This window comes from Coprococcus sp. AF99-45, assembly GCF_027663865.1.
Taxonomy (GTDB): Bacteria; Bacillota; Clostridia; order Lachnospirales; family Lachnospiraceae; genus Allocoprococcus; species Allocoprococcus comes.
On the sequence record NZ_JAQDGZ010000004.1, the window covers coordinates 46,141 to 161,483 of the forward strand.

General features: G+C 42.2%; 107 protein-coding genes, 1 tRNA gene, 4 pseudogenes and 2 riboswitches (1 of these 114 running past the window's edge). Of the genes and pseudogenes, 26 read left to right on the forward strand and 86 right to left on the reverse strand.

What is annotated here, in order from left to right:
- Positions 1-315 precede the first annotated feature (315 nt).
- From cutA to PGR14_RS16375, 3 genes are all read right to left on the reverse strand, one after another.
- The gene (gene cutA, locus PGR14_RS04485) at positions 316-645 is read right to left on the reverse strand and encodes a divalent cation tolerance protein CutA (RefSeq protein ID WP_270223057.1); all 330 of its coding nucleotides are present in this window, start codon (positions 643-645) and stop codon (positions 316-318) included.
- A 287-nt stretch (positions 646-932) separates the two neighbouring features.
- Positions 933-2,210 carry an L-cysteine desulfidase family protein gene (locus tag PGR14_RS04490; protein ID WP_270223058.1) on the reverse strand — a complete coding sequence of 426 codons (1,278 nt, stop codon included), beginning with the start codon at positions 2,208-2,210 and terminating at the stop codon, positions 933-935.
- A gap of 184 nt (positions 2,211-2,394) precedes the next feature.
- Complete coding sequence (locus PGR14_RS16375) at positions 2,395-2,481, reverse strand: ABC transporter substrate-binding protein (protein WP_330376222.1); 87 nt, start codon at positions 2,479-2,481, stop codon at positions 2,395-2,397.
- Positions 2,482-2,718: 237 nt separating this feature from the next.
- Here PGR14_RS16375 and PGR14_RS04500 point away from each other — a divergent pair, with 237 nt between their 5' ends.
- The 4 genes from PGR14_RS04500 to PGR14_RS04515 all read left to right on the forward strand — a co-directional run bounded on the left by PGR14_RS04500 (position 2,719) and on the right by PGR14_RS04515 (position 6,078).
- Entirely contained in the window at positions 2,719-3,573 is an 855-nt protein-coding gene (locus PGR14_RS04500; protein WP_070098597.1) for a M55 family metallopeptidase, read from the forward strand.
- 170 nt (positions 3,574-3,743) lie between these two features.
- Positions 3,744-4,337: a helix-turn-helix domain-containing protein gene (locus PGR14_RS04505; RefSeq protein WP_055260345.1), complete on the forward strand. Its 594-nt coding sequence runs from the start codon at positions 3,744-3,746 to the stop codon at positions 4,335-4,337.
- Positions 4,338-4,350: 13 nt separating this feature from the next.
- Positions 4,351-4,515 carry a hypothetical protein gene (locus PGR14_RS04510; protein WP_195368595.1) on the forward strand — a complete coding sequence of 55 codons (165 nt, stop codon included), beginning with the start codon at positions 4,351-4,353 and terminating at the stop codon, positions 4,513-4,515.
- Between the two features lie 24 nt (positions 4,516-4,539).
- Positions 4,540-6,078, forward strand: a complete 1,539-nt coding sequence (locus PGR14_RS04515; protein ID WP_270223059.1) for a serine hydrolase domain-containing protein — start codon at positions 4,540-4,542, stop codon at positions 6,076-6,078.
- A gap of 141 nt (positions 6,079-6,219) precedes the next feature.
- On the opposite strand, the gene PGR14_RS04520 is transcribed toward PGR14_RS04515, so the two are convergent.
- From PGR14_RS04520 to PGR14_RS04530, 3 genes are all read right to left on the reverse strand, one after another.
- Positions 6,220-7,155, reverse strand: a complete 936-nt coding sequence (locus PGR14_RS04520) for a GTP-binding protein (RefSeq protein WP_270223060.1) — start codon at positions 7,153-7,155, stop codon at positions 6,220-6,222.
- Positions 7,156-7,351: 196 nt separating this feature from the next.
- The gene (locus PGR14_RS04525; protein WP_022219980.1) at positions 7,352-7,489 is read right to left on the reverse strand and encodes a hypothetical protein; all 138 of its coding nucleotides are present in this window, start codon (positions 7,487-7,489) and stop codon (positions 7,352-7,354) included.
- A 450-nt stretch (positions 7,490-7,939) separates the two neighbouring features.
- Entirely contained in the window at positions 7,940-9,634 is a 1,695-nt protein-coding gene (locus PGR14_RS04530) for a carbon starvation CstA family protein (protein WP_270223061.1), read from the reverse strand.
- Positions 9,635-9,992: 358 nt separating this feature from the next.
- Positions 9,993-10,097, forward strand: a riboswitch (TPP riboswitch).
- A 468-nt stretch (positions 10,098-10,565) separates the two neighbouring features.
- Between PGR14_RS04530 and thiS the strand changes: the two genes are divergently transcribed.
- From thiS to PGR14_RS04555, 5 genes are read left to right on the forward strand one after another with little or no spacing between them, the layout of a single operon-like run.
- Positions 10,566-10,763 (forward strand): sulfur carrier protein ThiS, encoded by a 198-nt coding sequence (thiS, locus tag PGR14_RS04535; RefSeq protein ID WP_008368609.1) that lies wholly within the window; start codon positions 10,566-10,568, stop codon positions 10,761-10,763.
- A 6-nt stretch (positions 10,764-10,769) separates the two neighbouring features.
- Complete coding sequence (gene thiF, locus PGR14_RS04540) at positions 10,770-11,411, forward strand: sulfur carrier protein ThiS adenylyltransferase ThiF (RefSeq protein ID WP_008368611.1); 642 nt, start codon at positions 10,770-10,772, stop codon at positions 11,409-11,411.
- Between the two features lie 26 nt (positions 11,412-11,437).
- Positions 11,438-12,214, forward strand: coding sequence for a thiazole synthase (locus PGR14_RS04545; protein ID WP_008368613.1), 777 nt, complete (start codon positions 11,438-11,440; stop codon positions 12,212-12,214).
- A gap of 12 nt (positions 12,215-12,226) precedes the next feature.
- Entirely contained in the window at positions 12,227-13,441 is a 1,215-nt protein-coding gene (gene thiH / locus PGR14_RS04550; protein WP_270223062.1) for a 2-iminoacetate synthase ThiH, read from the forward strand.
- A complete protein-coding gene (locus tag PGR14_RS04555) occupies positions 13,434-13,997 on the forward strand; it encodes a thiamine phosphate synthase (RefSeq protein WP_055248030.1) in 564 nt (187 codons plus the stop codon). The genes thiH and PGR14_RS04555 overlap by 8 nt, the downstream gene beginning before the upstream one ends.
- Before the next feature lie 80 nt (positions 13,998-14,077).
- Here PGR14_RS04555 and PGR14_RS04560 read toward each other — a convergent pair whose 3' ends face one another.
- The 5 genes from PGR14_RS04560 to PGR14_RS04580 form a co-directional block, all read right to left on the reverse strand.
- A complete protein-coding gene (locus tag PGR14_RS04560; protein WP_195412808.1) occupies positions 14,078-15,007 on the reverse strand; it encodes an ABC transporter ATP-binding protein in 930 nt (309 codons plus the stop codon).
- Positions 14,979-16,676, reverse strand: coding sequence for an ABC transporter permease (locus PGR14_RS04565; protein ID WP_270223063.1), 1,698 nt, complete (start codon positions 16,674-16,676; stop codon positions 14,979-14,981). The genes PGR14_RS04560 and PGR14_RS04565 overlap by 29 nt, the downstream gene beginning before the upstream one ends.
- The gene (locus PGR14_RS04570; RefSeq protein ID WP_055248045.1) at positions 16,666-17,739 is read right to left on the reverse strand and encodes an ABC transporter substrate-binding protein; all 1,074 of its coding nucleotides are present in this window, start codon (positions 17,737-17,739) and stop codon (positions 16,666-16,668) included. The genes PGR14_RS04565 and PGR14_RS04570 overlap by 11 nt, the downstream gene beginning before the upstream one ends.
- Positions 17,740-17,990: 251 nt before the next feature.
- Positions 17,991-19,400 carry a magnesium transporter gene (gene mgtE / locus PGR14_RS04575; protein WP_022219946.1) on the reverse strand — a complete coding sequence of 470 codons (1,410 nt, stop codon included), beginning with the start codon at positions 19,398-19,400 and terminating at the stop codon, positions 17,991-17,993.
- 400 nt (positions 19,401-19,800) lie between these two features.
- Positions 19,801-21,285: a C69 family dipeptidase gene (locus PGR14_RS04580; protein ID WP_175306017.1), complete on the reverse strand. Its 1,485-nt coding sequence runs from the start codon at positions 21,283-21,285 to the stop codon at positions 19,801-19,803.
- 184 nt (positions 21,286-21,469) lie between these two features.
- Between PGR14_RS04580 and PGR14_RS04585 the strand changes: the two genes are divergently transcribed.
- Entirely contained in the window at positions 21,470-21,679 is a 210-nt protein-coding gene (locus tag PGR14_RS04585) for a hypothetical protein (protein ID WP_175306016.1), read from the forward strand.
- A complete protein-coding gene (locus PGR14_RS04590) occupies positions 21,679-22,089 on the forward strand; it encodes a response regulator (protein WP_270223064.1) in 411 nt (136 codons plus the stop codon). Before PGR14_RS04585 ends, PGR14_RS04590 begins: the two co-directional genes overlap by 1 nt.
- A 115-nt stretch (positions 22,090-22,204) precedes the next feature.
- Here the strand turns inward: PGR14_RS04590 and PGR14_RS04595 are convergent, their stop codons facing one another.
- From PGR14_RS04595 to PGR14_RS04620, 6 genes are all read right to left on the reverse strand, one after another.
- Positions 22,205-22,708, reverse strand: coding sequence for an NUDIX hydrolase (locus tag PGR14_RS04595; protein ID WP_055155492.1), 504 nt, complete (start codon positions 22,706-22,708; stop codon positions 22,205-22,207).
- Positions 22,709-22,829: 121 nt separating this feature from the next.
- On the reverse strand, positions 22,830-23,336 hold the full coding sequence (locus tag PGR14_RS04600; RefSeq protein ID WP_055248021.1) for a hypothetical protein: 507 nt from the start codon (positions 23,334-23,336) through the stop codon (positions 22,830-22,832).
- Positions 23,337-23,357: 21 nt separating this feature from the next.
- Positions 23,358-24,185 carry a class C sortase gene (locus tag PGR14_RS04605; protein ID WP_270223066.1) on the reverse strand — a complete coding sequence of 276 codons (828 nt, stop codon included), beginning with the start codon at positions 24,183-24,185 and terminating at the stop codon, positions 23,358-23,360.
- Positions 24,182-25,690, reverse strand: coding sequence for a SpaA isopeptide-forming pilin-related protein (locus PGR14_RS04610; RefSeq protein WP_270223067.1), 1,509 nt, complete (start codon positions 25,688-25,690; stop codon positions 24,182-24,184). The genes PGR14_RS04605 and PGR14_RS04610 overlap by 4 nt, the downstream gene beginning before the upstream one ends.
- A gap of 275 nt (positions 25,691-25,965) precedes the next feature.
- Positions 25,966-26,418, reverse strand: a complete 453-nt coding sequence (locus PGR14_RS04615; protein WP_055155495.1) for an AfsR/SARP family transcriptional regulator — start codon at positions 26,416-26,418, stop codon at positions 25,966-25,968.
- A 122-nt stretch (positions 26,419-26,540) separates the two neighbouring features.
- Positions 26,541-27,035, reverse strand: coding sequence for an NUDIX hydrolase (locus tag PGR14_RS04620; protein ID WP_008368677.1), 495 nt, complete (start codon positions 27,033-27,035; stop codon positions 26,541-26,543).
- Positions 27,036-27,520: 485 nt separating this feature from the next.
- Here PGR14_RS04620 and PGR14_RS04625 point away from each other — a divergent pair, with 485 nt between their 5' ends.
- The gene (locus PGR14_RS04625) at positions 27,521-30,394 is read left to right on the forward strand and encodes an HD domain-containing phosphohydrolase (protein ID WP_270223068.1); all 2,874 of its coding nucleotides are present in this window, start codon (positions 27,521-27,523) and stop codon (positions 30,392-30,394) included.
- Here the strand turns inward: PGR14_RS04625 and PGR14_RS16380 are convergent.
- Positions 30,369-30,554: a MerR family transcriptional regulator gene (locus PGR14_RS16380; RefSeq protein ID WP_055155497.1), complete on the reverse strand. Its 186-nt coding sequence runs from the start codon at positions 30,552-30,554 to the stop codon at positions 30,369-30,371. The two genes, PGR14_RS04625 and PGR14_RS16380, sit on opposite strands and share 26 nt — an antisense overlap.
- 54 nt (positions 30,555-30,608) lie before the next feature.
- The gene (locus tag PGR14_RS04635) at positions 30,609-31,778 is read right to left on the reverse strand and encodes an iron-containing alcohol dehydrogenase (protein WP_270223069.1); all 1,170 of its coding nucleotides are present in this window, start codon (positions 31,776-31,778) and stop codon (positions 30,609-30,611) included.
- Between the two features lie 331 nt (positions 31,779-32,109).
- Here PGR14_RS04635 and thrH point away from each other — a divergent pair, with 331 nt between their 5' ends.
- Positions 32,110-32,712: a bifunctional phosphoserine phosphatase/homoserine phosphotransferase ThrH gene (thrH, locus tag PGR14_RS04640; RefSeq protein WP_008368697.1), complete on the forward strand. Its 603-nt coding sequence runs from the start codon at positions 32,110-32,112 to the stop codon at positions 32,710-32,712.
- 132 nt (positions 32,713-32,844) lie between these two features.
- On the opposite strand, the gene PGR14_RS04645 is transcribed toward thrH, so the two are convergent.
- From PGR14_RS04645 to PGR14_RS04670, 6 genes are all read right to left on the reverse strand, one after another.
- Entirely contained in the window at positions 32,845-34,536 is a 1,692-nt protein-coding gene (locus PGR14_RS04645) for an acyl-CoA dehydratase activase (RefSeq protein ID WP_270223070.1), read from the reverse strand.
- Positions 34,517-35,842, reverse strand: a complete 1,326-nt coding sequence (locus PGR14_RS04650) for a 2-hydroxyacyl-CoA dehydratase subunit D (RefSeq protein ID WP_270223071.1) — start codon at positions 35,840-35,842, stop codon at positions 34,517-34,519. Before PGR14_RS04650 ends, PGR14_RS04645 begins: the two co-directional genes overlap by 20 nt.
- Positions 35,843-35,959: 117 nt before the next feature.
- Positions 35,960-36,325: a DUF3368 domain-containing protein gene (locus tag PGR14_RS04655; protein ID WP_270223072.1), complete on the reverse strand. Its 366-nt coding sequence runs from the start codon at positions 36,323-36,325 to the stop codon at positions 35,960-35,962.
- The gene (locus PGR14_RS04660) at positions 36,322-36,612 is read right to left on the reverse strand and encodes a hypothetical protein (RefSeq protein WP_008368707.1); all 291 of its coding nucleotides are present in this window, start codon (positions 36,610-36,612) and stop codon (positions 36,322-36,324) included. Before PGR14_RS04660 ends, PGR14_RS04655 begins: the two co-directional genes overlap by 4 nt.
- Before the next feature lie 293 nt (positions 36,613-36,905).
- On the reverse strand, positions 36,906-37,169 hold the full coding sequence (locus tag PGR14_RS04665; RefSeq protein WP_008368709.1) for a hypothetical protein: 264 nt from the start codon (positions 37,167-37,169) through the stop codon (positions 36,906-36,908).
- Complete coding sequence (locus PGR14_RS04670; protein ID WP_270223073.1) at positions 37,166-37,426, reverse strand: hypothetical protein; 261 nt, start codon at positions 37,424-37,426, stop codon at positions 37,166-37,168. Before PGR14_RS04670 ends, PGR14_RS04665 begins: the two co-directional genes overlap by 4 nt.
- A 127-nt stretch (positions 37,427-37,553) precedes the next feature.
- Here PGR14_RS04670 and PGR14_RS04675 point away from each other — a divergent pair, with 127 nt between their 5' ends.
- Complete coding sequence (locus PGR14_RS04675; RefSeq protein ID WP_008368713.1) at positions 37,554-37,913, forward strand: helix-turn-helix domain-containing protein; 360 nt, start codon at positions 37,554-37,556, stop codon at positions 37,911-37,913.
- A 231-nt stretch (positions 37,914-38,144) separates the two neighbouring features.
- Here the strand turns inward: PGR14_RS04675 and PGR14_RS04680 are convergent, their stop codons facing one another.
- The 15 genes from PGR14_RS04680 to PGR14_RS04750 form a co-directional block, all read right to left on the reverse strand.
- Positions 38,145-39,065, reverse strand: a complete 921-nt coding sequence (locus PGR14_RS04680) for an SseB family protein (RefSeq protein WP_270223074.1) — start codon at positions 39,063-39,065, stop codon at positions 38,145-38,147.
- Between the two features lie 129 nt (positions 39,066-39,194).
- Positions 39,195-40,814: an OmpA family protein gene (locus tag PGR14_RS04685; protein WP_270223075.1), complete on the reverse strand. Its 1,620-nt coding sequence runs from the start codon at positions 40,812-40,814 to the stop codon at positions 39,195-39,197.
- 23 nt (positions 40,815-40,837) lie between these two features.
- Entirely contained in the window at positions 40,838-41,623 is a 786-nt protein-coding gene (locus tag PGR14_RS04690) for a hypothetical protein (protein WP_270223076.1), read from the reverse strand.
- Between the two features lie 61 nt (positions 41,624-41,684).
- A complete protein-coding gene (locus PGR14_RS04695) occupies positions 41,685-43,034 on the reverse strand; it encodes a serine/threonine-protein kinase (protein WP_055155506.1) in 1,350 nt (449 codons plus the stop codon).
- A gap of 17 nt (positions 43,035-43,051) precedes the next feature.
- On the reverse strand, positions 43,052-43,741 hold the full coding sequence (locus tag PGR14_RS04700) for a PP2C family protein-serine/threonine phosphatase (RefSeq protein ID WP_172676438.1): 690 nt from the start codon (positions 43,739-43,741) through the stop codon (positions 43,052-43,054).
- Between the two features lie 124 nt (positions 43,742-43,865).
- On the reverse strand, positions 43,866-44,156 hold the full coding sequence (locus PGR14_RS04705; protein WP_008368726.1) for a DUF4176 domain-containing protein: 291 nt from the start codon (positions 44,154-44,156) through the stop codon (positions 43,866-43,868).
- 19 nt (positions 44,157-44,175) lie between these two features.
- The gene (locus PGR14_RS04710; RefSeq protein WP_055260365.1) at positions 44,176-45,312 is read right to left on the reverse strand and encodes a WXG100 family type VII secretion target; all 1,137 of its coding nucleotides are present in this window, start codon (positions 45,310-45,312) and stop codon (positions 44,176-44,178) included.
- Positions 45,313-45,328: 16 nt separating this feature from the next.
- Complete coding sequence (locus tag PGR14_RS04715) at positions 45,329-45,766, reverse strand: hypothetical protein (RefSeq protein WP_044998517.1); 438 nt, start codon at positions 45,764-45,766, stop codon at positions 45,329-45,331.
- A gap of 11 nt (positions 45,767-45,777) precedes the next feature.
- Entirely contained in the window at positions 45,778-46,071 is a 294-nt protein-coding gene (locus tag PGR14_RS04720; RefSeq protein WP_008368735.1) for a WXG100 family type VII secretion target, read from the reverse strand.
- Positions 46,072-46,087: 16 nt separating this feature from the next.
- Positions 46,088-46,408, reverse strand: coding sequence for a hypothetical protein (locus PGR14_RS04725; RefSeq protein ID WP_008368736.1), 321 nt, complete (start codon positions 46,406-46,408; stop codon positions 46,088-46,090).
- Positions 46,409-46,412: 4 nt separating this feature from the next.
- Complete coding sequence (locus tag PGR14_RS04730; RefSeq protein ID WP_055247993.1) at positions 46,413-47,048, reverse strand: hypothetical protein; 636 nt, start codon at positions 47,046-47,048, stop codon at positions 46,413-46,415.
- A 71-nt stretch (positions 47,049-47,119) separates the two neighbouring features.
- Positions 47,120-47,407, reverse strand: a complete 288-nt coding sequence (locus tag PGR14_RS04735; protein ID WP_044998562.1) for a WXG100 family type VII secretion target — start codon at positions 47,405-47,407, stop codon at positions 47,120-47,122.
- Positions 47,408-47,518: 111 nt separating this feature from the next.
- Positions 47,519-47,776: an EsaB/YukD family protein gene (locus PGR14_RS04740; RefSeq protein WP_055155510.1), complete on the reverse strand. Its 258-nt coding sequence runs from the start codon at positions 47,774-47,776 to the stop codon at positions 47,519-47,521.
- A 12-nt stretch (positions 47,777-47,788) separates the two neighbouring features.
- Complete coding sequence (gene essC / locus PGR14_RS04745) at positions 47,789-52,363, reverse strand: type VII secretion protein EssC (RefSeq protein ID WP_270223077.1); 4,575 nt, start codon at positions 52,361-52,363, stop codon at positions 47,789-47,791.
- Positions 52,364-52,410: 47 nt separating this feature from the next.
- On the reverse strand, positions 52,411-53,676 hold the full coding sequence (locus PGR14_RS04750) for an NBR1-Ig-like domain-containing protein (protein ID WP_022220064.1): 1,266 nt from the start codon (positions 53,674-53,676) through the stop codon (positions 52,411-52,413).
- Positions 53,677-54,006: 330 nt separating this feature from the next.
- On the opposite strand from PGR14_RS04750, the gene PGR14_RS04755 reads away from it, so the two are divergent.
- Positions 54,007-54,927, forward strand: a complete 921-nt coding sequence (locus PGR14_RS04755; protein WP_195255325.1) for an aldo/keto reductase — start codon at positions 54,007-54,009, stop codon at positions 54,925-54,927.
- A gap of 70 nt (positions 54,928-54,997) precedes the next feature.
- On the opposite strand, the gene PGR14_RS04760 is transcribed toward PGR14_RS04755, so the two are convergent.
- The 4 genes from PGR14_RS04760 to ilvD all read right to left on the reverse strand — a co-directional run bounded on the left by PGR14_RS04760 (position 54,998) and on the right by ilvD (position 60,561).
- Entirely contained in the window at positions 54,998-56,341 is a 1,344-nt protein-coding gene (locus PGR14_RS04760; protein ID WP_022220062.1) for an MATE family efflux transporter, read from the reverse strand.
- Between the two features lie 13 nt (positions 56,342-56,354).
- Positions 56,355-57,740: an alanine/glycine:cation symporter family protein gene (locus PGR14_RS04765; protein WP_270223079.1), complete on the reverse strand. Its 1,386-nt coding sequence runs from the start codon at positions 57,738-57,740 to the stop codon at positions 56,355-56,357.
- Between the two features lie 120 nt (positions 57,741-57,860).
- Complete coding sequence (locus tag PGR14_RS04770; RefSeq protein WP_022220061.1) at positions 57,861-58,847, reverse strand: ornithine cyclodeaminase/mu-crystallin family protein; 987 nt, start codon at positions 58,845-58,847, stop codon at positions 57,861-57,863.
- Between the two features lie 31 nt (positions 58,848-58,878).
- Positions 58,879-60,561, reverse strand: coding sequence for a dihydroxy-acid dehydratase (ilvD, locus tag PGR14_RS04775; RefSeq protein WP_008368759.1), 1,683 nt, complete (start codon positions 60,559-60,561; stop codon positions 58,879-58,881).
- A 285-nt stretch (positions 60,562-60,846) separates the two neighbouring features.
- Here ilvD and PGR14_RS04780 point away from each other — a divergent pair, with 285 nt between their 5' ends.
- Positions 60,847-61,722 carry a LysR family transcriptional regulator gene (locus tag PGR14_RS04780; protein ID WP_008368761.1) on the forward strand — a complete coding sequence of 292 codons (876 nt, stop codon included), beginning with the start codon at positions 60,847-60,849 and terminating at the stop codon, positions 61,720-61,722.
- 108 nt (positions 61,723-61,830) lie between these two features.
- Here the strand turns inward: PGR14_RS04780 and PGR14_RS04785 are convergent, their stop codons facing one another.
- From PGR14_RS04785 to PGR14_RS04865, 17 genes are all read right to left on the reverse strand, one after another.
- Positions 61,831-63,081 (reverse strand): saccharopine dehydrogenase family protein, encoded by a 1,251-nt coding sequence (locus PGR14_RS04785; RefSeq protein WP_055260452.1) that lies wholly within the window; start codon positions 63,079-63,081, stop codon positions 61,831-61,833.
- Positions 63,082-63,495: 414 nt separating this feature from the next.
- Positions 63,496-64,416 carry a TDT family transporter gene (locus PGR14_RS04790; protein WP_055247981.1) on the reverse strand — a complete coding sequence of 307 codons (921 nt, stop codon included), beginning with the start codon at positions 64,414-64,416 and terminating at the stop codon, positions 63,496-63,498.
- A gap of 47 nt (positions 64,417-64,463) precedes the next feature.
- Positions 64,464-64,988: a C-GCAxxG-C-C family protein gene (locus PGR14_RS04795; RefSeq protein ID WP_022220060.1), complete on the reverse strand. Its 525-nt coding sequence runs from the start codon at positions 64,986-64,988 to the stop codon at positions 64,464-64,466.
- A 240-nt stretch (positions 64,989-65,228) separates the two neighbouring features.
- Positions 65,229-65,360 carry a hypothetical protein gene (locus PGR14_RS04800; protein WP_022220059.1) on the reverse strand — a complete coding sequence of 44 codons (132 nt, stop codon included), beginning with the start codon at positions 65,358-65,360 and terminating at the stop codon, positions 65,229-65,231.
- 88 nt (positions 65,361-65,448) lie between these two features.
- Positions 65,449-65,718 carry a hypothetical protein gene (locus PGR14_RS04805; protein ID WP_270223080.1) on the reverse strand — a complete coding sequence of 90 codons (270 nt, stop codon included), beginning with the start codon at positions 65,716-65,718 and terminating at the stop codon, positions 65,449-65,451.
- A gap of 185 nt (positions 65,719-65,903) precedes the next feature.
- Positions 65,904-66,434 (reverse strand): hypothetical protein, encoded by a 531-nt coding sequence (locus PGR14_RS04810; RefSeq protein ID WP_022220058.1) that lies wholly within the window; start codon positions 66,432-66,434, stop codon positions 65,904-65,906.
- A gap of 23 nt (positions 66,435-66,457) precedes the next feature.
- On the reverse strand, positions 66,458-67,657 hold the full coding sequence (locus tag PGR14_RS04815) for a sirohydrochlorin cobaltochelatase (protein WP_022220057.1): 1,200 nt from the start codon (positions 67,655-67,657) through the stop codon (positions 66,458-66,460).
- Between the two features lie 207 nt (positions 67,658-67,864).
- Positions 67,865-68,057: riboswitch (cobalamin riboswitch) on the reverse strand.
- Positions 68,058-68,099: 42 nt separating this feature from the next.
- A complete protein-coding gene (locus tag PGR14_RS04820) occupies positions 68,100-69,437 on the reverse strand; it encodes an MATE family efflux transporter (RefSeq protein WP_022220056.1) in 1,338 nt (445 codons plus the stop codon).
- A gap of 19 nt (positions 69,438-69,456) precedes the next feature.
- Positions 69,457-70,764, reverse strand: a complete 1,308-nt coding sequence (locus PGR14_RS04825) for a Na+/H+ antiporter NhaC family protein (RefSeq protein ID WP_270223081.1) — start codon at positions 70,762-70,764, stop codon at positions 69,457-69,459.
- Positions 70,765-70,792: 28 nt separating this feature from the next.
- On the reverse strand, positions 70,793-71,983 hold the full coding sequence (locus PGR14_RS04830; protein WP_270223082.1) for a MalY/PatB family protein: 1,191 nt from the start codon (positions 71,981-71,983) through the stop codon (positions 70,793-70,795).
- 213 nt (positions 71,984-72,196) lie between these two features.
- Positions 72,197-73,171, reverse strand: a complete 975-nt coding sequence (locus tag PGR14_RS04835) for a calcium/sodium antiporter (protein ID WP_022220053.1) — start codon at positions 73,169-73,171, stop codon at positions 72,197-72,199.
- Positions 73,172-73,298: 127 nt separating this feature from the next.
- Complete coding sequence (locus PGR14_RS04840) at positions 73,299-73,928, reverse strand: flavodoxin family protein (protein ID WP_008368790.1); 630 nt, start codon at positions 73,926-73,928, stop codon at positions 73,299-73,301.
- Positions 73,929-74,078: 150 nt separating this feature from the next.
- Positions 74,079-74,151, reverse strand: a tRNA-Ala gene (locus tag PGR14_RS04845).
- Between the two features lie 57 nt (positions 74,152-74,208).
- Entirely contained in the window at positions 74,209-74,886 is a 678-nt protein-coding gene (locus tag PGR14_RS04850; protein ID WP_055155521.1) for an HD domain-containing protein, read from the reverse strand.
- 3 nt (positions 74,887-74,889) lie between these two features.
- Positions 74,890-76,266, reverse strand: a complete 1,377-nt coding sequence (locus PGR14_RS04855) for a PhoH family protein (RefSeq protein ID WP_055155522.1) — start codon at positions 76,264-76,266, stop codon at positions 74,890-74,892.
- 122 nt (positions 76,267-76,388) lie between these two features.
- Positions 76,389-78,476 (reverse strand): polyphosphate kinase 1, encoded by a 2,088-nt coding sequence (gene ppk1, locus PGR14_RS04860; RefSeq protein WP_055155523.1) that lies wholly within the window; start codon positions 78,474-78,476, stop codon positions 76,389-76,391.
- 182 nt (positions 78,477-78,658) lie between these two features.
- On the reverse strand, positions 78,659-79,165 hold the full coding sequence (locus PGR14_RS04865; protein WP_173686386.1) for a phosphatase PAP2 family protein: 507 nt from the start codon (positions 79,163-79,165) through the stop codon (positions 78,659-78,661).
- A 112-nt stretch (positions 79,166-79,277) separates the two neighbouring features.
- Between PGR14_RS04865 and PGR14_RS04870 the strand changes: the two are divergent.
- Positions 79,278-79,583: pseudogene (locus tag PGR14_RS04870) on the forward strand (recombinase family protein); the annotation flags it as partial.
- 320 nt (positions 79,584-79,903) lie between these two features.
- On the opposite strand, the gene PGR14_RS04875 reads toward PGR14_RS04870, so the two are convergent.
- The 21 genes and pseudogenes from PGR14_RS04875 to PGR14_RS04970 all read right to left on the reverse strand — a co-directional run bounded on the left by PGR14_RS04875 (position 79,904) and on the right by PGR14_RS04970 (position 99,745).
- Positions 79,904-81,535 carry a glycoside hydrolase family 13 protein gene (locus tag PGR14_RS04875; protein WP_173692347.1) on the reverse strand — a complete coding sequence of 544 codons (1,632 nt, stop codon included), beginning with the start codon at positions 81,533-81,535 and terminating at the stop codon, positions 79,904-79,906.
- Positions 81,536-81,611: 76 nt separating this feature from the next.
- Positions 81,612-82,463, reverse strand: a complete 852-nt coding sequence (locus tag PGR14_RS04880; protein WP_270223084.1) for an AraC family transcriptional regulator — start codon at positions 82,461-82,463, stop codon at positions 81,612-81,614.
- Positions 82,464-82,471: 8 nt separating this feature from the next.
- On the reverse strand, positions 82,472-83,794 hold the full coding sequence (locus PGR14_RS04885; protein WP_270223085.1) for an MATE family efflux transporter: 1,323 nt from the start codon (positions 83,792-83,794) through the stop codon (positions 82,472-82,474).
- 189 nt (positions 83,795-83,983) lie between these two features.
- Positions 83,984-84,097: pseudogene (locus PGR14_RS16245) on the reverse strand (helix-turn-helix transcriptional regulator); the annotation flags it as partial.
- 119 nt (positions 84,098-84,216) lie between these two features.
- A pseudogene (locus tag PGR14_RS16385) lies at positions 84,217-84,335 on the reverse strand (recombinase family protein); the annotation flags it as partial.
- 17 nt (positions 84,336-84,352) lie between these two features.
- On the reverse strand, positions 84,353-85,198 hold the full coding sequence (gene dinD, locus PGR14_RS04895; protein ID WP_055247963.1) for a DNA damage-inducible protein D: 846 nt from the start codon (positions 85,196-85,198) through the stop codon (positions 84,353-84,355).
- A gap of 53 nt (positions 85,199-85,251) precedes the next feature.
- Positions 85,252-85,530 (reverse strand): helix-turn-helix domain-containing protein, encoded by a 279-nt coding sequence (locus tag PGR14_RS04900; protein WP_008368854.1) that lies wholly within the window; start codon positions 85,528-85,530, stop codon positions 85,252-85,254.
- A gap of 448 nt (positions 85,531-85,978) precedes the next feature.
- On the reverse strand, positions 85,979-86,233 hold the full coding sequence (locus tag PGR14_RS04905; protein WP_270223086.1) for a 23S rRNA methyltransferase: 255 nt from the start codon (positions 86,231-86,233) through the stop codon (positions 85,979-85,981).
- 192 nt (positions 86,234-86,425) lie between these two features.
- On the reverse strand, positions 86,426-88,870 hold the full coding sequence (locus PGR14_RS04910) for an ABC transporter permease (RefSeq protein WP_270223087.1): 2,445 nt from the start codon (positions 88,868-88,870) through the stop codon (positions 86,426-86,428).
- On the reverse strand, positions 88,867-89,541 hold the full coding sequence (locus PGR14_RS04915; RefSeq protein ID WP_006426335.1) for an ABC transporter ATP-binding protein: 675 nt from the start codon (positions 89,539-89,541) through the stop codon (positions 88,867-88,869). The genes PGR14_RS04910 and PGR14_RS04915 overlap by 4 nt, the downstream gene beginning before the upstream one ends.
- Before the next feature lie 177 nt (positions 89,542-89,718).
- Entirely contained in the window at positions 89,719-90,984 is a 1,266-nt protein-coding gene (locus PGR14_RS04920; protein ID WP_270223088.1) for a sensor histidine kinase, read from the reverse strand.
- Positions 90,960-91,649 carry a response regulator transcription factor gene (locus tag PGR14_RS04925; RefSeq protein ID WP_055247955.1) on the reverse strand — a complete coding sequence of 230 codons (690 nt, stop codon included), beginning with the start codon at positions 91,647-91,649 and terminating at the stop codon, positions 90,960-90,962. Before PGR14_RS04925 ends, PGR14_RS04920 begins: the two co-directional genes overlap by 25 nt.
- A gap of 20 nt (positions 91,650-91,669) precedes the next feature.
- Positions 91,670-92,077 (reverse strand): annotated as a pseudogene (locus tag PGR14_RS04930) (hypothetical protein); the annotation flags it as partial.
- A 94-nt stretch (positions 92,078-92,171) separates the two neighbouring features.
- Positions 92,172-92,933 carry a hypothetical protein gene (locus tag PGR14_RS04935; RefSeq protein ID WP_055247951.1) on the reverse strand — a complete coding sequence of 254 codons (762 nt, stop codon included), beginning with the start codon at positions 92,931-92,933 and terminating at the stop codon, positions 92,172-92,174.
- A 120-nt stretch (positions 92,934-93,053) separates the two neighbouring features.
- Entirely contained in the window at positions 93,054-93,596 is a 543-nt protein-coding gene (locus PGR14_RS04940; protein WP_055247949.1) for a hypothetical protein, read from the reverse strand.
- On the reverse strand, positions 93,596-95,590 hold the full coding sequence (locus tag PGR14_RS04945; RefSeq protein ID WP_334304292.1) for a recombinase family protein: 1,995 nt from the start codon (positions 95,588-95,590) through the stop codon (positions 93,596-93,598). Before PGR14_RS04945 ends, PGR14_RS04940 begins: the two co-directional genes overlap by 1 nt.
- The gene (locus tag PGR14_RS04950) at positions 95,571-95,801 is read right to left on the reverse strand and encodes a helix-turn-helix domain-containing protein (RefSeq protein ID WP_040894231.1); all 231 of its coding nucleotides are present in this window, start codon (positions 95,799-95,801) and stop codon (positions 95,571-95,573) included. The genes PGR14_RS04945 and PGR14_RS04950 overlap by 20 nt, the downstream gene beginning before the upstream one ends.
- An 89-nt stretch (positions 95,802-95,890) precedes the next feature.
- Positions 95,891-96,076 carry a hypothetical protein gene (locus PGR14_RS04955; protein ID WP_021683581.1) on the reverse strand — a complete coding sequence of 62 codons (186 nt, stop codon included), beginning with the start codon at positions 96,074-96,076 and terminating at the stop codon, positions 95,891-95,893.
- Positions 96,077-96,091: 15 nt separating this feature from the next.
- Positions 96,092-97,381, reverse strand: a complete 1,290-nt coding sequence (locus PGR14_RS04960) for a plasmid recombination protein (RefSeq protein WP_270223090.1) — start codon at positions 97,379-97,381, stop codon at positions 96,092-96,094.
- A gap of 377 nt (positions 97,382-97,758) precedes the next feature.
- Positions 97,759-99,150, reverse strand: a complete 1,392-nt coding sequence (locus PGR14_RS04965; protein ID WP_118629651.1) for a DNA primase family protein — start codon at positions 99,148-99,150, stop codon at positions 97,759-97,761.
- Positions 99,125-99,745 carry a CHC2 zinc finger domain-containing protein gene (locus PGR14_RS04970; protein WP_118629653.1) on the reverse strand — a complete coding sequence of 207 codons (621 nt, stop codon included), beginning with the start codon at positions 99,743-99,745 and terminating at the stop codon, positions 99,125-99,127. Before PGR14_RS04970 ends, PGR14_RS04965 begins: the two co-directional genes overlap by 26 nt.
- A 222-nt stretch (positions 99,746-99,967) precedes the next feature.
- On the opposite strand from PGR14_RS04970, the gene PGR14_RS04975 reads away from it, so the two are divergent.
- The 7 genes from PGR14_RS04975 to PGR14_RS05005 all read left to right on the forward strand — a co-directional run bounded on the left by PGR14_RS04975 (position 99,968) and on the right by PGR14_RS05005 (position 107,971).
- A complete protein-coding gene (locus PGR14_RS04975) occupies positions 99,968-101,071 on the forward strand; it encodes a DUF6076 domain-containing protein (protein WP_118763341.1) in 1,104 nt (367 codons plus the stop codon).
- Between the two features lie 12 nt (positions 101,072-101,083).
- On the forward strand, positions 101,084-101,710 hold the full coding sequence (locus PGR14_RS04980) for an alpha/beta fold hydrolase (protein ID WP_055058962.1): 627 nt from the start codon (positions 101,084-101,086) through the stop codon (positions 101,708-101,710).
- A gap of 34 nt (positions 101,711-101,744) precedes the next feature.
- Positions 101,745-102,917 (forward strand): hypothetical protein, encoded by a 1,173-nt coding sequence (locus PGR14_RS04985; protein ID WP_117598362.1) that lies wholly within the window; start codon positions 101,745-101,747, stop codon positions 102,915-102,917.
- Positions 102,918-102,933: 16 nt separating this feature from the next.
- A complete protein-coding gene (locus PGR14_RS04990) occupies positions 102,934-103,611 on the forward strand; it encodes a response regulator transcription factor (RefSeq protein WP_118219448.1) in 678 nt (225 codons plus the stop codon).
- A gap of 82 nt (positions 103,612-103,693) precedes the next feature.
- The gene (locus tag PGR14_RS04995; protein ID WP_330663434.1) at positions 103,694-104,503 is read left to right on the forward strand and encodes a sensor histidine kinase; all 810 of its coding nucleotides are present in this window, start codon (positions 103,694-103,696) and stop codon (positions 104,501-104,503) included.
- Between the two features lie 135 nt (positions 104,504-104,638).
- A complete protein-coding gene (locus tag PGR14_RS05000; protein ID WP_118225235.1) occupies positions 104,639-105,310 on the forward strand; it encodes an ABC transporter ATP-binding protein in 672 nt (223 codons plus the stop codon).
- Between the two features lie 15 nt (positions 105,311-105,325).
- Positions 105,326-107,971: an ABC transporter permease gene (locus PGR14_RS05005; RefSeq protein ID WP_118219181.1), complete on the forward strand. Its 2,646-nt coding sequence runs from the start codon at positions 105,326-105,328 to the stop codon at positions 107,969-107,971.
- Between the two features lie 51 nt (positions 107,972-108,022).
- Here PGR14_RS05005 and PGR14_RS05010 read toward each other — a convergent pair whose 3' ends face one another.
- The 4 genes from PGR14_RS05010 to PGR14_RS05025 are packed head-to-tail and all read right to left on the reverse strand — an operon-like array spanning position 108,023 to position 112,279.
- Positions 108,023-108,268, reverse strand: coding sequence for a DUF6061 family protein (locus PGR14_RS05010; RefSeq protein WP_118219184.1), 246 nt, complete (start codon positions 108,266-108,268; stop codon positions 108,023-108,025).
- A gap of 24 nt (positions 108,269-108,292) precedes the next feature.
- Positions 108,293-109,966 (reverse strand): 23S rRNA (uracil(1939)-C(5))-methyltransferase RlmD, encoded by a 1,674-nt coding sequence (gene rlmD / locus PGR14_RS05015; RefSeq protein WP_270223092.1) that lies wholly within the window; start codon positions 109,964-109,966, stop codon positions 108,293-108,295.
- Positions 109,967-109,997: 31 nt separating this feature from the next.
- Entirely contained in the window at positions 109,998-110,939 is a 942-nt protein-coding gene (locus tag PGR14_RS05020; protein WP_008368874.1) for a 3'-5' exoribonuclease YhaM family protein, read from the reverse strand.
- Between the two features lie 56 nt (positions 110,940-110,995).
- Positions 110,996-112,279: a S1C family serine protease gene (locus PGR14_RS05025; RefSeq protein ID WP_055155535.1), complete on the reverse strand. Its 1,284-nt coding sequence runs from the start codon at positions 112,277-112,279 to the stop codon at positions 110,996-110,998.
- 158 nt (positions 112,280-112,437) lie between these two features.
- On the opposite strand from PGR14_RS05025, the gene PGR14_RS05030 reads away from it, so the two are divergent.
- Positions 112,438-114,813, forward strand: coding sequence for an endonuclease MutS2 (locus PGR14_RS05030; protein WP_055155536.1), 2,376 nt, complete (start codon positions 112,438-112,440; stop codon positions 114,811-114,813).
- A gap of 17 nt (positions 114,814-114,830) precedes the next feature.
- Positions 114,831-115,343, forward strand: partial view of a response regulator transcription factor gene (locus PGR14_RS05035; protein WP_008368880.1) — the 5' portion only. The gene runs 189 nt beyond the window's last position; only the first 513 of its 702 coding nucleotides appear in the window; the start codon lies at positions 114,831-114,833; its stop codon lies beyond the right edge, outside the window.

Here is a 115,343-nt window from a genome sequence, read left to right on the forward strand (position 1 = left end):
GCGCCTCTTGTAACAGCCTCATGGCTGATATAACATTCGCTCTCCTGTCACGGCATCTCTCTTCAATTGCTTTTTCAACTTGACTTCACTATATCACATTGCACAATTATATGCAAATAATTTTTTCAAAAATATACTTTTTGTACAGTTTCTACAATTTTTTTGCCAATAATCAGGCTTGTTATTTGAAAAAAGATGTTTTTCTTTATGCAACTTTTCCGTTACTTTATTAACAAATTTTAGAATCAATTTTCTTTAATCTGAACGCTCACTTTTTACCATTTCTGTTCTGACTATTAAGCTTCTTTTTTTACATCAAAATGAAGTTCTCAGGATCGGGATCGCATTGATCACCGGTTCTTCGTACGGATGAACTTTCTTGATTGCTTCAATTGTCCTGTCAACTGCTTCTGTAAATACAGTGACTTCAACCTTTACTTCCGGTTCTTTACTGATCTCTCCTTCATTTCCAATATAAGGATTGCAGCCTTCAAGCGGACGCCAGTATCCGGTCACTTCACTTGATGACATACAGGAATCATAGTTCCCGATATGTCCGGCATCTACTTCCTGGAGGGTTTTCTGGAGAGCCGGAAGATGTGTTTCCGGGATGAAAATTTCTAATTTGCAGTATTTGAAATCCATGGTGTGTTCCTTTCTTCTTACTATGCATTTTTATGATGATACCAGGGTCAAAAGGTCAGAAAGCCGATGCATTTATAATATACTACAATTCTTTTTCATGCAAATTCTATAGAAATTTTCAACTCGTTAATCAATTTTTACTAATTTTTTAATTATCTAAACAATGTTTTGCACAGTAGGATAGTTCTTCATGATGTTCTTCAAAGAAAACAAAAGCCTTCAAACTGATCTTTTTCAATCAATTTAAAGGCTTTTACATTATTCAAATATCACCCTATATATAGTTTCTATTCCCCTTTTTCCTGTAAAATATCTACGATCGTCTTCTCCGTTCCGATCATTCCCGGTGATGCGATCTCTCCCATATGACGCATGGTATCTTCCGGTGTAAACCCATTGATTCCATGAATATCATCAATAAAGATTTCATGCATTGCAAAATCCGCCGACTGAAATGCGGCATTTACCGCCACGACTCCTTTCATCGTACATCCCTTATTTCCGCCATGACAGATCATACCGGTAATACTGCTTGACATGTTGTTGATCGTTCTCGCCATGGCATGCTCATCACCTCCATGAAGGAAAACCAACGCACAGGCCATTCCTGTACCGGCAGCAATGCCACAACCACAGAAAGCAGAAAGCTTACCGGAATACTCTTTGATATACATGCAGATAAGATAGCTTAATGCGGTGGCACGATATAAGGTTGCATCGCTTAATCCACGGATCTTGCAAACACCGTAAAGAGGCATGGTTGCAATAATTCCATGTGCTCCTGAACCGGTAATGCTCATGGCCGGTTTGTCAAGTCCGATCACACGGGCCTCAATTGCTACATTGCAAAGTAAAGATGCAGTCTTTAACTCATCATCCGAAATAATCTTTCCGCCATTTTTCTCAAGCAGATACCGTGCATAGGTTGTTCTCGGGTTCTGGATTCCTTCTTCAAAAAGAGCATAGTTCATCTCATAGGCAGCCTTGATAAATTCAATTTCCTCTGCCGGAACTTCTTTTGCGTATTCGTAAATCTGTTTTAATGTATAATTGTGGATCAATAGTTTTTCTTCGTGTCCACCTTCCACAGAAGCTTCTTCCTTCTCAAGAAGCACCTCTCCATTTGCCTCAATACGAACAATATTTGTATGTGCATCGCGAATCTGAACCATAGCCTCTCCGCCTGTTGTCTTTACACAGGCTTCTATAAAAATACGGCTTGTGATCTTACTCATTTTTACAGTAATTTTTCCGTCTTTTACCAACTGCTCTGCTGCCATATTGTCAGCTTCTGTTACATCAGCAAGACTCTCCAGCTCTTTCTCCGGTTTCCCTGCTACGACTCCAAGAGCTGCTGCGTATTCGTTCCCGTAAAAATGGCTGTTCGGGATACCACATGTATATGCATTTTTATACATACCGCTGTTCAGCAAAAGCGTAACCTGTTCCAGTTCTCCCGGAACGTAGAATTTTGCTTTTGAAACCGCATATGCGATCGCTCCCGGCTCGGTTACCCCAAGAGCCGGACGCATATCATCTTTAATTAATTGTGTTAATTCATGCATTTTCTTTTTCTCCTCTAATCAGATATTCAGATTATTGACTGCTTCAATGCTACTTCCATTGTAGCAAAGTTAAATGCATTATTCTACCTGATGACAGGCTACATAATGTTCATTTCCAACGTTTCTGAAGATTGGTCTTTCTTCATGACAGCGTTTGGTAGCATATGGGCATCTGGATGCAAATTTACATCCAACCGGTCCTTCTCCAGGAATATTCGAAATCTTTTGCTGTCACCGGACTTCCGTCTGACCATTTTGCATCTTTTCTCAAATGGAATGTATATGTTTTTCCGTCCTCCTTTACATCCTTTTTTTGAGTTTCGTTTTACGAAAAAGATTTTCTCTGTGTTTTTTACTCACAGTACAATTATTACTGTCAGTATAATTTGTTTTGTATATTATGTCAAAATATTGACACATTCGCTTTATTACTTTATAATATTTTAACAACTGTATGTTTTGTTTTTCTATAAGAAAACAAATAAGTTACATAAAGGAGGATTTTCTTATGAAAAAAGCACTAAAAATCTACATTTCTGTAGACATGGAAGGAATGGCAGGTATCACTTCTCCATCTCAGGAACGTGATGAGGTTCCTTCCTTCCGCCGCGCTTTACACAATCAGGTACGCTGGATCATCGAAGGAATTCATGCTTCCTCCAGAAATGATGAAATCGGGGAAATCACCATTTCTGATTCTCACGGAAGCGGAACGAACCTTTCTTATGATGAACTTTGCCAGATGGATGAACGTATCAGCTTAGTAAGCGGTTCTCCAAGAAGACAGTACATGATGTCTTGCCTGGATGAAACCTACGATGTTGTATTCCTTGCCGGATATCATGCCGGTCCGGGAGAAGATTTCGCCAATATGGATCACAGCTTCTACGGAAGAGTTGTTTCCAGCCTTAAGATCAACGGAGCCTATATGAACGAAAGTACAACGAACGCAGCACTTGCTGCTTCTTATAAGGTTCCGGTCGGTCTTATCATCGGTGATTCCGGCCTTCGCAAACAGCTTATAGAGAAAGAAATGATGCCATGGGTAAAATTCGTAACAACAAAAGAAGCTTTGTCACGCTATGCTGCAAAATTCCCACCACAAAAAGTTCTCAGGGAAAATACGATTTCTGCAGTAAAAGAAGTTCTTGATTCCGATTTAAGCAAAATTCCTTTATACGAAGTTGCGACTCCGATCAAGCTAGGATTTGAATTTAAATCAACAGCAATGGCAGACACTGTTGCACAAATTCCTCGCATGAAACGCTTAAGCGGTACAGAAGTAGAAATCATATGCGATGATATGCATGAATTAGAATGTGGTATCTCTGCAATTACCGGTCTTGCAGGAACATCTAACTAAACACCTGCCTATCATCCATTCTACTCTTCGATCAAAGAAAATGGACGTGTTATCATTGATCATCAATTAGATTGTGATGAAAACGGACGTTATTCAATCAATTTTTCTCTGAAAAAGCAATCAAAAACCGCTAGTTTTTATACTTGAATTGCGAAAGGAGGAGCGGAACCATGTATGGAAGCCGAATTCGCGAAATGCGAAAGAGAAGAGGGCTCACGCTCAAAGAGGTAGCTGAAGCTACCGGATACACAATAGGTCATATATCACAAATTGAAAGAGATTTAAAATCTCCTTCACTCGTAGCACTTAGAAAAATTGCAGCCTGCTTAAATTGTTCAGAAGTATGGTTGATCATGGATGACTCCGAACTCTCTGCCAAGTCATCTGAAGAAGGAAAGAAATCAAAGGAATCTTATTTGATGAGAAAAGAGAACCGAATTCCAATGAAAATCCCGGAAATCGATGTTTCCTACTCTATTTTTACACCTTCTAAACTTCCAAACGCACAAGAAGCACAAATGACCGGACTCATTGTGAGATTAAAGCCTAACACCTGGGTGACCGAGAAAATGATTTCACATGGAAATTACGACGAAAGTCTCCTGCTCCTCAAAGGGGAATTAGAACTCCGCATCGATAACAGCACTTATATGATCTACGAGGGCGACAGTTTCTATATCCCTAAAAATTGTTTACATAACTACCTGAATACATCAAATGAAGAAGCGACTATAATAGTTTACTTTTCACAATTAGTTTATTAAGGAAAACACGATTATGAAATATATTATTGATGCACATTTTGATTTGCTAACTGATGTCGCTGTACGCCGCAAAAATGGAGTGCTGGATATGAAGGAACATAATTATTCAGATGAACGGATTTCTCTGCTTGCAGGCAAAAACTGGCTTTATGCATTCAAAAAAATCCTAAAAAAATAGTTTATCAGAAGGAGTATTTTTGTAATGAATTCAAATATGACAGAACAATTAGATCAGCTTTTCCGTATGTGGGATCGCGGTCTTTGCCCTGGCGCTCAGGTATTGATTCGCCAGCACGGTAAAACTCTTTACGAAAAATGTTTTGGATATGGAAATCTTGAAAATAAATTAAAAATCCATAAAGAAAGTATTTTCCATGTCGCATCGATTTCCAAAGAATTTACTGTTATGTCTATTCTTCTTCTTTGGAAAGAAGGAAAACTTGATTTAGATGACAACATCAAAAAATATTTAGATGAATATATCAACATTGAAACACCGATTACGATCCGCCAGATGATGAATAATGTCAGCGGACTTCGCGACCAATGGGAACTCTTATTTTTACGCGGTATCAAGATCAACGATCAGATTGACATGGATGATATCAATACAACGATATCTCTTCAGAAATCGCTGAACTTTGAACCGCAGTCACAGTATTTATACAGTAACACCGGTTTCCATTTATTGGCACTTATCGTTGAAAAGCTGTCGCAAATGAGCTTCCCACAATTTGTAAAAGAACGTATTTTCACTCCACTCGGAATGACACATTCTTTTGTTCGCGAAAGCTTTACACAGATTGTTCCGAATCTTACTTACTCTTATCAGGACGAAGGTGATGATACTTTCTACTACAATCCACTGAACTATGCACTTTACGGGCCAACCTCTGTAAATACCTGTGCTTCCGATCTCTGCAAAGTATTAGATGAGTACATTCATCCAAATGTGATCGATCCTGAAATTATCGAGCTTATGAAGAAACCTGTCCTTCTCAGCAATGGCAAAACGGCTGAATACTGCGGCGGACTGATCACCCATAAGCTTCATGGTCTGGATGTATTCGGTCATGGCGGTGCCGATGCTGCATACCGTGGTGAAATTATTTGCATTCCGGAAAAAGAACTGGAGCTTGTACTGATCAGTAACACCACAACTTACGCAATGTCTAAGCTTGCCGATAAAGCCGCCTGCATCGTACTCGGATTACCGGATTGTACCGAACCAGCCGTGCCGGAACATGAAAATGCGCCTGCTCGCAGTGGTGTATTCCTGACAGCACTTCCGGATGATCCAATGTTTGTTGATATCACAGAGCAAAACGGTACTTTCTATATGCAAAGAGAATGGTGCCGCACAGAACTGGTAAAAGAAGAGGATGGCGGTTATCGCATTGGTTCATTGGATGAAAAGATCTACTTCACAGATAACGGAATCCTTTATCGGCTTCCTGGTCGTGTACTTACATTGACCCCTGCCAAGCCTGCAGATCCGGCACTTTTCCAGGAAGGAACCTATTACAACGATGAAACCGATTCCTTCATGAAATTAGTGAAAGTTGAAAATACCTGCGAAATCCATATGCGTCGTCATGGGAAAACAACACTTTACCAATCAGCATCAGGAAGTATTATCTTCCGAATGGATGCAAATCTTGTAATGTATGTAAAAGCTGAAAATGATACCATCATTATGGATGGCGGTCGTATAAAACATATCATTTACCAAAAACAATAAATTAACAGGACGCATGAAAAACTTTCGTTTTTTCATGCGTCCTGTTGCTTATGGATATAATAACAGCTGTATTACACAAACAAAACTGTTTTCAGCATACTGACCGAATCACATCGCTTTTGATGCACTCTTTTACACTTTCTAATTCTCCAGATACTTCCGTATACAATCTTCCTTCAACTGCTCCCCAATCACGATCACAACCTCCTGCCCGTCTCCGATCGGCTTCATACTGATCTCATGACCGGTTGCATTCAGCTGCATCCAGCTTCCTGCATCATCTTTCACGAATCCCTTCACCCGGAAAATACCGCCACATTCCGGATCCTGCATCATCTTCGCAACCTGCGTCTTCAATTCATCTGCAGAAATTTTCAATTCCATAAAATACAACGAATCAAAACCTTTTTTCTCATCCAGCTCCATCTTCCGATAATTTTCTGCAACATAACCGCTCTTTAAGATCTTATCAAAATCCTCTTCCGAAAGCTCTGCTCCATCTTTTCTCATGATTTCCCGATCCAGCCTTCGCTTGCACTGAACCTGTTCAAGCGCTCTGTTCAAATGTTCAATTGTATTTTCAATCTGTTCTTTTGTTGCTTCTTCTGCCCTGCTGAGGATGATGCTTCCTGCATTTGCAGCCTCGGACGCAAGCAGATAGTCTGCTTCTTCTGACAATTCCGGCTCCAGTTTTGCGTCAACGATCGTAATCACATTGCCAATCTCATACCACTTATCCAGTGGTTCATCGTGAAGAACGTCAAAAAATTCGTCTACATCATAAATCCCGGACGGTTCAACAATTACTCTGTCATATCCGCACATTCCCATTGCAATCAGCTTCGTCCGGAAACGCCTCCTGTGCGTCTCTTTGTCGCACCCACCGGAAATCATTTCAAGCTCACAGTTATCTCCCATCAGGTCTTGCAAAAGAAGCATATCTACATTTACCGCACCAAAATCATTCTCAAGGATGCCAATGCTCATTCCTTTATCCAGAAGATATTTTGCATATTTTTTAATAAACGTTGTCTTGCCGGAACCTAAGAAGCCGGTGATTAAATCTATTTTTACCATCGCTAATCTTCCCCTTTGATTTTTTAGTTCTTCAAAAATTTTCTGCTGTAATTTTACTTCCTTCTCTCTACTTTTAAGATAATAGCATATTTTTTTAGTTTCTTAAAGGAACTCAAATAAAGAACTCAAACAGAAACTTAAATTTTGAGTTCCTATTTGAGTTCTTTTCATTTTTTCTAAAAAATCATTTTCCTTTTTACTTTTCTTCTTTCTTTATCCCAGCCTTCTCCAGAATCCCGTTCCACATCTGCTCTCGCTTTTTCTCCCGTTCTGCCTTTCCGTCATTCCACTTCTGTATAAATGCCATCTGTTCCAGATCATCTCGCTCTTCCATAAACACCCTTTCTTTCTTACATTTATTCAGATGAATTATTTCCTGTACCTGACTATTATATGCGTGTCCGCAATGATTCTTTCCACTTTGCACGTTATATTCGCAGGAAGTGCATCTCCGGACTTGACCGGACTGCTGATCACGCTTGGTATTGCCATCTTCGCAATGACGTTTGACACCTTCATACTTCCCATCAGTTCATTTTTCTTCAGCGATTTCAGTGCTTTGGTTGCCGTAGAAGGACGAAGTCCGAATTCCTGTTCAATATCCTTCTGATAGACAGATCTGTTCTGAGATTCTACTAAAATATAATTTAAAATATTCCCCTGTGCACCGCTGATCCCGATTGTTTCCTAAGTATTTCAGGGCAAATTTTAAAAAAGTCAATCAAAAAAAAGAGACAGCCCATCATTTTGACAAGCCATCCCTTTTCGTCATATTTTATAAATCCTAAGCTTCAGACTCTTTCTTAGCTCCAAAGTAAGCCTTCAGAGAATTGATCACAATAACAAGTCCGAGTGCCATCAGCAGAACTGCGATGATCAGCTGAAGTCCTTCTACAAGGAAAGTAGCGGAACCTGCTGCATATGCTTTTACAAGTCCGATGGTTCTCTCTACCAGTGCGGTTCCTGTTACGCAAAGCATGATAATAAGCGGTGGGAAAAGCATTTTGTTGCTTCTTCCTGTCACTTTCAGGAATACGCAAAGTGTTACAAGTACCAGAGCGGAAAGCAGCTGGTTGGCTGATCCGAACAATGGCCAGATATTTGCATATCCAATTCGTGTCAGAACATAGGCACATACAAGTGTAAGGATTGTTGAGAAGTAGGTATTGCAAAGGAATTTTCTCCATCCTTCTGCATGTTCCATATCATCTACACTGAAGAGTTCCTGGAAACTCATACGTCCGATACGTGCTACTGCATCCAGACTGGTGAGTGCAAGTGCAGATACGCACATAGTCATGAAGCACTGTGCTACATAAACCGGAACTCCGAACATTTCAAAGAATCCTGCAACACCGCTTGAGAATACCTGGAATGGTGTTCCTGCTGCCGGTGTTCCGTCTGCTGCTGCAGCTGCACCAGCTACACAAAGTGCGAGGACTGCAAGAAGACTTTCCAGAACCATGGCTCCATATCCAACCTTCAGCATATCTTTTTCATTGGATACTGTCTTTGAGGAAGTACCGGATGAAACCAGGCTGTGGAATCCGGAAACGGCACCACAAGCTACCGTAACGAACAGGATTGGGAACATATCTCCTAATGTGTCGTTGTGGAATCCTGTAAATACAGGAAGGTTCATTGTCGGATGTGCAACTAAAAGTCCAAGTGCTGCTCCGGCGATCATTCCGATGAACATATAAGTCGTCATTGCATCACGAGGCTGTTTTAAAAGCCACATCGGAAGTACTGCTGCAAAGAAGATATATACAAATGTGATATAAGTCCAAGTATCTTTACCTGCTGTGATCGGTGCAAGCATACCAAGAGCAAGCGCTGCTACTGTAAGTACAAGACCAAGAACTGTTTCTTTCCATCCGCGGAACTGGAATTTTTTCTGCACCAGACCAAATACCATTGCAAATGCAATGAATAAAAGGGAAATAGTTCCTGCAGCTCCGTTTGTCTTTGCTGCATCTGCAAGTTTTAAAGCTCCGTCGACTTCTGTATACGCATTGAATGTACCTGCAACCATATCTGCAAATGCTGCGATAACAAGAAGTGTGAACAGCCAACAGAACAACAAGAATAATTTTCTACCGAATTTACCAATGTATTTCTCGATCAGAAGTCCCATAGACTTTCCGTCATTTTTTACACTCGCATATAAAGCTCCGAAATCTGTTACCGCACCGAAGAAAATGCCTCCGATCAGTACCCACAGTAAAACAGGAAGCCATCCAAATACAGCTGCCTGAATGGCGCCGGTAACAGGACCTGCACCTGCGATTGACGAAAACTGATGACTGAATACTGTCCAGCCGTCTGTCGGAACGTAATCCTTTCCATCTGCGAATTTCTTTGCTGGTGTCTCTGCCTTTGGATCGATTCCCCATTTGTTAGCAAGCCAGCGTCCGTAGAATACATATGCACAGCAAAGTAAAACGGCTGCGATCAGTACAATAACTAATGTATTCATACTTATCCCTCTCTTTCTCTCTTCCAGTAAAAATTGTTTTATATAGTATTTTAATTTGATAAGCTTTTATCAAATTGCCATAGTGGTGTTTTACCCCTTTAAAGGGCGTTTGTCAATGGATTTTCGGCATTTTCGGCACGTTTACACTATTTTTTTAGAGTATGCTCTGTTTTTTGTGCATTTTTCCATACTCCGCGTTACAAAAACATATGACCGCTTCTCGAAAGCATTCCTGTAATATACAATTTGTCCGTGACACCTGCATCTGACTCCAGAATATGAGACTCCAGAATATGACCGGATATATTTTTATATTGATATTGACATTTTTTCCCAACCGAACTATACTGAATTTTGTAAATGAAACGGGGAGCTTGTTTGACAGGCTGAGAGGAAGTTCAGAACTTCGACCCATATACCTGATTTGGATAATGCCAACGTAGGAACGTATATTTTGATGATAACGGGAGATACATTGGTATCTCTCTTTTTTTGATATACGGCGTCAAATACCATCAGCATACTCTGATGATATTTGAGAAACAGGATTTCTTATAATAATATGAAATGATACCAGGGTCAAAAGGTCAGACAGCTGATGCAAGCTTGCTTGCAAGAGGATTTTTGACCTCTTGACCCGCCAAAAACAGGAGTAAGTAGCCATTTTTCAAAGCAAAATGAGCGGATTACGAATGTTTTTGAGGATTGCGAGAGTGCAAAGCACGTAGCAATCTGGTATCAAAGGGGTCAAAATACCTTTTGACCCCAACATCATGAAATTCCACATTCAACCAGGGTTTACACGAAAATGAATAAGGTAAAGTTGAGATTGGGCGAGAGTTCATGAAGGGGTACACCACCACGGGTGTAATTCTTTGTGGACTCTTTTTTCATTTTTAAGAACTTTTCCGTTTTGAAAGGAGGTTTTTCCATGATTACAGTTAATGGTAAAGAAGTTACTTTGACCGGGCCGCTCAGTGTTGCGGATTATCTGGAACAAAACAATTATCAGATCAAACGGATCGCCGTTGAAATGAATGGTGATATTTTACCAAAATACAGCTATTCTGACACCATGCTCAAAGACGGGGACCGTCTGGAGGTTGTAAGTTTTGTAGGAGGAGGCTAAGAAATCATGTATCATACACTTACAAAAGAAGAAATCTACACCGCCCTTGACGAGCGACATTCACCGGAGACGCAGAAGCTTCTCTCGGCAGGAAATGTAGCGATCGCAGGGCTTGGCGGTCTTGGCTCTAATGTTGCTTATGCGCTTGCACGGATTGGTGTCGGTCATCTTCACCTGATTGATTTTGACGTAGTTGACATTACCAATCTGAACCGCCAGCAATATTTCATGGAGCATATCGGAATGTACAAGACCGATGCCCTGAAATCCCTGCTTCTGAAGATCAATCCGTATCTGGATATCCGCACGGACTGTGTAAAAGTTACGGACGATAATCTGCAGGAATTATTTGCAGATGCCACAATTGTCTGCGAAGCTTTTGATAATCCGGAAGCCAAAGCAATGCTGGTCAATGGAATTCTGGAACATTTTCCAGAGAAAAAGCTCGTATCCGCAACCGGAATGGCCGGCTATGGAAGCAGCAATACCATTATCACAAAACGGATCATGAAAAACTTTTATCTGTGTGGTGATGGCGTGACAGCACCAACTTACGGTCATGGACTGATGGCGCCGCGTGTTGCCATCTGTGCCGCACATGAAGCCAACATGATCACGCGGCTGATCCTCGGTGAAGAAGAAATTTAAAAATATAAGAAAGAAGGAACTTTATTATGAGTACAAATGAAGATAAATTTATCCTGGGAGGTCATGAATTCACTTCCCGTTTTATTCTCGGATCCGGTAAATTTTCTCTGGATCTTGTAAAAGCCTGTATCGAAAAAGCAGAAGCTCAGATCATCACACTTGCCCTGCGTCGCGCAAATGAAGGCGGTCTTGCAAATATCCTGGACTATATTCCGGACAATGTAACCCTGCTTCCAAATACATCCGGTGCACGTAATGCTGAGGAGGCAGTCCGTATCGCCAGACTTTCCCGTGAAGTCGGATGCGGCGACTTTGTAAAGATCGAAGTCGTTCATGATTCCAAATACCTGCTTCCGGACAACTACGAAACCATCAAAGCAACAGAAATCCTTGCAAAAGAAGGCTTTGTTGTCATGCCGTATATGTACCCGGATCTGAATGCTGCAAGAGCACTTGCTGATGCCGGAGCTGCCTGCATTATGCCGCTCGGCTCTCCAATCGGTTCCAACAAAGGGCTCAGCACAAAGGATTTCATCCAGATCCTGATTGATGAGATCGATCTGCCGATCATCGTTGATGCCGGAATCGGTCGCCCTTCCCAGGCTTGTGAAGCCATGGAAATGGGTGCTTCCGCTGTCATGGCAAATACTGCTATCGCAACTGCAGGAAATGTTCCTGCCATGGCAGAAGCTTTCAAAAAAGCCATTGAAGCCGGACGCAGTGCTTATCTTTCCGGACTGGGACGCACCATCGAAAGAGGCGCAAGCGCATCCTCACCTCTGACAGGATTCTTAGAGAATTAGGAGGCAGTCAAAATGGAAAATTCACATATCAACGAAAGTATTTTAAGTGAAGAAATTCTGGAAGACCAGAAGAAAAACCGCATTGATCATATGACTTACCTTCCGGGAATGGAAGATATCGGATCTGACGTAATGAATCAGGTCATAAGTGCCATGAACGCTTATGATTATGAAAAATATACCGAAGCTGACGTAAGACGCGCTATTGCGCATGACATCCGTACACCGGAGGATTTCGCTGCACTTCTCTCACCTGCCGCACTTCCTCTTCTTGAGGAGATCGCACAGGCTGCACAGGCAGAGACACGAAAACATTTCGGAAACAGCGTCTACATGTTTACTCCGATCTACATTGCAAACTACTGCGAAAACTATTGTATTTACTGTGGTTTCAACTGCCACAACAAGATCAACCGTGCACAGTTAAATGAGGAAGAAATTGAAAAAGAAATGGCAGCCATCGCCAAAACAGGTCTTCAGGAGATCCTGATCCTGACCGGTGAAAGCCGCAGCAAATCCACGGTGGAATATATCGGAAATGCCTGCAAGATCGCCCGTAAATATTTTAAAGTCATCGGACTTGAGATTTATCCGGTCAACTCGGACGAATACGCATTCCTCCACGAGTGCGGTGCCGATTATGTAACCGTATTCCAGGAGACTTACAATTCTGACAAATATGAAACCCTGCATCTTGCCGGACACAAACGGATCTTCCCATACCGTGTCAATGCCCAGGAACGTGCACTGATGGGCGGCATGCGCGGTGTCGGATTCGGAGCACTTCTCGGACTTGATGATTTCCGCAAGGATGCCTTTGCAACCGGATACCATGCTTATCTCCTGCAGAGAAAATACCCACATGCCGAAATCGCCTTCTCCTGTCCGAGACTTCGTCCGATCATCAACAACGACCGGATCAATCCGATGGACGTCCATGAGCCACAGCTCCTTCAGGTAGTCTGCGCTTATCGTCTGTTTATGCCATTTGCAAGCATTACGGTATCCACAAGAGAATGTGCGCGTGTAAGAGACAATCTGGTACAGATTTCTGCAACAAAAATCTCTGCCGGAGTCAGCACCGGAATCGGAAGCCATGTGGATGATATTGAGGATAAGGGAGATGACCAGTTCGAGATTTCTGACGGACGTTCCGTAGATGAGGTTTATCAGGCACTTCTTTCCAACAATATGCAGCCGGTTATGAGTGATTATATCTATGTATAGAGATCTTATTGCCGTAACAAACCGCCATCTCTGTTCCCGTCCTTTTACAGAACAGATTACCCGTGTCTGCAAGCTGCATCCGAAAGCTCTGATCCTGCGTGAAAAAGATCTGCCGGAAGAGGAATATTTTTCTCTTGCCCGGCAGGTGAAGGAAATCTGTGAACAGTTTAAAGTTCCGTTTATTCCGCATTTTTATCCAGCCGTTGCGAGAGAACTCGGCTGCGACAGGCTACATTTACCACTTCCACTTTTGCTTGAAAATCCGAAAGTGGTTTCCGATTTTCATACAGTTGGAACTTCCATCCATTCTGTTTCTGAAGCAGTCGAAGCGGAAAAGCTGGGAGCTTCCTATCTCACAGCAGGACATATTTATGTTACCGACTGCAAGAAAGGGCTCCCGCCACGGGGACTTCCATTTCTGCAGAATGTATGCCAAGCTGTGCAGATTCCGGTTTATGGCATTGGCGGAATCAAAATTGATGAAGCACAACTGCACGAACTGAAAAATGCCGGTGCTGCAGGAGGTTGTGTGATGTCAGGGATGATGCACGTCTGACCGGTCATTCCTCAAAATAAAAAAGGCACTATGCAGGGTAGCATATCAAACTGATATTGTCACCTTGCACAGTGTCTTTTTTATTTCACCCGAAGTTGCACTTCTTTGCCAGCTTCTACTTTTATATTTCTGTCTGTCCGTACAATAATATGTTCATGATTCATTGTTTCAACATAATACTGTCTGTAAAACCCAAGAAATTCTTCCTGTCTTACAATTCCTTTCACAGAACCTTCTGCTGCAAATTCCAGTTCCTCCGGTCTGCAGCATATTGTATTTCCATGGATATCAGTAAAACGGTTGGATATTCCAAGGAAATCTCTTGCAAAATCATTCTGTGGATGCAGATACACTTCTTCCGGCTTTCCAATCTGAACCAACTTTCCCTGATCCATAATAGCGATCTGATCTCCAAGTACCATTGCCTCTTCCTGGTCATGCGTTACAAAAACCATTGTAATTTCATATTTCTTCTGGATTTCACGGATTTCTTCTCTCATTTTTACCCGGAGTTTCGCATCCAGATTACTAAGAGGTTCATCCAGAAGAAGCACCTTCGGTTTTGTGATCAGAGATCTGACCAGTGCTACTCTCTGCTGCTGTCCTCCGGAAATTTCCCCGATCGATGCCCCGGCATATTCTTCCATATCTACGATTTTCAGATATTCCATCCCCATTTCTCTGGCTTCTTTTTTTCGGATGCCACGGAACTTCAGACCATAGATCACATTTTCCAGAACACTCATATGTGGAAATAATGCATAAGACTGAAAAACAGTCGATACCGGACGCTTCTCCGGAGCCAGTGTGGTGATATCCTGGTCATCAACCAGAATCTGCCCTTTATCTGTTTTTAAAAATCCACTTATCATTTTGAGTGTTGTCGTTTTTCCACAGCCGGATGCTCCCAGAAGACACAACAGTTCTCCCTTTGGAAGGGAGAGTGATAAATCTTTTACTACTTCTTTTTCACCAAAACTTTTACTTATGTTTTTCAGTTCTAAATACACGTTTCTTTTTCCCTTTCCATGCAACAATTATCGAAAACAGCACATTTACTGAAATTGTGATCACAATAATAAATGTCGCAATCATAGATGCTTCTCCATACCGACCTGTGTTAATGCAATCAAATAATGTAAATACTGCAATCTTCTGTCCCGGTGTCACCAGGAAAATAACTGCTCCTGCCGTAACCATCGCACTTGTAAAATTATTGATAAATCCCGTTGCAAATGCCTGCTTTACATTCGGAAGAATGACATCTTTCATTACCAGAAATTTATTCGCTCCAAGATCCCGCGCTGCTGCATCAAGCTCTGTACTGATCTGCAAAAGGGAGGATGCCGAAGCCTTCGTTGTAATTGACATCTGTTTATAGATCATATTCAAGATAACAATGACCGCTGTTCCGGTAAGTTTTAACGGTTCATGATTAAATGCCAGAATATATCCGATTCCAAAACAACTTCCCGGAAGCATATACGGAAGTGTAATAATAAAGTCCAGTACTCCGCCAAATTTTATCTTTCGTCTTTCAATATAATACGAAAGTAAAATACCGATCAGACTGCCGACTATTGCCACAATAAACGCATATTCCACACTTCGGATAAATGTATCCATATTCCGTTCCAGAAGTGCGTCCAGATACATCGTTGTAAATGTGATTTTCCCACGTAAATTTCTACTGAAACTGTTTAGAAAAATGGATCCGTATTCAAGCGCCATCATTACAAAAAAGATACCTGCGCCCAGCCATACAATCACTGCTGACAGCCCACGAACCCGGAATGTATCTCCCGCTTCTACCGTCTTATTACTGTTTCCGCTGATGACTTTTTCATTTTTCTGCATTAGATAGCGGTACAGGATAAAAACAAGAATCGTCGGGATCAGAAGCAGTACATTAAGTGCCGCACTCTTATCCAGTCTGGAATATCCGATTACCTGCATATAAATTTCCGTCGAAACTGTTTCAAAACGTCCTCCTATCACAACAGGCGTTCCAAAATCAGCGATCGACCGGATAAACGAAAGCAAAAAGCAACTGAGTAGTACCGGTTTTAACAGTGGTACAACAATTCTCCACAATGTATACCCGGAGGATGCTCCAAGGTCAAAAGATGCCCTTACGAGCGACATATCCATTTTCCTCAGCATTCCGATAATCATCAGTGCATTTAATGAAGAAAAGAATAACGTCTGCATTACAACAACACCAAGCCATCCATACGGGTTCAGCGAAAGTCCGAACACTCCTTTTGTGATCAGACCGTTTCTTCCGAAAAGCTGGATATAAGCGAGCGAAGCAATAAACGGCGGCGAAACCATGCTGATCAGCAAAATCGCTTCCAGAAATTTGCCCAGTTTCTTCCCTGCTGTCCATACACAGATTGATACAAGCAGCCCCAGAATTGTTGAAAAGAATGCGGATAAAACACCTACAAAAACACTGTTTTTTACAAGCTGCAGATTGGCACTGAAGATGCTCTTGTAAACTTCTGTCGAAAATCCCTCTTCTCCCACAAAACTTTGTCTGATCATGCAAAGAAGCGGATACAGAATAAAGATCAACACACCTGCTACCAGCACTGCTAATATAAAATAATCCAATATATTATAAAAATGGGCATCATAAAATGATGCCCGTTTTTCTCTAGGTTTTCTATTCTTCACCTTTATCTCCCATCAGAGTGCTCCATTTGTCAAGGATCTCTGTTCTCTTTGATCCGAACAGAGAAAGATCTTCTTTCATAAGCTGATCCTTGTCAAAGTTCAGTTCAAGTCCTTTCAGACTTGGTTTTACCAGAAGACAGGTATTGTTCTTGTCAATTTCAGCCATCATCTTCATGTTCTCATCATCAGAGAAGAACCATTTGATAAATGCTTTTGCAGCTTCTGTATTGTCTGCATTTGCAAATGCTGCAACGCCTTCCGGAACGTATGGCATTCCGTCTGAAGGATAGATTACATCAACATCTGCCTGTTCTTTCAGTTCATCCAGTGTACCATTGATATATGTGATACCAATACCAACTTCACCAGCTGCTGTCTTCGTACTTGGATCTGAACCACGTTTTGAATAGTAATCTACGTTCTTGTTAAGAGCTTCAAAATACTTCCAACCTTCTTCGTCTCCCTTTGTCTGAAGAAGAGCGTTTACTACTGCGTAGTTTGTTCCTGAAATAGCCGGGTTAGACATCAGGACTTCTCCCTGATATTCTTCTTTTGTAAGGTCATCCCATGATTTAGGAGCTTCAAGTCCTTTTTCTTTTAAAATATCATTGTTAACAATAAATCCTACAACAGTAACACCTTTTGAGAACCAGTAATTATCACTGTCTTTGAATTCCGGTGCAAGTTCATCAGCTGCATCAAAATCTACTTTTTCAAGAAGGTCATTATCTTTTGCATCCATAAATGCATCGATTCCGCCCCCGAACCACAGGTCAGCTGCAGGTGTTCCGCCTTCTGCTTTAAGCTTTGATAAAACTTCTCCTGAAGACATGGAAATGAATTCTACCTTCGGTCCTACTTCTTCTGTAAACTTATCAAATAAAGGCTGATAAGCATCCCCTGTTGTAACAACCTTCAGAGTTCCTTCCAGTTTCTTTGTCTCTTTGTCGTCTTTCTTGGTTTCTTCTTTTTTTGTAGTCTCTTCCTTTTTATCTGAGCTTCCACAGGCTACCATACCTGCTGCCATTGATACTGCAAGGAGAAGAGCTGCAAATTTTTTCATTTTTTTCATAATGTTCCTCCCTTTAACATATCTCTGATATTATTCCGATATGCTTTTTACATTCTAGCACCAGATATTTTAATTTTCAAATTGTTTTTCTCTATAGATAATCATTCCTATAGTTTCTATCTATTTATTTTATTTTTATTTTCTATAAAAGAAATGCATGTGGGATACTGTACTGTCTTTACCGTTTTATTCAGTAAAAGCATTTATATCCTACACGCACTTCGTTTTACTCTCTTTTATAATTATCCCGCCAGATGAAGCACTCCGATCAGCAGAATACCACACAGTCCATAGTAAGCTACAACTGCAACAAGGTCGTTGATGGTCGTAATAAGTGGTCCGGATGCTACCGCCGGGTCGATATTGATCTTCTTGAAGAACAGAGGAATCAGTGTACCCACCGCACCAGAAATTACCATTGCCACCATCAGAGACAGACCGATACAGCCGGATACCGCATACGCGAATGTCCAGGTCTTTCCTTTGAAAAGTGCAATATAAAGTCCTAATACGAGGAATGATAAAATTCCAAGAATCGCACCATTTGAAAATGCGATCCGCATCTCTTTGAATACCAGTTCTACTTTCTGCTTTCCTGTCAGTGATTCATCCATCAGAACACGGATCGTTACCGCCAGTGACTGGGTACCGACGTTACCTGCCATGTCCAGGATCAGTGACTGGAAACACATAATGATCGTCAGCTGGCTTACTACCTGCTCAAATACACCTACAACAGAAGATACAACTGTTCCCAGTGCCAGCAGAACAAGCAGCCAAGGGAGACGTTTTTTCATGCTCTCTTTGAGTGGCTCTTTCAAATCTTCTTCTGCAGTCAGACCAGCGAACATCGCATAATCTTCACCCATCTCATCATCGACCAGATCTACAATGCTCTGGGATGTGATAACACCGAGAAGTTTATTATCGTTATCCAGGATCGGAATAGAATTTTCCGAATAATCTTTCAATTTTTCGATACAGTCATCGATCAGCTCGTGACCGTATACATATGGATATGATGTCACGATCAGATCCTCAAGACGTGTATCCTGTCTTGCCGTGATCAGATCCTTCAGATCCATCGCACCGTAGAAGGTGTGATCCGCTGTCACCATAAAAATTGTAGAAATATTGTCATTTTTTGCTGCCTGACTGACAAGTTCGGTCATCGCCTGCTTTACAGTAAGATTTTCTCTGATCTCAATGTAATTCGTGGTCATTCTTGAACCGATCTCTTCATCATCGAATGCAGCAATAACTGCCATATCCTTTCTGGCTTCATCATCCATCAGCTCTAGCAAAAGAGCTCTCTTTTCTTTTGGAATCATCCGCAGTACATCTACAACCGCATCTGTTTCCATTCTGGAAAGAATTGCTGCTGCTTTCCGCACATCCATCTCATCCAGATATTCAGCAGCCTGCTTTTCATCGATATACTCGAAGATATCCGCAAGCATGTCCAGATTCAGAATCCGGCACAATTTCCGCCGCTCTGCAACGGAGAGATCCGGGAATACATCTGCAAGGTCATTCTCATGGTAGTCTTCCAGTTTGTTTCTCATAATTCCCGGAGAGGCATTGCTTCTTACAATGCCCAGGATCTCAGCTCTGTAGTCCTGGTAGTCCTGATAATCCTGTGTATTTTCCATAACTTTCGCCCTCCTTATCCTTTTCCAGCACAAAAACATGCAGAATCAAAGTCTAAAATTCTCCACATTTCTGTCTTTCATCCAATATTCAATTATGAATGTCAATACGGGAAAACAGGATAAGAAATGCTATACGAACAAACAGAATGAACTGCTGCCATTTTCCCATCCTGCGTATATACTTCGCCCATGACTATCACAACTGTCCATTCTGTTCACCTGCCTTTTGTTTGAATTTGATTAAGAAGTTTTCAACTTCCTACGCTATTATAATACCTTAGTCTACAAAATTCAAACCTTTCTGTTTATAAAATTATTTTTTTATCAACTTTTTTCTTATTTTAACACTTACATCATTTTATGATTTTTCTGCCCTCTTCTTTTCCCACTCGTATTTTATTTATGCATCCGATCTCGCATAAGAATTCTTCATCTGATTGCTCAGTTCGTACAAAACCTTAGACAGTGTATCCGAAGTTTCCTTCTTCACCATCTTCGCAATCTCCCGGTTCGCTTCCCGTTTGATCTGCATACGCTTTGCTATATCACTTTCTTTCGTAAGATCGTCATCATACCGGTTTATGATCTGATGTGCCTTTGCCATCACATGTTCCTGGTAACGCTCAATATGGAAAATAGACTTTTTATAAGAAGCATCTGCCATCGCGGCGATCATTCTGCTTGACCAGTAGAAGTTCTCTGTTGAAACTTCCCCTGTCGTATTTGCAAAATATTCCGGTGTTTCATCAATATCTGCATAGAATGGAGCCATTACATTAAATGCATTTGATGCAAATGCCACCCATTCAATTGCACGGGAATCTTCCGGCTGATCCGGTCTCATCTGGATCAAAGACATAAAATCATTTCGATTGATACCAATGGAACGATAAGCACCATTCATTGATTTGTCCCCGTAAGCTCCATACGGATCATAAGGTGTTCCCTGATAATGTGAAGACAGAACATATTTTACATCTTCTACTGTAACCTTCTTTTCCGGAACCATACACCACGGAATATCATCGGATACTGGTGTATAATCTGCATCCGGTCCGTCCCAGCTGTATGAATTTGGATTTAGGTAACGTTCCATAAACCAGGCTCTCGGTGTATTGTATACATGATCCGAGTCATCATGGCTTCCAAAAGCATCTCTTGGATTTAAGCTTCCATCCATGGACGGGTTCAGATGATATTTCTCAATGAATTCCTTCATATCCGGAGAACACATATAATTTTTCTGCTCACCAAGTGCATCTTCCAGATCAAATTCATCCATTCCAAGCTGGTTCGGCATCACCACATAAACCTCATCCGGCACTTTTCTGGCAATCCAGTGATGTCCGCCGATTGTTTCCAGCCACCAGATCTCATTTACATCCTCGAATGCAATCCCATTCATCTCATAAGTACCGTATTTCTCGAGAATACTTCCAAGTCTCTGCACGCCTTCTCTTGCGCTGTGGATATAAGGAAGCACGATATATACAATGTCCTCTTCCCCGATTCCACCTGCAATTTCTTCCTGGTCGTCTGACTTCGGCTGATATGTAACCAGCGGATCCGCTCCAAGCACACGTGGATTGGATGTGATCGTTTCGGTTGCCGTCATTCCTACCTGTGCTTCATTTACCCCGCTTGCCGCCCAGATTCCTTCCCCCTTAACTGCGTTCGGCATGGCGGTATAACGCATCGGATTCTCCGGTAATTCTATTTTCACATGCGAAATCACTGATTCATATACCTTCGGCTGATCTTCCGGATGAATCACCACAAATTTTTTCGGCATATAAGCGCCTGACGGTGAATCATCATTCCTTGCGATCATCGTAGAACCGTCATACGATGCCTTTTTTCCAACCAGTATTGTTGTACAAGCCATTTTATTTTCCTCCTGTTATCTCCTGACAAAATTTTTTTCGTCTAATTGAAATTATAGAATCATTCCTTCTTTTTTTCAACCACCAGACAATTTGTTTGTATTTTAAATTTTTCGTGGACGAATTCGCAAAAACAAGGTAAAGTAATTTTATAAACTTTACACTTTACTTGAGAGGAACTTCCTTATGAATAATGACAAGGATAATGCAACTTTATATGCTGAGCTGAAAGCCGAACGTTTTATGACAGATCAGATTTCCCTGCTTCATGAAGCAGAAGATCTGGCTGACGGTATCAATTTTATGCTCAAATCGATCGGAGAATTTACAGACGCCGACCGTGCTTATGTATTTGAAACCAGTGAAAATCATACTTCTACCAATACTTATGAGTAGTGCGCCGCAGGAGCCACCCCGCAAATCTTACGGATCTTCATATTCTTGTTGTAGAGGATAATGAACTGAACCTTGAAATTGCTGTTTTCTCTCTGGAAGCCGCAGGACTTAATGTATCCACAGCCATCAACGGACTGGAAGCCGTCCAGCTTTTTGAAAAATCAAAGCCATATGAATACGACATCATTCTTATGGATATTATGATGCCGGTTATGAATGGTCTGGATGTCGCAAAGGCGATCCGCGGACTTTCCCGCCCTGATGCCCCAACGGTTCCAATCATTGCCCTCAGCGCCAATGCTTTTGCGGAAGATATCCAGAAGTCAAAGAATGCTGGAATCAATGAGCATCTCGCAAAGCCACTGGAAATGGATAAGGTGTTGAAAGTGATTGCATCATATTGCAAGTAGCAGAAAGAAACAGATACTCGCTATGTATTGCATATTTTTTCAGAGTTTCTGTTTTATAAAAAATCGGATTATCAGGCGATCTGTCATTTCCCCGATAATCCGATTTTTATTTTACTTACATCTCAAATGCTTTCTTTATACTGTCATAATGCAGAAACTTTCCTTCTGCCGCAAATGCCTTAATTTCATCTAATGTTGCAAACATATAACCATCTGTCTCTGCCTCCTGAAGATGGAGATCTTTTTCATCAATATCCATCACAAAACGATACACGTCTACGAAATAATTATCTCCTTCCCCCGGATTCTCTCTCTTGTAAGTGAAAAGATAACCTCCGTCTGCCTGGCTTACATCCAGTCCTGTTTCTTCTCTGACTTCTCTTAATACAGCATCGTAAGACGCTTCTCCCGCCTGCGCAGCACCGCCGGATACCTCCCACCAGCCCGGTGCCCAGGCTTTCGTCATTACCCTTTTAGTGATCAGAAATTTCCCGTCCGGTCTTGCTACAACGCCAAGAACAGTAAGGTGATACTCCCCGTTCTTCAGACACCAGTCATTGCGCTTCATCGTTCTTCCTGTTGGTTTCTTATCTGCATCATAAATATCCCATAATTCCATTGTCTGCATCTCCTGTCCGTCTTGTCTGTAGTTTCTTATGTCATTATAATATGTCTTTTAAGACTTCACAATCCTTTGCAGACGAAAAAATCATTTTGCAAAATCTTATTTGCAATATTCATCAACAGCTTCTCTCCGCCATCCAGTTTCTTCTTGTCCCCCGCCTCTCTGTAAATCCTACAATATCTTTCAGCAGAATAATCAGTTCAAATCCGCTCCGGTACGGATAATCCCTTCCCCAGATGTGGACAATTCCCTGAAACGAGGCAAACTCTCTTCCCATCACCTTTAACCAGAAGATTGCTGCGTGCCCCGATTTTTTCATCTGTTCCATGTCCGGCACGTTCCCAGTCTCCAGATAACGTCTTCTTTTCTGGCATCGTCTGACCTGCGCTTTTCTCAGAAGCACACCATTCTGCTCGCAAGTTTCATCCAGATACAGCAAAAGCCCGTCAAATCCTGTGAAATTGATCTGTGCATCCTCTCTTTTGGCATCCTTCCAGTACAGAATATTTCCAGACGGAATCCTCCCTTTTTCCCAGTACATCCGGATAAAGAAAAGCTCCCCGATATGTCTGTTATCATCCAGCGACCGGTCTTCTGTTTTTTCAGCAAATACTGTCTGCATTTTTATCCCCCTCATTTATATTTATCCTCTTCTTTTTTTCTTCCTTTTCCAGCACAAGATCATGCCTGCCACGAATACATTAAGACCGATTGCAGCATACCATCTCCGATACGTCTTCTCGCCTGTCCGGATCGGCTCCGCTCTCTCCGTCACCTCACAGCGTACGCCCCGCACCAGAAGCCGTTTGGTATTGATACCGTAAGGCGTACATGTCAGTAATGTGCAGTAATCCTTCTCCTTATCCAGGGCAAGCAGTCCCGTTTCCTCCGGTTCTACAATATCGATCCGATCGATTTGATAGAAAATCGTCTGCCGGAGCACTGTAATTGTAAAATAGTCTCCCACCTTCAGCTTGTCCAGATCCGAGAAAAGTTTCGCCCCCGGCAGTCCTCTGTGGGAAGAAAGCACCGCATGTGTTCCCTTTCCGCCTATCGGGAAACTGCTTCCTTCCACATGTCCTGCGCCATTGCAGATTGCAAAATCACCCGTTCCATGATAAATCGGAAGTTTCACCCGGATTTCCGGAATTTCCAGATATCCCATCACACCGTCAGATGTCATATTCAAAAGTGCTCCATAACTATCAGCATTTTTGTCATTCGGCACTGGGTTATTCTGTTCCAGAAGCATCACATTATACGCTCTTGTCTGTGCGATCATTTCCTCTTCCTTCCTGGCATCCAGCTTCTCCACTGACCTTTCATATCCATCTACCACCCTGCTTTGCCGACCGGCATTCCAGATCTTTCCGACTTTTGGATAGAGCATGACCGCGATTCCCACAAAAAGGATTCCTGTCCATATAAAAAAGAAAAGTCTTCCCCTTCGTTCCGGCTTATTCACTATCATACAATTCGTTTTCGTCTTTTTGTATTCAACAGGACAACTCCTGCAACAATTGCAATCAGTACTCCACTGACCGTAAAGAGCATTTCACCTGTTCCACCTGTCCCCGGAAGAAGTTTTCCTGATTTATTTACAACAACTTTTACCTTTGCTGCAAAATCTTCATTTGTATAAGTTACCTTTGTCCCAGTCTCGCTTTCTGTAACATTTCCGTTTTCATCAAGATATGTGCTGGCGTCCGTTCTTGTCGCCCTGATCTTTTCGGCACTTACCAGAAATGACTCCGTCAGCTTGTTATATCCTTCTGGTGCTTTTGTTTCTGTAACTCTGTAATCACCCATCTTCAGACCTTTGATCACCACAGCTCCATCACTTCCGGCTTTCACCTTTCCGGTTCCGGTCTGTCCGCCTTTTACAGTATACACACCGCTTTCTTCTTCTGCCTGAACCGGGAACGGCACTTCAAATTCCACTCCGGTAAGTGCCTCTCCTTTTTCATTGACCTTCTGGATCACAACCGCATAGGTATCTGTTGTTGTAGAATCCTCTATCGAGCTTTTTCCCTGTTCCTCTGTCGTATAATTCCATGAAAATCTGGCACTGTTCTTATTTCCTTCACCGTCGATCACTGCTTTATCGTTTAACGCAGCCGTATAATCAATGGTAATTTTTGTCCCGGTATCATAAAGATTTTTCCAGCCATTTTCTCCTTCATCCGCTGCCCAAGGGATCGTAACCGGGAAAGTTGTATTTTCAAACTGTTCCAGCGGTTCTTCTTCAATCATCACAGATGTGATCTTTGCTGCATCAAATCCGGTCGGAAGAGTATCTTCAATGATGAATTCCTTGATCTGCTTGTCTGCAACATAATTCGAGGTGTTGATCTGTAAACGGAAATGAACCGTTTCACCGATACTGACATTATTTTCCTTTACCTGTTTACCATCGTCAAGTACAATACTTTTCCCTCCGGCATTCCCGTCATTCCCCGGAGTCCACTGCGGCTCCTTACTGTTTTTGTCCACGATCTGCGCATCTTTTGCAACACTCGTTACCATGATCATACCGCCATCTTTTAAAGTGCTGGTGACATAATAGTAGCCGTATGGAAGACCGGTAAATTTTAATATAGAGCCATCGGAAGTTTCACTGCATACTTCCTTTCCATTTTCTTTTATCCAGGCAATTGCCCCTTCAGAAAGTTGCTCTTTAGATCCAGCTTCATATGCATCCTCAGTCGCAGTTATATTTCCTGCTGAATCCTTTTTAAAATAAGGATTTTCAGAAATATCTTTTTTTGTATATGCCACCGAAGTCCCTTCCGCATTCACTTTTGCATCAAATATCTTATAAATTGTATAATGAATCCCTTTTGATGCATTCTCAATCGTAATACTGCCATTACCTCCTGCCCCCGATACACTTTCCTGTGCAAATGCCGTCATCGACATCCCCACGATCGTTACTGCCATTACCAAAACGGATAACAGCCGTCTCAATTGTCTCATTCTTTTTCCTCTCTTTCTTTTTATTTTCGGATCCTTTCCTCATTTTACACATCCATACAACCGTTTTCCGTTTCTTTTCCGTCCAAAAACCGTTTCTTTTTCATCCTTTTTTCGTTTCTTTTACAAAATCTTTTGAACCATTCATTTTTTATTCCTTTTACAGCAGACATTCACAATCAAAAAACTGTACAAAGAATGTGTAGTCCAATAAAATCTCTTCAAAAAAATCGGGAGGCTGTCTGATAACAGTCTCCCGATTTTTGCTATATTTCCCATTATTCTTTTTGATTCAACAACGTTCCCAAAGTGTTTTCCGCCCAGCTGTAATTCGTCATATACACTCCTTTGAACAGCTTTTTATGTTTTTCTTCATCCTCCAGGTAGTCATACAGATCACACTCCACATGCTCTGTGCGGATACGGCTCTCCTGATTTACCCGGTGCAGGACTCTTTCGATTCCGTATGCATTTAACGTTCTCCGAAGTTCTTTTACCACTTTGCGGAATTTATCTTTTATTCTTTTTTCTGTACATTCATCCTCCCATAAATAACTGATCGCATCCCCCGTCGTCACAAATCCTCCTCTTCTGTCAACCAGAAGTGCCAACAGTTCTTTGGCTTTCTTACATGAAAAAGGAATCGTTTCCCCATCCACAAAAATATCAAAATAACCGAATGTGCGGATTACAATCCTTTTCCCTTCCATCTTTGTCAACTCACTGTACATTCTCTTTTCCCCCTTCATTTAATGAGAATCTTTATCATCATACACTATCCAAATGAGCAGACTCAACATTCCATGCCAAAACATTACTTTCGTAACTTTTTCACACTATTCGACATTCCACTTTAACACTCTCTTCTTCTGAAATCTTTCATCTCTTTTCCATCTAACGCTGCATATTCCAGAACATCATCTGTGTTATATACAAGCTTTAATGAGAAAAACGGCTGCTCATTTTCGAGGAGTTCAAAAAAGATCCGATCCCCTTCCCACAATTCCAGTTCTCCGATCTTAGACTTTTCTACCCATTCCAGTTCTCCTTCATCACACGCAATCGGCGTTCCTGTAAAACCATCTGCCGTATAAAGCGACATATATTCTACTACATCTTCGCCATATACAAAGGTTACAATCCCACGATATCTCCAAGATGTCAGCGTGTATCCTGTCTCTTCCCATACCTCACGAAGAAGACATTCCTCCGGACTTTCCCCTTTTTCAAAATGACCGCCTACTCCGATCCACTTGTCTTTATTGATATCATTTTCTTTGACAGTCCGGTGAAGCATCAGATATTTTCCATCCTGTTCAATATAACAAAGTGTGCTTAATTTTACCATTTTACGTTCCCTTTCATATACAAAATATTTTGATGTTTGGGTCAAAAGGTATTTTGACCCCTTCGATACCAGATCGCTACGTGCTTTGCACTCTCGCAATCTTCAAAAACTTTCGTAATCCGCTCATTTTTCTTTAAACAATGGCTACTTACTCATATTTTTGGCGGGTCAAGAGGTCAAAACACCTCTTGCGAGCAAGCTTGCATCGGCTTTCTGACCTTTTGACCCTGGTATCAATATTTTATGAAAATTATAATCTATCTTCTGGTATTTCTCAACTGCCATGACCTGTCTTTTTCCACCATTCCTCCTTCTCTTTAATTGCAAATATTGTCCGCAAATAGTATAATGATGTTTAAGGATTGTAGGAATTGCGTAGCAATGGAGCAATCCGGTTACATCAGTAAGTGGCAAAATTCACTTTTGACACTCACATCGTATAATATCTTCAAATAGACCAAAATTGTAGATAAGGAGTCTCTGTTTTGACAAAAGAAAACTATAAAATAAGCAAAATCCAGATCGGATTTTACTATCTTCTGATGTTCCTGATACTTATCTGGTTTCTGGTAATACAATTCACAGGAATTAACAATCACAATGCCAAAATCCAATCCAGCGACATCACATATCGTGGTACTTTTACCTGGATTCACTCCGATGGAAGCAAAGAACAGATTGCCGTCCCCGGACATTACAATGTTCCTGCAAAAGAGACTATGGTCATTACCACAACACTTCCTGAAAATTATACACAAAGTTCACTTGCTATACGTTCCTCTCTGCAGGATATCCGTTTCTATATTGACGGAGTGCTTCGCACTGAATACTCAACCAAAGACCATCGACTGACTGGGAAAAATTCTGCCAGCTGTTATGTTTTCTGTCCTACTTCAGCAGCAGATGCAGGAAAAGAACTCCGTATTGAGCTGACTACCAATACCTCTAACTATTCCGGTGTAGTCAATGAGATCTATTTCGGAGACAAGAGTGATATCTGGGAATATATTTTTGAATCTTACGGGCTTGAGACTATTATTGCTTTCTTTATCTTGTTCGCCGGTATCATTACCATCCTTTTCAGTATCGCACTCGGAATTGTCTATGACAGAAAATTCGATATGGAATATCTTGGATGGTGCATGACCATGGGAGCTACATGGATGCTCGGCGAATCCAAGCTCAGACAGCTTATAGTTCCGAATCCATCTGCACTGGGGACTTTATGCTTTGTGATGATCATGCTCGTTCCGATCCCGGTACTTTTTTATGCAGATCTCATTCAGCAGGGGCGTTATAAAAAGCCTTACTTTTACCTCGGCTGTGCGGCATTTGGTAACTTTTTGATCTGTCTGGTTCTTCATCTGACTGGCACTGCTGATTTTATTGAAACTCTGCCGGGCGCCCACGTGATTCTTGCAGTCACCTTCTTTCTGGTTTTCCTGACTTTCTGTCTGGATATGCGAAAGAAAGAATACCGGAAAAACAAATTGGTGCTGATTGGCCTGATCATTGCAATGCTTGCCATCGCCATCGAATCCATTTCTACATATTTTGTAGTTTTGATTTCCGGTCTTTTTATTGGTGTCAGCATGTTGATCCTTCTTTTCATTAACATTATCCGTACAATAAAGAATGTGCATACCATTGAAATGCATCGTCAAAAAGAGGAGCTTTTGAAACGTAAACGGCAGATGGAAAAAATTTCCTTACAGATGATGCAGACTCTCTCTACAACCATCGAGGTCAAGGACGAATACACCAGAGGGCACTCCCATCGTGTTGCGGAATACTCTGCACTGATTGCGCAGGAAATGGGTTGGAATCGCTCTGAAATCGTCAATCTCCGACATGCCGCTCATCTGCATGATATCGGAAAAGTCGGCATCCCTGATATTATTTTAAACAAGCCATCCAGACTGACAAACGAAGAGTACGCTGTTATTAAGGAACATACGGTTATTGGTGCTGAGATTTTGAAAAATGTTTCGCTCATCAATCATGTAACCGAAGTTGCCCGATCTCATCATGAACGTTATGATGGCCATGGTTATCCGGACGGTCTAAAAGGTGAAGAAATTCCGATCCATGCGCGAATCGTTGCTGTTGCTGACAGCTATGACGCAATGAATTCCCGCCGTATTTACCGTAATTCTCTTCCAAAAGAAACAATTTATGAAGAAATACGCAAAAACAGAGGAACTCAGTTCGATCCGGAAATCGCAGATATTTTTCTCAGACTGATGGATGAGAATCGTCTGACGATCACAGATACTTATCTGGAAATTGATGACGAGCCAGCTCTTCCTGGCATGGAATTTGAAATCAGCAACTTCATTTCCAATGTTATGAATACGATGAAGAGCCAGGAGGAAGTAGAAAATTTTGATCTTCTTACCGGACTCCCTATGCGAAATACCGGTCAGAAAATGATTGCACAGCTGATGCAGGAGCACAATGGCTGTCTGATCTTTATGGATATGGATAATCTGAAAAAGATAAATGATATCTACGGTCATAAAGCCGGAGACCGTGCACTGAAAGCACTTGGAGCTCTCCTCTCCGAGCATATCGGAAATTCGGTTGGCTGCAGGCTTGGTGGCGATGAATTCCTTCTTTTTGTACCGGATGCCGGTAAAAATGAAATAGCCGAGCTTATGGAAACCCTGTTTTCCCGCTTTGATTCCGAGAAGAAAAAAGATCTTGAGATCCGTGTTGCATCCATTTCTGCCGGACTTTGCATGTGTACCAAGGGAGATTCCTTTGACGAGTGTTCTTCCAAAGCAGATAAAGCACTCTATTATGTCAAGCAAAACGGAAAACACAACTTCTTTTTCTATCAGCAGATGGGCAATACCGTATTCCCGGTTTCCAGCGTGGCAAAGGATCTTTCCCTTGTGGCAAAAGTACTTCGCAACAGCGGAAACTATTCCGGAGCACTTAATCTTAATTACCGTGAATTTTCTAAGATTTATGAGTACATCAACCAGCTTGGAGAACGACATAAATACCATTGTTTCCTGGTCATGGTCACAATGGAAACCGCTCCGGATTCTATGATGTATATCGAAAATATTGAACAGGCACTGGAATACATGGAGGAAGCGATCCGTCACAAGATCCGTAGGATTGACGTGTGTACACGGTATAGTGCCCTGCAGTACCTGATCATTTTATTTGAATCAGATGAAAGTCAGATTCCAAAAGTTATGGACCGTATTTTCATTCAGTATTATAAACTGTACGATAAACGGGATTTCATTCCGAAGTATGAATATCTTCCGGTGAATGAACACTCGGAGGAAACAAATCCTCAAAACACTTCAGATCACCTTAACCAAGATATCCATCCAGTATAGAAATTTTACTACCTGAGACAAGAGATCCCTGTACCCTTTCCGGCACAGGGATCTCTTTAATCTCTTTCAGTTCCATTCCAAGCTCTTTCATATACTGAATCATGTCCAGACAGGCATTCTGCTTGATGTCATAATAGCGGTAGTGCGTCTGTTCATCCACATAGCACGGCTTCTGAAGCCCCAGTGAATCAATATCACCTTTTAGCTATTGTCCTTAGAAGCACTCCAGAAATATTTCCAGAATCTCCTCATGTGTCATCTTCTTATAACTTCCATCCACCAGATAACAAGAATCCGCAATTTCTTTCAGATCCTCTTTTTTCTCCACGCCTACTTCCCGAAGTGTTGTCGGAAGTCCGATCTCTCTGATAAAATTAGCCAATGCCTCTACGCCAGCTTCAGCCATCTCTTCATCGGTACGTCCATTTCTCGGAATTTTCCATACATTTTCCGCAAATCGGGTAAATTTCTTTGCGCCTGCCTGACAGATATGCCGATAATAAACCGGATGCAGCACAGCAAGTCCACATCCATGACTGCAGTTGGTATAAGCACTGATCTGATGCTCCATCTGATGGCATTCAAAATCACATTTTTTGCCGAGCTTGATGATCCGGTTCTCCGCCATGGTAGACAGCCACATCAGATTACTTCTTGCTGTATAATCCTCCGGATTTACCAATGCCGCACGAAGACTTGTTATCACGCCGCGCATCAGAACTTCCGAAATATCATCTGATACGTTATCCTCATCCGGCTCACTGAAATAAGTCTCCATAACGTGAGACAGGATATCAAAGCTTCCTGCCACCATCTGTTTTGTCGGAACAGTATAAGTGTAAGTCGGATCCATTAATGCAAATTCCGGATTGCATTTCGGATAATCCCGGTCTGTCTTGATCATGACCTCTTCATTGGTAATAACTGCTCCCCCGTTGCACTCGCTGCCTGTTCCGGACGCTGTTACGATCACGCCAAGTGGCATCGGTTCAAAATCCACAACACCCTTCTTCGCCCAGTACTCATCCCACACATCTTTCTCGCTGACCGCTGCCATGGAAATTGCCTTGCTACAGTCCATAACCGAACCACCGCCGACTGCAAGGATCCAGTCCACCTGTTTTTCCTTTACCAGCTTTGTGCCTTCAAGCACCTTCTTATAAGTCGGATTTTCCATGATCCCCGGAAATTCAATGATCGTTTTCCCGGCTTTTTCAAGTGCCGCTATGACTTCCTCATAAACTCCATTTTTCTTGATCGAGCCGCCGCCATAGGCAAGCAGAACCTTATCCCCATGCACCGCAGCGATTTTCGGCAAATACTCGCCGACACATCCTTTCCCGAAATATACTTTCGTTTTATTTTCAAAAATAAAGTTATTCATCCTTTTTCTCCTTTATGCAATTTGAGCAAAATATGTTTCGGCAGATTTTCTTTTTTCAATGATTCATTCCGAAACATCCCTCTTTTGTCACAGATACTTATATTATAGTCCCTGAAAAAATTTATCGTCAATATCTTTCCGGTTCGCACACATTCCAAAATGGAACCCGCAATTTTCCCGACTGACTTCTTTACATGGTTTTCCATACCATCATGTAGTTTATACAGGTTTCTCTTCCACAATTTTTAATCAATTACAAAAAAGAATGCAAAATAAACAGATATATGGTATGATAGAAAGCAAAAAACAGAAAGTACAGGAGGGTTAACATATGTATATTACTTGTCTGGATGTCGAAGGAGTACTTGTACCGGAAATCTGGGTTGCATTTGCAGAAGCAAGTGGAATTCCGGAACTGAAAAGAACCACAAGAGATGAACCTGATTATAACAAACTGATGCGTTGGAGACTGGATACTTTAAAAGCGCATGGTCTCGGGATCAAAGAAATTCAGGAAACAATTTCCAAGATTGATCCACTTCCGGGCGCAAAAGACTTTCTGGATGAGCTACGTTCCTTCACCCAGGTAATCCTTCTTAGTGATACCTTCACCGAATTTGCAATGCCGCTCATGGAAAAGCTTGGTCATCCGACGCTTTTCTGCAACAGTCTGGAAATTGCAGAAAACGGCGAGATCACAGACTTCAAGATGCGTGTGGAAAATTCCAAACTAACAACCGTAAAGGCACTGCAATCCATCGGATTTGAAACGATTGCAAGTGGGGATTCTTACAACGATCTGGGTATGATCCAGGCAAGTAAGGCAGGATTTTTATTCCGTTCAACAGACAAGATCAAAGCGGATTATCCGCAGATCCCGGCATATGAAACCTATGAAGAGCTGCTTGGCGCAATTAAAGATGCAATGAAATAAAAGATAATTGCATATTGCATGGCGATATGCGTAAAAAACCTTACCGGTTTTCAATTTTTACGTCTGAAAATTGGTAAGGTTTCTCTTTTTTATGCAATATAAAATAATGTCCGGTGATTACAAACACAGCCTCTACACACTGCACTTCTCATATGCAAACAATGCAGCTCCAAGTGCACCACAAAGCTGTGCCTCGTCGCAAATATACAATTTCGCATCCAGCTTTTCTTCCAGTGCTTTGATGATTCCAGGATTCTTTGCCACTCCGCCTGTCATCATATATTCTCCCGGATTCTTTTTCCCAAGACGTGCCGCCAGTGCTCCTACTTTCGAAGCAACCGACACATTCAGACCATGGATGATATCTGCCACATCTTTATTCTGAGCCACAAGTGATACCACCTCTGACTCAGCGAACACCGTACACATACTGGAAATCACAATATTTTCCTTCCATTCCAATCCTTTTGTACTCATCTCTTCAAGAGAAAGTCCCAAAGTCCGTGCCATCATTTCCAGAAACCTTCCGGTTCCTGCCGCACATTTGTCATTCATCAGGAAATTCTTTACTGCGCCATTTTCATCGATGCTGATTGCCTTGATATCCTGTCCGCCGATATCGATCACCGTCCGCACATTCGGGTTCAGGTAATGCGCACCTTTGGCATGACAGGTGATCTCTGTAATACTGTCATCCCCGCTTTCAATATAAGCACGTCCATATCCCGTCGTGACAATTCTAACGATTTCTTCTTCCTTAATTCCTGCCTTCTCTACAGCAAGATCCAGACTTTTCTCCGCACTCATCATCGCTCCGCCGCCTGTCGGAATGATCATCGTAGATTTAATTTTTCCGTCCTGATCCAGAATCACAACGTCTGTACTTGTAGAGCCACTGTCGATCCCTGCTACATAATATATTCCTGACTCCATCTTTTTTCTTGCCTCCTCACTGATTCCTTTTCCCGGATCCATGTCTTCCGATCCTTCAATCGTTTCTGCAAATGCCTGGATTCTCGTCAGTAACTGTCCAGCGCTCTGACTTGTAAAATCCGTCTCGATTTTCAGAAGCGGTACTTTGATATTCTTTTTAATGCTCGCATATTCAAATCCATAATAATCACAGAATTTGATCGTATGATAAATAATTCCCTTCAGGTTTGGATCCAGATACAGCTGATTTCTCCGAGTGTTGTTATTCATTCGGAAACATGGGATCTGGCAAAGCAGGGCATCCGCATAAGCCAGAAACATTTTTTCTTCATCCATCTGTCTCATCTGCTCCGGAACAACTGCAAGCTGTCTTCCGCCGGTGCAGGTAAGATTGTCCACGTCCATCTGAATATTATCCCGGATCATTTTTTCAAGAATACCCGTTACACGCACACCCAGCAGACCAATGTATGGCTTCATTTCTGTCTCATTTTCTGTAAATGAATTTAAAAATGCTTCCTTATCAAATGTTTTTCCGGAAAATTTTTCGTATGCTTTTTTCAGGCGCATGATTGCCTGTGCATACTTTACCTTCTCACATTCATTATCCTCATGCGGAAGATCCAGCATATATAAAAAATTGCATTTTCCGGTGCTCTCTACAATATCATAAACTCTCCGCGCAGAATCACAGCAGTTCACAAGTACAAGCTGCTTGACCTTTCCTTCCAGAACTGCCTGAATCACAGATTTCCCAAAGCCGCACAGATTTGCGTGTGCAATCTGATCCGACATTTCAAAGTTCTCCGGCATTTCCTCCAGTACGGCACACTCTTCTCCAAATGCATTCAATAACTCTACCGGCGTATATTTACAGACATAATGTATCATCTGACCCAGCCCCCTTTCCGTGATTTGCGGCATATTTTTCTGCTTTATTTACCTTCAGCATCTCCATATAAGCCTGAAGTCTTGTAGAAATCTGTCCATCACTGCTGTTTGCCGGATTACATCCATCTCCATCAAGGATCATGGTCGGGATCCCTGCTTCCTCAAGCGATTCTTTGATCAGGCTGGAAGCTCCGATCGTACCTTTGCATCCCCAATGTGTAAAAAGGATTCCTCCATCCACATTTGTCTGTGCCGCAAGCTCTTTTGCCTTCTGGATTCTCTGCCTGACGCTTCCATTGTAAATGCAGTTCACCATCTTTTCTGCCATGGACTCATACGGATCTTCATAATATGTCTTCTGAAATCCGTCTGCCACAAAGTCACAGGCACTGATATGAATCTGGTTACTGTAATTGAAAATATCCTTTACCGGTTCCTGCAAAAATGGCATCATATGCATCCAGAGAATATGCAGACCTTCGCTCTTCGGTGCCTTTTTCACATCTTCCAGAAGCAATTTCGTGTACTTGACTGCCTCCTGCGAACCCGCCATGAGGTGGCACATGAAAATCGCGTACAGCTCATTGGTCAGGCTCGTGACCGGATCATGTTCTTTGCGCAGTGCCAGCTGTTCATGATAATATGCGGCTGCCTGGTTGCTGTTATTGACCGCCTGCCGTACTGCCTCTTCGGAAATTTTCTTTCCAGTAACATCTTCTAAAAATGCTTTCAACTCCCGGAGCTGATCTGCCACATATTTTACAGAATCTTCGTTCTTGTCATATGGTACATCTATAAAAAATCCCGGAAGCATATTTTTCTGCTTCAGATACGGGAAGGTCATCATATTGCTGTCACATGCTAGATTTGTGTAGATCATACATTTTGGCTTTGGCACAAGTCCGGATAGTGTCGCTCCAAGGAAAACTCTGTGATAGGAGCACATCGTTTCCGGAAATCCCTCTTCTTCTGTTTTTCTCAAAAATGTCTGCTCACATCTTGTTCCCGCGATAAAGCAGGACATTGCTTCTACCGAATACGGAGTCAGCCCTGCCGCCGTCAAAAGCTCTCCCGGAACAAAGATGCTGACCATCGCTGAATTTTCAGGCTTTGAAAGTGTCTGGATGATATTTTTCATAACAATTCTTGCTACATACTGTCCCGACTTGGGCAGCTTTTTATCTGAAAAAAAGAGCAGTCGTTTCTCCTGAAGTCGGTATCCTGTAAGAAGAAGCCTGCGCGCCTTCCCGGGATCCTCCAGAGACATACTGCTCACTGCGTTACCAAATTTTTGTATAATGTCCATTATAGAATTCCTCTCTGTTTTGCCTTTACGTGCTGTCTGATATATTATAGCAGTTGTGTCGGGAAAGTAAAGAGGAATCTATTGACTTCAACGGAATGTAATACTATCTACTGGCTTTCATTTTCCAATTGTTTCCATTATACTAAGTCCCATTTGAGCAGATACATTTCTCCCCCTTGCCTCATCCATCAACAAGATATCTGCTTTCAATTCGTCTGTCAAAACAATTGCCTCACTCTCGCCTTGATCAAGTCCAGTTGCTTTTTTTAAGATATTAACGGATTCTGGAACATTTACTCGCTTCACAAAAATGAATTCCTTTTGACAAATTTGATCTGCTTCCACTTGAAAACGCTTATCACTTGTCAATTCATCAAATACTGCCTGTGGAATCAATACTTCTCCAAATAATTCTTTCAGCAAATCCACACGCTTGATTTTAAGAAGCGATATAAGTGGTGTTGTATCTGATACAACAATCATACAGAAACCTCCTTCTCCTTCATCCGCCTGAAAGTATCCAGTTCATCATCCAGTTCATCCATTGTCATATCAAAATAAGAATAACCCAGCTTATCATATAAATCTATCAACTCTGATTTTCTTATACCAAGAATTTCCGCTGCGCGCCCATGCGAAATTGTTTGATTCAAGATATATGGGTACAACAATAACGCATTTCTAGTAAGCTCAGCTTCTGGATTCAACGTCACCAAATATTTTGCCATTCCTGTTGGAACATTAATAGTTACAGATTCCTTTTTTACCATAATGTCACATCCTTTTATACTATCTTATTTACTTCTTTGTTTTCACAAAGTTTCGGGAAAATTTCTCTTCTTTTTTTATATTATAGCCAGTATTTTTCTTCTCTACAACTAAATTTTAAACCTCCACAATTTGATTTTTCTAGCATCCAGAAAACCAGCTGTGTCTTGGGATTCTGGAAAACAGAACCCACAAGTTCATATTTCAAGGTTTAATTTTCTTTATTGATTGCTACGTAAATTACTTTTTTCAAGATATAATAGCTGCTCTTCTATCTCTTACTCAAATTTAATAGCTATAATGCATGTGTTTTTACAATGTAAACATATCCTGTCACATCACCATTTCCCATGACTGCTACTGGATTTTTCTTTGTAGCATGCTCAATATAATCTTCACCATAATCATCAATAAATTCTTTTATTATTTCTTCGCTTCTTTCTTTAGCCTTCGCAAAAGAAGAAAAAAGTTCTAATGATAACATCTCAGGATCCTCATCTTCAGGAAACAATATCATATTTACAACACCGTATATTTCACGCATTTTATTCATCATCATTCACACTCCTCGTACTGTTCACATAAACTCAAAACATTTCTAATATTTTCCATATTATCATCCCAATATTTTTCTGCTACTCCTGGTGGCACACCATTAAGCAACTCTAATCGAAATTTGGCTAAATTATAGCCTTCTCTCATACCGTCATAGTATATTTCTTTAATAATATTTCCAAGTTTGGCATCTCCGTAGCACCGCATCGTTTTACTAAATTTCTTACTGTCAATCTGTTTTCCAATCTCTTCTTTTCCCATTCTTCGCCCCCCCCAATATACCATTGGTATATTTTATATTAACCATATACTAATGGTATTGTCAAGTTATTTATGATAAAATATAAATATCATTATTCCAACAATAACAGGAGTATTAGTAAACGTAATGGATATTTTAGATAAAGAACGATTAAAAGAATGTAGACTAAAACTGGGAATAACCAAACAAGAAGCTGCTAAAAGGGTACAAATTTCTCAGCCCGCATATCTGCGATATGAAGCAGGCTCACGTAATCCTTCTATACAAACTATTGCTAAAATGGCTGAAGTTTTTTCAACATCTACAGATTACCTCGTTGGGAAATCTGCTGATCCGACTCCAAATAGAATAGTAGTTGTGCAAAATGAATCCCCTTCTCTGTTTTTTCTCATCGAAACATGCAAAAACCTAAACGCATCTCAATTAACACGACTTACAGATTATGCAAAAGCATTATCAAATGCCGCTCCAGATAGTGAAAAATAGGTTTATAAATATAATGCAAGAAGTATACAAACTGACTTATTTTACAAATACTAATTCAAAATAGGTCTTACTAAATTGAACCATTTCATTCAGTAAGACCTATTTTTTCATATGGGTATTTGTTGTTCTTATTTCAAATATTCCGCAAAAATCACTTCCAAATTTCAGAAGTAAAAAACCTTACCGATCTTCAGTTTTTTACTTCTGAATATCAGTAAGGTTTCTTTGCAACTATCTCGTATACATAGTTTCTTCTTCTTCGTCATCGCCACCAGGATTTATCGTGCCGAGCTGATTCCAGTCCAAAATAACAGAATCAGTAAACGCATTGATGACAAGACCTGTTAATGCATATTGTGATCTCTTTGCCATATCCATCACATCAGAAAAGCGTAACTCTCTTTGAGAAAATTTCTTTCCATATTCTTTCATTTCCGCTCTACTTGTAAACACTGGAAGATAATATCTTTCTCCATTTTTCAGAATATCCAGCTGATTTTTTTCACTAATGTATGGAACCCATACTTTGCTGTTCTTCAAAGTCTCTATCATATCATTTTCTGCAGACCAGCTTTTTTCTTTTTTATAAATGTTCAGTGTTTCCTCCAGACTTTTAGGGCTGTCAGCTGATACAAAATCATTATTTTTTTCCGCCTGCTGCCAGGTGCTTCCATTATTAGCAGTTTCGGATGTGTGAATTTCTGTATATGTGTTGTTCTGTGTTGTTCCGGCTGTACTATTCCCAGTATGTTTTAACTGATTGCTTCCACCTGATATTTCCTGATACTGTTTCCATTTTTTATCAATCCGGATCGCACCGGCTAAAGCAAGTAAAAAGGCTATAGCCCCAGTACCTATCGTCCCGCCTAATACAAGTACCAGAACTATATAGACCAATTCTGTTATAGCAAGAATATACGCCATTTTTGTTGTTTTCTTTTTTATCAGGAGTATTCCCATAACAATATCAAAAATCATAAACAGCATATTAAGCTTTACTGCCCATAGCTGGTTTACCTCCTCAAGGCTTCCTCCAGCCCGAAGTACGCTTTGACATACCTTTCCATACTCTGAACAAATCAATACCCCTGATCCAATAGATACCACACCAGCCCAGGTAAAAAAAGAACGTATCTTTTTAAAATTAGGCAAAGCTGTAAATTCTTCCTTTGTAAGTCCCTTCGGAAGTGTATTAAGATCAATTTTTTCCGCCATTATTATCTTCTCCTTATGTGTCTGCTCTTATTTCCTATTATATTATTTTATGTTTGATTTTTTTCACTACTCTGTCTTCAGGACATATCTGACTTCTACACGTCTTGATGCTGCAGCGTCTTCTTTTCCTTCTCCATCCAGAATCAGATTATTTGCTCCATTACCGACAACCTCGATAGCATTCGTAAGTTCCGGATAACCTGCTTTAATATAATCTGCAACAGTCTTTGCTCTTTCCTCAGAGAGTTTTAAATTGTAAGCCTCGTCTCCTGCTGAATCGGTATACCCCTCCACCACGATTGTCGATACTTTTCCATCTTCTATCGCACTGGATATTACCGGTACATAGGCTGCAAGGAATTGATCCAGATAAGCTTTTCCCTCTTCTGACAAATCTGCCTTATCCCAGGCAAAAAGCACATTATTATCCATCTGTACTGTTCCCGTCGACTCGTCTATCTTCGTAGAATCAAGTCCCTGCTCTTTGAAGGCTCCCATGAGTCCGCTTGAGACTGCTGTCTGGTTTTCTTTTAACTCTCCCAGCTCATCTTCACTCATACTGCTCACATCAGCATCTGTCTCTAAATTATCACTTAATTCACCATTCCAATATGCAGTGAAATCATAAACATAAGGATACCATTTTCCATCAACACAGATGGACAAGCCTCCATCCATTCCTCCATTTGGTCGGTTAGTAATCAGGAAAATCCCTGTGATTTTTCCACCTTCTCCTTCCTCCGATTCTCCAAGATCATAATCGTAACGATAGGTGCTGTCCCAGGTAAGAGTAAACTGATTGCCATCAATCTGTGTTTTTACATTCTCACCTGTTCTTCCATCTGCCCACTCAATATAAGAATCATCACCGTCTTCCGTGTTCAAAGACAAATGAACTATCCCATCATATCCGGAACTAGAATTTTTGGCATATCCCCATTCATAAAGTCCTTCATTCTTTTTTTCTGCATAAAGTATATCCGCAGATCTAAGTCTTGTACTTTTTCCGTCCTTAGACAAAATTAAATCCAAACCGTCGAAGCCATAAGAGTATTCAACCCAATCCTTGCGATCTTGTACATGATATCCCAGATTAGTTTCATCCTCATCATCCATAATCAAAGCTTCTAATCCCATATAGAGTTTGTCTCCTACTACTTCGTAGGCAAATGTGAAGAGAGTATTTACCGAATAAGAATATTCTCCATCCTCACTATATTTTTTTCTTTCGACAAAAGAGGCACGAATGTGATTATATTGCCAATATTCATGCAATGCGCCAATCTGCTGGTCTGTCAGACCTTCCTCTTCTTTCAGTTCTTTGTCTGTTTTTCCAGACAGGTCATAAATCAGGAAATCAGTGTCTGCATATATCTGTATCGGAAGAATCTGCACCTCATATTTTTCCGAATCCTCAAGCTGCAGAGTCATATAGTCATAATCATCCGCATGCTCATTCGCATAGGAACCATCTTCATCTTTATAATTTTCTTCATTCCGATAGGTCCCGTAAAGCATATAAGCCTGCGGATCTGATCCTAAATCCACCAGCTCTGCATTTTTAGTTTGCTTACTACCACTACTATTACTACTATTACTGTCACTACTATACTTAATGCCAGCTCCACATGCTGTAAACACCATTGTAGACATCAAAAGGCTAAACAATACACAAAACTTTTTCATACCTTTCTTTTTTCCCCTTCACCTTACTCCGTATATACACTAAAGAACTGATCCGCCTGATCTACTACATTCAGATCTACTCCAATTATATTGACAGCTAACATATACTGTGAATCCTGCTCATTCACCAAAAACACAGTCACACCATAATACGAAACATCATAGTTCTTAAATGTATATTGTGCCGCATAATGTTTCTCACCCAAAAATGTGATTTCTTCCACATTATTTTGAAATTCAGTAACCTGTGCATCTTCTCCCATCAATTTTTTAGCATCCTCCTCAGTCATCACTGAATTTTCCGCTATATTCTTTTCTTCATCCCATTTAGCTGTTTTATCTAAAACCGCTGCATTTTGAATGTTCAATTCAATATATGTATTCCCATCCTCTGCCGAAAAAACTACCGCACTTCCCAACGAAATTAAAGATTTTAAATAATCATAAGTGCCTTCTGAATTAGAAGATTCTACAATGTCCTCATCGTTTAGTGCGACATTGTTTCTATTTTCCAATGTATAAGTATCCGGGAGATTAATTGCAAATCCAAAGGAAGGATTTTCATATCCCTGGGATACATAGCGCCCAATCATATCATCACTTATTTTATCCTTTTCATCGGCAGAATCTGCTTCTGATTCATCACTTTTATCTGCTTCTTTTTTTGCAGATCCCATCAATCCGCTATCTGATTTGGACGATGTATCGTCAGTTGTCATCTTAATTCCACCGCCGCATCCTGTTAATCCAGATAAACACAGACAACCTGCCATAACAAGTGCAAAAATTTTAACTTTTCGATTCCTCATACTCTCTCTTCCTTTCTTTTCCTGTTTCTCTTATGATTGGACAACTTTCCAGCCACTTTAATTAAATATCTTCATTTACAAGAAGTAACAGCCCCGGTATAAGTCCGATCATAGTAGCCGCTATCTTTAATCCGTCGCTGATTGGCTCTCGTCTGTCTATTCTGTTTAGAATTTTCTTTCTGATAGGAATACACCATAACAAAGCAATTCCAAACGTACAGATTCCCATTATAACTGTGCAGATATTTAAAACCTTCTTTATCGTTTTAAGTTCTTGCTCATCCGGATAAGCTCCTTCTAAAACAGCAGGTCCTTCTTCTATATTCCTTTTCTCTTCAGTGACATGTACAGAACTCCACTCATCCTCATCATCTAAATTCTTTCCATTCTCCTTACCATCTTCTGCTGAAATCCATCCTCCCAGCAGCCCGCCTTCATCATCCGGCAGTTTCGGTTTTCCGGGTGGTTCAGGCTTCGGCAGTTCTGGTATACTTCCACCTGATTGTAATACCTCCAACGCCTGGTACATTTCTCTGGCAGAAGAGAATCTGTCTTTTGGTGCATATGCACAAGCTTTCAAAACGATATTCTGTAAATCCCTGCTTCCATATTTAGGTCGTGGCAAAGGATCCCCTTTTTCTCTCCTTGCCTGTGCCAGTTCAATTTCATCATGAGTTGGTAAATGATCCGCATCGATAAACGGACGCTTACGGTTATTCAGCATCCAGTAAAGCACCAGTCCAAGACTGTAAATATCTACCTCTTTTCCGTATTCTTCTCTTTTAATCACTTCCGGCGCCATATAACGCTCTGATCCTACTGTCGTTGCCTGGGTTGTATGATCCATAGTTCTGGCAATTCCGAAATCACCTAATTTATAATCGCCAAATTCCGATACCATAATATTTTCCGGCTTAATATCTCTATGTACGATATTTTTAGAATCACAAAGCATCAGCGCCGAACAGATATCTTTTCCGACTTTTATAACCATTTCCTCAGGAATAATTCCTGCATACTGTTTGATCAATGTAGTCAATGGGGTCAGCAGTTCCATACGGATAAAAACATCCCATCCAATTCCGTCTTTATGCGGTTTTGCTTCAAAATCATCGCAGCTGACAATATTGGTCTGCCCTTTAAATGCCAGCATGATCTGATACTCATCTACGTATCTGTGAAGCATATTTTTATACTTATTTCTTACACTGACAAGATCATATCCATCTGTAAAATCAGCTTCAATGTCTTCTTCATTTTTTGGGAAAGAAATCACCTTTACAGCAGCATCTTCCATGACACCCGCCGAATTCCGCTGTGCCAGATACACACTGCCATAACCGCCTCGTCCCAGCCTTTTTACAATCTTCCATCCCTGCCAGGGCAGAGCTGGATATCTCTCCTCATCCATTTACATCTCCTGTAATTCTATCTGTTTATTTCCAAAACAATTGCTGTAATATTGTCCTTACCGCCTGCATCTAACGCTGCTGTGAGAATTGCATCGACACACTTCGCCGTACTTTGCGTTTGCTGCATCATGGTTTCCAGAAAATCTACCGGCACCATGTCACTCACGCCATCGCTACAGATAAGAAAACGATCTCCCCTTTTCGTCTGCAGGCAATCCATATAGGGAAGTACGCGCACTTCCTCCGGATTCATTCCCATATACTGGGTCAAATAAGGCTTTCGTCCCTGAATACCGTTTTCTTTCATATAGGCTTCGTCTGTCTGATCTTCGGAAATCTGCCGAAGCTTCCCATCTCGCAGGAGAAAACATCTGCTATCCCCCACATTTACAGTCCAAACCTGGTTTCCTGTAAAATAAAGTCCTGCCAAAGTAGATCCCATCATCTCCGCATCCAAACGAAGGGTTTCCTTAAATATCCTGTCATTTACATGCGTACACATTTTTTCCAGATAGCCTTTTTTACCTGCAATATCATCTGCTTCTTCTGCATTCAAGTATTCCTCTGTTGCCTTTGCACCCATATAGGAAGCAATCTCGCCATATTCTCCGCCTCCCATGCCATCAAAAACAGCAAAGAATCTGTCCTTTTTTAGCGGAAAATTTTTCTCTAAAATACTTCCGAGTCCATTGTTACAGCTTGCCATATAGCGTCCCGCAAAGAAAAAATTGTCCTCGTTATTTTTTCTTCGCTTTCCTATATGACAGCTACAGGCAGCGGAGATTCTCATTATGCTCCGATTACGTGCCAAATAAATGTCGCTGATCATACTATGAATCACTTTCTTTCTCAGCATCGTTTTCATCTGTTTCTTCTAATGCAGTTCGAAAAACCTGCATTTCTGCATCTACAAAACCTACGAAAGATACATTTTCGATATCCTCCTGCATAAAGAGAAACATGGTTTCCGAATCGATATAACCCTCCGGATAGGGAATTGCGATATAATCGTAGGTTTTTTCATCTCCCTCCATTTCAACCTCAATGCCAATTGTCATTAACTTCTTTGTTGCACCTTTTAAGGTTACAACGCTTCCATTTGGTAGTAATTGCTTTGCCATTTTATTTTCCTTTCTCGTCCTAACCAACGGCCAGATCTGCTATAGTATTGCCAAGTTTTCCTGCTGACTTTATAGATTTAATCGTACCTGTGACGACGTCATATCCAAAATTAGCTACAGAGTTGGGGTCTATATGAAGTATAGTCTTAATAATTCCATCTTTGCTGAGATATTTAAGATCATTGTCGATAACGTCATCCATGTGAATTTCTCCCCATACCTTTGACGTTTCTGCGGTGCCGCTTGTTATAGTTTGAAGCTTACCAAAAGATTTTCCAAGTTTATCTACACCATTTAAGAAAGAAACAACGTCCAATCCTGTGTAAGCCCAACTGCCCATTTTTTCTCCCAGCTTCTCATCTCCAAAGAGGATTTCTCCTGTCTCTCCACCTTTTTTTACAAGAAAATCCTTTAATGCATTTGTATTACCAACCTTGTTATAGTCACCGGTATAGGTGTATGTTGCATCCATCATGCCATTATAAATATCATTGCAGGCACTTAAAGTAATACAAGCAGCTACAGGAAGTGCTGCACCACCGGAGCCTGCTACCAGAGCTACCGCACCGGCAATTTTGACAACACCTGCACCAACTTTTACAGCAGATTTTCCATATTGAAGTGCCTTATAAACAAATCCTTTTTCATCATAGGATTTTTTTATTTTTGCAACAGTCTTCTTTCCTTTTTTTACAATTGCTTTCGACACTCCTGCCATATCTGCTTTCAAAGAATCCAAAAAACCGTCTTTTTTCTTTTTACTTTTTGCTTTTACTTTTTTAGATTTCTTTTCCCATTTCCTGTAATCCTCTATGACATCAGTCATCCCCTGTACCTGTCCGGAAATAATCCCCTCACCAGCTTCTCCTCCGAACACCTTAAAAAGAGACTGGTCTACCGACTGCATGGTTGTAGCACTGTTTTTCGCTGCTGCCGCCCCACTGGCAAGAAGCTCTGTAATACTTGCAAAGCTTTGCTGGGCGCTGCTTATTTTCCCTGCAAAATTATGTGCTAACAGTTCACTCCAATTATTGTTGGTGTCATTCAGAGTACCCGTAACCTTCGAAAACAGGGATTCATATTCTGCTGTCAGGCTCTGCATTTCACCAGCCTGCGCCAACAGGGTTTCTGGATCTAATATAATTCTGGATGCCATTCTTCTCCTCCTGTCCCTACAATTTCATACTTGCCAGATCGATCACAGAAGAAAGATTGATATCTCCTGCTCCGATTGATTTATTAATTGGCATTACACCCTCCGGGATATTGCTTGTCGTAGTCCCACTTCCGATCGGCTGGATCGTAAGCATGGAGGCAATGATGCTCTCTACGCTGGTAAACATTTCTGATATATTTTTCTCATCTGTCGTAAAATTCTCTGCAACCACCTTCATGACATTTGCAAAATTTCCGGATTTTTCACTGATTTTCAAAATCTCCTGGGCATTTGAACGGGTATAGTCATTGATAGCATCCCTCTCTTTGCAATTCCAGTTGTTATGTTCCGTGATGGATGTCAAAATTCTTGCTGCCTCTTCCACTTCTCCATAAGCATTTGCAATCGTCTGGGCGATTCCCGTAATTGTCTGTGGATTCACATCTATAATCATCTTCTCATCTCCTAGCATCCCCTGATAGAGTACGAACTTTCCTGATCTCTTGACACAAATTTTGTTCTGGTAGATTCCATATAGGATATAAATTCCTGTAAAAGCTCTTTCATCTGCCCTGCTTTTTGAATTCTCTCTGTCATAATATTAATATAAGCCGTGCTTGCCTCTCCCTCCCAGGAAGAAGCAATCTGTGTCATAAGCGTCTGTGTCCGTGCATTCAAAGAATCCAGTTCATTTATATAGGCTCGCATAGATGAAATATTGTTCTGCAATCCATCTGCGTCAATTCTAATATTAGCCATGTTGGATACCTCCACTTTAATTCATGTTTTGCGCTGCTGCCATAATCTCCTTGAGCATTTCATCCTTCGCCTTATAAACAGCAAGCACATGGCGAATATAATTTGTTGTTTCCTCCAAATTACTATCAAGCCTTTGAATCTGGTTAATCAGTTCCTGGGATTTATCATAAATAGCCTGGGCTGTCTCACCTTTTGAATTTGCCCCTTCTGTCTGAGCTGCTCTCAGACTCTGCAATGCATTTTGCAGGATAGACTGTGCCCGCTCGATTTTCCTGATATCCTCTCCGGCTGCGACATCATCAATTGTTATTTTTCCATTTTCATCTTTGTATGCCATTTTCTCAGTCTCCTATCAGAATCTTTTTTGCCTGCTCACAAACGACATTCTTTTCAACCAGGCGAAGTATCGTTTCTTCTTTTTGTTCCGGATCTATCTCATAGAAAGAACCACCTTTTTCTGCATAGAAATAGAGACAGGTATCCTTTCCGATATGAGTACCTTTCAGAATGATGCTCCTTTCTGCCTGGTCAATCGCAATGTATGCTTCTCTTTCCTCTGTATGCACATCTTCCTCCAAAAGAGAATACAGCATCTTTTCTATTCCTTCTTTGTCCTGCGCCCTGACGCGGTACTCCTGTGCATGGCACTCTACAGATGTAATTCTATTCTCCATATGATGAAATTTATAATGTACAGATGCTCCTGACTCTTCCCGTAAAATCAGCTCAGATTCATACATCCCCTGATAAACCGGTTGCAGCATTTCTGTACATGCCGGCTCTACTTCCAGATTGCCTAAGAAATCCTCCTCGGCATATCCCTTCCTTTCAAGACCATCCAGAATTTCCTGCGCTTTTATTTTCCCCCGCTTTCCAATATCCTGCATAGCGGCAATATAATCATAATCCAGATATTTTCCGCCACTTACTTTTCCGATATAATAGATTTCTTCCGGAGATAGTATTAGTTCTTTCATTCTTTTCATCACTCATTTCTGTCTCAGCACATCTTTGTGCGAGGACGTATCCCCGCACAAATTGCCTTTTCTTACTGTCCCATAGATGCAGCAAGTCCCCCGTCAGTTTCTTCCATAGTATTGGCAGCTGTATCCAGCTTCTGTGCAAAGCTTTCCAGAAGTTCTCCAAAAGATGTAAACTGGGCATTGTAGCTTTCGAAATTTGATACAAAAGCTGTTGCAGCCTCACCTTCGAATACGCCACTCATGCTGTTTACAATTGTGCGCATGCTGCTGATACACTGTTCAAAATTAGCCTTTTCAGTGCGGATATTTGTTGCGTTACTTCTCATTTCCTCTGGAGTTACAATAATTTTCATTTGATTTCCACCTTTCCTTAATACATCATTTCTGACTTTTTTATCTTTAAAAACATACATCGTTTTTAAGATCGTTTTATTTCGTAATCTCTTTATTTTAGATACATTCTTCTATCTATATCCCTGTATTTCCAGGATATCTCCGTTCCATACACACTCTTCCGACAAGGAATTCTCTGCGTTTAATCTTCTTCCATTCCTCTGATCCACAAGACTGACCTGTTCCGGGTCAAACGATGCCAAAGGATCCAGTCCTTCCAGAGAATCTGAAATATCCTGCATCAAGTCTTTGATCTTCTGATTTACAGGAAGTTCCAAATCATATTCTTTTTTTTGCTTTATTCTTATTGTGACTATGATTCGATTCATCTTCCCATCCTCCTAACTATCTATGCACTTGATCTTCTTGCTGCCATTGCCTGCAAAAAAGATTCCAAAGCCTTTTTCCAGCTCTGCATTTCTTTGGCTTTGCGTAAAATTATTCTTATAAAAGCCTTCATAATGCACTGCCGTATCTGACAAAGCAAGAGCAACACCGGAAGATTTGAGGTCCACACCAAGCTGATCCTGCGTATAAAAATTGAAAAGATCACCCTGACGGATTCCACAGAGGACCAGCACGCCATAACCTTTTGTCTTTGTCATAATCCTGTGTAACTGCAGCTGTATATCATCCGGTAACTTGCTGCATTCTTTTATGTCATCGATAAGCAGGATCATCCAAGGTTCTTCCGTGATTTCGACCGCAGCTTCTTTTCTTTTTCGCATGCGATCTGTCAGTTCTTTGAAGATCTGGGAAAATAAATCCTGTACTTTCTCAGTTTCTGAAAGCTGCGCATAAGCAGTTCCCTTCTCCTGCAAGTCCGCCAGAGATTTTCTTTCTGAGTCCAGGCAATATAAAAGTGTATTTCCATTCACTTCCAGTACCATCTTTCCTATTCTGCGAAGCATTGCGCTCTTTCCACATCCAACTCTTCCGGTAACTGCCATTGCCGTCGTTTCTCCGGGCATTACATGAACCGCTTCTATGCTTTCTGCATCCAGTCCAACGGCAATTCCCTGCTCGTTGTTGCTGAGATCTGCCATACTTTTCACAGAAATGCTTTCCGGAAGAACCGGTATTCTCAAAGCAGGTTTTCCTTTCCAAGCTCTTGTCATGCCCTCTGCTTCTGCTTTCAAAGCCATTTCACGCTCTTTATCATTTTCTCCAGGTTCATACATTGCCTTCTGGAAATTGATCAGTTCCTGATTTACTTTAATCAGAGCATTACCTACTCTGTCCGGCAATCTTGCTTCTCTCACCTGTCCTATTAAAGTGCTGTATTCACTTCGGTCAGACTGCATGAAAGAAATAGCCCCGGAAACATTTGCCGTCAGCTTATAAGGCACGCCTGTATTGTTCACACCTGTATAAACAAAATAGATTCCTTTTGATGGACCCTCGCTAAAAAGACGGACAAATATGTCTTTATAATCCTGGTTCGATTCCAGAATACCACTGAAGCGATCAATCAAAACAAAAACAGCCGGCATCTCTTCACTAACCAGTTCCCGGTAAGCTTTCAGAGAATCCACTCTCTCCTGATTGAAGATTTTTCTTCTCTCATTCAGGAAACTGATCAGCATATTTATAAGCTTACCCAGCTTCTCTTCCTGTCCGGATCCCACAACGCCTCCCACCTGCGGGAAGGCCTCCATACCTGCCATATCCGCAATGATATAAAGATGCATATCCCGCGGAGAATACATACGGCATAAAGATGTTGCAATCGTCCGGAGCAATGATGTCTTTCCTGTCTGCGAGCTTCCAAAGACACCGAAATTGCCTTCCTTCAGGAAATCCATATACTGTATTCCCTGCACCTGAAGCTCCGGTCTGTCAAAAATACCTATCGGCACTGATAACCAAGGAGCATCTGTCATCTCCCATTTTTCTCCGTCAAAGCCACCCTCAACCGGCAGTTTCTTCCAGCTAAAGAGATCTGGAAGTTCTGTTTTCCACGGCGATGGCTGCTTCTCTATACCTGCCGCTTCTGCTGTTCTTGCTATATAAGCTATCACTGCCTCAATTTCTTTCTTATCCGAAACAAATCGGGTGTGGTTTTCTTCTACTGTTTTGATACGCGATCCATCTACTTCTACATAGCGCACTTCCAAAGCACCCTGCTCTTTATTTTCCTGATAAGGAGCTCCGGACCAGGCGGATTGGATCAACGCGAAAATTTCTGCCTTTTCGGAGGTTCCGACTCTTACATAAGCTCTTCCTGCCTGTGTAATCATCGCCGCATCCGGTTCATGAATCATCACCTTGCTGGCGGCAGCATTTTGCACCTTCATACAAATCTGATATTGGGTATTATTCCAGGTTCCCTCATCTACTGCATCTGCCGGACTTTGGGTAGCCAGAATCAGATGTACGCCCAGAGAACTTCCTTTTGCAGCTATGGAGTCAACCATTTTTTTGACAACCGGTCTTTCCTTGATCAGCTCTTTAAATTCATCAAATACGATCAGAAGTCTTGGCACCGCTTCTTTAAACTCACCCTTGTGATATCCTTTTATGTACTCCTTGATATCCTTTGCACCTACCGAAGCAAAAATGGCTTCTCTTCGCCTCAGCTCATGCTCCAGCGATTGAAAACATCTGTCAATCCCACTGCCAACATCCGTAATAATTCCACAGACATGTGGAAGCTTTTCAAGCGATGTTGCCGTACTTCCGCCTTTATAATCAATCACTACAAATGAAACATCCTCCGGATGATAATTACATGCAATAGATAAAAGCCATGAAATAAGCAGTTCACTCTTTCCCGATCCTGTCATACCTGCGACAAGGCCATGAGAACAGTGTCTGTGAAGAGATAATGAAAACAGCTTGCCGCCTTCACCTTCCCCTAACGGCGCAGTGATATTCACAGCGCTATCATTCTTTTTCCATCTTTCCAGCACGTTCAGGTCGCGTACCTTGTTTGTATCCATACATTGCAGGAAGGTAAGCGAAACCGGGATCTGTCCCTTGACAGCATCTTCAACCTCGATAGCCGACATCTGTCTGCAAAACGCATCAAACTTTCTCTGTGGAATCGGCTGATCCATGGTAAACCACATTTTCTCATCTGCTCTGTATTTATAAAAAGCGGTGGCCGTTCTGTCATCATACGGATCATCCACATTTACAATATACTGGCAGAAATTCGGCAGATAATACTGTTCATCATATAAAAAGATTGTTGATATTCCCATAGCAGGATCATTTTCGGAAAGCATTGATAAAAAGCACTCCGTTTTTTTTCTGGAAGCGAAAAGAAAAATATAATGCGGAATCGGACTCGTCCCATTTTTCCACTTCGCCTGAAAATCCGGATCCTTTCGTTCCGCAATGATACTGTTTACTTTCTCACGGAATTTAGCATAAGAATCTACATATCCTTTTTCACTATTCAGCGAAAGACTTGCAAGAGATTCTTCTGTAAGCGGATCAAAATTCAAATATCTGGTCTGCAATTCATCGTCCCAGATATGAGGAAGCCAGCGCAAAGATTTCCATTCTTCCTCTTCTTCCGGATCAAAAACGCCTACAATACGAACATCTCTGAAAAAATGCAATGTAGAAAGCGAAACCAGTATATTCTTTAATAAGTCTGTCACCTTGCCCCTGTTTCCGATCACACCAACAGAACTATACTTTAAAAGATCCAGTCTGGCAGGGACATCATCTACCAAATGAGTCTCCTGTATAATACGGTCTGTCAGCTCCTCCAGTTCATCCCTTTCCATATGGAAATCGTTGACATCTGTAGGCGGCTTTACATCTACACAAAGAGGGGCATACCCGGCCCCCATTCTGACCTGCAGAAAATCAGAGTCTGTCGCTGTTCTCTCCCATAAAGAAGTCGACATCTTATTCAGAATTGTTTCGCATATTTCCGGCGAAGGATTCTCCTGGTTTATGATTTCCTTTTGTTTTTTTCCGATAGCATGAATATGCGCTTTTTCTCCTGCAATATAGTCCGCATATTTCTGGAAACGTTCTTCCTCTTCGACCATAAGCATCTTACGTGCTTTTTTATTGCTATTTCCAATCAGGCTTCCAACAGGGGAAATCATCATTGCTGCACGCATAGCAAGCATAGCAGGAGAAAAACTCGACATTGCAAACGAAGCTCCCGCCATGGCACCACTACTTAAAAGTGGCAAAAAGTTGGCTTTCCTGATAGAAAATCTTTGTGGTTTATTAGGTAAATGCGACAATCTCACCTCATCCACAGGCAAGGATTCTCTGATTCTCGGCGAACGATGGTATACCGGATACCCTTTCTGCATAGAAACAATATTCGTCGCCATCCCCGGATGATTTATCTCTTTCTGATATTTGAGTTCCGGTGTTTCATGAAGATTATAAAAATATAAAGTGTTCTCTTTGCAAATAATACGCAAATCACAAATATCAATTTCATCACCGGATTTCAGCATTGCCTTTTTAAGGGGACTTCCATTCAGATAAGTGCCATATTTACTTCCTAAATCCTCTATTCGTATTTTTCCTCTTTCAGATGTAATGAGCAGGTGATTTCTGCTCACATAAGAATCATTTAACACAATATCATTTTTTTTAGATCTTCCGATATGAATCTGACACTCATAAGGAATAGGATATGATTCTGAATATTCTCCAGTATCCCTGGTAAACCTTACTTCTATTTTCGGAAATTCACAAATATTAACTAACTTAGCTTCTTCTTTCATTTCCTTTACTGACAAAGGGATTTTTTTTGCATTCAACTTCAGGATTTGTTTTTTTGCATGAAAACAGATCCCAAGTTGCCCGTCTACGCCAAGCTCTGACATCGGAAATGCATCTTTTTCACCAGATCCAATGGTATATTTTGTTCCTTCTTCAATATTCACCCGATATAAATGCTTTTCAGTGAAAATTGTAACTACATAACTCATACTGTTCCTCTGATTCCTTCCTCTAAACAAATGGTTTCCGACATCTTTTATATCAGATTCAACAGAACCTCCAGCCTCCTGTTTTTTGCAAACGCCGGTGTTCCGTCTTTCTTCATAATTTGCCAGACCATGGTATAGATACCTTCTATCGGTGGCGTTGCGAATTCCACTTTGACAGAGATTTTTTCCCCCGGCATAACATGCGCTTTAAGTGGTACGCATAATTCCTTTTTCACGTAAGAAAAGTTATCTCCGTTGATACACTCCAAATAATACTCATTCCAAATAGTCATTCCTGTATTTTGAATAATCCAGGTGTGAGAATACAAATTCCCTGCAATAATCGGGGCAGAAAGTCGAGGTATTTCTTCTATTACATTATAATTTTCACCCCGGATTGCTTTATCCTCTTCAAAATCCATTACCATGAAATGCAATCCTATTCCCAATTTATCCGGGAAAACAATCTTTCCTTTGCTATCCTTCATTTTCCAGTTCATGACATAAGTTCCCGGTTTGTCCGGTGCATAAAATGATACACTTGGAGACACTTTATCTCCCGGGTAAACAAATTTCGGAATCCGAAGAATTCTGTTTTTTTCATCTAATTCCATCATAGACTGATTACATTCATAATATCGATTCTCCCATAGAGTATCCCCTACATTTTTGATTACCCATGTATGATTTATTTTTTCTCCCGGCGATACAATGCTCATATCCGGTGGATATTCATATTGAAATAATGCAGCATCTTTTATTGCTACACCATTACTCTCCTCTTCTCCCTTAAGTTGCGCACTCTGTTCTTGATTATACAAATACTGTACGTAAATCTGATTAATTTCTTCCGGTAAAATAGCCAGTAGAACATAAAACGTCAGTACATTCCCCCATTTTGTTTTCAACTGATTTGTCTCGTCATCAAACAAATATGATCTAAGCTTCCTCGAAATCTCGATTCCTTCTTTCTCTACAATCCGTAAAAAGCTTTCATTCATAACCTTTTCGGAAATCTGACCACTCAAAAGCTCATTCGCTTTTCCTTCTATCCTCGAGATAGTCCATGGTTGTTCAAATAAAAATGTGCGTAATGATGCAATATATCGGGTTTCTCCTTTACAATTCGAAAAAAATCTGCTTCTTCGTGCTTTATCATTCCAGATTTTAAAATTGATCCATCGTATTTCCATTGGAAGAAGTTCTTCAAAAAAATCTTTTTTCGAACGGTATTTTGGGGGAACATTCCACACAGATGGATTTTCTTTACATTTGCCCGGATAAAAAATCTCATAAACTTCTTTTAAATTCATTCCGGCTGTCCCTCCTTTATTCAAGCACCATTATTTTTCAACAAATATGTTGAATATGCATATTTATTTTAACATTATAAGGTTGTATTTACATTGATTTTTGGGTTGTAAATTTTTCCAAAAAAATTCCTACAAACTGCTTAATTTCACAGTTCGTAGGAATTTCGTCTTTTATCTTTTTTTCATTGACTCTCGAGTGCGCTTCTATGATATGATGATACTATGGTCAAAAGTATAACAATTATTATTTCTGTACTTCCGGACTTCTTCCATACTTGCTTTACGGAAAAATTCCGCGAATATCAAATCATTACAAAGGAGATTTTTATCATGAGAGAAACTATTTTAGGCAATCATTTGCAAAAAATTCCTTCCATTGCAGTCGGATGCATGCGACTTTCTGAAAAATCGAAGGAGGAAATGAACCATTTCATTCACTCTGCATTGGAACAGGGAGCATATTTCTTCGATCACGCGGATATCTACGGCGGCGGTATGAGCGAGACTGTGTTCGGCGAAGCCTTTGCCGGCGATCCATCCCTGAAACGGGAAGATATTTACCTGCAGTCAAAATGCGGCATCCGGCAAGGTTGTTATGATCTCTCAAAAGAGCACATTTTGAAATCCGTCGATGGTATTTTAAAACGGCTTCAGACAGATTATCTCGATCTTCTGCTGCTTCACCGTCCGGATGCACTCGTAGAACCGGAAGAGGTTGCTGCCGCATTTGATGTTCTGTTTGAGAGCGGAAAGGTCCGCCATTTTGGTGTTTCAAACCACAAACCGATGCAGATTGCACTGCTGCAGAAGTATGTCTGCCAACCGCTCGTTGTCAACCAGGTTCAATTCAGCATTCCGGTTTCCAATCTTGTTGCAAATGGCATGGAAGTCAATATGGAAACCTCCGGTTCAATTGACCACGACGGAAGTCTGCTCGACTACTGTCGCCTCCATGATATCACCCTCCAGGCCTGGTCACCATTTCAGATGCCGGCATGGAAAGGATGCTTTCTCGGAAGTGACGAATACCCGGAACTGAATCAAAAGCTTCATGTACTGGCTGAAAAATATAATGTCAGCGACACTACCATTGCGGCTGCGTGGATTTTACGCCACCCGGCAAATATGCAAATCATTACCGGAACTGCAAGCGAAAGCCGCCTGAAAGAAATTATCGCAGCATGTGAGATAACACTGACTCGCGAAGAATGGTATGAGCTGTACCTGGCTGCAGGTCATCCGCTTCCATAAGGATTTTCGGCATTATATTTCTGATTTCATATTCTTGCTGACTTATGCTATTACCGGAATAAACAGACAGTTAGCAAACTGAAGCTGCTTTATCAGTTGGCCACGATTTTCTAAGTGCCACATAGGAAATCGCAAAATTGGCAAACCAGCCAGCCGGTACAGCAAGCCAGACAAATTCGATACCAAAACGAGGTGCAAAAATCAAAGCAACTGTCAGGCGGATTGCAAGGTTTACCATATTGGCGACGAGAAACGGGCGCATAACACCAAGTCCACGGAGTACTCCATCTGTTGCCATCTTGATACCCATAAAAATGAAAAAGTAACCAAGCCATCTCATATAATCCCCGGACACCTGATATGCCAGGGCAGTTCCGTCTTTCCCCAGGAATAACGAGGAAATCTGGGTATGCAACATTTCAATGACTATAAAAGCAAGAACTGCAAAACATAAATCCAACACCAGTGCCGCATGATATCCTTTTTTGATACGTTCCATTTTCTTTGCGCCAAAATTCTGGGAAACATACGGTGAAACTGCATTTCCAATGGATACAAAGATCAGTGAAAAAACGTTCTCTACCCGCATCGTTGCCGAATAACCGGCAAGTGCCTGTGTACCGAATGGATTTACAACTGCCTGTACGATCATCATGCCAATTGACACTGTAGACTGCTGAAGAACAGATGGCACAGCGATCCGAAGCATGGAATGCAATTCCTTCCCATCAAACCAGTCAAAATGACTTTTATATCGACGCATCCGGCTAAAGAAAATCAAAAGTGAAAACACTGCCGAAATCCCCTGCGCAATGAGGGTTGCAAGAGCTGCACCAAATACCCCCAAACCAAGTCCGGCCACCATCCAGAGATCCATAAAAATATTCAAAATAGAAGAAAATATCAACAGTCCCAATGGAATCTTTGATTCACCGATCGAGGTAAACATCGTTGAAAGGATGTTATACATAAACAGAAACGGAAATCCCACAAAATAAACACGAAGGTACAGTACTGCTTCATCCAGTATATCAGCAGGTGTCTGTAATAAACTCATCATCGAATGGGAAAAACAAAAGCCAAATATACCCAGAAGTACGCTTAGAATCAGGAAGCTGATCAATGATGTTGACACGATTGTTTTCATTTTACTATAATCTCTGGCTCCAAAATAGCGGCTCACGAGCACTCCTGCACCTACACCGGCACCCAATGCTATACAAATGAAGACATTCGTAAGTGCAGCGCAGGCACCGACTGCCGCCAGTGCAGACGAACCAACAAACTGACCTACGATAATAGAATCAGCCATATTATATACTTGTTGAAAAAAGCTGCCTAAAATCATAGGCATTGCAAAAACAGTTAATGCTTTAAGAGGCGCATCTGTAATTAAATATTCATCTTTTGACATTCTCCAGTTTCTCCTACTGTTTATTTTTTTCGTACTTCCTCAATTCCTCCAGTGCCTCTCCACCCATAGGATACAAAGTCACAATATTAAAAATCGTCATAAGTCCGATTCCCACATCACCAAGATCCCATACAATATGATAAGCCGCAATTCCTCCGATAAAGAGCATCACAAGTGCGAGGATTTTATATGCTGTCTGCCAGCACCACTTATCCCCTAAAAGATATGCCACATTTCCTCTTGCATAAAACAGGATTCCAAGAAACGTTGAAAAGCTGAAAAGGAACAACGTAACCGCAATAAAGATCACGCCAAATTTACCGAGATGATAATTCATTGCTGTCTGCAAAAGCTCCATTCCTTCCAGTCCTGCTATCATCTTTTCCGGCACAAGAAGCATGATCATCGCCGTACAGCTGCAGATCACAATTGTATCTATAAATACACCCAATGCCTGTATAAATCCTGCTTTTACAGGCGTATCACATTCTGCAGCCGCAGCTGCGCATGGTGCTGATCCCGAACCCGCTTCGTTGGAAAATAACCCTCTTTTTACACCATTCATAAGAACTGCTCCGAACCCTCCGGCTGCTGCCTGACGGATTCCAAACGCTTCCTGGATAATCCGCTCAAATACACCCGGAAGGCTTCGGATATTCAATAAGATAATGACTATCGTAATCACAAAATAACAGACTGCCATGATTGGAACCAGAATATCCAACACCTTTACTGTGGCATTTTTTCGCAGTACAATCACTGCCGCAACGGCTACCAGAATCACCGTCGTAAAAATTGGCGGAATCCCAAATGCATTTTCAAAAGAAGATGTAACCGAATTACTGATCACCTGACTGATCCCGGCCCAGCAGATAAGCCCTGAGATTGCAAAGAGCACCGCAATACAGACATGTTTCTTTGTCTTTCCTGTCCGTCTCTCTACATAATGATGCATATAATATGCCGGACCTCCGCGGTAGCCTCCGTAAAGCGGATCTTTTTCTTTATAAAGCTGTGCAAGTGTTGCCTCGATAAACGCAGTTGAAGAACCGATGATCGCTGTGATCCACATCCAGAATACCGCACCGGCACCGCCTGCGGAAACGGCAGCGACTACTCCTACCAGATTTCCCATTCCGACTCTTGTTGCAGTTGAGACGATCAGTGTCTGAAAAGTCGACAGACTGCCATCTTCCTTCTTTTTCCCGGTAAGTGCGCGAACCATATCGCCAAAAAGACGAACCGGCAAAAATCTTGTTCTGATCGTAAAATAGATTCCTGTGGGAATCAGCAAAATAATAAGCAGTGACACACCAAAAGAGGAGCCTCCCGGAAGTGGTATCCTTAAAAGATCTCCCCATAAAAATTGGTATACTGCCTGAATCCATGTAGTTAGCATTTCTCTTGTTTCCTTTTCTTTAAATTATTGTTCTCATTTATCTTATCACAAAGCTATTCTTTAAAATACAAAAAACACGGAAATATTCCGTGTTTTTTGTATTTACATCCTCTTTTTAGATTATTCTCCCCAGCGAAGTCCTTTTCCGGCTTCTACTGCCTTATCATAAATCACCTTTGCTGCCACCAGATCCTGCGCAGCAACTCCTACGGTTTCATATACGATAATTTCTTCGTCATTTTCACGTCCTTTGATCTTTCCATTGATCACATCTCCAAGACTTCCAAGCACATCCTCTTCTGTAATGATTCCCTCTGCAATCGGAATCAGAAGATCCCCCGTCTCTGAAAGCGCCGCCTCTTTTGAATCACAGATAATCTTAGATGCTCTCGGTAAAACTGCCGGATCCAGCTCATGCTTATGGGGCTCATAAGTACCTACGCAGCTGATGGTTGCACCGGCTTTTACCTTTGTTCCGTCAAATACCGGTTTTGCGGAAGGAGTCACTGTGATAATAAGATCTGCATCTTCGATACAGTCATCTGAATCCTTGGCCGGTATGATTTTTGCACCGTATTTAGCCAGTCCCTTCTGCATTTCTTCGGCAAATGCTTTGCATCTTTCTTCATTCAGGTCAAAGATCTTTACTTCTTCCAGCTTTCTTGCTGCGAGCATTGCCTCAAGTTGAGCTGCTGCCTGTCCCCCTGTACCGATCATTGCACCTTTTTTACATTCCTTTTTTCCAAGCAGATCAAATGCTGCACCGGAAGAGGCCCCCGTACGAAGCTGTGTCACATAAGTTCCATCCAGCATCGCGATCACATATCCCGTCTTTCCGTCGATCAGCATGGTCTGCGCCGGTGATGTCATCAGATTGTTATCGATATTGTGTGGAAAAATGTTGATCACCTTCATGGCTGCTGCATCTAATTCCGGAGCATAGGCCGGCATAAACAGAAATGCGCCGTCATATTTTCCATTGATGACTGTACGAAGCGGTGTATCTACCGTACCATCGACAACCATCTTAAATGCCTGCTTGTCCGCCTCGATCATATCTTTCATTGTAATTACACTTTTAATATCCTCTTTTGAAAGCAATAACATACCCGTTCTCTCCTTATCCATACCAATACTTTTATTCGTGATGATATCCGTAGTCTGCATCCAGTGCCCATGGCTGCATTGCACCGCCTTCTTCTGCCGGTCTGCAGTTCTGTGCGTAAATATTTAAAACACCCTTCTGCTGCTTAAGCGGCGGACGTACCCAGGATTTTCTTCTTTCTGCTAAAATCTCATCGGATACGAGAAGATTGACGGTTCCCCCTGCAATGTCCATCTCAATTTCATCACCATTTTCGATCAAAGCGATCACACCGCCGTCATAAGCTTCCGGAGAAACATGTCCGACGATTGCTCCGTAGTTGAATCCGGAGAAACGCGCGTCTGTGATAAGCCCGACCTTTTTATCAAGTCCAAGTCCGATCAGCGCATCGATACTAAGCATCAGCTCTTTCATACCCGGTGCTCCTTTACAGCCTTCATAGCGGATAACAAGAATGTCCCCCGCAACAATCTCGCCTGCCATAATGGCTCTATATGCATCCTGATCGCATTCATACACTTTTGCCGCACCTTTGATGTATTTTACTTCTTCATATACTGCTGTCGGACGTACGATCGCCCCTGCCGGAGAAATATTTCCCCGCATGATTTTAAGTCCCGGTTCTTTTGCTACAGGATCTTCCAGCGAATGAATGACTTTATTTGGCGCGCTTTTCACAGAATCGAGGAGTTCACCCCAAGTTGTATCCCCGTAAATCGTCGGCGCATCGGTATGGATTTTACCGGCAAGCTGCTTCATGACCTGCTTTACACCGCCGGCATAATGAAAATCTACAACTGTATACGGTCCGCTTGGAATCACTGCATTGATGCAGTAAATTTCTTTCGCATACTTTTCAAAATCTGCCAGTGTAAGCTTGATACCAAGTTCATATGCGTATGCCAGGATATGCAGTACCGCATTGGTTGATCCTGCAACTGCCATATCAAACATGATCGCATTTTCCAGAACATCTTTGGTGATCAGATCTTTTGGTGTCTTTCCGGACCTGGCAAGCTGTACCATGTATTTTCCTGCTGTTCTTGCAGCACGAAGTCTTGCATTATCTGATGCAGGAATCGTAGATGTTCCCGGCATAACAAGGTTCAATACCTCACCTAACATCTGCATCGTGTTGGCTGTTCCCATGGACGGGCAGGCACCGAATGACGGGCAGACGCTTTCTTCCATTTCAAATAACTCAGCTTCGGAAGCACCTGAGAATCTTGCCGCATCCAGATCTGCCTCTACAACTGTCTTACCACAGTAATTTCCGGCCTGCATTGATCCCCCGGTCACTACCAGAGCCGGAATATCCAGTCTGCACGCTGCCAGATAACATCCGGCAATGATCAGATCACAGGATGCCACACAGCAGATCGCATCGAAATTATGTATTCTGGATACAAATTCGATGGACATTGCCACGATATCTCTTCCTACCTGCTCATACTTCATCTCATCCGCACCATTTGCCACATTTCCGCAAGTAGCCGGGATTCCGAATTCTACCGGGATTCCTCCTGCTGCCCAGATTCCCTCTTTTACAGCTTCTGTCACCTGGCGAAGATGCGCAGTTCCGGGAGAACCTGCCATGTAAGAATTCGGTATTCCGATATGCGGTTTCTGACGGATATCTTCATCCGAATATCCTGCCGCCTTCATCATAACACGGCGGTGTGCCGCTTCTGTTCCGTTCCAGTAATTGTATCCCATTATTCTTCTCCTTTAATTCATGATACACTTAAACTCCTTTGAATTTCATTCCCCTGTTCTATGCTATTCCAGTTTCCGGTCATTGAAAAGTCTGTAAAACTGATATCAGACTTCACTTTTTCTTAATACATTGTTAACTCTTTGATTTGCGCTTATATTTTCACTTTTTCTTATGTTTGATTTTAAAAAAATTTATAATAAAATCCCACAGATATTGATTATCTTCCTTATATTAAGTAAGATAGTAAAAGAGCATTGTTTATCAACACCACGGGAGGTTTCATCATGTCTAAATACGATGTGATTCTTGATGTCTATGAGAATCAGAGCATCTCAAAAGCTGCTCAAAAACACAACTACACACAGTCAGCTGTCAGCCAGACTATCCGCAATTATGAAAAAGAGATTGGTCTTAAGCTGTTCAAGCGTTCAAAAAACGGAATGGAAGCACTTCCCGGAACAGAACCCATCTTTGAAGAACTTATGCATATCCGCTCCGCCAATACACGGATCGATCAGATCGTCTCAAATATCAACAATCTGGACAGTGGTTTTATCCGCATCGGAACGGTGCAGAGCATTGCCTATAACTGGCTCCCCGGAGTACTGAAAAATTTTTCTGCCGAATACCCGAATATCACCTTTCGGCTCTATGTTGACGGATTTCAGAACCTGACGGAAAAGCTTCGCAAAAAAGAACTGGACTGTATCTTTGTTTCGCAATATGTCGCAAAGGATTTCCCAAATCTGCCTGTCGGCACCGACGAACTGGTTCTGGTTACTTCCCTGGACCATCCTCTTGCCGATCAGCTGACGGTATCTTTTGCCGATATTGACGGACAGGATTTTGTTCTCTCCGCCGATGATTTTGATTATGAAACCGGAAAATTATTCCGATTAAACCATATCACGCCTAACGTAAGATTTCGGATCAATGAAGACTATACCGCGATTAAAATGGTGGAACAGGGCTTTGGCATCACTGTACTTCCCAAACTTCTGCTTCATAATATTCCCTTCAACGTCTGTGTCCGTTCCTTTACCGAACACTTCCGCAGGAATCTGTCCGTAGCCTATCTGGATACACCTGAACTCTCTCCTGCACTTGATAAGTTTCTTACCTTTGTCACCAAATGGGCCAAAGAATGTAAGCTGATCTGATTTCCTGTCACGTACAAAACGGCACAAAGTTCTTCTATGACTTTGTACCGTTTCTGCGCGTAACTTTATTTTGTTTATTTTCTCAGACCATCTCTGAGCGCATCCAGATTATTTCTCTATAATTCCGTATTTATAACCACTTTCTTTCATTAATTCAAGGTATGGTTTCGGATCAAAATATTCCGGTGCATAGACCCCAGCTTCTTTCCAGATTCCTCTTCCGATCAGCTCCAGTGCAAGTGCTGCTCCAAATCCTGTCTGGGCGGTAACAGCCTGGGTTCCCCATCTTTCGATAGACTCCTGATTATCAAATGGCTGATACAGGAAGTATTCTTTTTCCTTTCCGTCTTTCTTTCCGATACACTGTACTCCGACCAGCATTTTTCCGGTCATCTCATCTCCGATATCTTTTGGCTGCGGTGCACAGGCTGCAACCACATCTCTTGGAACTACCTTCACATCCCCTACCTGCACCGGCTTGATACTGCGAAGTCCCAGCTTATCCAGCACCTTAAGTGCCGTGATCAGATTCTCATCAAGACTGATCTTGAAGGTTGCCTTTTTCAATCCATACTGGCTTAAGTAGCGTGCCATCGTCACAACTTCCTCATGCTCTACCTTTACCAGGGTATTTTTTCCTACTCCTTCCGGCATCTCATAGACTTCCTGCCCTGCAAATGCTTTTTCTACGATAAATCCGCCCTTCTCCTTATCATACTCAACATTCGGGTTCATTACCTCATCCAGCACGGTCCACACGTTGAATCCAAACATAATGTCATCCGGATCTGCACCCGGAACAGACAGATTTCCGCCGTCTTTTACATGAACTTCTGTTATTTCATCCAAAAGCTCTGTCGCCGCGTATTTTGCAAATACATTTACAACACCCGGATCGATTCCCATACAGATCACAGCCATATTCCCCTGTTTCTTCCAGGCTTCATGACGGTCAAAATTGTATTTTGTCATCGGTTCAGTATAGCTGTTCTCAATACCAAGTCCGTAAGCCGGATTTTCCATCGGAACCGACCAGGTTCCCATGCTTCCGTAATCTGCACCCGTTTTAAATGCAGCGTCAAAAATCATATTACTTGCAAAAGGTGGTGCTGCATCCATCACAAAATCAATCTTATGCTCCCGGATCAGTTCTGCCATTTTCTCTGTATTTGTCGCATCAATCTTAGAAGCTTCAAAACGGGAATCCCCCTTCATCATACCGACAACTTCCTCTGCCCTTTTCAGATCATAGTCGCAGACCAGCACATATTTCAGCCATTCTCCCTTTTGGTCTCTCCACTGCATTACTTTTAAAATACTTTCACCGACAGCACCGGCTCCTACAAGCATCATTCTCATCTTTTTTTCCTCCAGCTTTTCTTTTTCTTCTGTCAAATTTTATTCAAAAAATGCCCTTTCCCTTCTTCCTCGGATAATACTTCTGTATGCCACCACGTACTGCCTGCTAACAGTCTCATCTCATATTAGTGCCCATATAAAAAGGGCAGAAAAAAACAGATACACGAAAAAAATCGTTCATCTGTTTTCTCTGTCCTTTTACCAGTTGGTTCTAGCCTCGTAGGTGGTGCTTTCTTTGCACACTCTCCAAAGATTCGTCAGGTCGCCTTCCTTTTTGCCTGTCAGTTTCCACGAAAGGAAGATGTTACCTTACGCTTTGCTTCTTCGGCCCCTTGCGGTGTCTAGGACGTCCCTCATCCGACATATTCTTGATAAATTTAAGTTTACCCTTTTTTATCTGTCCGGTCAAATCTTTTATTTCTTTCCTCCGAAAATAGCCCCCATAAAACGAACATAAGTATAAACAACAAGTGCTGCTGCAATAATTGTCTCGACCAGAACTACATACTGAAGAAATGGCATTGGATGTCCCATATTTGCTGCACATGCCATAGTTTGTTTAGTTGCGATCGCACTGATAACAAATGGGAATGTGAAGGCTGCATAGCTTGGGAAGAATGGCATCTTCAGATATCCCACTGCTTTTACCAGGGCAAAAATATAAATAACCGTTGCAACTACAAACATTGCCATCAGGAAACCGTATGATTTCGGTGTTACGGACTGTACATAACCTGCAATACACAGGCTGGTCGGTGCTGCGTAGATACAGATCAGCGGTTTTGCCGGATCCGGCACTTCTTTAAACTTCACATAACGATAGGTTACAAGTACAAGAAGTACGATCAGTGTTACAAATCCAAACCAGAATGCTGCGGTTCCGATTCCAAGTTGCTCATAAGCCGGTGCTGTAACAGCCGCTACAGCAATTCCTACATATACAATATAATAGCTTGCAAATACTTTTGGCATCTGAAGTTTCAGAACAAACTTCACCGTAAAGTATATGATCAGAATGATGTGAAGAATGATTGCCAGAAGCCATATGTAATAAGCTGCCTTTCCGATAAACGGTTTTACATAAGTGCTGAGAATCATAAGTGCCATCGGAAACGTTCCTGATACGCTTGCCATGATCGGATTTCCCATATCTTCTTTCACTGCTCCTGGGAACATGATCAGCTTCAAAAGCACCAGTATCAGAAGAAATGCTGCGAATATACCGCATACATAACGGATTCCTTCTGAATAGCTCTGAAGTAAATTTCCAAGTGCTGCCGCGCCAAGCATGACTCCGCAAAGCGGAATCGGTACTTTCTTAATTACGTCTTTCATTGTTTCTTTCCCTTTCTCTCATCAAGTGGCTGTCGTTACCACTTTATTTAGATATCTGCAATTTTTCTTCTTTCGCACGGTTCATCAATTTCATCCAGATTCTTGATACCAAGCTCACGACAGACGATCTGCGCTACCTTCCATGCACAAAGTCCTGTAAAATAGATACACTGTTCTTTGTGTTCACCCTGTCCCATATTGAATTCCTTTGTAAGAACTCTGCAGCAGATTGCATTTTTACCATTTGCCTTCTTGAACCAGTCATGAAGCTCGTGCGTAAGCTCCATACATTTGATACTCTTCGGGTTGGTCGGTCCATCCTGTTCGGTACGGCCGAAGAACATTCCAAGTGCAAGAATTCCTCCGTTAAATGCACCGCAGACACATCCTGATTTTCCTGCTCCTACTGCCATTCCGGATGCCATAGCTACAACCTCTTTCGGCACATCCAGTTTGAATTCATCGCGGATCGTGCTGACCAGAGCTTCACAGCAGTAATATCCATCTTTAAAACATTTCTCTGCCTTTCTCTGCACCTCTCTTGGACTGATTTCTGTTACCCCAATATTCATTTTCAAATCCTCCTGTAAAAAATATATTTGTGCCAGCACGATTATTTGTATATTTTGCCAGCATCCATGTATTACCATTATATTCTTTTATACATTTTATTCAAATTTAATTTTTCTATAAATATTCCATTATTATAGTCATCATCTATTTCCATGGAATTGTAGACAAAAAGGCACAAACTATACTCCGCTTTTTCATGCATTCTGTATAATTTGTGACTTACCTGCAACTTTTCGTTACTACTTATCAACTTTTTTCTTATCGTGTAATCTCTCCTGAGCGTATCTTTTGCAGCCATTCCTGTACGTGTTTCCGGAAACACTGCACGCCTGTGCGATCATCAGAAATATTTTCAAATCATGAATATCCATCTATTTTCTCCCTCTTTTACTCATATTTCTATTATAACACACTTCGTTTGTTTTTCCTAACCACCCATTCAACACTTTTAACCGAAAATTAAATCCAGTTACAGTCTCCACCGGTAATTGCAAGACTCAGAAGTCCATCCATTTTCTCTACTTCTTCTTCACCGATGATCTTTTCCAGTAATTCTGCCGTGTCCAGAGTATCTTCCATGGATTCGTCTGGTCCGATCTCATAGTCGATCTCTGCCTCACATTCCGGACATGGGATCCGGTTCATTGTCTGTAAGGATAAGAAACGGTTTCCACATTTTTTACATTCATAAAATCCACACTCTTTTGTGCCATCTGGTACGTAGTACATCGTATTTTAACTTCCTCTCCACATTTTAGTTTTTATATACAAAACATTCTCTCTTTTGTATGATCTTCCACTGCCTAGTATACACTATCTGACATATAAAAGTATAGTGTTATCCAGTTCATGCCCAAGAAAAAAAAGGACCATTTCCCATTTCTCAGGGAAACAGTCCTTTCACTTATCTTCAATTATTCTTCGACTTTCACCGGATTGGTCACACTTACCTTATGATCATACCAGACTCCTTTTTTTCCGAGCAGAGCCACATCAAATTCTTTATCCAGTTCAGGAACCGGAATATCAAATCCATAAACTTCTTCTGTTGCACCGTCGCTATAGGTTACCGTATCTGTTGTAGGTTCCAGAAGTTCTGCACCATCTTTCTGTGCATCTTCGGATGTTCCTTCAAACAGGTTGACGATCTTCTTAGAAACCAGGCTGACATGGATCGTCATTTTCCCGTCTTTTACTGTGAGTGTTCCTTTTCCGTCATTCGCTTCATTTACATGAAACATTCCGCTGTCAGTCTTGAACTCTGCTGTGTAGGTTCCGTCTTCAAGCTCACACTCTGTCTGTTCCTCTGTTTCCTCTTCTTTAGCAGAAGAGCTTTCTGCTGTCTTTGCTTTCGTATCTGATGTGTCTGATTTTGCACCGCATCCGCTCATCATTCCCACTGCCATTACAGCAGATAATACCAATACTAACAGTTTCTTTTTCATCTTATAAATCCCTCTTTTTTTATTTATTCTGCATCAATTGCAGCCTGTGTATGTGCCACATAAAGCTGCTGGATCGCATCGATCTCACCAAGACCTGCAATCTGTGTATCAATACTGTCAAATACTCCGGATGCTTCAAACTGGCTCTTCCAAGAATCGTCATCATCGCCTGCCATATCGTTGTTTGCATGATCTCCTGCTACAACCATCAGTGGACGAAGGATTACTTTCTTGTATCCTGCATTTTTGAGCTTTTCAATTACTGCTTCACAAGCGGTATCTTCCGGTTCGCCTTCTACGGTTCCGATAAATACATTCTCATAACCAAGCTGTTCCATCTGTGTCTGCATCTGTGAATAGCTGATCTTTGCTGTATGAGAAGTTCCATGTCCCATAAATACAAATGCGGTTCCCTCTTCTTTTGCCGCATCCAGGCTGTCAAATCCAGCTGTCTTTACAGCTTCTGCTGTAATTGCTTCTGCAACAGCTGCTTTATCCTCATTGATCGCTGTTTCATCCGCTCCGACTTCACCGAGAAGTGGTTCTGCAATTTTTACAGATTCAAATTTATCTTTGTAGTTCTCAACTGCTTCTGTCAGTTCATCATACTCGGCACCATGCATCAGATGTGTCGGCTGTACGACCAGGTTCTTAACCCCGTTGTCGACTGCTCTTTCCAGTGCCTGATCCATATTGTCGATCTTCTCATCATCACGGGCCTGTACATGGTTGATGATGATCTGTGCTGTAAATGCTCTTCTTACAGACCAGTCCGGATATGCTGCCTGAAGTGCTTTTTCCACACCACCGATATCCTCTGCACGGCTGTCATTAAAAGATGTACCAAAGCTTACAACCAGAATTTCATTTTCTCCGATGTTATCTTCGTTCAGCGGATCATCTTTCGATGCATCGCCTGTATCCCTTCCAAAATAATCCGGATCAGCGTTCTCGCCTTCTACCAGTTCTTTCTGTGCATCAGTAAGCTTATCCCAGGCTTCTTTTGCAGCCTTACACTGTTCATCTGTCTTGTCTGTTCTTTCCTGCACATAAATGTCATCGATCAGCTTTGCCACTTTGTCTGCTGCCTCCTGATCGCTGTCTTCGGATGTTTCTTCTGTCTTTGTAGAAGAAGTGTCCTCTGTCTTCTTGCTTCCACATCCAGTCATCATAGACACCGTAAGTGCTGTTGCCAGTAATGCTACTAATACTCGTTTCTTCATCTTGATCCTCCCTGACTTTTTTGTCATACTTTCAGGAATCGGAATGATATTCATTACACTTTACAGCATATTTTTTGTAAACAAAAAAATCCCCCGTATCTAAATTTAACGAGGGCGTACAAAAAAGAAACTGACATTTTGCCCTCGCAAAATCAGTCTGAAGTTTCTATCTTTCGTACTGCCAGTTACTCGTGGCATGAACTTTCCGTTCCTGTACTGCGAAAGGCAGGTCTCCCGACTGATTGCTCAGACGCTTGTGGCTTTCCTTCCCGGTCTCCCAGTGGTATGACAGCCTAAGCTTGCAAATTACGGTGACGAGTTCATACAGGACTTGCACCTGTTTCCCTTTTCACCAATCCAGACATTCCGTCTGATTGACACCTTACGCATCTGTATTTATTTTTCTAAACAAGCCTATTCTAGCACAGGCGTATGAATAGTGTCAAGAAAGGCTTGTCTGCTTCAGCACCGGCATCCGGAAAATCTGCACGATCAGCGGAATCACCATAACAAACCACACAATCGGCTCCGCAATGATAACCCCCGTGTATCCAAGATGTGGAACCAGTGTAAATGCGATTACAATTTTTCCAAGCATCTCAAGTGTACTTGATACGATCGGTGTAATATGGTCATCCAGTCCCTGCATGGCATTTCGCACAATGCAGATTACTGCTGTTACATAATAAAACAATGTATCAAATTTCAGATATCTGGTCGCATTTAAGATCACATTTTCATTATGTGTACCTGTTACCAGATAGACCAGTTTATCTCCAATCGTGTAGCTTGCCACGATCACAAGTGTACACCAGATACAAGTATAGAAAATCGCAAGCCAGATCCCTTTTTTGATCCGGTCGATCTTTCCTGCTCCAAGGTTCTGTCCACAGTAGGTCGCCATCGTATTTCCAAATACTGTAAACATAATCATGAACATTTCAGTCAGCTTCCGGGCCGCTGTCTGTGCTACGATATAATCATTTCCAAGTTTATTGATCGCTGTCTGAAGCGTCAGGGAACCGATATTGATCAGAGAACTCATGAATCCCATGGACATTCCCGCACCCAGCATATTTTTCACCATAACCGGATTCGGATCTTTGAAATCTTCCCGGCTAAGTCTTAACAGTTCATATCTCTTTACCATATAAATCCAGCACACAACAAACGCGATTGCCTGTGCCAGTACCGTTGCGATCGCAGCTCCCCGCACTCCGCTTTTCAGCACTACGACAAAAAGCAGATCCCCAACAATATTCAGTGCAACTGAGATTGCCAGGATCACAAGTGGCGTCACGGTATCTCCGAGTGACCGGAGTGCAGCCGCGCAGGCATCATAGAGAAATGTCGCCACAAGCCCTGCAATGATCACGAAAATATAGCTTTTTGCCGTTGCCATCAGATCTGACGGAACATTCAGTATATTTAAGATCGGCTGTAAAAATAACAATCCGAACACCGTAAAAAATATTGCAATTCCTGTACCCATGGTCAGCGACATTGCGAATGATTTCTTCACATTTTTATAATCCTTTGCACCGAATTTCTGTGCAATAATAATCGCGAATCCCCCCGAAAGTCCCTGCAAGAATCCAATGATCAGATTACTTAAGGTTGTGGTCGCGCCGACAGCCGCCAGCGCATCCTCTCCCAGGAAAGTTCCGACAATTCTGGTATCCACAAGACTGTATGTAAGCTGCAGAAGATTTGCGAAAAAGATCGGCAGCGCAAAAGCCAGAATCAGCGTGGACGGTTTTCCTTTTGTTAGATCTTTCATATTTTATTTTTCTTTCTGTCTAATTTTTCTTGTCCATCAATCCGAACTGTATCGTAACGCAGGTCGCAATAATCAGTCCAAACATATAGAACGAATATTTCAGTACATTAAGCGGTGATACATCAGCAAGTGCCGTAATCATCAGCATACCACCATCATGTGGCATCAGTGCAATAAATGCGCAGGCAAAGATATCCACCAGACTGGCAAGTCTCTTCGGTGCGATCTTATATTTTTCCCCGATTTCTTTTGCGATCGGACAGGTAACAATGATTGCGATCGTATTATTTACCATAGCTGCGGAAAGGATACCTGACATCAGTCCGATTCCATATTCCGCACCACGTCTGCTCTTGATCTTGCTGCTGATCGCGCCCACCAGCCATTCAACACCGCCATATTCACGTACAAGACCGATGATACCGGATACAAGAATGGCAACGATACTGATGCTGAACATATCACTCATACCACTTCCAATTGCCTGGATCCATTCAAAAAATCCACAGCTTCCGACACAAAGTCCAATGATACCGGATGCAAGTATTCCGACAAAAAGGACTACCGCAACATTAACTCCCATAAGTGCCGCAATGAGAACTATGAAATACGGAAGAACTTCAATAATATTGTAACTTCCTGCTTCAATCGCCCCACTTCCTACTCCGCCAAAAATCGAGTACAGGATTATTGCCACAATTGCCGCCGGAAGAGCAATGAAAAAGTTCATTTTAAATTTGTCTTTCATCTCAGAACCACATCCTTCTGCTGCGGAAATAGTTGTATCTGAAATCATGGAAAGATTATCACCAAAATATGAGCCTCCGATAACTGCTGCACCGACGACTGCCACATTCAGGTGTGCACCCTGTGCTACATTAATAGCAATTGGCGCCATTGCAGCAATCGTTCCCATGGATGTCCCGATTGATGTAGAAATAAAACAACACATCAAAAATACGCCCGGAACCAACAGTTTCACAGGAATAAAATGCAGACAGAGATTTACAACTGAGTCTTTTCCTCCCATTGCCGCTGCTGCTCCCTGGAATCCACCAGCCATCAGGTAGATCAGAACGATCATCATAACTCCTGAATTTCCCATGCTCGTTGTCATAATATTCAGCTTATCCTGTACACCAATGCCACGGTTAAGGAGAAGTGCTACCGCACACCCTGCAAGAAGTGCGACGTGACGCGGGAACTTTCCGAACGGTTCGTCTGCTCCAAGCAGTGTAAATGTAATCCCGCACCCTACATAACATACCAGAAATACAATCAATGGGAGAAATGCCACTGCCCCCATATTTTTCTTTTGTCTGTCCATCTTTTTTCCTCTCAATCCTTTTTTTATATTATTTTGCTGCCAGATGCTTATCCAGTGCGTCTTTCAGCTGTGTCAGTGCCTGCTTTACAGTCGCACGAGGGCAGGCAACATTGAATCTTTCGAACTGCGCCGTCTCAGGTCCAAAGATAATTCCCGAATCCAGCCACAATTTCGCTTCCTCCAGCATCAGATGTTCCAGCTCTTCATTGCTGAATCCGTACCCGGAGAAATCAACCCATACCAGATAGGTTCCTTCCGGCTCTACCATCTTCGCCTTCGGGAAATTCTCTTTTACGAACTTGCTCATGTACTGTACATTTTCGTAAATATACTGTACCAGTTCATCTACCCACCCGGCACCTTTGGTGTAGCATACCTTGACAGCAAGCTGTCCCATCAGGCTTCCTTGGCTGTAAGCGGCCTGTGTATTCGCCCACTGGTATTTTTTTCGCAGCTCTTCGTTTGGAATGATAATATTTGCCGGCTGAAGTCCTGCCACGTTGAAAGTTTTTCCAGGAGAACTGTAAAGTGCAAAGATCTGACGGTATTTTTCATCCAGATTCATACAGCTTGTGAACGTATGTCCCGGGAAAATGAAATCGCAGTGCATCTCGTCCACCATCCAGGTCACGTTGTATTTCAGGCAGATCTCTGCAACTCTTTCTAATTCTTCTCTTGTCCAGACTCTTCCCACCGGATTGTGGGGATTACAGAAAATCAGAGCTTTGACACCTTCTTCCCGAATCATTTTTTCCATCTTTTCAAAGTCGATGGAATAATGGTTATTCTCATAGCGAAGCTGGCAGTTCACCAGTCTTCTTCCGTCATTCTTGATGACTTCGCTGAACGGATAGTATACCGGCTGCATCACCATCATGGCATCTCCCTCTTCCGTAAATGCTCTTACGCTGGTTCCAAGTGCATAGACAATCCCGGCACCAAGTGTTACCCACTCCGGTTCGATCGTATATCCATAACGTGTGGAGAACCAATGGTTCATTGCTGCAAAATATTCATCCAGTGGATCGGTATAACCAAAGATTCCATGGTCAATTCTCTTGTGAAATTCATCCAGAATCTCATCCGGAAGACGGAAATCCATGTCTGCCACCCAGAGCGGAAGCAGATCATCTCTTCCCTTTCTCTTCATTCCGAAATCATATTTCAGGCAGTCCGTTCCATGTCTGTCAATTACTTCATCAAAATTATACTTTCCCATCTTATGCCTTTCTCCTTGTCGCAAAATTCTCTCGTTTTTTATACCTCTTTTTGTTAGACATGTCAATGTTTTTTCTATAGAAGTATAAAATAGAATGTACACTGACCCAATAAAAATAGCTGTGGATTGAACCGACTTCCAATCGTTAGAATTTAGGTCTAACTTTTGGGGCAGGTTTCATCCACAGCCATTTTTCCTTATGATTCTTTTATTTTATCGTATGCAAATATATGCCATATACACTGCATACATTCCAAGCATCGTAGCGCCTTCTCTTCGGTCGATCATTTTTGAAGTCCATGCAAACACCAGAACAACAAGACTCATCGCAATCAGTACAACCGTATCAATGATATTATCGGTAAGAAATTTCACTGGACTGATGGCAGCTGCAACTCCAAGTACCAACAGGATATTGAAAATATTAGAACCGATCACATTTCCGAGTGCCATATCCACTTCATTCTTTCTTGCCGCAACAATCGATGTTACAAGTTCCGGAAGACTGGTTCCCATCGCAACGATGGTAAGTCCGATAAGTGTCTGACTAAGTCCGAATGCGCTTGCAAGTGCTGAAGCACTGTCTACAACAAAATCACCGCCAAACTTGATTGCGATCATGCCGCCAACAATAAATAATGCACATTTCCAAAGTGGCAGGATCTGAATTTCTTCGTCTACTAATTCTCCCTCTTCGAGCATCATCTGACTCTCTTTGTGTGCTGCTCTTGCTTTCTTGGCAGAACCAATCATCCAGATCAGATAAGCTGCAAAAATAAGGAGAAATACACCGCCATCTAAATGTCCTAAAAGCATCCCGACATATCCAAGCACCATCAGCAAGGCCGCACAGATAATTGACAATGGAAACTCTTTTTTCAATGTATCTTTTTTTATCGTAAGAGGTGCAAATAACGCACAGGCTCCACAAACAACCATCAAGTTGAAAATATTCGATCCGACAACATTACTTACCGCAAGTGAGTTATTTCCTGTCAGGGATGCCGTTACACTGACCGCACATTCCGGAAGGCTGGTTCCCATTGCAACGATGGTCATACCGATGATCATCGACGGAACATGAAGCTGCTTCGCAACAGAAGAACTTCCTTCTACAAAATAATCTGCTCCTTTCATCAAAAGAGCAAACCCTATAATCAAAATAATGATTGATTTTATAAGTGCCATGACCAAAACCTCTCTTTTAAATACTTCCTACCAAATTGCAACTTCCACTATAAAACAAGAAAGTTTGGCTGTCAACTCTAAAGGCAGGGATTCGTGATATTTCACAAATCCCTGCCTTTTACGTGTTCTACCGAATAAAATTTGTCGGAATCTTTGCTTCTTTTTCCGGAAGTCCAAACTGCTCTTTTCCAAGTGCAATACTCTTCATAAGGAAAGTCATATTTCTTGCAAGTGTACGCATCGTCTGCCTTCCTTCCTCATCCTTTTCGGCCTCTCCCGGTGCTGCTCCATGGATGCTGTTCCAGTACTGGCTGGATGCAACCGGCATTCCGGAAATGGTAAAATATTTGTTCAGCTCATCAAATGTCGCAGAACATCCGCCACGTCTTGCACAGGCAACGCTTGCTCCCACTTTCATCGTTTTATCAAAATGACTGCTGTAGAACAGTCTGTCAAGACAGGCGATCAGAGTTGCATTTGCAGACGCATAGTACACCGGACTTGCGATTACAAGACCATCTGCTGCCTCAAATTTGGTTGCCATCTCATTCACCACATCATCAAAAACACATTTGCCTTTTTCGTAGCAGGAACCACAGGCAATACAACCACGGACTGCCTGGTTTCCGATTACAATATTTTCTACTTCTATACCATTTTCTTTGAAAACATTTTCCATCTCGCGAAGTGCAATGGCTGTGTTACCATTTGCTTTCGGGCTTCCGTTGAGCATAAGTACTTTTAAATTTTCTTTCATGATAAAATCTTCCTTTCTGGTAATCATACCATCTTGTTTTACTATGATTTTATTTTCCTCTTTTTTTCTTTTCTCTGCAAGATGGAAATGATGATATATTTTTTAGCACACAAAAAAGCAGCAGATTTCTCTGCTGCCCTTCTTATAAAGTGGAGAATACGAGATTCGAACTCGTGACCTCCTGCTTGCAAGGCAGCCGCTCTCCCAACTGAGCTAATCCCCCATATGACGTTTGCGACTTAATAAAAGTATCACAAACATCTTTTTTTGTCAACTGTATTTATAAAACTTTTCGACCATTCACCGTCAGCTTAAAAGTTGTTCCCAGCACTTCCGCGGATTTTCTGCAAAGCATCATTCTCTCCAGAAAAATCTCAAAGTAATCATACATGGAACAAATATTTTCATCAATCTGAAGATTAAGTGCAATAACCGACCTATCTTTTGCGATCTTAAGTTTTGAATCTGTAACCGCATAATTGACACGATCATGAATGTCAAAAGCTGATTGCTCTTTTTGACGCACCCGGCTTCTTCTTACATCTGTTTTATCAGCTATGATGAGAGCCGCAGATATCACATCTTCCGGATCCCCGGTTGATTCATCATGGTTCCCGATTGCCGACATCACCGTAATCCGGTCTTCCAGAGACATATCTGTATCCTTTAGCAGATCGTTTGCGAGAAGTGCCCCGTACTCTGCATGGTGCGTTCTGTTAATGGCATTCCCGATATCATGCATATACCCTGCAATTTTGACAAGTTCCACTTCATGTTCTGAATATCCAAATCGCTCCAGAATTTTTCCTGCCTGATGAGCTACCTGCACGCAATGCGCCTGCGAATGGTCTGTAAATCCAAGCTGTCCAAGATTTGCATTTCCCTTTTCCAGATATGCATTGATTTCCTTATTTTTTACTATTTCCTTGTATTTCAAATATTCTATTGCCTCTTTCATTTTCTAAAGTCGCTTTACGGCATCCATTGCAAGTATAGATCTCTCACATTCATCCGCTGACAAGGTTATCTGCCAACAAAGCGGACTATTCATCATATGTTTTGCCGCATAACTTAATCCATTTGTTCTTTCGTCCAGAAATGGTCTGTCTATCTGCTGCGGATCTCCCAACAGAATGATTTTCGTTCCATGACCGGCTCTTGTGATGATTCCCTTTACCTGATTTGGTGTCATATTCTGTGCTTCATCAATGATCAGATATGTCTTTGCAATGGAACGTCCGCGGATAAAATTGAGTGCTTCTGTACGGATGATCCCTCTTTCAAATACTTCCGCTACCTTGTCTGTCAGTTCGTCCTCATCTTCATACCGTTTACTCTCATCAGAATCCAGGATCTGTTCCAGATTATCGATGATTGGTCGCATAAGCGGTGCTATTTTTTCATTCTCATCCCCTGGCAAAAAACCAATGTCATCGTCAAACTGGGCATTCGGTCTGCATACGATCACTCTCCTGTATTCCTTTGTCGGATTGTTATAAACCTTTTCCATTCCTACTGCAAGAGAGTAAAAAGTCTTTGCGGTGCCTGCCATTCCCTTAATGATAACCAAAGGTGCCGTATCTGCATCGGCCATCAGTGCTTCCTGCATAAAATACTGTCCTACATTTCTCGGAGACACACCATACGGTTTACTCTTTTTAAAAGCCAGCGGAACAACTTTATTTCCGGATACTCTTCCAAGAAGTGTCTTTTTAGCAGACTGATCCGGTGTTAATATCACAAATTCATTTTCATGAAGCTCCGGAAGAAACTGATTCCCCTCCTCATCACTTTGATACAGGTTTTCAGTGGAAATCCCTTTCTTTTTGAATTCTTTTACCATCTCTTCCGGTATGTATAGTTCTGTCCTTCCGGTATATTGCGCGTCATCAGCAGAAATCTGTTCCGTTTCAAAATCTTCTGCCTTTATTCCTAAAATCTGTGCTTTCAGTCGCAAAACAATATCCTTCGTAACAAGTATGACCTGATCTGCTTTTTTATCATCTGCCAGGCCTTTACATACCTTCAAAATTCTATTATCCGGTTTATCATCCGGAAGATCCGGTGGAAGCTCTACATTCACGTAGTTTTTTTCAACACGAAGACATCCTCCGCCCGGAAGCTCTACTCCCTGCAACAGATCTCCTTTGTGCCTGTATTCTTCCAGCTTTCGCACAGCTGCTCTGGCATTGGCGCCTTTCTCTCCTTCTGCCTTTTTCAAACCATCCAGCTCTTCCAATACAACTAACGGAAGAACCAGATGATTATCTTCAAAACACTCCAGTGCATATGGGGCCTGAATCAACACATTGGTGTCTATTACATAGGTTTTTATCATAAATACGAACACTCCTTTTCCGACAATTGTCCTTCTTACAGACTCATCGTAGCATGTTCGTAATCACGGTACTATCTTGTTTCTATCATATCTGTATAAAATCAAAGTAAAACCTGAGTGTTTTAAATTGTCTTTTTTTCCGCATTTTTATATGCCATTTCATAGAAAAGCTCCTGGGAATCCAGTTTCTCTGCATTAACCCTTCGATCCACATATGTACCGTTCGAAGTTAACTCTTTTCCTTTTTCGTCATCCTTCATCATCGTATCAAACATTTCATCCAGTCGTGCACGCAGTGTATCATCCAGAACCGGAGCTGCAACCTCCACACGTCTGATGGTATTTCTTGTCATGAAATCGGCGGATGCGATGTAAATTTTTTCTCTCTCCGGGGTTCCGAAACGATAAATACGGGAATGCTCCAGAAATCTTCCTACGATGCTGATTATCTTGATATTTTCTGTATATCCCGGAATTCCCGGAATCAGACAACAGATTCCACGTACTACCATCTCGATCTTCACACCAGCCTGTGACGCTTCTACCAGTTTTTCAATGATAACTTTATCCGTCAGGGAATTGATCTTGATTCCAATATAGGCCTCTTCCCTATTCTTCGCGTGACAGATCTCATCATCGATCATATCAAGTACTTTATTCTGAAGACACTTCGGTGCCACAAGAAGGACATGTGTTTCTTCGATGGTTTCACCGCGCAGCAGACATGCAAATACTTCCGCCGCCTCTTTTCCGATTTCCTGCTTCGCAGTGATCAGCGACAAGTCTGTATATAATGTTGAAGTCTTTTCATTATAGTTACCCGTTCCAATCTGCGTGATATATTCAAGACCTTTTTCTGTCTTTCTTGTTATAAGACAAAGTTTGGAATGTACTTTGAGACCACTCAGTCCATAAATGACACGACAGCCTGCTTCTTCCAGCTTTCTGGAATATTCAATGTTACTTTCTTCATCAAATCTTGCACGGAGTTCAACCAGTACCACCACTTCTTTGCCATTTTCCGCTGCCTCAACCAAAGCATCTACGATCTGGCTTCGAACTGCCAGACGGTACAAGGTCATCTTGATGGACACTACAGAATCATCTCTTGCCGCTTCATAAAGCAGGTTGGTAAATGATTTAATATTTTCAAATGGATAAGATAACAAAACATCTTTCTGCTCAATCTGTGCGATCAGACTTTCTTTTTCTTTCAGCTGCGGTGTCATTCGCGGACTCCTCTTCTGATAGAACAGCTTTTCCTTTTCTGCTCCTTGCATTCTCAGATAATTCTGGATTGCAAATACAAATGATAAATCAAGTGGTACTCTCGACATAAATACGTGGTTTTTATCCATATGGATATATTTACATATCTCTGCGATCAGCTTTTTGTTGATCTTTCTGGAGAATTCCATGCGGACAGGATTCATACGTTTTCTCTGCTTTACCAGATTTTCCATGGCGTCTCTGTAATCCATATCTTCATCATAAATGGTTTCTGTATCAATATCCGCATTTCTCGTAATTCTCAGGAGAGATTTTTCTTTGATTTCATATTTTTTAAATAATTTCGGCAGAAAATGAAGGATCAGTTCTTCCGAAAGCATAAAGGTTCCCGGTCTGGTCGGGATATCGATCAGACGCTTAAACACATTATTGCTACACGGAATGATCGCAGTTTTTGTCTTTCCACCCTTCGTTGCAAGCAGTGCAACCGCATAGATCTCTTTATTCTGTAAGAATGGAAACGGCTGCTGTTTGCTGATGATATTCGCAGACAGATATGGTGCAATTTCATTATCAAAGTAAGTTTCCAGTAATTCCCCTTCTTTTCCTGAAAGCTTGTTGAAATTGATAATCCGGATTCCCTGCGGCTCTAGTTCTCCCATTAACTGCTCGTAAATAACTGCTTTCTTTATATCAAGCTCTCTTGTTGCATCAATGATCGCTTTTACCTGCTCTTTGCTGGTCATATTGGTTTTATTCTCACGGACTACTTCCGATGATTCCATCTGATCCATCAGTGTACCTACCCGCACCATATAAAATTCATCCAGATTAGATTGATAAATAGACGCAAAAGTAAGTCGTTCTGCTAAAGGTACTCTCGGATTCCCTGCTTCATTTAATACTCTCTCATTAAATTTTAACCATGACAGTTCCCTGTTCATCATATATGGTTCTGGTTTTAACTGCTTCTTTTTCATTTGTCTACTTATCTCCTTTTGCTAATTTGAATATTTTATAGCTACGCTTAAGAATTAATTATACATCTGAATACGCTTTCATATCTACCTTCTTAAAGAACTGTTTTTGTAAAATTCATGTAAAATGATGCTTATACCAACTGACTTCCATATAATTCCCGGTCGGTAATCTTTGGTCATCTTCATTTCAATACTTTGCGATATCCCAAATATCCTGAAATCACACCGAACAGAATTCCTCCAAGAACATCTGTCGGATAGTGTACATACAGATATAACCTCGATATTGCGATCAGACATGCCAGCACAAGCGCAAATTTCCAAAGCTTCTTTTCACCTGCCAGGTACAAAGCTGTTACCGAAGCAAACGAAGCTGCCGTATGTCCGGACGGAAAAGAATAATCATGAAGCTTTGCTACCAGAAGGTGTACACCTGTATTCACATCATATGGTCTTGTCCGTGCTACAAGATTTTTCAAGACAATATTGCAAAGTACTACATCTACTACTAAAGCAGCCACCATAACCGCACCGCTTTTTCTCGTTTTAGGAATCAGAAGCAATACTATGCTCAACACAATCCATATAATTCCTGCATCCCCAAGTCTTGTGATAAATACCATGATTTTATCCAGAAAAGGCGTATGCAACGTCTGGATCCAATCCAAAATACTTAATTCAATGTTCATAAATTTCCTCCTGCTTTCTTCATCAGTATTTTTACTTTTCTATAGAATAACATAGATTACAGTTTATATGAATTTTTAGAATTACAAATTTTTTACAAACAATCTTTTGAAAAATGACGGTTACACAGGGCGTAACTTCAACCGTCCCGGATTTCAGGCAATGCTTGCAGAAGCCGAAGCCGGGAAAATCGGCACAATTATCGTCAAGGATATGAGCCGTTTCTGCAGAAACTATCTTGAGGTCGGCTTTTATACCGAGATTCTGTTCCCCAAGAAGCAGATACGCTTTATTGCAATCAATAACAGCGTGGCCAGTGACAAGCCGCAGGATAACGACTTCACCCCGTTCCTCAGCATAATGAACGAGTGGTATGCCAAGGACACCAGCAACAAAATAAGCCGAGCAAGACAAAAGCGTCGTAGCAATACGGCGCTTTTTTGTTACCCGGAAGTGACAAACAGCGGCTTTTGAATGGTTGGCGGTAAAGGATACCGCCGTCAAAACAAAGCCGCTCATATCGAAAGAAAACGCCCAAAATCGTCCCGGAACTATACAGCGGGAAACGGTTTTGGGCGTTTCTGCGTTTCGGGAGCAAATCGGCAATTAGGCAGCACAAAGGAGGTGTCCTCTATGCCCCGTATGCCGAAATACCTCAAGAGAGAATGGGCGTTCTTTCTTGATGAGCGTGGCAGGAAGAAATATAGTAAGTGAATTTTGATGCCAAAAAGAAACTCAATCTATTTGCCAGTAAATGCAATTATCACCGCCTCATAAGGACGCAATATATTTCCTTCTCTGTCGTCCTCATAATTCCGGATCCAGACTTCCCCGGCTTTCCACTCATCAAGCAATGGGCAGCTAACTTCCTCATCCGTAAAGTTTGTACATACCAGCATCTTTGTATGCTCATCTGTTCTCGTATAGGCGAAAATTCTCTCATCTTCCGGCAGAAGAAGTTCAAATTTTCCATTCACGAATACTGGATTTTCTTTTCTTAAACGAATCAGCTTCTGATAATAGTAAAATACCGAATTTTCATCTTCCAGTGCCTCTTTGGCATTGATTCTGGTATAATTTGGATTCACGGCAAACCATGGTTCTCCTGTTGTGAATCCTCCGTTCTCATCCCCGCTCCACTGCATCGGAGTACGGGCATTATCACGGCTTCTTGCGTAGATAGACTGCATGATTTCTTCTGGCTGATATCCTTTTTCCAGACGCTCTTTGTACATATTCAATGTCTCAATATCTTCATATTCCTCAATGCTGTCAAACTGCACATTCGTCATTCCCAGTTCTTCTCCCTGGTAAATGTAAGGAGTTCCCTGCATTCCATGAAGCATTGTCGCCAGCATTGTTGCCGACTCTTTTCTGTATTTTCCGTCATTTCCCCAACGCGACACGATTCTAGGAAGATCATGGTTATTCATGAACAGACTGTTCCATCCTGTCTGATATAAAGTATTCTGCCACTTTGCAAGGCATTTTTTCAGCTTAACCAGATTCAATGGAATCGTATCCCATTTTTCTTTTCCTTCTTCCTGATCAAGCATAATGTGCTCAAACTGAAAAACCATAGAAAATTCACTGCCATCTGGATTACTATATTTCTTTGCAATTTCCGGTGTTGCTCCCCAGGCTTCTCCAACAGTGATCATATCCCCCTTCTGAAATGTTTCTCTGCTTAGTTCACGCAGAAATTCATGCAGCTTTGGTCCATTATTTGTGATCTTAAGATCTGGCTCTTTTGCAATCTGATCGATTACATCCAGACGGAATCCACCTGCTCCTTTTTCCATCCACCAGAGAATCATATCATAGAGCTCTCTTCTCACTTTCGGATTCTCCCAGTTCAGATCTGGCTGTTTCACTGAAAACTGATGAAAATAATACTGTCCCAGTTCTGGAACCCACTCCCATGCCGGTCCTCCGAACGCAGAATTCATATCATTTGGGTAAATACCTTCTTCTCCGTCACGCCACACATAATAATCATGATACGGATTGTCTTTGCTTTTCTTTGCCTCCAAAAACCATCTGTGTTCATCTGAAGTATGATTCAGCACAAGATCCATCATAATTCGGATTCCGCGTTTCTTTGCCTCCGCAAATAACTGTTCCATATCTTCCATTGTTCCGAACATCGGCTCAATATCCTGATAATCTGAAATATCGTATCCATTGTCATCCTGTGGCGAACGATACACCGGTGAGAGCCAGATTGCATCTATTCCAAGTTTTTTCAAATAATCCAATCTGCTGATAATTCCTGGAATATCACCGATTCCATCTCCATCCGAATCTTGAAAGCTTTTCGGATAAATCTGATATACAACTGCATTTTTCCACCATTTATTCTTATTTCCCATACTCATTCTCGATATCTCTCCGGCAGATTTTCTGATTCTACCGGGATATCCTCTCCTTTCTAACCATATACCTGGCTTATTTTTTTCTATATTTTAACGGAGAAACTCCATATGTTTTTTTGAAGCTTCTGATAAAATAGCTTACATTCTGATATCCACTCTGCATTGCAATCTCTGTAACAGGAATATCCGTATCTTGTAACAGCTGTTTTGCATGCTCTAACCTTAAATGTGTTATATATTGCGAAAAGGTAATATGAAAATGTTCCTTAAAATATCGCGATATATATTTTTCCGAAAGATGAAACTGCTCACTAAATTCTTTTAATGATATCTTTTCCATAAAATTCTGCTGTATATATGAAATCATTTCTTTTTCTACAGTATTTCTCCCGCTTTTATCATTTTCGATTACAAAGCCCTTCTCCCACATTTCAAGAATAAACTGTAAAAGAATTATTTTTGTTTTTATCTGAGCAGTTATTTGGGGCTCAGTTTTCTTGTTTTTTGCCATATATATTTCAACCAACTGCTCACATAGTTCTTTTGCTGTATCTTTTACTCTTGGACTTATCATCAGATGACCATTTTTTAACGGCTCCAATAATTTATCATCCAACATATCATTTATGCAAAAAGATATGTATTTTAACGGAAAAAGGAAAGTAAAATAATCCACTGTACCAGTCTGTGAACCCATAAAATGCAGATTACCCGGCGACACTACAAAAGCATCCCCGGGGGTTCCAATATAATTTTCTCCTGATATACTAACAGTCAAAAAACCGCTTTTTACATATATAATTTCCAGTTCATCATGCCAATGAACCGGTATCTGAAATGATCGTCCTTCATTTTTTATATGATATGTACTAAACGGATCATCCTTTGTACCATGTGGTTTATTTTCCTTTAATTCAAAGTACATACTCTCTCCTATACTTCTACAAGACCTTTACTCTTCCATTTTCCACTCTTCCATCTAAGTACCATTCCCACTGCTCTCGCACATTCGTCACCTGCCATAGCAATATATGCTCCTACAGCCAGAAGTCCCATGTGTATTCCGAGAAAATAGGTTCCGCCAACTGCAAACAAATACATAAATATCGCACCTAATATAACCGGAAAAAATGCGTCTCCGCTCGTTTTTAACGCCTGCCCATATACAAGGTTTGTTACCCTTCCAAGTTCAAGAAATATATCTACTATTAACAACTTTACCACAAGATTTATCATCTGTGTATCATCCGTAAATATATGCACGATAAAATGTCCGGCAAATGCAAAGGTCACGGAAAAGCATGTCGCTGTGATGATACCATATATCGCAGCTTTTCTCGTTCCCCTGTTACATTCCTCAAACTCTTTTGCTCCAATTCTCCAGCCGGTCATAATTGCATTTGCCTGAGCAAGGGCAGCTCCCACGCAATACGAGAAATTTGCAATCTGTATCGCATATGAACGCGCTGTAACATTCATTCCATCCACATCCATCTGATTCATAAAACGCACTATAAATGTCATTGCGATATTGTAAAGTGCTGTTTCAAGCGCAGAAGGAAAACCAATCTTAACAATCTGTGCAAATATCTTTCTTGATGTAATTCGCTCAGGACTCTGCTTTGCTTTTATAAGTACAGCCCCCATGCCGGCTACAATAATAAGATTTACAACTCTCGAAATAACCGTGGCAACAGCAACTCCCATCACACCCCAGTTGAATGCAAATAAAAATACTGAATTAAGTATTATATTGAGAACATTTCCAACAACAGTTCCTATCAAAGAATGTTTTGTATATCCAAACACTCTCAAATAACTGGAGAAAATAGGAATCAGTGCATTTAAAAAACATGTGCCGCCAACAATTCTAAGATATATTTCAGCCGGCTCAAGCAAAGCCGGAGCAATACTTACGATTCGAAGTATCCCACCAGAAAAAGTAGCAAGAATGACCGACATTACGATACCTATCAATGCGTTGAATATAAGTCCAAGTTGCCTTGCCTGATATGCTATCCCCGGTCTTCCGGCTCCGATATTTTGTGACATAACAGCTATCATACCCGACGATATTACTCCAAACATAATAATAAAAACACCTATATATGTATTTGCTGTTCCCACTGCTCCTACAGCCTGATCACTTACAGATGATAGCATAAGCGTATCAACCATACCTGAAAGCATATAAAATAAAGTTTCTAAGCATATTGGCACAGATAGCTGTGTTAATGTTTTTCTTTCCGCTGCCATAGTTTTTCTCCTCACATACAATTCAAGAATATCATATCAATAATACGATATATTTCTATGTAATTCTTGTATAATATCATGTGAAAATTGCACTATTTCCACTTTATCTTAAAGAGTACTGGGTGCGAGCTATATGGAATAAAAGAAAAAGACTACAGTTTATATTCTGTTCAATCCATTTAGTCGGCGTCATAACAATTGATTACTCATGCTTACAAGGATTTGCAAATCAGGATAACTTTTTCCGTTTTCCCAATTTGAAACAGTTTGCCTGGTAACATGAAATAATTTACCAAACTCCTCTTGTGTTAATTGATTGTCTTTATTCTTTTAACACCAGTTCTTTTTCTTATTTTCTATGCAGTTTTCCAGTCTTCTACACTAAGGATTGCTTCATGTTCGCGTCCACCTGCATGGCAGTAGATATCCTGAAATTCTGCATATTTTTTAGTTTGTCCTTCTGTGCATCCAAGCTGTAACCATCAACCTGAATTGCTGTTGATACACGAGTATATATGTAGCATTTTGTTTTCTTTTTCAATAACCTAACCTCCCAGTTTATTCATTTGTCAATTTTCCCGACTGCTCAGCTAACTTCTTTTCTTCTCTCTTTACCCTACGTTCTAATTTTTTAATATCTTCTGATGCGGGCAAATTTTCTGGCTTAATCCCCCTCTGCCCCAGCATATCCCTAACTGACGTATTATTTTCAACATGCTCAACAGTAATAGCCGTCTCACCCTGTAAGTCTTTTTCTTCAACATTATAATTTGTCATTTCAGTTGCAAGGTTCTTTGCAGCAATAGTAAGTGTTGGTAAAAAATCTGCAAGCGGCCTTTTATCTTGCACTCCTAAACGTTCTTTCATTTGTTTTGTAGTGAATCCTCCAAATAAAGCCTGATCCCCCTTAGATCGGATACGTCCAAATCCAGCATCATCAACTCCACGTTCATATATATTTTGAGACAGTCGTTTTTCAGATTCTCGAAGCTTTCCTCTTGCCTCAGTTCTTTCAATATAAGAAATCCTTTCTTCTATCAATTCCTGTTTTCTTGTTTGAACTGCAAAATAGCTTTGTGCAAAAGCGATCTGTTCTTTACGAGGATCTCCGTTCTCTGCAATAAGATAACATGCATAACGTGTAAGCATATAATCTTCTACTTCTCTATTTGCGCCACTTCCCAGAATAACCATTTTACTGGCATCAGCAAAATGGTCCTCTACTACAATGCCATTATTTGCACAAGCAACTTTTGCCTTTAATAAAACATTTTCAAAATTTTGCCATTTTGAATAATCTAGCAAATGCATTAATTCACGTGCATACCAAAATTCAACTCCGTTTTCTTCATGCCTAATTTCATCAAATCTTTTCTTATAATTCATTATCATTTTCTTTTCCATATTAGACTTTCTCCTCCCACATTAAACCATTTTACTGACGTCAGTAAAATGGTCTATTCCTCTTTTTCCCTCAGTTTGTCATAATACGCTTTATACCTATAAATCGTCCGCTCACTGACATTGTTCCTCTTCGCAATTTCTACCATTGTCATGCCGCTCTCATACCCAACAACAAAATCATTATAAATTGCCATCCACTTGGCGTTATGTTTCTGACGACCGCTTAACTTACGATTTCTGTAATACTCCAATTCCTCCCGAAGTTCTGCATTCTCTTTTTCCAGCTCCTCAATTCTTTTTAATGCCTCTTCAAGTGTTACCGTTTTCTCCATTACCCTGTCCTCCGTTCATGTCATTTTCGTTTTGTCTATATTATAAATATCTATGTTGCTTTAGTCAATCCGATTATGTCATGTTGCATCATTTTTTACAATAGCTTTCATACAATCGAAATACCGCTGATATCTTTTACAGGCTAAACTTCTCCAAAAGCAGTCAGCCTGTATGTTTTTTATCCAATCACGTAAAATCCATTTTCTTTTTATTGCCGGTCCATATTTTAAGATCAGTGCTGTCACAACATCCACACATCTCTCAAATCAGTCTTAATACATCAGTATTATTACCTTGTCCCTTGAACACTTCCATATCTGCAAAAAGGACATCCCCTGACCTGTAAAATCTACAGTTCCGGAATGTCCTTTTTTCCATGCTTCACTATATTTTTAACACATGATACTGCTTATCCACAATCTATATGATTCCAAAATGTCTAAATGCCTACATAATCGCATCTTCCTTCTCCGGTGTACACTGTGGCTGTCTCGCATTCTCTGATTTAGCCGGATTGAAGTTCTCACCGACATCTAATCCACACTTCTTCTTAATCTGCGCGGTATACAGTGATGAAACCTTCAGTCCTGTCTTTTCAAGTACATATGCCTTTATCTGCTCATAAGTTGCTTTTCCCTTAAATTCAGATAAATCCATATCCTCCAGAGAGAAGTCCACCTTCACTTTTCTGCTATCAACCATTCCCTTGGAAAGCAAGACAACCGTCTCACAGAACATATTTTATCGCAAGGCTTTTAAAAATGGAATAGATTTTACCAAACGACAGTTTTCAAAAAACTTATATCGGTTGCATTTTGTCAAAAGTACAAAACTTTTTGAAGCCAAGTACTTTTAATTCCTGTTATGATACTGAGGATATCCCAGCAATACTTGCTATCCCTGATACCTTATTCTTTCTACCAGCGTTTCCTTTTTCAGATTACTGCTTAAAACACAGGAAAGCACAATTTGTAGAATACCAACCAGAAGAATCATAACAAGAATCGGGATAAGAGGAACGTGATAAACGTTCATTCCAAATATTCCATTATGTTTTGCATAGGAAAAAAGTGCATAGCCGAGCGGCAGACCAATGATCAAAGCTACGCATATGGTGCCAACCGTAAAAATCAGTCCCTGTAACTGCAGACATAAATTTAATTGTTTATTTGTCATACCCACAGCCTGTAATACACCATATTCCTGCTTTTTTGTCGTAATATTCATGATCATGGTGTTTGCCATATTCATAAAACCGATGAGTCCTACAACCGCCATAAACAGATAACAGCCAAGCTTCATCATGCTGCTTGCAAATTCGGCAGATTGTAACCGCGCATGATAAGTATCCATTTTTATATGCGAAGTATTAGAAATCAAAGTATTCAGACTTTGTTCTACAGATGCCACATCTTTTTTATCACAGTCCACCCACAGATAGCCATAGGCTGTTCCCCTCGGATTCATGGAACGATATACACCTTCCGGAATGACAAGATAAGTGTCCGCACTTACAAAAGATCCTGCAATCTTTCCCTGATAGGTATAGGTTCCACTTCCATTCTCAAAGTCAAATGCAATGGATTCACCCAGAGCATATCCATCTTGTTCCATCCACGTTGACCAGCCAAAGAAAATATCACCATTCTTTACCGCCTGATCATAGTCCATAGAGCCAATATCCCCTTCTTGGCGCATAAAATCAAAATCCTTTTTACTCACAATAGTAGCCGGAAATCTTGTTCCGTTCAGATTTACAGAGACAATCTCTCTCGGCATGACATCTGTTACTCCCGGAATGCTTTTGATTTCTTCAATCAGCGAATCATTCAATGGATCATCCGTCAGAATCGTATCCAGATTATTCTCCGGATATTTTTCATCATACTCAGCAGAATAGTCAAGCTGCAGTTCAAATTGTCCATGATTTATGTAACGACGTGCTTCATGCTCCGTGTCAATATTTCCCACATAATTAGAGATAATCACAAACAATGAGCAGGAAAAACCCATTGTGAGGATGGTACCAATGGTTCTTTTTGGATTACCCGTTATATTTGCCATTGCCATAGAAAACACGGTGACATTTTTTCTGCCATTTCGTTTTCCTTTTTTGTGTGTTTCTGCATTTTCTAAATACCGTGTTGCTTCGATAGGTGAAATCCTTGAAACAATTTTCATTGATTTGCGCAGTGCCAAAGCAACGGTAAGAAATGATACGAAAATACATAGAAGTATAACAGGCAGGGAAAACAGTGGCACCTGCTGATTTTGGACTCCCATAGAACCAGTTTGGGTTGATACAAGGTTTCCCTGTTCTACCAGCCAGTTAAAACCGCATTTTGCAATCAGAAAACCAAGAAGCAATCCAACCGGTATTGAAAAAAATGTCAAAAAAATGCCCTCTCTGAAGATCAGTTGTTTCATCTGCTTTTTTGTCGCTCCCAGAGCCTTGATTTTTCCATACTCCTGTATCTTGTTGACAATACCGACCTGAAAAATATTATAAATGACCACAACAGAGAAAAGTACAATTGCAAGAATCAGAATTCCACATACCGCAATCGTTTCATAACTCGGCTGCAAGACCCATTGCAGATAGAAATCATTGATTATAACATTTTTTTCTTCGATTCCACAAGATGCTGCAATCTGCTTTATAACCGGTTCAATATTATTCATAGATACATTTGCAGAATCATTTAAAGTAAAATAAATATTATACTGTCTGTCATTCTCTGCGACGTGCTCATCATAAAACTCCTGTGACCCGAAAGCAACATAAGATGTCTCGATGGTATACTCATCCCGGTCATATAGGATTCCGCTGACAACAAATTCTTCCGGCTTATATTCTGACTGCATCCCTGCGCGGTAATCCAGTGTAACCGTATCTCCGATCTTTACATCACCATACCCCATTGCACGAAAAAATGCTCTTCCTGCGGCAATTTCCTGCATTTTTTCCGGATACTTTCCTTCCTTCAACTCATATTCTTTATTATAAGGAAGCATTTTTCTTGCAGTCTCATCCATGCAGACAAACCCGCCTTTTTCATTGCCTTTTATGATACCTTCGGTGCACATAGTGCCTGTAGCATCTATTTCCGCACGGCGGTTTACTTCTTTTAACTGCGATCCGTCTGCGGAAACAAACAGACCATAATTGCTTCCATATGAGCCTGTCGCCTGACTTTTCTGTAAACGGATCATTCCATTTCCCACAGTACTGATAATCACAAGCAGCATCGTAGTCAGACATATGGACATCATAATCAGTATACTTCTTGTCTTGTTCTTTTTGTCATTGCTATATGCAATCCTGCTTATTGTCTTCATCTAAAATCCACCACCTGTCCATCCTCAATTACCAGAATACGATCAGCGACCTGTGCAATTTCGTCATCATGGGTAATCATTACAATTGTCTGTCCATATTTTTTTGCTGTCATCTTAAGCAGGGCGATTACCTCATCACTGGTCTTAGAATCAAGATTTCCTGTCGGCTCATCTGCAAATATAATTTCCGGACGATTCACCAGTGCTCTTGCAATTGCTACTCTCTGCTGCTGTCCTCCGGATAACTGATTTGGCAGATTATAAATCCGGTTTTCAATCCCCAGAGTTGCAATGATATCATTTACATACGCTTCATCCACTTTTCTTCCATCCAGCCCCAGTGGCAGTACAATATTTTCCCAGACATTAACAGATGAAACCAGATTAAATGCCTGAAAAACAAATCCGATTTTTCTTCTGCGGAAAACAGCAAGGGCATCTTCCTTCATCCTGTATAAATCTTTCCCGGCTAAAGTAACACTGCCTTTTGTCGGGGTGTCAAGCCCTCCAAGCATATGAAGTAATGTACTTTTACCGGAACCTGACTTTCCGACAATTGCGACAAATTCTCCCTGCTCAATCTGAATGTCCACCTGATTGACCGCTTTGACCTGATTCTCACCTGCGCCATAAAACTTACAAAGCTGCTTGGTTTCTAATATCACACTCATGTGTTGCCTCCTTTTCAATTCTATAAAGCGTACCTTTTCAGCACGCTTTCTTTGCCTGTTTATATATTTGGTCATTTTTCAACCTACATCCAAATTGTATCAGGACAATCTTTCATTTCACTTTCAAAAAACGAGCAGAAAACTTACAGAATTGTAAGATTTCTGCTCACTTAAAATTTAACCAACATATGGTAATTGAATCACAAACGTGCTTCCTTTTTTCTTTTTGCCGGAGGTTACCGTAATCGTACCTGCGTGTTTTTCGATAATTTCTCTCGATAGAAAAAGTCCGATTCCTGTACCACTCTTTTCCATGACCTCCTTGGAACTTCCTCTGTAAAATCGTTGAAAAATTTTGTGATACTCATTCTGCGGAATACCAATTCCCTGATCCTCAATTTCCATTCTTACAAGATCGTTTCTTTTTTGTAACCGGATAAATATTTTCGAACCACACGGACTGTACTTGACCGCATTATCCAGAACGTTGATCACAGCTTCACCAAGCCACCTTTTATCTTGCATAACCATGCATGTTTCCAGCTCTTTTGCATAGTCAAAAACGAATTCAATTTCTTTCTCATCCGCTTTTGGATAAGTACAGTTCACAGCAGATATGACAGTATCCATAAGCGGAAGTTTTTTCTTATTAATCTGAATCAGTCCAGTTTCCATCTTGGATATTTCAAGAAGCGACTGCAATAATGTCTCCAGTCCATCCAGAGCACTCCGACAACGGATACGAAACTCCTCCTGTTCTGTGGCACTTAAGTCATTCTGCATCAGCACACTAAAACATGTATCCAAAGCTGCAACCGGTGTCTTTAACTGGTGAGAAATATCAGAAACCATTTCTTTCGTGTTCTCCTTTTCTGCCCTTGCTTCTTCCTTTATCAACTGAATATGATGTCCGATTGCTTCAAGCTGGTCATTCAATTTTTCCAGTTCTGCATGATTTTCCGTTTTCAGTAAATCATCAAATTTATTTTCACGGAATCTGATCAGAATTTCTTCCAACTGGTCTAAAATTTTCTGATGACACGCATCTTCTTTTTTCTTCCAATAAAGTAAAAAAGTCAAAAGAAGCACGCATATCAAAGTGCTTACAACACCGGTCACCATAACCTGATGCCGGAATTGTGAATAAAATGTATTCCCATTATTTCCCCAGTATCCATATTGCTCCAATAATTGCCTTCCCTGTTCGTTCGTTTCAATATCCTTATCCTTAAGCAATTCCGAAACAGCATCTAGCCCGGAAAATTCTTCCTTTGCAGCAATCTCTGTCATAAGATTCATTTTATATTTATAATCTTCATAAAACACATACGTGGTAAAGCAATTTAATATTGCAAACAATAATATGACAGGTAATACCAAGGAGAGCACTACTGTAATCTTCTTGCGATATCTCTTTGTCACTGCCTTATCTCCTGATTCCATATATACCCAAGACCTCTGATATTCTTTATATAGACCGGTGCAGCCGGATTGTCTTCGATTTTCTCACGGAGTCTTCTGATATTGACAGCGATTGTATTTTCATCCACAAAATCCCCTTCCAGATCAAACACATTTTCCAATATTTGTGTTTTTGAAAGAATCTGTTTCGGATTCTGAAGAAAAAAAGTCAGCATTTTCAACTCCGTTTTTGTCAGACTGATTTCACGACTCTTTATCAGGACTTTCATTTCTCCTGCGATAAATACGATATCTCCCGAAATCATCTTTCCGGCTTCCGTTTTCTCCTGTCTGCGGCGGAAATGTGCTTCTATTTTCAAAAGAAGTACCGAAAGACTAAACGGCTTTGTAATATAATCATCTGCCCCTGCTTCATATCCCATGACCTGATCCATCTCCTGATCTAGTGCTGTAAGACAAATAATGTATGTATTATAATTGCATCTCATCCACCTTACAAATTCCAGTCCATTCCCATCCGGAAGATTCACATCACAAATGGTAACATCCACATTATTATCACTTGCAATTCTTTTCGCTTTTTTCACTGATTCTGCTGAAAAAACCTCATATCCGGATTTTTTCAGTGAAAATGTAATTCCACGATTTAAATTTTCATCATCTTCAACCACGAGTATACCTGGCATAGCATATGCACCTCTCTTTATTAACTATTCATCTTAAAATGCTTCAATGCCTCCACAATTGCACTCTCTTTATCTTCTGGACACTGCGGTTGCCTGCTATCTTCATTTTTAGGTAAATTAGGACTTGGAACAAGTTCCAAGTCTGTCGCGGCAGTCGTCGAATTGCCCTGCAAGCAGTCCATTCTCCTCGTTGCAACGCGCAAATTCTTTCCAACCTCAATTCCGCATTTTCTCTTTACCTGTGAGATATACAGATTGGAAACCTTCATGCCGGCATTATGTTCAGCCACATACTTCTTTATCTCATCATATGTATCCTTAGTCTCTGCAGATGTTATATCCATATCATCAAGTTCAATCGTGACATTAATGTAATCATCCGGCTTTTATCCTAGTTTGGACAACAAAACACAAGTTTCCACATGCGTGTCATTTTAAGACATATCCCCACAAATCAACAGAAAAAATATAATTATCTTTATAATATGAATAGCAGTAATCAATAACCTACTACATTTATCCTTAATGTTTAATCAAAAAATCTGACTTATTCTCTTCATAACTCTTAAGAATACTTATAAAATGATTGCTTTTAATTGCATCGTAGTTATTCATTTTCTTTAATTCTAAATAATTTTTCTTCGCAATTTCCATGCTGGTATGGCTTATGTAACATGCTGCATATTCACTAATAGATGGAACAGCCCAAAGATATTTCTCTGATTTTACTACTTTGTTATCTTCATCATATATAATCGATAATGTTAAGTAATAAATCGTAACCATACGCGTTTCTGCTATAGAACTTGCAAGCTTCACCTGAAATCTATCGACTTCATTTGCACCTATACTTTGTGAAACATTAAATACTTGTTGTTTCTCTTTCCCTAAAACCACATCATAAGTATGAGAGGATTCTACCAATTGATAATGGGTCATTTGCGGATTGATCATATTATAGTAATCTAATATATCGAATGATATCTCTTTTATATAGGCTACTTGGTCTCCAATGTTTCTCAATTTTATATCAACAATAAATTCTTTATCTTCATTTAAAGAGATATCTACTATTTTTATATTTGATTGTTGTTTTTCTTCTGTAAGATTTGTAATTTGAAGAATGTTTCCATCCCCGATAACATTTTTATCTCCACTAACATTAAGATTTCCCTCACCACCTTTAGGAGTTTTTGTTTTTAATATTGCAAAGAAAGCTGATATAATAGCTATACCTAAGCCACTAAATATCCATTCTTTATTACTTATAATCCATTCTACCATGTAAATATTCTCTTTTGTTTTTTTATTTACCAGCTTTTCTCTACAACCGTCCTATTTATCTGATATTTTAAAATACAACATCCATTCCGTTTGTGTAATAGACTACTGCATAAACAACATTTAATACAGCATAGGAGGTTTCCCTTTGTTATCCACAACTTTTCTGACATAACCTTCCCACTTTTGAATTATTTGTATCCATTCTTTAGATTTAAAATAATCATCTAAATTGCAATTCAAATCAAATTCTGGCATATACACCCCAAGAACACCCTTTTCTAATATTCCTTCTGCAATAACCCCTTTCTCTCTCAGTATTAAAACAGGCAATCCCAATTGGAAAGCCATAGCCGGTTCAATTTGACAATATGGACTAGTTAACCATTTATTGGATAAATCATACTCCTCCTCGCCAATATCACTAATCGGTTTCCCTGTTCCTTGTTTAATTAAACTTCTTCTAAACGCTATTGTTACTAATCCATTTGATTCTAACATCAACCTTCTTATTGCTGTTAATGGCGCATCCATATCATAATCTGTCACCCCTAACGTTCTTGGTTGTAACTCTCTTTCTTCAAAATAATGAATTATTCTTTCAATAAATTCTTCTTGCCTTTTTTTAAATGGTCTTGGATAACTCAAAAAGATAGAACTACTCATTAAATCTCCTCCATAATTTCAAAATATCTTAATGCATCCTTTATCGCTTCCACTTTCTCCGCTGTCGGATGCTTCCTCGGCTGTTTCAATTCTTCTATCGCATTAGGAGCATCATACATTGGCAAGCCTAAATCTCTCTTTACCTCTGCGATATATGCGGTATGTACTTTGAAGCCGTATTTCGTTTCTATGTACTCCTTTATCATTTTGTAGGTCACTCGTTCTTTGGGCTTATAGATTTCCGCTCTTTTAGCAATATTATCAAGTCGAACTTTTCCCTCACCCTCGCCAAACTCAACTTTTACGTTGATATGTCCGTCTGGCTTTTTGTGGGAAAGCAGTACTACAGTCTCGACTGTTGTTTCAGTTTCCAAGGGAAGTTCTTTCACTTCCTCGCCATCAATAGGCACAGGGAAATTGAATACAATCTTCTTTATCCAGCTTCCGTCTTTTCTCTTTTCCGGGAACATCTCAATTCGCTCGATAAAGGCTTTCATAAACTCTTTCTGTTCTGCTTCCGTTGCGGAATGGTAGACTTCATCAAATGCCAGTAAGAGCCGATAAATGTTATCGCCGGAGATTTTCTCCTGCTGGATGCTGCGTATCTGACTTTGCAATTCGCCAATCTGAACTTCGATTTCCTCTATCGTATCATACTGTTCATCATATCGGCGCTGCAAATCCAAAATTTTTCTGTCATAGTGGGCATCGTTGATGTCCAAGGTATCCATCTGACGCTCCAAGCGGCTTTTCGTTCCAAAGGCTTGCTTTAGCTGTCCTTGCAGAACGGCGATCTGCTTTTCCATATCCTCTGTATCAACCGCCGTTCCGATTTTCGCTTGAATTGCTTCTTCAAATCGGGGATTATTGACCATAGCGGAAATGATCTTTGCCACAAATTTATTGATTTCCGTCTGCTCGATATTGAGCCGGAAGCTACACTCATGCCCTGTGGGTGTAACCGTATTTTTGCAGTAGTAATAATACCGTGTTTTCTTGTCCTTGCTGTGTGCCTTGGCGATATTGCCGTACATACTCTTGCCGCAGCATGGGCATTTCAAGATACCGGACAGGATGTGTGCGTGGTCTGGATTGTTGACCTTTTCCCGCTTAAAGGAATTGATCTTGCGCTTTTCCTGTGCCAGATACCAATCCTCTTCAGAAATGATAGCTTCGTGCTGTCCTTCATAAACCGGAAACTCCAACTGCTCAACCACGTGCATCTCGTTTCTTGTACCCTGTTTCTTTTCAGTTCTTCGTCTGCCGTAAGCAATCTTTCCCATATAAACAGGATTGTACAATACATTTTTCACAAAATCTCTTGAAAATCCCGGAATGGTATTATTCTGTCTTAGTTTCTTAGTATAACCATTGCGGTTCAGATATTTTGCAACTCCTGCAACACCCTCATTAGTGTGAATGTAGCGGTCATAAATGACACGAATTACTTCCACTTCATCCTCTGCAATGACAAGGTTTCCGTTTTCCAGTTTGTATCCATAGGGAGCGAAACCGCCGTTCCATTTGCCTTCACGAGCCTTTTGCTCCCGTCCTGCCATTGTCTGTGTGCGGATATTTTCTCGCTCAATCTCTGCCACCGCAGACAGCACAGAGATCATCAGCTTTCCGGCATCCTTGGAGCTGTCGATGCCATCCTCCACGCAGATCAGATTAACACCGAAATCCTGCATGAGCTGCAAAGAGTTCAGAACATCCGCCGCATTTCTGCCAAATCGGGACAGCTTAAAGACCAGCACATAAGAAACATCATCTTTGCCGTCCTGGATATCGTTCAGCATCCGTTGGAAGTCCTGCCGCCCTTGGATGTTCTTGCCGGAAAAGCCTTCGTCAGAATACTCCCCGGCAATAATCATATCCTCGTATGCCGCATACTTCCGCAGCTTGTCACGCTGGGCATCCAAACTGTACCCGTCAACCTGCATAGAGGTGGACACTCTTGTATAAAGATAGCATTTAAGTTGTTTCTTTTTCAGAATCTCCACCTCCCTCATTCATTTCTTTTACCACAAGTCCTTCGTTGCGGATATAATACTCCAAAAGCCACAGCACATAATCCGGTGCATGGCGGTTGTCCAATTCCCACTCGGTCATAGTCCGATAAGGGATATGGACGAGCTTGCAAAAATCTTTCCGGTTCAGTCCTGTGCTTTCACGCAACTTAATAATTCTGTTTTTACAATCCATCCGTCTTTTCTCCATAAAAGCAAAAAGTACACGTTGCGTAATCATTATAGCATAGCCGCAACGAATACGCAACGTGTACATTGCAAATTTTACGCAGCCTTATCCGTCAGAAGCTGCGCTTGATTACTTTCCTCGGAATGCTCCACTCCCTGCGGTGCGTCCTGTTCCAATTTATCCAAAACCTGATGTCCATATTTCTGGAGCATCTGGCTCATAACATCCACACAGCGGTCAAATGCCGCATTATATTTCGCTTCCTCATAATATTTCTTCAATAGGCGATTCCTCCATCAAAGTTCCATATCCTGTCCACGCTTCCGGGCAGGGTGTTCGTGTTCCTGTGTTTGCTTTCCTCTGATGAGGATAGAATTGATAAAAGCCCGAACCTTTTCGGATGCGATTTCCAGTGCATCCAGAAAGGGTTGGGCTTTCTTTTTCAGCTCTTGATATTGTTCATGCAGCGCATCGTACCGCTGCTTCCATGTTTTTGCACTTTTCTCCGCTTGCTCGAATTTCTGCTTGTACTTGATCTTCTCTGCCTTTTCCGCAAAGCTACTGACAGCATAATCTTTGAGTGTGCGGCATTCATCCGGTGTCAGTGTGATATTGTTTCCGAATGTGGCTTTTTTGCCCATTACTTCAATGTCCTGCACTGTCAGCGCAATGGTCTTTGCCGCCTTGGTTTCCTTTTGCAAAGATTCCAGTTTCTTTTTCTGTTTTGCTGTGGCAGCTTTGGCATCCTCCAAATTCTGTTCTGCCTGTGCCACCTGCCCGGTCACAGCTTCCAGCCGTTGCTGTTCTGCCTGCACCTTGAACTGGGTCACAGTCAGATGTTCCTCGGTGCTTCCACGTTCTCCACGCTCCAGATCGGTATATCCGGCAACTCGCATGAAATGAAAAAAGTCATCCTGCAACACACTGTAGGACGACTTCAAAATCTTTTTTCCTTTTGCGTTCAACATTGGATTACCATCCTTGTCAAGCACCGGCTTGGACTCCCATTTTTTACTGCGGCTGACCTGCGTGATCGTTTCCTTTACCGTTCCCCGGAGGGATTCATCCTTACATCGCTTCGACCAAAGGATCTGCTTTTCCACCACCGGGATATAAACCACATGAAGGTGGTAGTGGTACACATCTTCGCCCAGAGCTTCGGACATTGCCCGGTTGCGCTCGTCGGCGTGCATCACAGCGGATAGGATATACTGCTCACCGCCTACGATCTCCACGGCGGCTTTATAGGCATCGGCATAAAACTGTTTTGCAAATTCATAGCCGCCGTGATTGTAGAAGTAAGCAGAGTTCACATCAAAGATCAACTCACCGTATTTGACGGCATCCGGTTTCAGACCTCTGGTGGAGATCACGCCATCCTGTTCCATCTGCTCGAACATTTTTACATAATCGTCAGTGGGAGACTTGAAGTGAACATTCAGCGCAGTACGTTCCGGCACGATGTCCTGATTGCTGTAGCTGTCCTTTTCACGCTCATTGTGTTCCTGTACCTTCGCCACATCAGCCGGTGTTTCCAAGTCCTGATTTCTGGCTACGGTACGGTCTATTCCATCATTTCTTGCCATTGGATTTTTCCTTTCTTTGAGATTTGCAGACAGCGGAAGGCTGGAGAACGGCACTTTTTCAAAGTGTAATAACCCACTATGACACTTTCATCCATACTGGCTGCAAAGTGCCGTGGGCTCTCCGAGGGCTCTCCCGAGGGGGAATGCGGTCACTGCGGTGACCTCTGCTGACCAAGGCGAAAATGTCTGCACCTTTTCCCATGGTCAGCCCGTCTGCATGAAGCTGTTCTGTGTCAACTTCCTCTTGCAGCCGGTGTCCACAGACACTTTTTCAAAAGCCTGTGGACATGAAACAGCCCAAATAAAGGAAATGAGCTGTTTCTATCACAAGCGTTTCACGCTCTTTTGCTGCGTACATACGTACCAGCCAATGGGATTTACTCGACCTGCCGCCATTCCTCCGGAATGTCCTCCGGTACGTACGTACACGGCGAATCTCCGTAAAACCCATTTATATGAGGTCGTGCAATGGCTTCCACTCCCATGAATCCCCAAACCCGCCGTCCGGCAGAGTTGGTGATATTGTTGCAATGTTCCAGATTAAATTTCTTGGCATTGGCAATCATGGCGTCGCTGAAGCTGCGGGCTTTCAGCGGTGCAAGGGAATTTTCTTCGCACCACATCCGGTAGATTTCATAGAAATCCTTGGAACTGATGGACGCATCCGCTTTACGCTGGATGTATCCCTCGGAATCCATGAAATCAAAGATATTGTTGTTGTCACGCTTGACCGCTTCCCGGTTTTCCCGGATACGCTCACTCTCCGTAAACTTAAAGTTGTTGGCAACAAGCCGCTGTAAGCCTTCAAATGCCCACAGGAAGATACCCTCGGCTTCAGCTTTCATCTTCTCCGCAAGGTCGGGATCGTCAGCTCTGTCCACTGGCTTTTCCTTGGTGGTCAGCACAAGCTGTCTGCGATAAAATCCGTCACTGCGGTCATACAAGGCTTGCAGATCACCGTTGCTGAATGCCAGCAATCGGGCGAACATCCAACCCTGATAACTCTGCTTGCCTTTGCGTTCCAAATCCATCTTGCCCTGTGCGGTGACAATGGATTTTACATAGTTGGTCTGGCGCAGAGCTTCCATCCGCATATCATCATCCACGCACAGGAGAATGTGTTCCAAATCGGCACGGGCGAAGCGGTTTTCAGAAATCTTGCCGATGCTGCCGTCTTTCATATTCGTGCCAAAGATGGTAGACAGTACCGCACCGATTTGAGATTTACCCTCGCCGCCGTTGCCTTTAATCACCATCATGCGCTGCCCCTTGTTGGAGGGAATCAGGCAATAGCCGATAAACTCCTGCAAAGTTGGAATGTCCTCGGCGTAAAGCAACCCATCCAGAAAGTTCAGCCAGATCACCGGCGCAGTAGCATCGGGATTGTAAGCAACCGGCAAACGGCTCCGCACGATAGCCGGTCTGCCCTCGGTAAATGTGCCGTTCAATAGCAGCGTACCGTTGAACACATGGATGCGATCCTGCTCCGGTGGGAAGTCAGGCACTTGCGCTTCCAGTTTCAGCACTTCCAGAATGTTGGTGATCTTCCGGGGGATGTTGTTCACGGCACAGAATTTCAGCTTGTCGTAAATCTCCCCACGCAGAGGAAGATCGTCCGTCACTCGACCATCGGGTGTGAAAAAAGCTCCGTTTGCGAAGATGATCCTGCGCTCTTGCAGAAATTCTTCACAAAACAGAGCTTCGTTGATGTTCTGCCCGTCAAACCAGACAGGCAAATTCATATCAGGCGTTTTCCGGTTCTTCGCCATGGTGCGCCACCTCCTTTTTCTTTCGTGTGATGTACTCTTGCAGAAAAGCAATTTTGCCGTCCTGCATCAGCTTGTCCACCAATGCCACCCGTTCTTCCAGATCACCCACCGTCAGCACATCTGCCATATATTCGATATGGCAGTGCATCTGGCAGGCTTCCACAAAACGGTCATCCAGAGCATCTTCCGGTGTCTTGGGAGCATAGCGCACTTTCCAATCTTCCAACAGATGCAAATAATCCGTCAGCACCCGGAAGCACAGCATTTCATCCTCCCGGAACTGACGGATATAGGGACGCTTCGGCTTGACCATAGCTGCGGCAGTGGGCGGTTTTGGGTCAAGTCCAAAGTCCGCAGCCAGCTTTTGCGCTGCTTCATAACTGCTCAGATTGAACAGCCTTGCCACAAGGTCGATCACATCCCCTTTGGCTCCGCAGCCGAAGCAGAAAAAATAGTCCTCATTCAGCTTCAAGCTCGGATGCCTGTCGTTGTGGAACGGGCAGCAAGCCATGCCATTGTGGCTCACTTTCAGCCCGTAGTGTTCGGCGGCTTGCTTGACGCTGATTGCCGCCTTGATGGTTTCATAGATTGTCATAGAAAACCCTCCGTTCATAATATTCTGGAAAGCACGAAGCACCCGCCGTGATTGGCAGGTGCTTCGCTCCTTCTATTATGGTTATGACGGATTTTTCAAAAAACAGGCTAATGACAGGACAATCCTGTTTCAAAAAACAGGACAACTTATCTGAGGACGTAGATTTCTTCACATTTACATGATATAATTAAAAAAATGAAAAAACAGGACAGGAGGGCAAGCATGAATCAAGAATTGATGACATTGGATTTCTGGCAGGATACGGTCATATATGAGAGCAAAGCATTTCCTGTCGGTACGCTTGCCTGTGATGCACTGAATGTTCCTGTGAATACCATTGCAAAAATAAACGAGCAATGCGAGAAAATCAATCTGCTGCTTGGAATATTAAACGCCGGACAGGATGCTTCTGCACTCTGTCCTATTGCAAAGGAAGCTGCTCTGACGATGCTCGATATTCTCAGTCAAACACCGCCGTTCTCCTATATGAATATCTCAAAGCACAGAGAACGGATTGAAAAAGTCTTTACTGTGGACAATGCGCTGAAATATGTGGAGTTTGCCATAAAAGCCGCAACCAATTCTTTGCAATTTGAAGAAATCCAGAACTTTACCGATGCGATGATGCTCCAACGCTATACCGCAGTTTTCGGGCATCTGGCATACTCCCTTGGGGAATACCAAACGGCCATGCTTGATTTTGCAGAAAAAACAGACGGCAACGAAGCAGACCGCACCGCAGAGGGTTTTGCAAAAATGTTCGGCAGCTATTTCCCGCCGGAGTTTTCCATCACGGAAGGCAATGCCTGGATGTCTACCCTGAACAATTCCGTTCAGTATGTATCCGTCATCCGTCCCGGCGAAAAAGTTGCGAAGCTGGTCAAGCGGATGCACTATGTATCCTTTGTAGGGATGTTCCGGTCTGATCTTTTTGAGGGCTTATGTGTTGGTCATGCCCCGAAAAAATGCAAAATCTGCGGCAAGTGGTTCCTCACCACCAACGCAAGGCACACCAAATACTGCGGCGGCTATGCACCGGGGGACAAGCTGCACCGCACTTGCCGGCAAATCGGCAATCTAAAAGGCAGAGAACAGCGAGAGCTTGCAGACGATCATCCGATTATCCAGATATATGAAAAGAGGCTGAACACCATAAATCGCTATGTAAAGCGTGGTACTCTGGACGCTGACCTTGCGGAGGTCATGAAGAAACTGGCAAAAGATAAAGAACTCCGGGCAAAAAGTGATGTTGCTTATGCCAAAGGAGCTTATGAAAAAGAAATGGAACAGGCTGCTTTGCTTGCAGAAGCTAAGATACATATTTAGTGGGGGAACAATATGAAACAAATATATGTGCATGGATTAGGACAAACATCTGACAGTTGGACAAAAACAATAGATATTTTGCAAACTACTGATTACAGCTTGTGTCCGAATCTTCCTGATTTAGTTCATAGCAAAGAAGTGACCTATGATAATCTATATGCTGCATTTTCAGATTACTGCAATCAATATGATGAGCCTATTGATTTGTGCGGTTTATCGCTTGGGGGCGTATTAGCTCTGAACTATGCTATACAATATCCGAAAAAAGTTCGCTCCTTGGTGCTTATCGCCACACAATATAAAATGCCCAAGAAGCTTCTGAAATTTCAAAATCTTCTCTTTAGATTTATGCCTAAATCCATGTTTCAACAAATGGGATTTAGAAAAGCTGATTTCTTACTTCTATGCGAAACCATGATGGAGTTGGACTTTAACAACTCTCTGCACAAAATATCATGCCCTACACTATTGTTATATGGCGAGAAAGATACTGCGAATAAAAATGCTTCTATTGAATTGGCAGAATTGCTTAAGAACGTGGAATTAAAAACGATTATTGGTGCCGGACATGAAGTTAATATTGAATCACCGCAGGAATTGGCAGAAATACTTCATGCTTTTTATGAAAGAATGTCTTAAGGGATTCTTATAGAAATGAGAAGGGAGGTGCGCTATGCTGAGTGATTTTTCATGGGACATGACCGGATACATACCAAAACACGCTGTCAATCCGCACGGTGACGGCATCATTCCTTATGCGGCAGAGCGCATCTTTCAACTGGAACCGGAGCCTCCAGCGGTGGGCAATCTGAACGAATATATCCTGTCTGCCTTGCAGGAAAAGAATTTGATATATTTCTCATTCTTCCTACACCACTACGAGCCGCAGCTTAACAAGCGCATCAAAGACTTTCTCGGTGTGGATGGCGGCGATCTGTATGACACAGACCGATTTATAGATATAAAGCTCTCCTGCCGGGAGCAAATGCTCCAAAAGCTGATGGACTATGACCTTGCCAAGGGTGCAGAGTATGCTACATACATTTTCCCGTTCATCCGGGATGCTATGCTCCGTTTTCGCATGGGCGAAGAAAAATGGTCGGTGTCCTCTCTGACCAATTACAAAATGGTGCGGTCAATGGCTTGGCTGTACCACAATACCAAGGATGCGGTCAACGAATTTTCCAAGAAATACAACTGCGATCTTGCCCTTGCGGAAGAATATCTGAAAGTTGTCCGTGGAATCCGCAATCAGCAGCCTTTCTATGTCACAGACGAGGACGGCGAAGAAACAGGCGAGGATGTAGCCCTTGACGATAGCTGGAACTATACCGATATCCTCTGGAACGGCATACAGGCAGAAAAGGTGCAGCGGGCATTTGAGAAACTGAATTACCGGGAACAGACCTTGCTCGAAAAACGGTTAGCAATTTGCATGACCTGTGGGCGAGTTGGCTCATGGAAGAACCGCCCCACCTTTGAAGAACTGGCGGTTATGTTTGAGGGCAGTACAGCCAGCGGTGCAGAACGAGCCTACCGAAAAGCAGTGGACAAGTTGACGGAATTGTTGGTTGCCGAGGGCGCAATCCATGCAGTCCGGCTAAAACAGAAATCCAAGATCAAGCGAAAAAAGAAAATCGCCGCCGCAATCTACGAATATCAGGCAGACTGCGACGGCGAATGGGGCGAGATTTCATTTGATTTTGAGAATGGTACGGCAGAGATCATTCGCCTTGCCGATTGGGATACGATAAAAACCAACCGCTTTGCGAACAAGGCCGTAGCCTATCTTCTGAACTGTGAGAACGAAAAATTGCCCAAGGAAACGATGGTGGCATTTGAATAACGAAGGAGTGAGATACATGGAACAATTATTGATTATTGAAGATGATATCGGTTTGAATCAAGGCTTATGCAAAGCGCTGAAAGCAGATGGCCGTCAGATTATATCCTGCCATGATCTAAAAGCGGCAAGAGAACAATTGCTTTGCGGGAGTGTATCCCTGATCCTGCTGGATATCAATCTGCCGGATGGCAGCGGGCTCGAGCTGCTCCGGGAGGTCAAGGAAAACACACCCTATATTCCTGTTATTCTGCTGACTGCCAATGACACCGATCTGGACATCGTAGACGGACTGGAGAGGGGCGCTGATGATTACATTACCAAGCCCTTTTCTCTTTCGGTTTTGCGGGCAAGGGTGAATACCCAACTGCGAAAGCAAGCGTCAAACCATAAAAATGCGCCGTTCCATATGGATCTATTTCACTTTGACTTTGAGGCTATGACCTTTTATGTGGGAGATTCAAAAGTGGAATTGAGCAAAACAGAACAAAAATTACTGCGTCTGCTTGTTGAAAATCGTGGTCGAACCATGACCCGTGGAGACCTTGTCGACCGGATCTGGACAGATGGCGCAGAATATGTGGATGAAAATGCTTTGTCTGTTACGATCAAGCGTCTGAGGGATAAGCTTGGTGCACAGAAATACATTAAAACCGTCTATGGAATCGGTTATAGCTGGGTGACAAAAGATGAATAAAACCGGTATTGTGATCATACTGCTGTGTTTTCTGGCGGCGGCAGCTATTGTGTTATGGGAGCGGAGAAAGACCAGAAAAACGATGGAAGAAATCGAAAGGATGCTGGACGCTGCCATGACCGGCTCCTTTTCTGAAACCAATTTTGACGAAAGCCGGCTGTCTGCTTTGGAAACAAAGTTTGCACACTATCTTTCCGCAGCAGAAGCATCTTCTCGAAATGTAGCGCAGGAAAAAGACAAAATCAAAACCTTGATTGCGGACATCTCGCACCAGACAAAAACGCCGATTGCAAACCTGCTGTTATACAGCGAGCTTCTGAAGGAGGAAACTCTGCCTGCATCGGCGAAGGCAAATGTGGAGGCGCTGTACAAACAATCGGAAAAGCTGCGATTTTTGATCGATTCTCTCGTAAAGCTTTCCAGACTGGAAAATGGGATCATTTCACTCACCCCTCAGCAAGCAGCGCTACAGCCGCTGCTTGAAAGCGTAGTAGAACAATATGCCGCCAAGGCTTCTGAAAAAGGATTGTCTTTGCGACTGCAGGATACCGATGCTTTTGCTGTATTCGACTTCAAATGGACAGCGGAAGCGCTGGCGAATATCGTAGACAATGCCATCAAATATACAGAGCATGGCACAATCAGGATTTCTGCCGTAAGTTACGAAATGTTTGCAAGGATCGATATATCGGATACCGGTTCAGGCATACCGGAAACTGAGCAAGCGAAGATATTTGCTCGCTTTTACCGCTCAAAGGCGGTTCAGGAGCAGGAAGGGGTCGGCATCGGCTTATACCTTGCCCGACAGATCATATCAGGCGAGGGAGGTTATATCAAGATTGCTTCCGTTCCGGGAGAAGGAAGTACGTTTTCCATATTTCTGCCGAAATAACAACAATTCTATCAAAACTGTTAGATTTCATTTTCCGCCGGAAAGAATGTGGAAAGATTCCTATGCGATAATCTGTATGTATCAAAGGATGATTTCCTTTCATACATACAGATTTTTTCATGGAGGTACTCATTTATGGATGTTTTACAGGCAAAAGACCTGAAAAAGATTTATGGCTCCGGCAATAACGCAGTTCATGCGTTGGATGGAGTTGATTTAAGTGTAAAGAAGGGCGAATTTGTTGCAATTGTCGGCACATCCGGCTCCGGCAAATCCACGCTGCTGCACATGCTGGGCGGGCTGGATCGCCCTACAAGTGGCACGGTCATGGTGGACGGACAGGATATTTTCTCCCTGAAGGAGGAAGCGCTGACCATCTTCCGCCGCAGGAAAATCGGCTTTGTGTTCCAAGCATATAATCTTGTTCCGGTGCTGAATGTGTATGAAAATATCGTTCTACCCATTGAGCTGGACGGTGGCAAGGTCAACAAGGATTTCGTACAGCAGATTGTACAGACACTTGGGCTGGATGATCGTCTGGATGCGCTGCCCAATCAGCTCTCAGGCGGTCAACAGCAGCGAGTAGCCATTGCCCGTGCGCTGGCGGCAGCACCCGCTATCATTCTGGCAGATGAACCCACCGGCAATCTGGATTCCAAAACCAGCCAGGATGTATTGAGCCTTTTGAAAGTCACCAGTCAAAAGTTCGCCCAGACAATCGTAATGATCACTCACAACGAAGAAATTGCGCAGATGGCAGACCGCATTATCCGTATCGAAGATGGTCGGATCGTCTCCCAGAACTAACGGGAGGTGGCTACGATGAATGTCAAAAACAGAAAATGTATTCGGAAGCTCAGCTTAAAATCTCTTTATGCGAACCGCCGCCGCAATCTGATCGCCATTTTTGCCATTGCGCTAACAACGCTGCTATTTACGTCCATGTTCACCATTGTCTTGTCGTTGAACGCCAGCTATGAAACCTACCAGTTTCGGCAGGTAGGCGGCTATGCACACGGCACCTTTAAGGATGTTTCCCCCGAGCAGGCGGAACGTATCGCCGCCCACCCGAAGGTAAAGTCTGCGGGGGCACGGAAGGTGATCGGCATCACTGCGGATGGTGTCTTTTCCAAAACGCCGGCAGAGATCAGCTACATGGATGCCAACTGCACCAAATGGAGCTATGCCACCCCTACTACCGGACGGATGCCCGAAAGCGGCAAAGAGGTGACCATGGATACGGCAGCGTTGCAGCTGCTTGGCGTGACGCCGGAACTGGGCGCAGAGGTCACGATTTCCTATTCCATCACGGACAAGGATCAAACCGCCTTTACTGTAACAGATACCTTTACGCTGGTGGGCTATTGGGACTATGATGAACTAATGCCTGTTCATTACATCAACATCAGCCGTGATTACGCAGATGATATCGAAGCGCAGGCAGTGAAAACAGGTTTACAGCCCTTCCGCACTGACCTGAATGTCATGATGGCTTCCAGCACAAACATTCAAGGGCAGATGGAGCAGGTGGATACCGATCTCGGCTACACATGGGACAGCTATACCGATCCCAACAGCGTCCGGATCGGCGTCAACTGGGGATATACCTCATCCCAGTTGGAGTCGCAGCTCGATCCGGAACTTGTGATCGCCATAGCAGCTTTTTTGCTGCTGGTGATTTTCACCGGGTATCTTATCATCTATAACATTTTCCAGATCTCTGTTGCGGGGGATATCCGGTTTTACGGGCTTCTGAAAACCATTGGCACAACGCCCCGGCAGCTCAAACGCATCATTCGCCAGCAGGCACTTCTGCTTTGTCTGATCGGCATTCCGGCGGGGCTGCTGTTGGGCTATGGCATTGGCGCTGTTCTGGTGCCTGTTGTCTTGCGCTCCACCCAGTTGGATGCAGGCATCACCACCATCAGCACTTCGCCTGTGATCTTTGTTGGCTCCGTGCTGTTTGCCCTGCTGACGGTGCTTTTGTCCTGCTCCAAGCCCGGGAAAATGGCAGCCAGGGTTTCTCCGGTGGAGGCTACCAAATATACAGATGCGATGCAGACCAAGAAAAAACAGCGCAGCACCCGGGGAGCGAAGCTCCATCAGATGGCCTTTGCCAATCTGGGACGAAACAAAAAAAAGACGGTGCTGGTGGTGGTGTCTCTGGCACTGTCGGTGACGCTGTTCAATGCACTGTGTGCCTTTGTGGGCGGCTTCAGCATGGAGAAGTATGTATCCTTCATGACCTGCGCCGATTTTATCGTCAGCACGCCCGACTATTTCCGTTACAACCCGGCAGATGAATTCATCACGCCGGAACAGATCGAAGAGATCGCAGCAAACACAAAGTCCAGTCTTTCCGGCACGGGATATGCTGTGCGAAAACCCGTATATCTTTGGATGACGGAGGATGCTCTGCGGCAGGACTATGCAAGGTACGAAAGTGCTGAGCAGTTGGACAGCCATATGAGCCGCATGGAGCACCGGGGCGATATGGTGATGGGAGATACCAGAATCGAGGCTCTGGATAACAGCCTGTTTGACAAGCTGCAAGTGTTCGACGGAGATATTTCTCCTATGCTGGAGCCAAACAATAACGCTATTGCCATTGCGGTTTCCTTAGATGACTACGGTAATCTGCCCAATCCTGAATACTACCCCAAGGTGGGAGACACGATCACCGCCACCTATGCGGACGATGTGAAATATATCGACAGCCGCACCGGGGAACTCCGCACCGAAGATACACCGGAGGAGTACTTTCAGGAAAAACTGTATGGAGCCAGAGATGTAGAGTACACGGTCTGCGCCTTGGTAGAGCTTCCGTATTCCATGAGTTATCGTTATGGCGGTATTGGATATGAGACAGTTTTGTCTGTGGATACCGCACAGAGGGACAGCGGCGGTGCGGCCATTCCGATGCTCTACCTGTTCGACACAGCAGACGACGCAGACGAGGCCGAAGCAGAGCAATATCTATCGAAGCTCACTGCCGGTGAGTTTTCACCCTTGATGTATGAAAGCAAGGCCACGGCTCGCTCTGAGTTTGCTCAGTTCCGGCAGATGTTCCTTCTGGTAGGTGGTATCCTCTGTGCTATCATCGGGCTGGTGGGACTCTTAAATTTCTTCAACGCCATGATGACCAGTATTCTTTCCCGCCGCCGTGAATTTGCTGTGCTTCAGGCTGTAGGAATGACGAACCGGCAGCTCAAAACCATGCTGATCTACGAGGGATTGTTTTACGCAATGTCCTCCGTATCGGCGGCCTTTATTCTGTCGCTGGCGGTGGGACCTCTTGCAGGAAAAATGCTGGGAAGTATGTTCTGGTTCTTTGAGTATCGATTCACCATTCTGCCTGTCCTGCTGACAATTCCGGTATTTCTTCTGCTGGGGTGGCTGATCCCCTGCATGATGTATGACAACGCAGCGAAATGCAGTGTTGTAGAGCAATTAAGGGATGCTCAATAACTGTTAAGCAAAAAACGGCCCTCTGCCAAGGAAAAGGCAGAGGGCTGAGTTTTAATCTAAGGGTTTACATTCAGTTACAGTTTTTAGATAAATTTCGGGATCACCGTTCAAGATCAAGTCTGCATATCCAACCGGGTCATTGTAAATCAGATAGTCCAGCTCTGACCGCTGATACAGATTGTCGGAAACCTCATTCTCCACGGCTATTGTATCAATAGCAATCATACTGCCATCTAAGAATTTCAGTTCCACACAGGCATTATCCATGTTGAACTCACAAGAAATCAACCTATCCATAAGAAACCTCCACTTTGCTGGATGTTAGATCATCCCAAAATATTTGAATGCTTCTCGGATTGCTTTCTCTTTTTCCGGCGGACACTGGGGCTGTCTGGAATCCTCGGACTTCGGCAGATTATAGTTCTTACCAACCCCAATCCCACATTTTCGTTTAATCTGTGAGATATAGAGGTTGGACACCTTTAACCCGGTATGCTCCAACACATACTCCTTGATCTGCGGATAGGTTGCCCCATCCTGAAATTCGGACATATCCATATCTTCCAAAGAGAACTCAACCCGAATCTTTTTCGAGTCGACCTCACCCTTGGAAAGCAAGACAACCGTCTCAACATGCACACTCATCGGAAACATATCAGTCGCCTTCACCTTCCTGATCTCATACCCATTCTCCCGCAGATACTTCACATCCCGAGCCAAAGTCGCTGAATCGCAGCTCACATATACGATCCTCTCTGGCTCCATCTGAACCATCGTATCCAGTACGCTTCTCTCACATCCTTTTCTCGGTGGATCGACTACGATCACATCCGCTCTCGCATGCTCTCCCGGATGCTCTTTTGCATAATCCGCATAATACTCCGGCAGCACTTCTTCTGCCTTTCCTACAAAAAACTCCGCGTTTGTAATCTCATTGATCTCAGCATTATGCTTTGCATCTTCAATTGCCTGCGGCACGATTTCCACGCCGTAAACTTTCTGTGCTTTCTGCGCAAGGAAAAGGGAAATCGTTCCGATACCACAATACACATCCCAAACCGTCTCTTTTCCAGTAAGCCCGGCGTATTCCAGTGCGGTTCCGTAAAGTACCTCTGTCTGTACCGGATTCACCTGATAGAAAGACAGCGGTGAAATCTGGTATTTGACATTACCGATATAATCGGTGATATACGTCTGTCCCCAGAGCGGACAAACCTTTGATCCCATGATCACATTCGTCTTTTCTTTATTGATATTATAAGTAATACTTGTCATTCCCGGAATCTTTGTCAGCTTTTCCAACAATTTTTCACTGCTGGGAAGCTTATCCCCGTTAATGATCAGACAAACCATGATCTCTTTTGTTGTAAATCCATACCGGACCAGGACATGACGCACCAGCCCTTTGTGCCGTTCCTCATCATATGCAGAAATCTTCTCTTTTCGCATATAGTCCAGAATCTGATCCAGAATCACTTTATTCTCCGGTACTCCAAGTACGCAGTCCCTGTTCGGAACCGGGATGATCTGATGGGTTCTTCCGGCATAGAATCCGGCAATCAGATTCCCTTCTTTATCCACTCCGATCGGGAACTGTGCTTTATTCCGGTAACGGAACGGTTCCTCCATTCCTGCGATCGGCTCCATGATCTGATCCAGCAATTCTTCTTCCACACTGCCAAGACGGATCAGGTTATTTCTTACTTTTGTATTTTTAAACTCCAGCTGTTTCCGGTAATCCATCTCCTGAATCTGGCATCCGCCACAGCGTCTTGCCTCCGGACAGCGTGCAGATACACGAAATGCGGATTCTTTTACAATCCGCATTAATCTCGCATATCCGTAGTTCTTTTTTGCTTTCATTACTTTTACTTCAACGGTATCTCCGATGACTGCATCCTTGATAAACAGAGTATATCCATCAACCTTTCCGATTCCTTCACCACCGATTCCGATATCTGTAACTTCTACCGTCACTACGTCATTTTTCTTCATTTTTATACTCATCTTTCTTTCAGAACTTCTCTTAGATACTGGTCTTTCTTAAGTTAGATTCAAACAGACGGTTATAACCTAACCAGTCCTTTGTATCTTTTGCCTTAAAAATCTCTGTCAGTGTCTGCATCTTTGCATCAGCATTATCTGCACAATTAAGTGCCATTGCCTCAGCAAGCGCCGGTTTCTTCGGCGAACCGTATTCGAGTTCTCCGTGATGCGCTACGATACAGTGCTTTAATTCGCTGGCAAGCTTCTTTGGGAAATCCGGGATCTCACGAATTGCATCATCCAGCATTTCCACACCGATCACAATATGACCGAGCAGCTGCCCATCATCGGTATAATCATTATCCGGGAACAGGGAAAGTTCCTGTGTCTTTCCGATATCATGACACATTGCCGCTGTATACAGAAGATCCTTATTCAGGATCGGATATGCCCCTGCCATATATTCACAGAATTTCACTACGCTTAATGTGTGCTCCAGAAGTCCTCCGGCAAATCCATGATGTACACTCTTTGCTGCAGAATGTGCCTTGAAGCTCTTGATAAACTGTTCATCATTTACAAAATAATACCGGATCACCTGCTGCAGATACGGGTTCTTCACCTGCTTTCCATAACGCATCAGTTCTTCATACATTCCATCCACACTTTTCTCGCTGGTCGGCATATAATCCGCCGGATCGTATTCTCCCTCGTCTGCTACACGGAGCTGCTTGATGTTCATCTGAAGATTGCCGTTATAGCTGATGATCTCCCCGTAAACTTCAATAAAATCTTTTTCGCTGTAATCTGCAATTCCATTTGAATTCGGATCCCAGATCTTTCCATCTAAAGTTCCTGTCTTGTCCTGAAGGATCAGGTTGTCATATGGTTTTCCGTTCCTTGTCTCCGCACTTCTTTTCCCTTTGCAAAGATACGTATTTCTGATTGTCTCGCCTTCGTGTAATGTCTCAATATATCTCATGTCATTCCTCTTCCTGCTTTATATTTTAAATTTATGGTTGCTTTTTATCTGCAAATCTATTCTTTACTTCCAACTGTCACATCAAATGTTACATCGACATAACCATCTGCGCCACGCCTCTGCCCTTTGATCCTGATCTGTGTACCGGTTCCGGCTTCTGCGATCTGTTTATGAAGTCCTGTTATACCGGTGATATCTGTCTTGTTAATCTCTGTGATCACATCACCATTCTGGATTCCAGCCTGCATCGCAGGCGAATCAGCCTCTACTTCCCTGACATAAATGCCTTTCGGGATTCCCTGTTCGCCGGCAAGCTTCTCCGTCACTACAACTCCGTGAACGCCAATATACGGAACTCCCTGTCCATTTGCCAGAAGTTCGATCTCTTCCTTGATATCCGAAATCGCATAGGCACTTACAAGATTTCCGTCTCTCTGCAGTTCTGACTGGTCACAGATTCCAATCACTTCACCCGCCGTGTTAAACAGAATTCCGCTCCCTTTTTCACTTCCTGCAATATCTGTATCAAGCAGCCGGTACTGCCCGTCCGCCACTGTCCGGTAATTTCTGGTGGAACTGATGATCCCATATCCGACACCACCTGCATATCCAAACTGCTCACCAAGAACGATCACGCCGTCCCCACGGTTCACTGCATTAGAATTACCAAGCATCGCCGTCTGGATCTGGTTCCTCGTACTATCCGACAGATCTGATCTCTTGATCGCAATGATCGCAAGTCCAAGATTCCGGTCCTGCTTTTTCAAAGTTGCGTTATATGTAGTATTGTCTGAAAATGTGGCTTTCAGTGCTTCTGCATCTTTTACAATTCTTGCCGGTGCCGCAATCAAAAGATCTGCTCCATTATCCCAGAAAATAACTCCCGATACAGCCTGCTCCCCTGCATTCTCCCAGCCTTCATCCCGGTGCACGGCATAGATCTCAACCACACTTTTTCCTGCTGACAATGCCACCTGGTATAATGCATGGTTCATCTCCTGATAATCTTCGACAGTCAGATCCGGATACTGAATCTCTTCCTCCTGTGCTTCCTGATCCTTGGTATCCGTCTCATTCTCAACCGGAGTTTCCTCCTGATCCAGCGGAATCGTTACCTTCTCTCCGCCCAGATGTGTCATCGCCCATGGGCGAAGGGCATAAAACGCAAGGCCTGCTGCAAGTCCAAAAATCAGTCCTCTTCCTGCAAGCCTGCACAGATTTCCCATGATTCCTTTTTTACTTCGCTGTTCATCTTTTACTGTTTCCTGCAAAAACGAATATTTTTCTTCCTCACTGTCGTGCGGTTCTTCGTTATGCTTATTCTCTCGATTATCAGACATTGTGCTTCTCCTTAGGCCTCCGGAGTGCTTTCAGCCACACCTGGTTTTAGTATACATGATTCCCCGCAAATGTTCAACGAAATTTCACCTTTCCACTTTCATTTAGACGGTAAATAAGTTAGAATAGAACCAGACAAAATATGAGGTATAAATGTATTATGAATCAAAAATCTTTAACAAAATTGGAATTTCCAAAAATTATAGAGATGCTGACCGATCACGCTTCTTCCCCTGGCGGAGCTTCATTCTGCAGGCGAATCAAGCCGATGACCGACCTTAACAAAATCATCACTGCACAGGAACAGACTGCCGCAGCATTTACCCGCATTGTAAAGAAGGGAATTCCTTCTTTCAGCGGCTGCTATGCTGTCTCCGACTCTCTTAAGCGCCTGGAGATCGGAAGTGCCTTAAGCGCACCGGAACTCCTCCGGATCGGCAAGCTTCTTCAGACAACCGCCCGGATCAAATCCTACGGCCGTCATGAAAATGCAGACGATCAGGCAGATTGTCTGGATGTATATTTTGAACAGCTTGCGCCGCTTACACCACTTTCTGCCGAAATTGACCGCTGCATTCTTGGTGAAGATGAGATCAGCGATGATGCCAGCAGCAAATTAAAGCAGATCCGCCGCAGTATTAACGGCATGAATGACAAGATCCATTCTACCATGACCGGACTTTTGAACGGTTCCATGCGCACCTATCTCCAGGATGCCATTATTACCATGCGTGGCGACCGTTACTGTCTCCCGGTAAAAGCCGAATACCGCAGCCAGGTAAATGGTCTGATCCATGACCAGTCAGCAACCGGATCCACACTTTTCATTGAGCCGATGGCCGTTGTCAAACTGAACAATGATCTGAAAGAATTATATGCCCAGGAGCAGGAAGAAATCCAGGTGATCCTTGCCCGCCTCAGTGTGGATGCAGCTGAATATATTGAAGAAATCCGTCTGAACTACAAAGCACTTGTAGAACTGGATTTTACTTTTGCAAAAGGTGCACTGGCACTGGATATGAACGCCAGCCGCCCAGTCTTTAACACCGAAGGCCGGATCCGGATCCGTGAGGGAAGACACCCTCTTCTGGACCGTAAAAAAGTTGTTCCGATCAGTCTGACACTTGGAGATACCTTTGATCTTCTCGTCATAACCGGTCCGAACACAGGTGGTAAGACCGTTTCCCTCAAGACTGTGGGGCTTTTTACCCTGATGGGTCAGGCAGGTCTGCACATTCCTGCACTTGACCGTTCAGAACTTGCTGTATTTAACCAGGTTTATGCTGATATTGGTGACGAACAGAGTATTGAACAGTCTTTAAGTACCTTCTCTTCTCACATGACAAATGTGGTTTCTTTCCTAAATCATGTGGATGAGAATTCATTAGTCCTTTTCGATGAACTTGGTGCGGGAACCGATCCGACTGAGGGTGCTGCACTCGCTATCGCCATTCTGTCACATCTGCATAACCGTGGAATCCGCACTATGGCAACGACACACTACAGCGAACTGAAGGTATTTGCTCTTTCTACTCCGGGAGTAGAAAATGCCTGCTGTGAATTTGACGTGGAGACATTGAGCCCGACTTACCATCTTCTGATCGGTATTCCTGGAAAAAGTAATGCTTTCGCGATTTCCGAAAAACTCGGCCTTCCGGATTATATCATCCAGGATGCCAAAACGCATCTGACCGAGGAGGATGAATCTTTTGAAGATCTCCTTACTGATCTGGAACAGAGCCGCAAGACCATCGAAAAAGAGCGGGAAGAGGTTGCTTCTTACCGCCGCGAGATGGAGCGTCTCAAGTCCGAACTCAAGAACCAACAGGAAAAGCTGGATACACAGCGCGACCGGATCATTCGTGAGGCAAATGCCAGAGCAACCGACATTGTTCAGGAAGCCAAAGATTTTGCTGATGAGACAATGAAGAACTTCCGCAAATTCGGCAAAGCCAGTATTTCCGCTTCCGAGATGGAAAAAGAAAGAGAACGGATCCGCAAGCAGCTTTCCAAAACTGAAAATAAAAACCGTCTGGAAAAGAAAAAACCTTCCAAAGCTTACAAGGCAAGCGATTTCCATCTGGGCGATTCTGTAAAAGTACTGAGCATGAATCTGACCGGAACGGTAAATTCACTACCAGATGCCAAAGGCAACCTGTTTGTCCAGATGGGTATTCTCCGGTCACAGGTCAATATTTCCGATCTCGAACTGATCGAAGAACCGCTTACGGTTACTGCAAAGCAGATGCGCAGAACCAGCAGTGGCAAGATGAAGATGGGCAAATCCATGCATGTCAGTCCAGAGATCAATCTTCTTGGCAAAACAGTCGATGAAGCAGTTGCCGAACTTGACAAATATCTGGATGATGCCTATATCGCACACTTAAGTCCGGTACGAATTGTACACGGGAAAGGAACCGGCGCACTCAGGAACGGGATCCATCAGTATCTGCGCCGCCAGAAACATATCAAATCCTTCCGGCTGGGAGCTTTCGGGGAGGGCGATGCCGGTGTAACTATCGTAGAATTCAAATAATCATTGGGGGAACTATCATGGTGACTAAACAGAAAATCTTAATTGTAGATGACGACGAGAATATTGCAGAACTGATTTCTCTCTACCTTACAAAGGAATGCTTCGATACGATGATCGTACACGACGGGGAAGAAGCTCTTACCGCATTTGAATCCTATCAGCCAAACCTGATGCTGCTCGACCTGATGCTTCCGGGCATCGATGGCTATCAGGTCTGTCGCGAGATCCGCAGTAAGCACAATACCCCAATCATTATGCTTTCCGCAAAAGGAGAAGTATTTGACAAGGTGCTCGGTCTGGAGCTTGGTGCCGATGATTACGTCTTAAAACCATTCGATTCCAAGGAGCTTGTCGCAAGAGTAAAAGCGGTACTCAGACGCTATCAGCCTGCCAAACCAGAAACTCCTGCCGCCAGCCGCGGAAAGGTTGTTGACTATCCGGGAATCGAGATCAATCTTACCAATTACGCAGTAACCGTTGATGGTAAGAATGTAGATATGCCGCCAAAAGAACTGGAACTTTTGTATTTC

Coding starts and splice junctions, on each gene's coding strand:
- cutA (WP_270223057.1), bottom strand. CDS start 645: ATGGATTTCAAATACTGCAAATTAGAAATTTTCATCCCGGAAACACAT.
- PGR14_RS04490 (WP_270223058.1), bottom strand. CDS start 2,210: ATGCATGAATTAACACAATTAATTAAAGATGATATGCGTCCGGCTCTT.
- PGR14_RS04500 (WP_070098597.1), top strand. CDS start 2,719: ATGAAAAAAGCACTAAAAATCTACATTTCTGTAGACATGGAAGGAATG.
- PGR14_RS04505 (WP_055260345.1), top strand. CDS start 3,744: ATGTATGGAAGCCGAATTCGCGAAATGCGAAAGAGAAGAGGGCTCACG.
- PGR14_RS04510 (WP_195368595.1), top strand. CDS start 4,351: ATGAAATATATTATTGATGCACATTTTGATTTGCTAACTGATGTCGCT.
- PGR14_RS04515 (WP_270223059.1), top strand. CDS start 4,540: ATGAATTCAAATATGACAGAACAATTAGATCAGCTTTTCCGTATGTGG.
- PGR14_RS04520 (WP_270223060.1), bottom strand. CDS start 7,155: ATGGTAAAAATAGATTTAATCACCGGCTTCTTAGGTTCCGGCAAGACA.
- PGR14_RS04525 (WP_022219980.1), bottom strand. CDS start 7,489: ATGGAAGAGCGAGATGATCTGGAACAGATGGCATTTATACAGAAGTGG.
- PGR14_RS04530 (WP_270223061.1), bottom strand. CDS start 9,634: ATGAATACATTAGTTATTGTACTGATCGCAGCCGTTTTACTTTGCTGT.
- thiS (WP_008368609.1), top strand. CDS start 10,566: ATGATTACAGTTAATGGTAAAGAAGTTACTTTGACCGGGCCGCTCAGT.
- thiF (WP_008368611.1), top strand. CDS start 10,770: ATGTATCATACACTTACAAAAGAAGAAATCTACACCGCCCTTGACGAG.
- PGR14_RS04545 (WP_008368613.1), top strand. CDS start 11,438: ATGAGTACAAATGAAGATAAATTTATCCTGGGAGGTCATGAATTCACT.
- thiH (WP_270223062.1), top strand. CDS start 12,227: ATGGAAAATTCACATATCAACGAAAGTATTTTAAGTGAAGAAATTCTG.
- PGR14_RS04555 (WP_055248030.1), top strand. CDS start 13,434: ATGTATAGAGATCTTATTGCCGTAACAAACCGCCATCTCTGTTCCCGT.
- PGR14_RS04570 (WP_055248045.1), bottom strand. CDS start 17,739: ATGAAAAAATTTGCAGCTCTTCTCCTTGCAGTATCAATGGCAGCAGGT.
- mgtE (WP_022219946.1), bottom strand. CDS start 19,400: ATGGAAAATACACAGGATTATCAGGACTACCAGGACTACAGAGCTGAG.
- PGR14_RS04580 (WP_175306017.1), bottom strand. CDS start 21,285: ATGGCTTGTACAACAATACTGGTTGGAAAAAAGGCATCGTATGACGGT.
- PGR14_RS04585 (WP_175306016.1), top strand. CDS start 21,470: ATGAATAATGACAAGGATAATGCAACTTTATATGCTGAGCTGAAAGCC.
- PGR14_RS04595 (WP_055155492.1), bottom strand. CDS start 22,708: ATGGAATTATGGGATATTTATGATGCAGATAAGAAACCAACAGGAAGA.
- PGR14_RS04600 (WP_055248021.1), bottom strand. CDS start 23,336: ATGCAGACAGTATTTGCTGAAAAAACAGAAGACCGGTCGCTGGATGAT.
- PGR14_RS04605 (WP_270223066.1), bottom strand. CDS start 24,185: ATGATAGTGAATAAGCCGGAACGAAGGGGAAGACTTTTCTTTTTTATA.
- PGR14_RS04610 (WP_270223067.1), bottom strand. CDS start 25,690: ATGAGACAATTGAGACGGCTGTTATCCGTTTTGGTAATGGCAGTAACG.
- PGR14_RS04615 (WP_055155495.1), bottom strand. CDS start 26,418: ATGTACAGTGAGTTGACAAAGATGGAAGGGAAAAGGATTGTAATCCGC.
- PGR14_RS04620 (WP_008368677.1), bottom strand. CDS start 27,035: ATGGTAAAATTAAGCACACTTTGTTATATTGAACAGGATGGAAAATAT.
- PGR14_RS04635 (WP_270223069.1), bottom strand. CDS start 31,778: ATGAATAACTTTATTTTTGAAAATAAAACGAAAGTATATTTCGGGAAA.
- thrH (WP_008368697.1), top strand. CDS start 32,110: ATGTATATTACTTGTCTGGATGTCGAAGGAGTACTTGTACCGGAAATC.
- PGR14_RS04645 (WP_270223070.1), bottom strand. CDS start 34,536: ATGATACATTATGTCTGTAAATATACGCCGGTAGAGTTATTGAATGCA.
- PGR14_RS04650 (WP_270223071.1), bottom strand. CDS start 35,842: ATGGACATTATACAAAAATTTGGTAACGCAGTGAGCAGTATGTCTCTG.
- PGR14_RS04655 (WP_270223072.1), bottom strand. CDS start 36,325: ATGATTGTTGTATCAGATACAACACCACTTATATCGCTTCTTAAAATC.
- PGR14_RS04660 (WP_008368707.1), bottom strand. CDS start 36,612: ATGGTAAAAAAGGAATCTGTAACTATTAATGTTCCAACAGGAATGGCA.
- PGR14_RS04665 (WP_008368709.1), bottom strand. CDS start 37,169: ATGATGATGAATAAAATGCGTGAAATATACGGTGTTGTAAATATGATA.
- PGR14_RS04670 (WP_270223073.1), bottom strand. CDS start 37,426: ATGGGAAAAGAAGAGATTGGAAAACAGATTGACAGTAAGAAATTTAGT.
- PGR14_RS04675 (WP_008368713.1), top strand. CDS start 37,554: ATGGATATTTTAGATAAAGAACGATTAAAAGAATGTAGACTAAAACTG.
- PGR14_RS04685 (WP_270223075.1), bottom strand. CDS start 40,814: ATGAAAAAGTTTTGTGTATTGTTTAGCCTTTTGATGTCTACAATGGTG.
- PGR14_RS04690 (WP_270223076.1), bottom strand. CDS start 41,623: ATGAGGAATCGAAAAGTTAAAATTTTTGCACTTGTTATGGCAGGTTGT.
- PGR14_RS04695 (WP_055155506.1), bottom strand. CDS start 43,034: ATGGATGAGGAGAGATATCCAGCTCTGCCCTGGCAGGGATGGAAGATT.
- PGR14_RS04700 (WP_172676438.1), bottom strand. CDS start 43,741: ATGGCAAGCTGTAACAATGGACTCGGAAGTATTTTAGAGAAAAATTTT.
- PGR14_RS04705 (WP_008368726.1), bottom strand. CDS start 44,156: ATGGCAAAGCAATTACTACCAAATGGAAGCGTTGTAACCTTAAAAGGT.
- PGR14_RS04710 (WP_055260365.1), bottom strand. CDS start 45,312: ATGGCATCCAGAATTATATTAGATCCAGAAACCCTGTTGGCGCAGGCT.
- PGR14_RS04715 (WP_044998517.1), bottom strand. CDS start 45,766: ATGATTATAGATGTGAATCCACAGACAATTACGGGAATCGCCCAGACG.
- PGR14_RS04720 (WP_008368735.1), bottom strand. CDS start 46,071: ATGGCTAATATTAGAATTGACGCAGATGGATTGCAGAACAATATTTCA.
- PGR14_RS04725 (WP_008368736.1), bottom strand. CDS start 46,408: ATGGCATACAAAGATGAAAATGGAAAAATAACAATTGATGATGTCGCA.
- PGR14_RS04730 (WP_055247993.1), bottom strand. CDS start 47,048: ATGAAAGAACTAATACTATCTCCGGAAGAAATCTATTATATCGGAAAA.
- PGR14_RS04735 (WP_044998562.1), bottom strand. CDS start 47,407: ATGAAAATTATTGTAACTCCAGAGGAAATGAGAAGTAACGCAACAAAT.
- PGR14_RS04740 (WP_055155510.1), bottom strand. CDS start 47,776: ATGAATCGAATCATAGTCACAATAAGAATAAAGCAAAAAAAAGAATAT.
- essC (WP_270223077.1), bottom strand. CDS start 52,363: ATGAGTTATGTAGTTACAATTTTCACTGAAAAGCATTTATATCGGGTG.
- PGR14_RS04750 (WP_022220064.1), bottom strand. CDS start 53,676: ATGAATTTAAAAGAAGTTTATGAGATTTTTTATCCGGGCAAATGTAAA.
- PGR14_RS04755 (WP_195255325.1), top strand. CDS start 54,007: ATGAGAGAAACTATTTTAGGCAATCATTTGCAAAAAATTCCTTCCATT.
- PGR14_RS04760 (WP_022220062.1), bottom strand. CDS start 56,341: ATGTCAAAAGATGAATATTTAATTACAGATGCGCCTCTTAAAGCATTA.
- PGR14_RS04765 (WP_270223079.1), bottom strand. CDS start 57,740: ATGCTAACTACATGGATTCAGGCAGTATACCAATTTTTATGGGGAGAT.
- PGR14_RS04770 (WP_022220061.1), bottom strand. CDS start 58,847: ATGTTATTGCTTTCAAAAGAGGATATTAAAAGTGTAATTACAATGAAA.
- ilvD (WP_008368759.1), bottom strand. CDS start 60,561: ATGGGATACAATTACTGGAACGGAACAGAAGCGGCACACCGCCGTGTT.
- PGR14_RS04780 (WP_008368761.1), top strand. CDS start 60,847: ATGTCTAAATACGATGTGATTCTTGATGTCTATGAGAATCAGAGCATC.
- PGR14_RS04785 (WP_055260452.1), bottom strand. CDS start 63,081: ATGAGAATGATGCTTGTAGGAGCCGGTGCTGTCGGTGAAAGTATTTTA.
- PGR14_RS04790 (WP_055247981.1), bottom strand. CDS start 64,416: ATGAAAGACGTAATTAAGAAAGTACCGATTCCGCTTTGCGGAGTCATG.
- PGR14_RS04795 (WP_022220060.1), bottom strand. CDS start 64,988: ATGAATATTGGGGTAACAGAAATCAGTCCAAGAGAGGTGCAGAGAAAG.
- PGR14_RS04800 (WP_022220059.1), bottom strand. CDS start 65,360: ATGGATATTCATGATTTGAAAATATTTCTGATGATCGCACAGGCGTGC.
- PGR14_RS04805 (WP_270223080.1), bottom strand. CDS start 65,718: ATGTACTACGTACCAGATGGCACAAAAGAGTGTGGATTTTATGAATGT.
- PGR14_RS04810 (WP_022220058.1), bottom strand. CDS start 66,434: ATGAAAAAGAAACTGTTAGTATTGGTATTATCTGCTGTAATGGCAGTG.
- PGR14_RS04815 (WP_022220057.1), bottom strand. CDS start 67,657: ATGAAGAAACGAGTATTAGTAGCATTACTGGCAACAGCACTTACGGTG.
- PGR14_RS04820 (WP_022220056.1), bottom strand. CDS start 69,437: ATGAAAGATCTAACAAAAGGAAAACCGTCCACGCTGATTCTGGCTTTT.
- PGR14_RS04825 (WP_270223081.1), bottom strand. CDS start 70,764: ATGGACAGACAAAAGAAAAATATGGGGGCAGTGGCATTTCTCCCATTG.
- PGR14_RS04830 (WP_270223082.1), bottom strand. CDS start 71,983: ATGGGAAAGTATAATTTTGATGAAGTAATTGACAGACATGGAACGGAC.
- PGR14_RS04835 (WP_022220053.1), bottom strand. CDS start 73,171: ATGGCACTTATAAAATCAATCATTATTTTGATTATAGGGTTTGCTCTT.
- PGR14_RS04840 (WP_008368790.1), bottom strand. CDS start 73,928: ATGAAAGAAAATTTAAAAGTACTTATGCTCAACGGAAGCCCGAAAGCA.
- PGR14_RS04850 (WP_055155521.1), bottom strand. CDS start 74,886: ATGAAAGAGGCAATAGAATATTTGAAATACAAGGAAATAGTAAAAAAT.
- PGR14_RS04855 (WP_055155522.1), bottom strand. CDS start 76,266: ATGATAAAAACCTATGTAATAGACACCAATGTGTTGATTCAGGCCCCA.
- ppk1 (WP_055155523.1), bottom strand. CDS start 78,476: ATGAAAAAGAAGCAGTTAAAACCAGAACCATATATGATGAACAGGGAA.
- PGR14_RS04865 (WP_173686386.1), bottom strand. CDS start 79,165: ATGAACATTGAATTAAGTATTTTGGATTGGATCCAGACGTTGCATACG.
- PGR14_RS04875 (WP_173692347.1), bottom strand. CDS start 81,535: ATGGGAAATAAGAATAAATGGTGGAAAAATGCAGTTGTATATCAGATT.
- PGR14_RS04880 (WP_270223084.1), bottom strand. CDS start 82,463: ATGTACTTTGAATTAAAGGAAAATAAACCACATGGTACAAAGGATGAT.
- PGR14_RS04885 (WP_270223085.1), bottom strand. CDS start 83,794: ATGGCAGCGGAAAGAAAAACATTAACACAGCTATCTGTGCCAATATGC.
- dinD (WP_055247963.1), bottom strand. CDS start 85,198: ATGGAAAAGAAAATGATAATGAATTATAAGAAAAGATTTGATGAAATT.
- PGR14_RS04900 (WP_008368854.1), bottom strand. CDS start 85,530: ATGGAGAAAACGGTAACACTTGAAGAGGCATTAAAAAGAATTGAGGAG.
- PGR14_RS04905 (WP_270223086.1), bottom strand. CDS start 86,233: ATGGTTGATAGCAGAAAAGTGAAGGTGGACTTCTCTCTGGAGGATATG.
- PGR14_RS04910 (WP_270223087.1), bottom strand. CDS start 88,870: ATGAAGACAATAAGCAGGATTGCATATAGCAATGACAAAAAGAACAAG.
- PGR14_RS04915 (WP_006426335.1), bottom strand. CDS start 89,541: ATGAGTGTGATATTAGAAACCAAGCAGCTTTGTAAGTTTTATGGCGCA.
- PGR14_RS04920 (WP_270223088.1), bottom strand. CDS start 90,984: ATGGAATCAGGAGATAAGGCAGTGACAAAGAGATATCGCAAGAAGATT.
- PGR14_RS04925 (WP_055247955.1), bottom strand. CDS start 91,649: ATGCCAGGTATACTCGTGGTTGAAGATGATGAAAATTTAAATCGTGGA.
- PGR14_RS04935 (WP_055247951.1), bottom strand. CDS start 92,933: ATGGTAGAATGGATTATAAGTAATAAAGAATGGATATTTAGTGGCTTA.
- PGR14_RS04940 (WP_055247949.1), bottom strand. CDS start 93,596: ATGAGTAGTTCTATCTTTTTGAGTTATCCAAGACCATTTAAAAAAAGG.
- PGR14_RS04950 (WP_040894231.1), bottom strand. CDS start 95,801: ATGGATTGTAAAAACAGAATTATTAAGTTGCGTGAAAGCACAGGACTG.
- PGR14_RS04960 (WP_270223090.1), bottom strand. CDS start 97,381: ATGGCAAGAAATGATGGAATAGACCGTACCGTAGCCAGAAATCAGGAC.
- PGR14_RS04965 (WP_118629651.1), bottom strand. CDS start 99,150: ATGGCGAAGAACCGGAAAACGCCTGATATGAATTTGCCTGTCTGGTTT.
- PGR14_RS04970 (WP_118629653.1), bottom strand. CDS start 99,745: ATGACAATCTATGAAACCATCAAGGCGGCAATCAGCGTCAAGCAAGCC.
- PGR14_RS04975 (WP_118763341.1), top strand. CDS start 99,968: ATGAATCAAGAATTGATGACATTGGATTTCTGGCAGGATACGGTCATA.
- PGR14_RS04980 (WP_055058962.1), top strand. CDS start 101,084: ATGAAACAAATATATGTGCATGGATTAGGACAAACATCTGACAGTTGG.
- PGR14_RS04985 (WP_117598362.1), top strand. CDS start 101,745: ATGCTGAGTGATTTTTCATGGGACATGACCGGATACATACCAAAACAC.
- PGR14_RS04990 (WP_118219448.1), top strand. CDS start 102,934: ATGGAACAATTATTGATTATTGAAGATGATATCGGTTTGAATCAAGGC.
- PGR14_RS04995 (WP_330663434.1), top strand. CDS start 103,694: ATGGAAGAAATCGAAAGGATGCTGGACGCTGCCATGACCGGCTCCTTT.
- PGR14_RS05000 (WP_118225235.1), top strand. CDS start 104,639: ATGGATGTTTTACAGGCAAAAGACCTGAAAAAGATTTATGGCTCCGGC.
- PGR14_RS05005 (WP_118219181.1), top strand. CDS start 105,326: ATGAATGTCAAAAACAGAAAATGTATTCGGAAGCTCAGCTTAAAATCT.
- PGR14_RS05010 (WP_118219184.1), bottom strand. CDS start 108,268: ATGGATAGGTTGATTTCTTGTGAGTTCAACATGGATAATGCCTGTGTG.
- rlmD (WP_270223092.1), bottom strand. CDS start 109,966: ATGAAGAAAAATGACGTAGTGACGGTAGAAGTTACAGATATCGGAATC.
- PGR14_RS05020 (WP_008368874.1), bottom strand. CDS start 110,939: ATGAGATATATTGAGACATTACACGAAGGCGAGACAATCAGAAATACG.
- PGR14_RS05025 (WP_055155535.1), bottom strand. CDS start 112,279: ATGTCTGATAATCGAGAGAATAAGCATAACGAAGAACCGCACGACAGT.
- PGR14_RS05030 (WP_055155536.1), top strand. CDS start 112,438: ATGAATCAAAAATCTTTAACAAAATTGGAATTTCCAAAAATTATAGAG.